Origin of the sequence: Paludisphaera mucosa (assembly GCF_029589435.1) — a bacterium.
In the GTDB taxonomy this organism is placed as follows: Bacteria; Planctomycetota; Planctomycetia; order Isosphaerales; family Isosphaeraceae; genus Paludisphaera; species Paludisphaera mucosa.
The window spans coordinates 2,299,401-2,414,743 of the sequence record NZ_JARRAG010000002.1 but is presented as its reverse complement, the minus strand read 5'-3'; the positions used below and the strand labels follow the sequence as shown (position 1 = coordinate 2,414,743).

Sequence of the window (115,343 nt, the reverse complement as noted above, 5' to 3'; positions counted from 1 at the left end):
GGCTTCGAGCGCTACCTCCGCGGCTTCATGGACATGATGACGGTCGGCTTCCTCCGCAAGTACCGCGAGCGCCCTTCGCACTTCATCGGCGGCGTCTCGGCGGTCTGCGCCTGCTCAGCGGTCTCGCTGATCGTCGCCGGCTTCGTCCTTGCGTTGACCAAGCTCCCCTTGGCGGCCAGCGTCGCCGTCCTTTCCGGCGTCGTCATGCTGGCGACCGCGATCGTCGGTTCGTTCTGCGGACTGCTCGCCGAGCTCGCGATCCGCGGCGGCCTCTGGGCGCATTGGAAGCTCCCGATCGTCGAAGACACGACGAACGACCGGGCGTCGACTTCCAGCGAGCACCCTCCCCTGCCGGCCGTACAACTGGCGTACCACTGTCACCGCAGCGGCGGCCAGTTGACGCAGGCCGCCGACGGAGCTTGACGCGAACCACCGCCCCTGGAGAGCCAGCCGATGAACGTCCATTCGCTCCGCGTCGACTCCCGCGAGGTTATCGCCAGCAGGCGATTGAGCATACTGGTGATCGGTTCCACGTATCCCCGCCATGAGGACGACTACGCCGTCCCTTGGCTGCGGGAATCCATCAAAAGGCTGACAGGCCGCGGTCATTCGGTGACCGTGCTCGCGCCCTCTTACGAGGGGCTCGCGTCTCACACGATCGACGGGGTCCCGGTCCATCGCTTCCGTTACGCCCCAAGATCGTGGGAGCGCCTGACCCACGAGCAGGGGGCGCCCAACCGGATCCGCAAGCGAATCTACCAGGTGCTGGGACTGCCCTACGTGGGTATGGGGATCCTTTCGGCCAGGAAACTCGCCAGTCGAGAGCACTTCGACGTGATCCACGCCCACTGGCCGTTCCCCCACGGGCCGATCGCGGCCGCGGCCCGCCGCGCATGCGGCGCCCCGGTCGTCATGAACAGCCACGGCGCCGAGTTCGCCCTCGCCAGGCGCAAGAGCTGGGTGCGACCAATCCTCCGCAGCGCGCTGCTCGACGCCGATAGGCTGATCAGCAACAGCTCTCACACGGCCGGCGAGGTGAAGCGCCTCTCGGGACGAGATTCGGTCGTCATCCCGTACGGATCGACCGTCGAGGCCAGGCCGACCCCCCTCCCTCGCAACGAGGTGCCCAAGATCCTCTTCACCGGGCGGCTCATCCAGCGCAAGGGCGTCGAGTACTTGATCCGCGCCATGCCCGAGATCCTCGCCGATCGGCGCGCGATCCTCCAGATCACCGGGAACGGCGACCAGAGAGAGCGGCTCGAGGAGCTTACACGCTCGCTCGGGCTGGACTGGTCGATCGAGTTCCTCGGCTTCGTGAGCAACGAGCAACTGGACGCCCTGTACGCCGACTGCGACGTCTACGTCAACCCGTCGATCGTGGACGACCACGGCGACACTGAGGGGCTGGGTCTCGGCCCGATCGAGGCCTTCACCCACGGCCGCCCCGTCGTCGCGTCGGACGTGGGAGGGATCCCGGACGTCGTCAAGCATGGACGGACGGGGATCCTCGTCCCCGAGAAGGACCCTTCGGCCCTCGCCGCGGCGATCCTGGGCCTTCTCGACCACCCCGAGCGGGCGAGCGCCCTCGCGGAGAACGCCATGGAATTCGCCCGCGAGGCCTTCGATTGGGATCGCATCACCGATCGAATCGAGGGGGTCTACCGCGACGCCATCGGGGTCGCACTCGAAACGAACGCGCTGCCCCGTCCCCACCGTTCGCAATCGGGCCTCGCGACGAAGGCCGACCGAAGCGGCGTGAGTTGACCCAGACCCTTACGAGCGAGAAGCGGGATGGCATTCGTGAGTCATTTGAGAGTCACCTCGAGAATCCGTCGGTGGGTCCTGCCGACACTGGGGGTTCTCATCGCGGCGGCCATGCTGCAAAGCCTCGCCGGGCATGGAGCGTCGCTCCTGAGGTCCGGGAGCCAGATCAGTCTTTCGAGCTTGATCCTGGCCCTCGGCCTCAGCGTGGTCCATCGGATCGTCAACGCCGGCGGCTGGGGCCTGATGGTCCGGTCGCTCGGCCAACGGATCGGCACGAGTGCGGGGGTCAGGGTCTGGCTGGCGTCCGAAGCCTGCCGATGGCTGCCGGGCAGCGTTTGGTCCTATGGTTCCCGCACGTTCCTCGCCTCGAGGCTCGGCTTGAAGACGGGGACCGTCGCCGCCAGCCTCGTGCTCGAGATCCTCGTCACGATCGTCGGCTGGGCGGTCGTCGCAGGGCTGGGTTGGGGGTATCTGGCAAGTTCTCTGACGATGCTCGGGCGGCATCTCCCCAGGCTGGCGTCGGGGTGGTTCGCCGTTGGTGGGCTCGCCGCCCTGCTGCTCGCGGCGTCGACGGCGGTCTTGGCGTCCAACTCTCCTCGATTCCTAGCCAGATTCTCCCGCTTTAAGGCTCAGCTGCTCGCCCTCCGCGAGTTGCGTGTCGGCGTCCTGGGTCTCGCCAAAGGGGTGGCCTTTTTCGCGATCATGGGAATCTTTAACGGCCTCGTGTTTGCAATGGTCGTCCACGCCGCGCCGGGAGGGGCGAACGTACCCGTCGGGGCCGCGATCGCCGGCAATGCGGCGGCCTGGCTCGTCGGCTTTTTTGCGATCTTCGCCCCGGGCGGCCTCGTGGTGCGCGAGGCATGTCTGACCACGCTGCTCTCGCCGTGGATGCCGGCCGAGCAGGCCCTGGTCGCCTCGCTCGCCTGGCGGTTGATCCAGATCGTCGCGGAGGTCCTCTGCTTCGCCCTCATGGCGGCATGGGGCCTGCCCAAGACGCTCGGGGGCGAGCCCGGGCGTCGCGAAGCTCGCGTTGGTAGTCTGTCATGGTCCAACGGAGCGAAGGTGCAGCGATGATGCTCACTCTGCCTTTCTACATGGCGTTCGCGGCCGGCGAGATGTGCCTCCTGGTCCTAGCGATCAACATCGTCCACGGCATGGGGTGGAAGGTCCGCGGGCTCGAGGCGGGCTCGATCGTATCGTTCCTGATCATCGGCCTCCTCTCCTTCGAGACGACGCGTCGATGGTGGTTCGTCCCGGCGGCCGACTGGCCCCTTTGCCTCCAGGCGGGCGCCGTGATCTGTTGCCTGGCGTCCCTGGTCGGCCTCCCCTTGTCCACGTTCGCTCGACATGCACGAACGGTGAAGGGGATCGGTCGCAAGGATCGTCACGTCGATCTCGTCGGCGACGGCCCCCGCGAGCGGTTCGTCGGCCGAGGGAAGCACAACTGGCAACTCCGGCTCCCGGGGAACGAGGCCCTGGATCTGACGGTCCACCACTGGACTGTGCCGATCCGAAAGCTCCCGGAGCGGCTCGACGGTCTCTCGATCCTCCACCTGACCGATCTCCATTTCTCCCACGTCTATGACCGCCGATATTTCGAGGCCGTATTCGACGTGGCTTCCGGCTGTCGTGCGGACCTCGTCCTGATCACGGGCGACCTGATCGACGACCCGACCTGCATCCCGTGGATCGCTCCCCTCTTCGAACGGCTGCCGGCCGCGATCGGCAGGTACGCCATCCTGGGGAATCACGACCACGGTCACGACGTCGACCCGATCAACGCGGCGATCCGGCACGCGGGTTTCACCGTGCTCGACGGCGAGGTCGAGACGATAGACGTAATGGGTTCGACGCTGGCGATCGGCGGCACGTGCGCTCCCTGGGGGCGGACCATTGCCGACGAGTCCGTACCCGCGGCCGACTTCCGACTACTTTTGAGCCACACCCCCGACATCGTCTACCAGGCCGCGAGGCAGGGATGGGACTACATGCTCTGCGGCCACAACCACGGCGGCCAGGTCCAGCTCCCGATCCTGGGCTCAATTTTGATGCCCAGCCGTTACAGCCGCCGCTTCGAGGCGGGTTTCTATCAGATCGACCCCACCCTCATGTACGTCTCCAGGGGCCTGGGCGCGAAGCACCCGATCCGCTTCGGCTGCCCCCCCGAGATCAGTCATTTCACGCTCCGCGCGGAGGTGGGCCGCCGCCCTCCGACGATTGACGTGCCCCCGGGAAAGTGGACCATCGCATTCGAGAACTCGGATACGATGAGGCTCCCCTGAAAGGAGCCCGATCCATGAGGAAGTCGAAGTTCACCGAGGAGCAGATCGTCTTCGCCCTGAGGCAGGCCGAGGCCGGCCTGGGCGTCGAGGACACGTGTCGAAAGTTGGGCGTGAGCCAGGCTACGTTCTTTCGTTGGAAGGCCAAATACGGCGAGTTGGGGACCCCCGAGCTGAGGAGGTTGAGGCTCCTGGAGGAGGAGAACCAGAAGCTCAAGCAGTTGGTGGCCGACCTGAGCCTCGACAAGAGGATGCTCCAGGACGTCCTGGCAAAAAAAGCCTGACCCCGCCGCAACGCAGGACGATCGTGGCGGACCTCACGGTCCGCTACGGCGTGAGCGTGCGGCGGGCCTGCGAGGCGACCGGCTTCCCCCGCGCGACCCATAACTACAAGCCCAGCCGCGCGTCGCAGGAGCCGCTTCGGATGCGTCTCCGAGAATTGGCGACGGACCGGGTCCGCTATGGATACCGCCGCTTGCACATCCTGCTCCTCCGGGAGGGTTGGGCCGTCAACGTCAAGCGCGTCTATCGCCTCTATGGACTGGAGCGGTTGACGTTGCGGCGCAAGAACCCGAGGCGACGGGCGAGCTCTCGCCATCGCGACGACCGGCCCGCCGTCGAGGGGGCGAACCAGGCCTGGGCGATGGACTTCATGAGCGACGCCCTCGCAGACGGGCGCAAGCTCCGGGTGCTGACCGTCATCGACCTATTCACGCGCGAGAGCCTGGCCATTCGCGTGGGAGTCCGCTTCACCTCGGGGCAGGTCGCCGAGGTCCTGGCCGAGGTCGCGGCCGGTCGGGGGGCGCCCCGTGAACTCCGGGTCGACAACGGCCCGGAATTCACGGGGAGGATGCTGGACCTGTGGGCGCATCTCAACGGCGTCACCCTTGATTTCAGCCGGCCCGGCAAGCCGACGGACAACGGCTTCATCGAGTCCTTCAACGGGCGGGTCCGCGAAGAGTGCCTCAACCAGAACTACTTCACCAGCCTGGAAGACGCCCGGGAGGAGGTGGAATCGTGGCGCGTCGAGTACAATGAACGCCGTCCCCACAGCGCCCTGGGCTACCTGGCCCCCAGGGAATTCGCATCAACGCAGGCCAGCATGAGCACTGCCTCGTCAGTCCGAAAAGCTCTCGTTTAGCCGGTCCAACTTTCCGGGGCACCTCATCTCGACGTGCTCAGGGCTTCTTGGCCTTGAGCGAATGGGTGTAGGCGGCGGCGAGGTCGTGATCGCGATAGGCGGCGAAGAGGGCGTTTTCGTGGCTGGCCGCCAGTACGATCTGCTTTGTCGGCATCTGGAAGTAGCCGTAGATCGCGACGATCCTTCGCACCGTGCGGTCGAGGTCGTCGCGCCGCCACGTCCTCAGATAGGCGATCTGGAGGGCGAAGTTTGCCTTCAAATTGCAGGGCTCGGCGCGCATCACCTGTTCGAGCCATCGGCAGGCTAGGTCGTTGCGCTGGCCGTTGAGGGCGTGAAGGCCCGCCCTCAGCACGGCTCTCAATGCCTCGCGATAGACGGCGGTCTCGCGAGGCTCCTTCGACAGGATCTCTTGATAGAGGTCCATCGACTGCGCATAGCGACCCTGCCGCTCCAGGAGGTTCGCCTGGAAGAGGCGGCCCGCGGGGGTCTCGCGGCGGCCGCGTCGGAAGTCGAGCAAGCCGAGCTGGGCCACGTAGAAGGTGTCCTCGCGGAGGGCGGGGAGGTAGAACGTCGCCCGCCTGAGGTGCGCCTCGGCGGAGTCGTACAGGCCGCGGGCTACGGCGTCTCGGCAGCGGTCCAACTCGAGCGACGAGACGACCACGGGTGCCACGGCGATCAGAGTGCCGCAGGCGAACGCGCCGACTCCGGAAGTCAGGGCGCGGACGGCGCGCCTTCGGTCGAGTCGTCCGGCTGGCAGGCATTCGGACATGATCAACAACGTGGTCCCGAGCAGGGCCGTGATCCAGCCCATCCTCACGAACTGGCAGAATCGATTGGAGAAGCCCAGCATCTCGAACCAGGTCATCAGCCGCCCGAACTGGAACGCCCCGAGCCCGGACGACGGCAACCGGACGACGTTGATCTGGCGGGGCGTGTCCACCATGTAGATGGAGTCTTTCCAGGATTTTCTGCTGTACTCGAGGTTGGTGCAGAGATCGCCGCCCAGCCAGGTGAGGTTTTCGTGCTGCATGTGCAGCCAATTGGCCCGCGCCGACAAGGCTGGTTCCCAGGCCATCACCACGTAGGGGAAGAATAGCTGAGAGGAGAGGAACGCGGCTCCGAGCATCGCCTTGCGATCGCTAGTGCGTCGATGCCAGACGTGGCCGAATCCCATGACCAGCGAAAAGGCGAGGCAGGTAATCCGGAAGGGTATAGCCGTTCGAGGCCGCGCGGCGATGCACTGGATCTTACCGTCGGGAAGTTCCTCGACGTCGACGGGGACCTCCATCCAGGGCTTGATCAACGCCACGATCAGCAGCAAGGCCGCGAACACGGCCAGCACCCTGGAGAATAGACAGTGCATCAGCCCGCCCCTTCCGGCCCTGGGACGACTTTGATCTTGTCGTTGGGCTCGAGCACCTGATAGCCGTCGAGGATGACGTCCTCGGAGGGGCCGAGGCCATCGCGGATCTGGATCCAGTCCCCGTCGACCAGGCCGAGCGTCACTTCTCGCGGCACGAATCCGTCGCCTTTAATTACGTAAACGATGCCCTTCCCCGCGGTGATGGCGGAGACGGCCTCGCGAGGCAGGCATGCGACATCGGCCTGGCTCTGCAGGATGCAGAAACCTGTCATCCCCGGGACGACCGGAGACGACGGGGCGTCCAGCTTGATCCGAGCGGAGAACGTCGCGGGCCACTCGGGCGCGCCGGTCCCCATGGGCCGGATGGGTCGGGTGGATTCGGGGCCGCCCAGATCGTAGTTGACGAACGGGTTGACCCAGATCACCCTGCCGGGGAGGAACTGATCGGGATATGCTTCGAGCCTGACCTTGGCCTCGTCGCCGACGTGGACCCGGTCGAACGCCATCTGATCGAAGTTCCCCTCGAACCAGGAATCCGAAGCGATCAGGAATGCTGGTTTTCCAGGATCCTGGTTGTATTCCCCCTCATGGACCAGGCACCGCTCGATCAAGCCGTCCGCGATGCTGTGGACCTTGTATTCCTTGAGTTCGGTGAGCCGGTGCTGGAGGGCGAGGTCCGCCTCTCGCATGGCCGATTCCGCGATGGTGACGCTCTCCTTCACACCTTCGGTCGACATCGAGAGGTTGAAGGCGGCCTCCTCCTGATCGAGCTCCGATTTGGCGAGCTCGATCTGGAGGAGTAGCATCTCCGATTTCGCGACATAGCCCTTGTGGATCAGCGGGGTGTTCATGTCGATCAGTTGCCGTTTCAGCCCGCCCTGCTTCTTCGCATTGGCCATCCGGATCTGATCCAGCTTGGGCCGCTCGTAGGTCAAGACGTACGCCGAGCCGATCTTGACTCGCTCAAGCTCGGCCTTGGCGGTCTCCAACGCCGCCTTCGCGGCTTCGACCTTGATGGTCGCCTTCGTCGGATCGACCTCGGCGATGAGCTGACCCTTCGTCACGTGGTCACCCTGTTCGACATACACCTTGATGATGGTGCCCATGGGCACGATCGGGACGACCACCGGCTCCGACCGCACCAACCCTTCGCCGAGCGCTTTGTGATGGAGCATCCGGGAGGTGGCCCGCGTCGCCGGCACTGGAAAGGGCCGTTTCAACTTCCGCAACATCGAGCCGTATCCGAACTTGGAGGTGTAGAGTCGGCTGGAGGGCCAGGTGTACCCCGGCAGCACGATGGTGATCACGATTGCCAGGCCCATCACGCCGGAGACGACCACTGTGAAGCTGAGCCAGGAATTCATGACGACGGCTCGAAAGCACCAACGCGGAATCTCTCGAGCGAGCCCGGCCCATGCGCGACAATTGGCCGCCGTCGACTCTCGTACGGCATCCAAGAGCTTAGGCGTCACCAACTCATCGCCGCTCGTCCTCGCCATCTCGAGTCCTCCTCCTGTGAGTTTCGGAGATCCTCGCGATCCGCCGGGTCGGAGCGAGTCCCGACGACCTAATCAAGGTGATCCGGTCGGTCCACCCTTTTGGGACGAGTCCGTTTCGGCCGGGACAGCCCCGTCGAACGCCGAGAGGCGCCCAGCTCAACTCTAGGTCACGAACCCAACCTTCGCTCAGCCGGGAACGGACTCGGACAGACACGGAACGGCGCGGCCGAATTCAAACCGAATAGGGTCGCTCGAGTCGGGGCTCGACTGGTCCGACCGGCTCCTTGCGACATGCCGCCAGCCGTAGGGCCGCCCCCCCCATGATGCGGGTGTTGCACGCCGATCGGCGCTCGGCACCTTCGCCGGAAGCCCCGGAGAGTCGCACGCCGAAGTTATTGCCTCGATTCCGGCTTCCTCTCGTCGAACGTACGCCGTTCGCCGCCGCACTCGTTTTCGAGAACGAATCAAGGCAGGCGTCGCCGATGATTGCGCCCGAATAGTGGGCCATCCGACCGCGTGAGGATCGCACGATGGACGACGAACTCCCACGACAATTACCGGAAGTCGCCCGAGACGGGGGCCTACCCGGATCTCCGGGACGAATTCTCGGGCTCCGGCCCTCAGTTACGTCGACGACTCGCCTGCGTGTACTAGGGTTGAGGAAGGGGGCCGCGGGTGGCGAGCCCACCAGCATGTCGTCGGGCCGTCGATCTCGATGCGCATTCCGGGTGTGTCCACGTCGAATCGCGACGACCTATGAAGGGAGAAGTGCCTCGGATGGCGACCAGTACTCCGACCCATAACCCCTCCGGCCCGTGGAAGGCTCGGTTCGAGGCCTCGCAACGGCGGGAACGCGTAGTGCGGGCCCGCGCCCTTGAGCTACGTCGGGAGCGCGATCGGCTGATCGCGGACCTGCGGCTCGCCGAGCAGGTCCAGCGCAGCCTGCTCCCACGCCCCCTGCCGAGCGCGCCGGGCCTCGAGCTCGGCGCGGCCGTCCGGCCCTCCCTGCACGTCGCCGGCGACTTCTACGGCGCTTTTCGTCTCGATCGAGAGCGGCTCGGGGCTTGCCTGGGCGACGTGATGGGCCACGGAGTCGCCGCGGCCCTGCTGAGCGTCTACGCCATGCAGGCGCTGCGCACCAAGCGGATCGCGGGGACGGACTACGAAATCATCACGCCCGACCACGTGTTGAACTCACTGAACGACGCTATGATCGCCGCGGATTTCCCGGGATCGCCGTTCTTGACGATGGTCTACGGCGTGTTCGATTCGGCCCGACGCACATGGACCTACTGCCAGGGGGGGCACCCGCCAGCATTGTTGCTCCGGCCCGGCCGGCCGCCCATCCTCCTGACCGACGGCGGCGGCCCGTTGCTGGGCGTCTTTCCGGCGAGCTATGCACAGGGCGAGGTCGAGCTCGCCGACGGCGACCGACTCGTCCTCTACAGCGACGGCGTCGAGTCGATCCGGTGGGGCCGCTGGGGCTACGGTCTCGAGGGACTCGCCGCCTTGACGTCGACCCGGGACGACAGGAGCCCCCAGCGACTCGTCGACGACGCCTTGGCCTTGGCCGAACACGACGATCGGATCGCCGACGACGTGACCGTCATGGTGGCCCAGGTCTCGAGCTGATCGCCTGAGCCCTCGATGCCGAGGGCTCGCGTCCTCTGCGAGGGAGGAATGGCATGAAGATGTCGCTCGGGATGGTCGCGACGGTTTCCTGGGGCGTCGCGGTGGCCTCGGGGTTCGGCCTGCTATGCCGCTACGAGTCCGCCCCCGGGGCCGCCGGGCCGCCTCCGGACGCCTGGCCGGCCGGAAGCGGGTTGGCGAGGGACGGCTCGCGGCCCAATGTGCTGATGTTCGCGCACCCGCGATGTCCGTGCACCCTGGCGAGCCTCATCGAGCTGGAACGCCTCGCAGGCGGATGCAAAGGGGCGGCGTCGATTCGGGTGCTCTTCTTCCGACCGGAAGGAGCGGGCGACGGCTGGGCGAGGTCCGCGGCCTGGTCGAAGGCGGAATCGATGCCGGGCGTCGCGGTGCAGCTCGACCCCGGAGGGGCCGAGGCACGCCGCTTCGGCGCGGCGACCTCGGGCCACGTCCTCGTCTTCGATGCGGGCGGCCGGCTCGCGTTCAGCGGGGGGATCACGCGGGGGCGCGGCGTCGAAGGGCCCAACGATTGGTCCGCGGAGGCGGCCGAGTCGGCGATCGGCGTTCGGGTCCGATGTCGGGACGGCCCGGTCTTCGGCTGCCCGCTGGGCGGTCGTCGAATCGAGGAGCGCGGCGGAACGTTCACGCCACAAAGCCCCCCCAGGTAAGACGAACACGAGACGGTCCGCCTCGCGGAGACGCGGGCTCCGCACGATGGTCCCTTATGGTGGGTTCTGGCTCCCGCCTCTCTTCCGGCTTCAAACACCCCCCCATCCACGACGGCTTCGCCGTACGCTTCACAGGCCCATCCGCGAGAACTCGAGTGATTCAATCATTAACATGACGAGCCGGGCTTCCGACGATGAATGGGTCCACGATCGATCCTGCGTCCTGTTCGCGGAGCACTCCCGGCGGATCGCCCGCAGGGCCGATCGCCTCTTCGCGGCGCTCCTGCTCTCCCAGTGGGCGGCCGCCCTGGGCGTGGCCCTGGCGATCTCGCCGCTGGCTTGGGCGGGCGAGTCGAGCCGGATCCACGTGCACGTCTGGACCGCGCTCTTCCTGGGGGGGCTGATCGCCGCGCCGGCGGCCTGGCTCGCGATCATGCTCCCCTGCCGAGCGTCGACCCGTTACGTGGTCGCGGCGGCCCAGATGTTCATGGGGGCGCTGCTGATCCACCTGACCGGGGGGCGGATCGAAACCCATTTCCACATTTTCGGCTCCTTGGCCCTCCTGGCGTTCTACCGGGATTGGAAGGTCGTGGCCGTCGGCTCGGCGGTCGTCGTCGCGGACCACGTCCTGCGAGGTGCATTCTGGCCCCGGTCGATCTTCGGCACCGAGACTCCGGGGGCGTGGCGATGGGTCGAGCACGCGGCCTGGGTCGCCTTCGAGGACGCCTTTTTGATCCCCCACTGCCTGCGCGGCACTGCCGAGATGCACGAGGTGGCCGCCCAGCGCGCCCGGGTCGAGATCGCCGCGGCCCGAGTCGAGGCGGAGGTGGTCGCGCGGACGGCCGAGCTCGCGGCCGCCACGGCACTCGCCGAGCAGGGCGAGGAACGGTTCCGCGGCGCGTTCGATTCCGCCGCCATCGGCATGGCCCTGGTCGCCCCAGACGGCCGCTGGCTCAAGGTCAACGAGGCGCTCTGCGAGATCGTGGGATACCCGTCCGGGGAGCTGCTGGGGCGGACCTTCCAGGACGTCACGCATCCCGAGGACGTCGACGCGGACCGGGAGGAGGCCCGGCGCCTCCTCGCCGGGGACACGCCGTCCTATCGCATGGAGAAGCGGTACCTCCACAAGGACGGCCGCGTCGTCTGGGTCATGCTGAGCGTCTCCCTGGTGCGCGACGGCGAGGGGGCCCCCCTCCATTTCGTCTCGCAGATCGAGGACGTCACCGCCAGGAGGCTGTTCGAGGTCGAGCTACGACGCGCCCGAGACGAGGCGATGGACGCCAGCCGGGCCAAGGGCGAATTCCTCGCCAACATGAGCCACGAGATCCGCACGCCCATGAACGGCATCCTGGGCATGACGGAGCTGGCGCTCGACACCGAGCTGACCGCCCCGCAGCGCGAATACCTCGGGCTCGTGAAGGCCTCGGCGGACTCGCTGCTGGCGGTGATAAACGACATCCTCGACTTCTCGAAGATCGAGGCCGGCAAGCTCCGCCTCGACCCGGAGCCGTTCGCCCTGCGCGACCACGTGGACGAGACGCTCAAGACGCTGGCCCCGCGCGCCCACTCCAAGGGCCTGGAGCTCTCGGCGAGGATCGCCCCCGGGCTGCCCGACGCCCTCGAGGGGGATTCGGGCCGGCTGCGCCAGATCCTCGTCAACCTGGTGGGGAACGCGGTCAAGTTCACCGAGGCGGGCGAGGTGGCGGTCTCGGTCGACGCCTGGGAACTCGAGCCGACCCGGCCCGCCGACGAGGTCGGCCTGCACTTCTCCGTCCGCGACACCGGCATCGGCGTCCCGCGGGAGAAGCAGGAGGGGATCTTCGAGCCGTTCGAGCAGGCCGACGGGTCGACCACGCGGCGTTACGGGGGCTCGGGGCTCGGGCTGGCCATCACCGTGAAGCTCGTGGAGATGATGGGCGGCCGCATCTGGGTCGAGAGCAAGCCCGGGGAGGGCAGCACCTTCCATTTCACCGCTTGCATGCCCGCGCAGCGGGGGTGCCCGAAGGTGCGGGGCGAGGCCCGTCCCGAGCGGCTGCTCGGCCTGCGGGTCCTGGTCGTGGACGACAACCGGACCAACCTTCGCATCCTCGAAGAGCTGCTGCTCCATTGGGGGGCCGAGCCCACGTCGGCCGCGGGCGGGGCGGCCGGTTTGGGCGCCTTGCGGGCGGCTAAGTCTTCGGGGCGGCCGTTCTCCATGGTCCTCCTCGACTGCATGATGCCCGACCTGGACGGCTATGCCGTGGCCGAATGGATCAAGGCAGACCCGGGCCTGGCGGAGACCCACGTCGTGATGCTTACGTCGAACGACGAATCGGGGAAGGCGGCCCTCTGCCGCTCGCTGGGGATCGCCGCGCGCCTGACCAAGCCTGTGCGCCGGAGCGAGTTGTTCGCCACGATCGTCGACCTGGTCAGCTCCCCCCCGGACGGGGGCGGGCGGGATCATGAGGGGCCGGCCCGAGTCGTCGACGTCGCGACGCCCGTCGGGCGAAGGCTGAAGATCCTCCTCGCGGAGGACCACGTGGTCAACCAGAAGGTCATCCGCGGCATGCTGGCGAAGCGCGGCCATTCGGTAGCGATCGCGGGCGACGGCAGGCGGGCTTTGGCGGCGCGGGGCGGCGCGGCGTTCGACCTGATCCTCATGGACGTTCAGATGCCGGACATGGACGGATTCGAGGCCGTCGCCGCGATCCGCGACGACGAGCGGGCCCGCGGCCTCCCCCGCCTGCCCGTCGTGGCACTGACGGCGCACGCCATGAAGGGGGACCGCGAACGCTGCCTGGCCGCCGGCTTCGACGGCTACGCCTCCAAGCCGATCCGTTCGGAGGCCCTGTTCGCGGTCATCGATCAGGTGCTGGGAAGTCCCGCGGGCGGCGACGCCCGCACGCACGAGGCGCCCCCGTCCGGCGTGTTCGATCGCGAGGCGGCCCTCGCGACGGCGAGCGGCGACGAGGACCTGCTCCGCGAGATCCTGGGGCTCTTCTTCGACGACTGCCCGCGGCTGCTGGCGGAGCTCCGCGCCGCGGTCGAGGCGGACGACGTCGAGACCTTCGTTCGCGCGGCCCACACCCTGAAGGGCACCTCCGGCCACTTCGCGGCGGAGGAGGTCTTCGAGGCGGCGTCGAGGCTCGAGGCCGCGGCGCGTTCGGGCTCCTGCTCGGGGGCGTCCGTCGAGATCGACGCGATGATCGCGGCTCTGGACCGCTTCCGAATCGCGGCCGGCGGCCTCGTCCCGGGCGACGCGACGTCCCCCATCCCTTGCTTCGAGACGTCTCACCGATCCCGCCTCAAGGAGCGACAACCATGTCCGTGATCGAAGCCCCGCAAGCCGCATCGACGATCGAAGCCTCGGCGGATCCCGCGGCCCGAGTCCTGACGGTCCTGATCGTGGACGACTCGCCCGTCGACCGCCGCCTCGTCGCCGCGATCGTCGCCAGGAACCCCGGGCTCCGCCCCGTCGTCGCGAACGACGGCGGGGAGGCCCTGAAGCTGATCGCAGGCTCCAAGCCGAGCGTCGTGGTCACCGACATCCAGATGCCGGGCATGGACGGGCTCGAGCTCGTCAAGGAGATCCGACGCGTCCATCCCGACCTACCGGTCGTCCTGATGACGGCCTACGGCAGCGAGGATGTCGCGTACCGGGCCCTCCGGGCGGGGGCGACCCACTACGTGCCCAAGAAGTCGCTCGCGGCCGAGCTCGCCGGCACGATCGACTCGGTGCTGGCCGCGGCGGCCCGCAGCGATCGAGGCGTGCAGCTGCTCCGCTGCGTGGAACGGAGCGTCACCTCGTGGCGGCTCGCCAACGACGGGAATTTGATCTCGACGTTGATCGGCTCGCTCCAGGAGGATCTGGCCGGCATGGGAGTGTGCGACGGCGGCAGACGGACGAGGGTCGGCGTCGCACTTCAGGAGGCGCTCAGCAACGCGATGTTCCACGGCAACCTCGAGGTCTCGTCCGACCTGCGTCAGGAGGACGAGCGGATCTTCCACGAACTGGCGGACGCCAGGCGCGACGTCCCGCCGTATCGGGACCGTCGCATCCACGTCACCGCGGAGATCGATCGCGGATCCGCGACATTCCGGATCCGCGACGAAGGGCCCGGGTTCGACACTGCGGGCCTCGACGCCCCGTTCGACCCCGAGAGCCTGACCCGGATCGGCGGCCGCGGGATGATCCTGATCCGAGCGTTCATCGACGAGGTCAGCCACAATGACAGCGGCAACGAGATCACGATGATCGTTCGCAGGAAGTCGGCTTGAGTGGCTTCGGCGGCCCTCGCGGAAGCGGGGAACGACCGCGCGTCGTCTCCGATCACCTGCCATTCGGAGTGCTTCCGAAAGTCCTGATTCGTCCAGGAAGCTTTCTCGAAGACTTCTCACCCGTGACTTCGCAGATCGAGGATCGCGACGATCTCCTCGACGCCCTTCATGACGCGAGATCGCAGGCGTCCGGTTACGTTGCGAGGATGCAACTTCGGAAGTGCCACCGGGCCTCCCCGAGGCCTCGCATCGTCCCACCGCGCTCGCCGGGAGGACCGCCCAGTTGCGAAGTCTTTCGCCCGCTCCGGCCATTCATCTCCGCTCGGCCTCGGCCTTCTTCAACCTCCCTGATCAAGTCGGGGTCGATCGGCTTGACCAGGTGGTGGTCGAGGCCGGCGTCTCGGACGCGCCGCTTTTCCGCCTCGGAGCCCCAGCCCGTGAGGGCCACGAAGGTCGCGCCAGAGTGTTTGGGGTCCGAGCGAAGACGACGACAGACCTCGTAGCCGTCCATGCCGGGCAGGCCGATGTCGAGGAAGACGAGCTCGGGGCGGTGGTCGGCGGCCGCAGCGATGGCCCCAGAGCCGTCGTGGGCCGTCTGCGGCGTGTGGCCCCACATCCTGACGAGCATCGCCAGGCTCTGCGCGCCGTCAAGGCTGTCGTCGACGACCAGGACGCGGAGGCTCGACGTCTCGGACGGGCCCGCAGCCTGGCTCTCCCCGGGAGCGGGGGCGTCGACTGCCTTCGGCACGGTCGCCAGGGGCAGCCTGATGGTGAACGTGCTGCCGAGGCCCAGGCCGGGGCTCGCGGCCTCTATCGTCCCGCCGTGCAACTCGAGGATCTTCTTGACGAGCGAGAGGCCGATGCCCAAGCCTCCCTGGGCCCAGTCGAGCGTCTGGTCGACCTGGGCGAACAGGTCGAAGACGCCGACGAGCATCTCGGCGGTGATGCCGGCGCCGTCGTCGGCCACGCGGATCACGACCCGGCCCGCCTCGACCCCCGACGAGAGCTCGATGCGGCCCCCGTCGGGCGTGTACTTGGCCGCGTTGTTGAGCACGTTGCCGACGACCTGGGTCAGGCGGGTGAGGTCGCCGTCGACGTAGACCGAATCGTCGGGATAAGCGATGGTCAGCTGGTGCCCGGCCGCGTCGATCAGCGGGCGGCTGACCTCCAGGGCGTGCTCGATCGCCGAGCGAATCCGGACGCGTTCCCGCTTCAGCTCGACCCTGCCCCGGCTGATCCGCGAGACGTCGAGCAGGTCGTCGATGAGCCGCACCATGTGGCCGAGCTGCCGCTCCATCATCACGCGGGTCTCGGGGATCATAGGGCTGTTCGGCGGCGCCAGCTTCAGCACCTGTAGCCCGGTGCGGATGGGGGCCAGGGGGTTCCGCAGCTCGTGGGCGAGGGTGGCCAGGAACTCGTTCTTGCGTCGATCCTGGTCGGCCATCGCCTGCTCGAAGCGCTTGCGGTCGGTGACGTCGAGGTTGATGCCGATCATCCGCAGGGGCTTGCCATCGGGGCCGAAATCGACCCGGCCGAGGCCCAGCAGCCATCGGACGCCCTGGATCGGGTCGACGACCCGGAACTCCGATCGGAACCCGGGGGTGCGGCCTTCCAGGGCGTCCCGGACGTCGGCGTTTGCCCCGTCCCGGTCGTCCGGATGGATCCGCGCCTCCCAATCCCCATAGGAGGGCGGGCCGGCGTCAGGGTCGAGTCCGTAGAGAACGTAGTTCTCCGGCGACCACGCGATCGAGCCGGTCGGGGCTTCCCACGCCCAGGCCCCGGCGCGGGCGGCGTTGAGGGCCATGCGCAGCCGCTCCTCGCCGGCTCGCAACGCCAACTCGTCCCGCACCTTGTCGGTCACGTCCCGAGTCACGCCGAGGACGAATTCGACGTGGCCGCTCGGGCCCGTCTCCGGCACGAACCGAGCGGAGTAGTGCCGTTCGCCGCTCGACGTCTCGTAGGAGAAGTCGCTCGATACGCCCCGACCCGTCTCGAATACGGACCGAAGGGCGGCGTCCCAGGCGTCGCGGCGATCGGGCGGCATCCCCATCTCGCGGTTCGTCCTGCCCAGGAACGACTCGCGGGAACGGCCGGTGGCCTTCTCAACGGCGGCGTTGACGAACACGTGGCGCAGCTCGCGGTCGAACTGCGTGAGGATGTCGGGCGAGTTGTCGGCCAGGGTCTGCAACTCGCGGTCGCGTAAGGCGGCTTCCCGCCGCTTCCGCTCGCTCAAGTCGTAGAAGTAGCAGGCGACGCCGTCGCGCCCGTCGGGGAGCGTGACGCGCTCGATCCGCCAGTCGTACGACTCTACCTCGCCGATGTCCCGGCGGCGATCTCCGCCTCCTTGCGGAATCGCCGCCGCTGCTCGTCCGAGTCCGTCGCGTCCCCGCGAATCGTCAGGGTGACCGGGCGGTGGAGGCTCCTCTGCATCGCCCGATAGACGACGCCCATCCCGCCGCGCCCGAGCAGGCCCCGCAGCTCGTAGTCGCCGAAGTAGCGGACGCTCTCGCCGTCCGCCGGGTCGTCGTACTCGCGGTCGCCCCGGGCGCTCGCCGGCCGAGCCTCGCCCGCTTGGCGCGTGGCGGACTCGCCCGGCCGGGTCTCCGATTACAGGACTCCGAAGGCCGCGCGGACCGCCAATTCGTCGTCGGGGAACCGGCCGAGGTACTCGGCCGGTCCGGGCGTCTCGCCGACCCGGCGTCGGTAGGCCAGGTCCAGGGCGACCGGTTCTTTCAGGAGCAGGTCGCGGCCGGACGCGACCAGGGCGAGGAGCTCGTCCTCGATCTGCGGACGCCCGCCGTCCCGCAGGGCGGCCTCGAAACGGTCGCAGATCCGCTCGACCTCGGCCACATGCCCGGGGGGCACGTCAGATGATCGACCTGCGAAGGGAGGACCGAGTCCATGAATTAGCTCGATCGAAACTCACCGTATCAGCGCGATCTGGATGCCGAATGGTTCTTCGGCGTGGCCACATGAGACTTGGTCGGCTTGATCAGCCCATCGGGCATGGAAGCATGACGCACCGGCAAGGACTTCTTGACCGATCGGCCCGCCGCGTTGGTCGCCCGCACCACGGCGTCCACATACCGTTTGAAGCCCCCCGCGTGGCCGTGCTGCTGACCGTTCACGTACGGAATTGCAGGCGGGTTCCCCGGAACCGTCAGCGCCGTCCAGGTGATCCGCGTCACGAAGTTGGTCCCCGAGCCGCCGTTCCCAGCCCCGTCCAGCGGCACCCCGGACACAGCCCTTAAACCCGCCGACCCCGTGCCGATCACCGTCAGGCCGTAGGCGTTGTGGATGTTCAAGCGGCTCGACGGCCGCAGAGCGACCGTCAAGGTCGCCGGATCGTAAGTCGCCGAGGAAACCGCGATCCGGCGCCCGCGACCGTCCGTAATGATGTAATTCGACACGTCCTGGGCGCCTGAGGCGTCGAGCGGAGCGCCGAAGTAGAGGATCAGTACCGTCGATCGGGCGTGGAAACCATAGCGGCTCAGGCCGATGATCTGGGGCCCGCCGGTCGTCACGGCGACCGACGTCGCGCTGGCCGAGGACGTACCTCCTCCCGAGAAGAGCGCGCTGTAGGTGTGCGAACCGGCCGGCGAGACTCCGAGCGCCAGGCTCGCGACCCCGTCCACCAACGTCGACGTCCCGAGCAGGGTGTTCCCGTCGTAGAACGACACCGTCCCGGACAACGGCGGATTGCCGGGAGACGTCACGACGACGGTCGACACCAAAGTCGTCCCTCCCCCGGTGGTCACCGCTTTCAGCGTCGTGCTCGTCGTCGCCGGTGCGACCGCGACCGCCACCGACGACCGAGAGGTCGCCGTCGAGTAGTAGCCGTCCCCCGAGTAGATCGCGGTGATCACGTGGTTCCCCACCGAGAGATTCGACGTCGCCAGGGCCGCATGCCCCGAGACGGTGGCGACGGAGAGGAGCGAGGCGGTGCCGGTCGGGCCCATCGGCGCGGTGCCCAGGAAGGTGTCGCCGTCGTAGAAGGCGACCGTGCCGGTCATCGGGACCGAGCCGTCCGCCGAGAACGACGCGGTCAGCACGACGTCCTGGCCGTAATACGCCTGATGCGTCGAGGAGTTGATATCGCCCGCGATGGTGGTGGACTTGGTCACCAGCGAGTACTTGAAAGTCTTGACGACGCCGTTGCCGTCGATGACGGTCACCACGAAGCTGTCGGGAGATCCCGAGGCATTGGTCGGAGTTCCCGAAAGAAGGCCGTCGACGCTTAGGCCCAGCCCGGCCGGCACGCCGGCGGCCGAGAACACGTATCCCGAGCCCGAGCCCCCCGAGGCGGCGAGCTGCTGGCTGTAGGGAGAGCCGGCGGTGGCGTCGGGGAGCGACTCGGGGCTGAGGGACGTCGCCGTCTCGACGCCCCCGCTGTAGTTGACATACAGGGTCGTGGCGGAGATGGACGCGACCGAAATCGATCCGGAGATCGGGCCGACCGATCCCGTGGCCGAGATCCGGAAGTAGACCGTGGCGTCGTGGACGACCCCATTCGTCTCCGGGATTCTGAGGTCGCCCGAGAACCAGTTCACGCCGTCGGTCGAGGCTTCGAGGGGATGGGAATAATGGAGGTGGATGTCGTAGCCGAGTCCGACCCCGCTCAACGTGAAGGTCTGCAGCGCGCCCGCGGTCCCCTGGACCGTATAGCCCAGCGTCAGCGGGCCGCCGGTCAGGGTGATCGTCGACGTGGACTTCCCCACGAATGGCGAGCGCGGGGTTAAGGGTTCAACCGGTCGTCTCGAACTCGCACGGGGACTTGTAGCCGAGCGACGAATGGCGTCGCTCGCGGTTGTAGAACACCTCGATGTACTCGAAGATCTCGGCCCTCGCCTCGGCCCGGCCGGCGTGGCCCCGGCCGTGGATCAGCTCCTTCTTGAACGAGGCATCATTCACCTCCACTCTGCAAGCACGTTGTCAGGCCCTGGTCGCCCGGTCGACTCGGCCGGCTGGTCAGGTCGGGCGGAGGCGTCCGGCGTCCGTGGTACTCTATCTCGAACGCCCGCAGCCGGCGGAGTCGACCGACTTCGGCGGCGTCGGCCCACACGATCCACCGGCCATTCTCGCCTCGCAGATGCCGCGCGTACAGCCATCCCGACCACCGCCATCGGTGGACGACGATCGGCTTCACTCCGAGTTCCGCCGCCAGGGCAGGCAACCACCACTCGCCCGGCCCCGGCAGGTCATTCGCGTCGCGCACGCCGGCCGGGACGCCCGTCCTCCCGAAACGCGCCAGCAACTGACGAACCAGGTCGCCGGTGAACCCGTCGCCGCGAGCCGCCCGATAGCCCTCGCGATCGAGCCTCTCGGCGATCGCATCCGCGGTCCGTCCCTCCCCGCGCAGCTCCAGGATCCGCTCCCGGAGCCGTGCCAGCCCGCCGAGCGAATGGTAGGTCCGCAGGCCCTGGCGGATCGCGTGCCGCGTGACCGTCCCGCCGCGCCAGTGGATCACCACGTCGACCCGCTCCGACTCCCCGGCACGGGTCAGTTCCACGCGCTCGATCAGGAGCCGGACGATCGCTAGCCGATCGCCTCCGGTCGTCGTCGGGTAGCGCCACAGCCCGGGCAGGTCGGCGGCCAATGTCGCGATCCGCTCGCGATCGGACGCGCTCAGATGTCGCGGCTGTTCGGCCCGGAATCGGTCGTAGTCCTCCATCAGCCTCCGTCGCTCGGCCAGCTTCTGCTCCCACTGCCGCTCCAACTCCCGGGCCACCAATCGGTTCTCCGGGTCGACCGCGTCGTACTGCCGCCGCGCCCGGTCCGTCTGGTACTCGGCCCGCTCCTGCCTCTGCTTCCAGAGCCCGTGCAGCCGTTCCCGATCCTGCTCGACTCGCCCGGCGGTGCGGAGGCTCAGCTCCAGCGACGCCGGTTCGACCGCCTTGAGCACCAGCGACTCGATCAGGCGGTCCGGGTAGGCGGCCACCAGGCCCTGGCATCGCGGCCCGCCGTATTCCCGGAACTCTCAGTCGCAGGCGTACCGCGGGTTCGCCGACGCCCGCGCGTTTCGCGCGCCCATCGGCCTGCCGCACCGACCGCACCGGACGATCCCGTTCAGGAGGGTCGGCGCACGACCCGTCGCCTTCTTCGATCCGGGGCCGCGATCATTCGCGGCCAGCCGTCGCCGGTTCGCTTCGAACTGTTCCCACGGGATGTACGCGGGGACGGCGTCCCGGAGCAGGCACGCCCACTCCTCGGGCGGGGCGTTCCAGCGGCCCGACTTCGGCTTGCCCGCGACCCTTCGGGTCGGGTCGAAGGGGGAGCGGCCGTAGGCGTAGGCCCCTGCGTAGATCGGGTGTCGCAGCATTTCGTAGAGGCCGCTGCGTCGGGGCCTGCGCCATTCCAGGCGCCCCTTGCCCGGCCCCTTGTACACCCGCAGCCCGAGCTGGATGTCGTTGGCCGCGAAGTAGGCGTGCGCCTTCGTCAACGAGCCGAGTTCGGCGAACTTGGCGAACACCAGCGACACCGCCGAGCGCACCTGCTCGTCCGGGTCCATGGCGATCCCGCCGTCGGGCGAGCCCACGTACCCGACCGGTACGCATGTAAATAACTCGCCCCGCCGGGCCTTGTTCAACTTGCCCTGGTGCATCCGCGCCTTCAGGACGTGGACCTCCGCCTCGCTCATCATGCCGCGCAGCCCCAGCAACATCCGGTCGTTCGGATCGGTCGGGTCGTACACGCCGTCGGCGTCCGCGAGCAGGACCTGGAACAGGCCGCAGAGCTCCAGCAGTTGATACCAGTCCTTGCACGACCGCGACAGCCGGCTCATCTCGCGGCCGAATACGACGCCGACGTGCCCGAGCGACACCTCGGCCAGCAGCCGCTGGAACCCCGGCCGGTTCTCGACGGACGCGCCGCTGATCCCCTGGTCGTCGTCGATCACCACGACGCGGTCGTCGGCCCAGCCAAGGGCGACGGCCCGTCGTCGCAGTTGGTATTGCAAGTCGGCCGATTCGCGGTTGCCGGCGACCTGCTGCGGGGTCGACTGGCGGACGTAAACGACGGCGAGGCGATCGCAGTGCCGGGGGCGGATCTTGTGGGCGGACGGCGAGGCGGCGTCAGCGCGGCTCATGAGTCCCCTCCGCTCGTGCGTCGGGGCCGGCGATTCGCTCCGCGAGCATCAGGCCGAGTCGTCGGAGCAGCTCTTCTTGATGGCCGGTCGGCAGGTCCTGCCACCGAGGCCCGGTCGGTCGGGGCGGGGTCAGGCGCGGGGGGGACGGGGATGGGTCGGTCGGGCATGGTGCAGCTCCTCCGGCGTGAGCGTGATACTCCTCACAGAAGCGGGCCAGGTCGAGCAAGGCCCACGGACACGCGGTCAACTCTGTTATATCCGCGCCGACAACGACTTCGTCGATGGGAGGTCGTCGTCCGCTCCTTCTTCAAGCTCGCGAAGAACGACTCCATCGGGGCGTCGTCCCGGCAGTTCGCCCGCCGGCTCATGCTGCAGGCGATCCGACGGCGGGCCAGGATTCGCCGGTAATGCCCGCTCGCGTAGGCGCTCCCGCGGTCCGAGTGGGCCACGAGGCCCTCGCCGGGGGGCCGTCGCGCCACCGCCATCTCCAGGGCGTCGACGGCCAGGCGGCCGTCGTTCCGCCCGGGCATCGACCAGCCCACGATCCGCCGCGGGTGCAGGTCCTCGACCGCGGCCAGGTAGAGCCGCCCCTCGCCGGTCGGGACGTAGGTGACGTCGGCCGCCCAGGCCCGGTCCGTCGCGCCGGGCTCGAACTCCCGCCCCAGGATGTTCTCGGCGACGGGCAGGCCGCGGCCCGAGTCGGTGGTGCGGCGGAACTTCCGCCCGGCCCTCGCGGCGATGCCGTGGCGACGCATCAGCTTCGCCGCCGTGTCCACGCAGCAGGGCACGCCGCGGTCCGCCAGCTCGGCGTGCGCCCGCGGGCTGCCGTAGCGGGCCTTGGACGCGCCGTGGACGTCGCGGACGGCCTCGACCAGGGCCCCGCTCCGCAGGGCCCTCGCGCTCGAAGGCCTCCCCCGCCGGCCGTGGAATCCGCCGGGCGAGACGCGCAGGACCCGGCACATCGTCCGGACCGGCCATCGCCCCCGGCGGCGTTCGACGAAGTCGTACCTCACGACGACTCCCCGGCGAAGAAGGCCGTCGCTTTTTTTAACGGGTATGAACGATAAAACGATGCCGTCGAGGCATGCCGCCAGCTTGCCGACGGCGACGAGACACGCTCCCATGGCCGTGCCGGGCATGGGACGAGCGGAGCACCACCTCGGTGGTGGAGGCGGAGCCGATCCTACTCGGGGCAGGTCGAGAGATCCTGTGGGCTTCGAGCCCGTTTTTTCAACCGACCGCCCTCACCGGCCCACCCGGCTGAGCCACGAGTTCGAAGAGGTAGATGCCGTTCGGCCCGTCCGTTCACCGCGATCCATCGGCTCGGTCGCACCACACCAGGAGGCACCCACATGCGATTCGTCGGACTCGACCTCCACAGGCGCACGCTGGAGGTCTGCATCCTCGACGCGACGGGGAAGGTCCTCGCCCGCCACTCCGTCGCCTGCGAGCGCAACTCACTCGAGGCCTTCGCCCGGGCTCACCTCGAACCGGCCGACAAGCTGGCCGTCGAGGCGACGACCAGCACCTGGGCCGTGTCCGCGATCTTCCGCCCGTTCGTCGCGGCGATCGTCGTGGGCAATCCCATGCAGACCAGGGCCATCGCCCAGGCGAAGGTGAAGACCGACGAGATCGACGCCGAGGTCCTGGCGAACCTCCTGCGGTGCGAATTCCTGCCCGAGGTCTGGGAGCCGGACGGCGTCACCCAGCGGCTGAGGCACCTGACCGGCGTGCCGTCTGCCCTGGTCGGAGACCGCACCCGGTTCAAGAATCGCATCCACGGCGTCCTCGCCGGGCTGCTGGTCGTCCTGCCCGAGGGCGGGCTCTTCACGGCCAAGGGCCTGGCCTGGGTGCGTGCTCTGGAACTCCCCGAGGACGCCCGGGGCACGGTGGATCGATTCCTGAGGCTCTACGACGCGGTCGACGCCGAGCTCGAGTCGCTCGACGCGCAGTTGCGGACGCTGGCCCATCACGACGACCGCGTCCGGCTCCTGATGACCTTGCCCGGGGTCGCCCACGGCGTGGCCCTGACGCTCGTCGCCGCGCTCGGGGACGTCGCCCGGTTCAGCGACGGCGATCACGCCGCCAGCTACCTGGGCCTGACGCCGATCGTCCGGCAGTCGGCGGGCAAGTGCTACCGAGGCCCGATCACCAAGGCGGGCAGCTCGACGGCGCGGGCCATGCTCACCCAGGCGGCCCAGCATGCCGCCGAGCACCCCGGACCCCTGGGCGCCTTCTACCGGCGGCTGAAGAAGCGGAAGGCCCGCAACGTGGCGATCGTCGCCACGGCCCGCAAGCTCGTGACGATCGCCTTCCTGATGCTCAAGAACAACGAGCCTTATCGCTACGCTCGGCCCGAGCGGGTGCAGGCCAAGTTGCGGCACGTCGAGCGGGCCGCCGAGGAGGCGGGCAAGTCGACCAAACCGAAAACGGGGCAACCGCCGGGTTCAGAGCTCAAAGATCGACTGAACCGCACATACGCCCGCGTAGGGCTTCCCGAAGTGAAAGGGCCGCAGATATGGCCCCCGGGAGAGCGACGTGCCCTCGACGCGGCCGGCGCGAGGGAGTTCGCCGAGGCGGTCCATGCCCCGCCTCCGCGCAAGGGGCCCAAGCCGAAAGTCGCGGAACTGGAGGCGTAACCTCGGCCGGATGAGTCGGCGCGCGATCCGCCTTCAGGGGCGTAGGCCCCGTCGCGCCTGACGATCAGGTTCGGACGGACACCAGGATCGCTTCCGGAGACGATTCCGGCGAAAACGTCGGCCGCGCAATTGACGCGTTCAGAGGCAGGATGTCGCGCTCCGCCTGCAGCCGCTCGACCTCGGCCCGGAGCCGCCGCAGCTCCTCCTCCAGGGCGGGCTGGCAGCCCTTGCCCGGGAAGGCCCGGCCGCCCTCGGCGGCCGGGGCCTGCCGCCAGCCCCGGAGCATGCTCTCGCCGAGGTCGAGCTCGCGGGCCACCTCGGCCGGGCTCTCGCCCCGCTCGTCGATGCGACGCACCGCCTCGACCTTGAACTCGCGCGTGAGCGTCCTTCGGGCCTTCGCCATCGGGGGCCTCCTCAGGTCGAGCTTACGCTCTCACCTAGGCGCTCGCCATCCGTGGGGAAGTTCACATGCTGCAGACGATCCCATGCCTGGCCAGCACCTCCTTGTAGTGCTCGCTGGCGTACTGGCTCCCCCGGTCCGAATGCGCCACCAGCCCCGCGCCGGGCAGACGCCGGGCCAGGGCCATCTCCAGGGCGTCGACGACCAGCCGGCTGTCGATCCGCGGGCCCATGGACCAGCCCACGATCCGCCGCGAGTGCAGGTCCTCCACCGCCGCCAGGTAGAGCCAGCCCTCGGCGGTCGCCACGTAGGTGATGTCGGCCGTCCAGGCCCGATCCGGGGCCCCCGGCTCGAACTGACGGTCGAGCTCGTTCTCGGCCACCGGGCGGGCATGGTTCGAGTCGGTCGTCACGCGGAACTTCCGCTTCGTCTTCGCGGCGATCCCCTCCCGGCGCATCAGGCGGGCCACGGTGTTCACGCAGCAGGGCTCGCCCCGGGCGGCCAGCTCGGCGTGGATCCTCGGGCTGCCGTAGCGGGCCTTGACCTCGCCGTGGATCGCCTTGATGGAGACGACCAGGGCGTCCTGCCTGGCCGCCCGGGTGCTCTGCGGCCTCCCCCGCCAGTCGTAATAGCCGCCGGGGGAGACGCGCAGGACGCGGCACATGAGCCGGACCGGCCATCGCTCCCGGTGACTCTCGACGAAGTCGTACCTCATGACGACTCCCTGGCGAAGAAGGCCGTCGCTTTTTTCAGCACGTCGCGCTCCATGGTCAGCCGCTTGACCTCGGCGCGGAGGCGACGCAGTTCCTCCTCCAGGGCGGGCGGGTTCCCCTTACCGGGGAAGGCGTCCTCGCCGCCCTTGGCCAGGGCCGCCTTCCAGGCCCGGAGCATGCTCTCGCCGAGGTCGAGGTCGCGGGCGACCTCGGCCAGGCTCTTGCCGTGGTCGGTGACGAGCTTGACCGCTTCGGCCTTGAACTCGGGGGTGAACGTCCTTCGTGTCTTCGCCATCGGTGGACTCCTGGGTTCGAGCTTACGCTCCTAACCCGGCGCCCGCCATCCGTGGGGAAGTCCACCACCAACATCCACACCCACGGCCTGCACGTGAGCCCGATCGGCCGGGCCGACGACGTGCTGAACGTGGCCATCGCGCCGGGCGAGTCGCACACGTATGAGTACAAGATCCCCGACAACCATCCGACCGGGACGTTCTGGTACCACCCCCACCACCACGGCTCCGTCGGCTACCAGCTCGCGAGCGGCCTCGCCGGGGCCCTGATCGTCGAGGCCGGCCCGGCCCCGATTTCGAGCGACCTGGAGTCGTTGCCCCAGGTCGCCTCGGCCGCCGAACGCATCTTCGTGCTCCAGCAACTCCTCATGCGAGACGACCCGAGACGGCTCGGCTGGGTCTATCCCGACGACATCTACAACCCCGAGGACAACCGCGCCCCGGAACCCTACCCGGCCGACCCCAAGGCCGCGCCTCCGCCGGTCCGCAAGTTCCCCCGGCAGACGCAGTTTGCGGCCACGACCGTCAACGGCGTGCTCATGCCGACCTGCCGGCTCCGCCCGGGCGAGGTCCAGCGGTGGCGATTCATCCACGCCGGCCGCGAGGAGGGGGAGACCCTGACCTGGGGCGACGCGCAGGGGAATCCCGTGCCCAAGGCCCAATCGCCGCTCTACCTGGTCGCCCTGGACGGCCTGGCCACCGGCCAGTTGACGCAGATCGATTCCCTCACGCTCTACCCCGGCTATCGCTGCGACCTGCTGGTCAAGGCCCCGACCGCCCCGGGCACCTACTACCTCTCGGCCCAGCCGCCGGCGGCGGCGCGGAGGCTCCGGAAGGGGTCCGCCCCGGCCCCCACTCGCTTCCTTGCCAAGGTCGTGGTGGCAGGCCAGCCGGTCTCGATGGACCTGCCCGGCGCGGAGATCGCCCGCTGCCGCGCCTTCTCGGCGGCGCAGTCGATCGACCCCCCCACGGTGCCGGCCGACAAGACCCGTTCCATCCACTTCCTGTTGGACGACGCCAACAAGGTCTATACGATCAACGGCAAGTCGTTCTCGGAGGCGCTGACGCCCGCCGACATGACCGACAAGGACCAGAATATCCGCCCGGTCCTGAACACGACGGAGGTCTGGACGCTGACCGTAGCCCCGCCCCCCGAGGGGAGTACCGGGCCCGACAATCACCCGTTCCACCTGCACGTCAATCCGTTCCAGATCCTGTCCGTCACGACCGCCGACGGCAGGCCGCTGGACCCGGCGAACGGCAAGGACTGGCTCGACCTCGTCGGCCAATGGAAGGACACCATCCTGATCAGCTCGGACGTGAAGGTGACCGTCGGCACGCGCTTCGGCGACTGGCCGGGCAAGACGGTCATGCACTGCCACATCCTCGACCACGAGGACCAGGGCATGATGAAGACGTTCGAGATTCTCGACGCGGCCGGACAACCGGCCGCCCCCGGCAAGGCGCAGAGACTCGACCGCGTCGATGAGGCCGCCCCGCGCATCGTCTTGACCGACACGTCCGGCACGCGGCGAGAACTCGCGAAGGGTGGGCCCCGCCCCACCGTGGCCCTGTTCTTCCGAGGGCTCCAGTGCAGCCACTGCTCGAAGCAGCTCCGGGAGTTCGTCGAGGCCGCATCCGCGAAGCTGGATGGCCGGGTCACGATCCTCGCGTTGTCGGACCGGCCCCTCAAGTCGCCACGGGACGCGATGAGGAGGGTCGGGGCGACCGACGCCGTCGATTTCCACTTCGTCGAGGACTCGCGTCGCGAGGCGTTCGCCCAATACGGCTGCATGGGGGAAACCCCGCTCCATGGCCTCTTCGTGATCGACACGGAAGGGCGGGTACGCCTGCGATACGTAGGCGAGGAACCCTATGCCGAAACAGGCCGCGTGATCCGCGAAATTGAGGCGTTATTTCCGACTCCCACCCCGCGAGGTGATTCAGGGGGCGGCCGGTAGGCCGAGATCAACGAGCGTCCTGCCCTCTTTCTCGATGTCGAACTGGTCCGGGCCGGCGTACCAAGACACTATACGCATCGGCGCGTGTCGGGGGCCGGCTCATCCCTTGCCTCCTGCCCGGACCTCTGACTGAGAGGGGCACGTGCTGGATGACGCCGTGCGCCTCTGCATGGGCATTCACGGGCGGGCCGGGTCGCGGTACACTCCGGCGATGGCAGCCTCGATCTCCTCCTACGCCCTGGTCGGCTTGGACGCGGTCCCGGTCGAGGTCCTCATCCACGCGGACCTCGTCCGGGTCATCTGCCGCGAAACCGGCGAAGTTCTGGCGGCCCGTACTCGCGAGCCAGCATCTTCGCAACAGAGATCGGCCCCGGCCGACCTGAAGAAGGACGCCGGCGGTTTCGACCTGCCGATCGCGCTGGAGATCCTGGCTGCGAGCGGCAGGTCGCCCTGGACCGGTCGGGGGACTTCGCGGTGGTGGGTGAGCTGACCCGGACGGGCGAGACCCGGCCGATCAAGGAGGCCTTTTCGATGGCGTACAGGCGGGGATCTCCGGTCAGACGTCCCCGCGGACGTTGAGCTACCCGGTCTCCACAGCGTAGGACCGAGTCAGGGAGCCATCAAATCGCCCCGCCGCACTCATCCGTCCTCGCGACAGGGGGCGGTCGGTGACATATGGCCTGCTCTGGACATCTCACGAGAAGGCTTGCCTGATGGTCATCGAGGGCCAACCAGCTCCCGACTTCATTCTGCCGGACCAAGATGGTGGCAACATCCAACTCGCGGCCCCCAAAGGGACAGCCAGTGGTCCTCTATTTCTATCCACGTGACGCGACGCCCGGCTGTATGACGCAGGCGTGCGACTTCCGCGACGCGGCCTCCGACTATCAAGGGTTGGGTGCCCGGGTTCTGGGAGTCGGCCCCGTCACCGTCGCCTCGCACCGCAAGTTCGCCGACAAGCATGGGCTGCCGTTCACCCTGCTGGCGGACCCCGACAAGGAGGTCATCCAGGCGTACGGCGTCTGGAAGGAGAAGAATATGTGCGGCAAGAAGTCGATGGGCGTCGAGCGTACGATGGTCGTGAGATCGAGTCGGACGGCGTCCGGCGGGTCTTCCCTAAGGTGAAGGTGAGCGGTCACGTCCAGGTGGTGCTCGAAGCGGTTCGGGGGCTGTAAGCCTTCGAGGCCGTAGGCTTGGGGGGTCTCAGTAGGCGGCGCAGCTTAAGGGGACGGAGACGGTGCCAGATGGCGCGCCCATCCAATCCCTGGAACGCCATCGAACCGTCGGAACGACCCCGGATGGGTGAAAAGGGAGGCCGAGCCCCTGTGATCGCGCTGCTGGCGATCCGCCGGGCACTTGTCCGGCTGCTGACCTTGTCAGCCGACACGATAGCGACTGCCGTCGTCCCCAAATCGCTTGTAGCGGGTCGAAGCTAACATAGTAGCGCCAACTATCGGCTCCGAAGTGGATAACTCCACGCGTCATGGATCGAATCGTCGGAAAGTCGATAATGGGACCAAGGCATGGCGTCGACCCTCGGCCGAGGATCGACGCCATGCCTTGATCTTCGACGTGAACGCAAGACGCTTCAGAGCAACAACTTGAGGATTCCCATGTCTCGCCAGGTAGTTCTCGAGCCCTGACCATGGGCCGTAAGTCGACCCAACGAACCTACCCAGATGACCGCGGTGGGATCGATGACCTGCTCGGCATCAAGCTCATCGCGATCGTTCGGGATCAGCTCCGGCAGTCCTTTCCGGGGACGCCGGCCGTGTTCCAGCTCATGGCGGTCGAGGTCCTCCGGTTCCAGCTATCCTTCGAGGGTCGGCAACTCGTCCCACCCTGGTCGGCCGTCGGGTCCTGAATAGTCGCGGTTAATGCGTCATAAACATTTGGTCGCGGGTTTACGGGTCGACGAATTCGGGAGGTCCGACGCCGGCGAATTCGGGCCCTCCGGGGCCGACCGGCGGGCCGAGGTCGAGTCGTGATCGCGCCGACGATCGGGGCTTGACGCCGATCTCGCCGACCTTTCAGCCCCGGGTGGAGGCGTCGAAACCCGAGGCTCAGACGTGCTGGGTCTGGGACTGCAACCGACGGCTGACCTCGATGAACTCGGCTCGTCCGGCCTCTCGTCGTTCCGAACGGTCGCAGGACGCGCAATCGAACTGGAGCACGATCGGGTCGGCGTTTGTATCGCCCTCGGGGAAACTCGCCGACCAATCGGCCAGGGGCCCGCACGGGCAGTCGACCCCGAAGGCTTTGCGGAATTCTTCGGCGATCGAACAGAAGAGTAGGTGGCGTCGGCCGGCTCCACTCGGAGCTTTCGGACGCCGGCCCCGACCCTTGGCCGAAGGGTTGGGCCTTGCGGATGCGCGTTGCTTGGCGGCCCGATCGGCCACGCGACGAGCGGAGGCCATGGTCGCGTAATACTCCATGAGCAGGAGCAGGGCGCCGACCCGGAGCGGATCGACCGGGTCGTCCAGGAGATCGAGGATCGCCTCGCGGAGGAAGGGGAACCGCGCGTGGAGGATCACCAGCGGTAGGCCGCCGAGGTAGGCGCGTCGGGCGTAGAACGCGTCGAAAATCCGGCCCTCCTCCTCGGTGAGCGGCTCGGGGAGGGCCCGGGCGAAGGCGGCCATCTGCACCGCCACGCAATCGCCTATATAAGCGTACGAGTCCCAGACCAGTTCTAGAGCGGTTTCTCGTCGGGTGTATCGCTTGATCGGCGGGGCTGATATCCGCTATGGCGGAACCAGCCCAGCACGTCGGCGGGACGGACGGCCCGCAGGGCGTCGCCCATCGCCTCGATCAGGCCGCCGATCGTCCGGGCCTTGGCCGATCGGAGCCAGGCCTTGACCTTCGAGAACATCCGCTCGATCGGGTTGAGGTCGGGGCTGTACGGCGGCAGGAACCGCAGTTCGGCCCCGGCGGCGGCGATGAGACGGGCCGCCTCGGCCGTCTTGTGGCATGACAGGTTGTCGAGGATCACGACGTCTCCGGGCCTCAGCGTCGGCGCCAAGCATCGCTCGACGTAGGTCTCGAAGGCGGCCGAGTCTGTCGCCCCGTCGAACGCCAGGCAGGCCCCGACGCCCCCCAGCCGGACGGCCGCCGTGAGCGTGACGACCTTCCAGTGGCCGTGCGGGACCGGGCCGTCGACGCGCACGCCGCTGGGCGAGCGGCCGTGCGTCCGATCCATCGCCGTGCTCGAGCCCGTCTCGTCGACGAAGACCAGCCGGGTCGGGTCGAGCGTCGCGAACTCGTCGCGCCAGGCGGCACGCTCGGCCTTCAGCCCGGGGCGGTCCTGCTCGGCCGCCCGCCGCGACTTTTTTTGCGAGTGATCCCCAGGCGGACGAGCGCCCGGTGCACGGCCGAGCTGCAGCACGCCACGCCGGCGGCGCGGGCCAACTGCTGCAGCGTGGCGTCGTCGTCGGCCCGGACCGCCTCTCGGAGCCGCAGGGCGGCGTCGGCGTCGAAGGCCGGCGCCCGCCCGCCGCCGCGAGGCTTGGGGGCGATCGAGCCGGTCTCGCGACGCTGGCGGATCAGCTTGCGGATCCACGCGACGCTCACCGAGAAGCGGGCGGCGACCTGCTCGCGGGTGGCGTCGCCGGCGTCGCACGCCGCGACCACCCGCTCGCGGAGGTCGGTCGAGTAGGCTTTCATCCCGGGTGGCCCTCCATAGCCATCTTGGGATAACCGCGTCAACCGCCACAATCAACAGGAAACCGCTCTAGCAACGCCGCGCGTACGACCTTGCGGGCGATCGGCCCCTCTTCGCTCCTCTGGACAGCGATGCACCGGATCAGGTCGCTCCGATCTGCGATGAACCATCGCTGGAAGACGGCCGAGACGTCGCCCGAATGACGTTCCACGAGCCTGCAGAGCCGTTGGAGCACCATCGCCTTGACCTCGGGGGTGACGGGTGCTTCCCCGGGGCCGAGGTCGAAGAGGGCCATGCGGACCCGAAACCGGCCATCGGCCTCGCTCATCGAGGCGGGGTCGATCGGGCGGCGCCGGGCCGCTACGAGCAGACCTGCGGCGATCAACCGTTCCGTGTCGGGTCTCCCCCGGTTCGAGGACGTCTGCTCTCGTCCTCGCCGGAACAGCTTCTTCACCGACCAATGCTTACCCAGCCCCCGGGCGTCGAGGCCGAGCCGGTCGGGCAGCACGTCGACGTCGGAGCCGGCGACGCGGAGATCGCCCCCGTGGCGGAACCTCCGGTCGAAATGCTCGCTGCAACTCGGGGCCTGCTGGAACATCTGTCGCATGAAGTCATAAGCGAATCGTTCCAGGTCCTGCAAGGCCCGACGTCGGCCCAGCAGGGCCAGGCCTCCCAGCGAGGCCTCCACGAAGAACGCCTCGACGCCCGAGGCGGGGACGAACCGCCTCGTCCCGTCCCCCCCCGTGCGGCAGAAGATCTCGATGCGAAAGTCCTGCGGCGGGTCGGCCTGGATCTGGATCGGGGGGAAGGGCGTCCAGGTGTAGACCTGACGACCTCCGACGTCGCCGATCCCGACCGTCACGCTTCCCTCGAGGCTGCGCCGTTCCTTCGCGCCTTCGTCGTCGCCGATTGGATCCATCGTCCGGTCCTCCAGGCTGCCCATCCTTGGTCCATAGCCATTGTAGCAACTCGAAAGGAGGACCCCTCATTCGGACCAAATTGAATCGGGTGCCGCCCCGGCCCCACGCCCGTCCGCCGGATGCCTTTCCGGTTTTCCCTTACCTGGTGGAGGACGTCGTCCCGCGGGCCCGGGGGCCGCCGGACGGCCCTCCGCACGTCCTCAATGAACGGCCCCCGTGACCGATCGCGTCGAGGGATCGATGCCCCGCAAAGACGTGAACCTGAAACTCAAGCCGTTCGAGGTCGCCGCGGCCTTCGACGACCCGCACTGGGCCCGCCTGTTCCCGCCGATACTCTCCGTCAAGCAGGCCTCGGCCCTGCTCCAGGTCCCATGCAACACCATCTATGACTGGAGCTCGCGCGGCCTGCTTCGCGGCTGCTCGCGCCGGGTCGGCAAGTACCTGCGGATCTTCCGCGACCGCCTCGTCGAGCGGATCTTCAATGAAGGGCTGATCACATGACGACCGACAATCCTCCCGGCTCCGGCTCCGAGCCCGTCGGGAACCTCGTACGGATCTTCCTCCGCGGCCGGACCTGGTGGGCCAACTACCAGCATGCCGGCCGCCAGAATCGCAAGAGCCTCGGGACCACGAACAAGAAGGAGGCCCGTCGCAGGGCGCTCCTGCTGGAGGCCGAGCTGCTCCAGGGCCGCCACCGGGACCGTCCCGAGCCGCCGACCGTCGACGAGGCCGTCTCGGCCTACCTGGACCACCTCCGCGCCGAGCGGCGCTCGGCCAAGACGATGGTCAAGTACGAATACGTCCTGGGCCGCCTCGCGGGCCTGCTCCGCGACCGCCGGGCCGGCTCGCTCCTGGACCTCGACCTGAAGGCGATGGACGCTTACCGCAAGTCGCGGGTCCAGGCCGGGGCCGCCCCGAAGACCGTGTACACAGAGACGGTCATCGCCCGCCAGCTCGTCAAGTTCGCGCTCAGCCGCGGGATGATCACCGAGGATCCGCTTCGGGGCCTGCGGCTGGGCAAGCCCAAGCCGAGCAGCCAGCCTTGCTGGTCGAACGAGGAAGTCGAGCGGATCCTGGCATCCGCCGGGGCTGCCTACCGCGACGCCTACGTGGTGCTGGCCGACACCGGAATGCGGGCCGGCGAGCTGGTCCATCTGTGTTGGGAGGACGTCGATTTCGCCCGCAACGTGATCCACATCCGGCCGAAGCCGGGCTGGACTCCGAAGACGGGCGACCGCCGCGCGATCCCGATGTCGCCGAGGGCCCGGGCGACCTTGGAGGCGATGCCGCGTCGAGGAGAGTGGGCCTTCACCGCCCCCTCGATCTCGGGTCGGCCTGCGGAGATTCGTCAGATGTCCGACCGCCGACTGCTGGCCGCCCTGAAGCGGGTGCTGGCCCGGCTGGGGTTGCCGGGCCACCTGCACACGTTCCGCCACGCCTTCATCTCAAGGGCGCTGACCGGCGGGATCGCCGAGTCGGTCGTGCGCGAGTGGGTCGGGCACGTCGATCGCGACGTGATGAAGCTCTACACGCACATCGCCTCGGCGACCTCGCAGGAGGCGATGCGGAAGCTGTCCCAGTCCGGCCGCGGTCCGAGCGACCCGGCCCCAGGCTGAGTGCCCGGGGCGCGAAGACCATGTAGTACAAATTCAGCACAATGAAGGGAGAGTTCGAGATGTCCGAGTCGGAAACCTATAAGGGCCGGCGATTTGCGCCGGCACCTTCCATCCAGAGCGGAGAGGGGGGGATTCGAACCCCCGATACGGTTTTACCCGTATAACGGTTTAGCAAACCGTCGCTATCGACCACTCAGCCACCTCTCCTCGATCGATCGCGGCCCCGGGTCGAGGGGGGCCGATGCGGAGATTCAGGCTACCAAAGCCTCCCCGCTTCGTCAATCAAGCCTTCGCCCCTCGCCACGATTGCGGCCGCGTTTCGATTCGACGAAATGGATGTATCTTCTTTGGAAGGCTTGCACGAGCATCCCTGCGGCCGCCATGGTCGCCGAGGCGGCTCCGAAATCGAGGTCGAGCACCGAGGCCCGGCCGAAGGATGACGAAAAACAACCACGACGACAGCGGCCGGTGGGAACGAATAAGATATTCAAAGATTTAATGCAAAACGCTTTGCGTCAAATGGCTTCGTTGGTCGCGAGCGCGATCGAAACCAAGTCGAAGCCAACTTCGAGAAGCTGCAACCTAACGGACGAGCAGGTCCTCGATCCAGAGTCTCATCGACGGCGATCCCCAGGAATCGAGCCTGAGGGCCTGGTGATTCACGATGCCGATCGGCTCGCCGGCGGAGCCGGAGGACTGCACCCGCGATCGGGAGGAACGCAACCTGACGCGGCCGCCGGAGTCGGGGCGGATCCGGTCTTCCAGCGCGTGCTGACCGAGGCCCCGGCCGACGTGCCGGTCTAGGGAGTCTCAGAGTCGGTGCCGTCGCCGAGGTTCCAGGCAAGTCCGAGTGGCCGTCCCGCGAGGTCGGTGGTCGCCCACCCGGTCCGGACGGGCGCGGGCTCCGCCCACGGTCGTCACGACCGGCCATCCCAGCCGAGCCAGCGGAGACGTCGCAACGCCAAGAGTACGGGGATAAACTTCGACACGGGAGTCGTCGTCGAGCCGGAGGTCGGTCGCGGCGTGGTCGGGACGGTCGGCGTGCCTGTCGTATGGGCCGAGGACCTCAGGAGTCGCCGACGTCGGCCCCAGTCGGCTTGCAGTTCGCTCGGGTGGATGAAGATACGGGGACGGCCGGATCGATGGTCAAAGTGCGATCCGCCCCACGTCCGGAGATCGATCGCGCTTCATGAATTTTCTTTAGCCTCTTGGTATCGAACGTGCTTCGGACACGTGTGTTCCAACCGATCCTGAGAGGAGGACGCCGGGATTCCGGATCCGGACCTCACGCCACACGACCAAGCTCGGGGACATTATGGCCGATACCGAAGCCGCGGCGAATCACGACCCTTCGCCGAGAAGCCTGGCCTGCCTGGACGCGCTCAACTTCTTCCTCGCCGACGTCCGGGACGGGCTGGGGCCCTACCTGGCGATCTATCTCACGTCGAGGCAGCACTGGGACCCCTCGCAGGTCGGCGTCGCGATGGCGGCGATGCTCGTCGGCACGATCGCGACCCAGTCGCCGGCGGGGGCCCTGATCGATCGCGTGAAGTGGAAGCGATCCGCCGTCGCGGGGGCGGCCGCCGTCGTGGCGGCGGGGTGCCTGGCCATGATCCTCTCGCCGCGCTACTCCGTCGTGGTGGCCTCGCAGGGGCTGATCGGGGCGGCCGCGTCCATCTTCCCGCCGGCGATCGCGGCGATGACGCTGGGGATCGTCGGCCACGCGCGGATGGCCCGGCGGACCGGCCGGAACGAGGCGTTCAACCACCTGGGGAACGTCGCCGCCGCCGTCGCCGCGGGGGCCGCCGGCTATTTCATCGGCTACTGGTCGATCTTCGTCCTGGTCGCCCTCATGGCCGCCCTGAGCGCCGTCACGGTCTTGATCCTGCCCGAGTCGGACATCGACCACGATCGGGCGCGGGGGGCCCGGGAGGGCGAGGAGCGGGGAGCGAAGGTCGAATCGATCGCGGTGCTCTTCAAGGACCCGCGCATTTTGATGTTCACGGCGTGCGCAGTCATGTTCCACTTCGCCAACGCGGCGATGCTGCCGCTGGTCGGGCAGAAGGTCACGCAAGGGCTCGATCGCGGGACGGCCGTGCTGATGTCGGCGTGCATCATCACGGCCCAGGTCGTGATGATCCCGGTCGCGCTGGCGGCCAGCCGGCTGGCCGAGACCTGGGGCCGCAAGCCCGTCTTCCTCATCGGGTTCGCGGTCCTGCCGATCCGCGGGCTGCTCTATACGCTCACGGCCGACCCCTATCTTCTGGTCGCCATCCAGATCCTCGACGGCATCGGGGCGGGAGTCTTCGGCGTGGTTTCGATCCTGGTCGTGGCCGACCTGACGCGAGGGACCGGGCGGTTCAACCTGACGCAGGGCGTCCTGGCGACCGCGACGGCCCTCGGCGCCGCTCTCAGCAACGTGGCCTGCGGGTACATCGTGAAGGCCGCGGGCTTCGACGCGGGGTTCCTCACGCTCGCCGGGATCGCCGTGGCCGGCCTGCTGCTCTACGCCTTGGCGACGCCCGAGACCCTCGACGCGCCCGTGGTCCCGTCCGGGAAACTCGCGCCCGAAGCCGCCTGACGAGGGTTGCGGAGTCGGCTGGTGGGAAAGGGTTGCGGCGAGTATTTTAGGGGCCGCGTCGAGGCCCTTCGCGAGTCGATCGCGACCGGGTTCGGGACGGAGGACGGACGTTCGCGGCCTCAGAGACCTCTGGAGAATTCAGGGATGATCGCGATCACGGGGGCCGCCGGATTCATCGGCTCGAACCTCGCCCACCGGCTGTCGGCGGCGGGCCGGGAACTGCTGCTGGTGGACCATCCCCTGACGGCGGCGACGGCCGTCAACTGGGCCGGGCTGGGGCGGTTCCGCTTCACGCCGATGGAGCGGTTCCTGACGGATCTGGAACGAGGCGAGGGCCGGAACATCGAGGCCGTCTTCCACCTGGGGGCGTGCAGCTCGACGACCGAGACCGACTGGGCGTTCCTCCAGGACAACAATGTCGGCTATACGCAGAGCCTCTGGACCTGGTGTGCGGCCGAGCAGAGGCCCTTCCTGTACGCCTCAAGCGCCGCGACCTATGGCGACGGCTCGCGCGGGTTCAGCGATCGCACCCCCCCGACCGAGTTGGAGCCGCTGAACTTGTACGGCAAGAGCAAGAACGACTTCGACGCCTGGGCGCTGGCCGAGATCGCCGCGGGCCGCCCTCGGCCGCCGATCTGGGCCGGGCTGAAGTTCTTCAACGTCTACGGCCCCCGCGAGGTCCATAAGGGGAAGATGGCGAGCGTCGTCTGGCACGCCCGCCGGCAGATCCTGGAGACCGGCGAGGTCCGCCTCTTCCGATCGAACGACCCGGCCTACCCCGACGGCGGCCAGCGTCGGGATTTCGTCTTCGTCGAGGACTGCATCGACCACATGCTCTGGCTCTGGGGCCAGCCCGACGCCTCGGCGATTTATAACAGCGGCACCGGGACGTCGCGCACGTTCCTGGACCTGGTCACGGCCGTCTTCTCGGCCCTCGGCCGCGAGCCCCGCATCCAGTTCATCGACATGCCCCCCGAACTCGGCCGGCAGTACCAGAACTACACCCAGGCCGACATGAGCAAACTCCGCGACGCGGGCTACGCGAAGCCCCCGACGACCCTCGAAGACGGGGTCCGCCATGCCCTTTCCTGGTCGGACGCCCCGGCGGTCGTGACCAGGACGGGATGAATCGCGCCGCGGGCTCGACGTCCTTCTCCCCCAAGGGGAGAAGGACGATTCGCGTCGGCCCTCGCGACGATTTTGGTACGCCCGGATTCGGGTTACCGTGCATATCCCAGGATGACGGCCGATTCGGGCGGCACGTCCAGCACGGCCCCGTCGGGGCCGGGCGTCCAACGGCCTTCGCCCATTAGCACGACGGCCGGGCCGGTCAGGAACGCGGGCATCTTCAGACGCGCCGGCTTGCCGCCGCGGTTCAGGGCGACGACCACGCGCGAGCCTTCGAATTCGCGGAGGAACGCATAAGCCTCGTCCGTGGCCATGAGGGTGGTCTGCCGCCCCCGGCGCAAGGAGGGCTCGTCCTTGCGGAGGTGGAGCAGGGCGCGGTAGGTCGAGAAGAGACGCTCCTCCTCGGGTGTTCGGCCCGCCGCGGTGAGGGCGTCGCGAGGATCGCCGGGGAATCCGCCGGGATAGTCGCGGCGGTCGTCGCCGTCGCCGGGGAGGCCGATCTCGTCGCCCCAGGTGATCTGCGGGATGCCGCGCGACGTCAGAAGGAACGCCGCCGCCAGCCGCAGCCGGGCCGGGGTGACGCCGGGGACGCTCGCCAGCCGTGGCAGGTCGTGGTTGTCGAGCAGCGTCATGAGGAGGTCGGGGTTCGAGTAGAGGTGGTCGCTCCCCAGCCGCTGGGCCAGGAACGAGACCGGGTCCTTCCCCCGGAACACGCCCGTCGCGGCCCCCTGCATGGGGAAGTCGAAGACGGATTCGACGCCGGGGTCGACGCCGTCCCAGCCGGCGCGGCCGCCCTGGAAGAAACTCAGCTCGGACGCGTCCCAGGTCATGGCCTCGCCGACCGCCCGCATCGCGGGATGGGTCGCCTGGAGCCGGCCGTGCCAGGTACGCCAGAAAGTCCGGTCGACCATCGGGAACGTGTCGAGCCGGACGCCATCGGCCTCGAACAGGGTGGTCCACCAGAGCGATTGCTGGAAGGCGTAGCGGATCACGCGATCGTCGCGCATGTTCAGGTCGGGGAGCAGGCCGTAGTACCAGCCGTCCGTGACGCCTCGACGTTCCGACTCCAGGGCATGCGGGTCGGCCAGGGCCCCCAGCCGAAAGGAAACCTCCGGCGGATGGCCGATCGGGCCGTGGAGCCAGTCGTCCGTCGGCGGCCGATCCCGCCAGGGGTGCTCCGGTCCGGTGAATCCGAGGAGCTGATCCTGGATCACCTTCAGGCCCAGCGCGTGGGCCTCGGCGACGAGCGCGCGGTATTCGTCGAACGTCCCGAATCGAGGGTTGATCGCATAGAAATCGACGGGCGCGTAGCCGTGGAAGTCGGCGAGCTTGCGAGGTTTGCCGGCGACGTTCGCCTCGGTCCAGTTGTCGGCGGGCCGGTAGAGGGGAGTCAGCCAGAGGGCCGTCACCCCCAGATCGGCGAGCGCGGGGAGCCGCTTGCGCAGGCCGGCGAAGTCGCCGCCGTGGTAGGCGTGCGCGTCCTTGCGATCGAACATCCGGTCGCCGTCCGGGGCCTCGTTGTTCGTGGGATCGCCGTCGGCGAAGCGATCGGGCATGACCAGGTAGACGACGTCGTCGGGGCCGAACGGCTGCGGTCGCCGCGGCGGCCGGGGCACGAGGTCCCAGGGAATCCGGACGTTGGGTCCGATCGCGATCGTGCAACGGCCGGGCGCGGCCCCGGCGGGGATCGCCACGTCCACGAAGACCGCCCGGCCGCCGGCGATCGCCTCGATCCGCTCGATCCGGATCGGCCCCTCGGCGACGCGGACCGCGGCGTCGAGGAGCCCTGATCCTTCGACCAGGAGCGTCAGCCGCTGGGGCTCGTCGTCGACCCACCAGGAAGGCGGGCCGACGCGGTCGACCGTCTGGGCCCCGGCCGCGGCGGCCGTCGTCAGGATGACGGCGAGCGCGACGAGCCGCGCGGGAGCCGTCGGCATCAGAGGTCGGAGGACGGGGCGGCGGGCTTCACGCCCTTGCGGCCGAGGCGGAACATGAACGCGCCGAAGGCGATCATCACCAGGCCCCACCAGAGATTGACGTTCACTTCGAGGGACTTCGCGTACATCGCCGGGTTCGTGAAATGGGTTACGGCCCCGAAGCCCGCGAGCAGGCCCCCCAGCGCGAGGAAGAGGAGCCCGATCGGGACGCGGATATCTAGGGACATGGATCGGGATCCTCACATGAAGATGATGTTGAGCCCCAGGGTCATCAGCAGGACGACGACGCCCAGGACCGCGGGCCGCTTCCACCAGGCGAGATGCTCGTCGACGTCGTGCTTGGTCAGCGAATAGACCAGGCCGACCAGCTCCTCCTCCTTGCGCGGCTTGGTGAGGAAGCTGACGACGATGGTGACGACGAAGCAGACCGACCAGGCCCAGATGGCCGTCCAGAAGTTCTGCGCCATCTCGTTGCGGTAGCCGTGGGCCACGTAGAGCCAGCCCCCCTTGACGCCCGGAACGGCCCCCGCCGGCAGGGTGACGCCGTGGTGGATCGCCGCGGCGGCGATGCCCGAGAGCAGCCCGTAGAACGCGCCGTCGGCGCTGGCGCGCTTCCAGAACATGCCCAGCATGAACGTCGCGAAGAGGGGCGCGTTGACGAACGCGAAGACGAGCTGGAGCAGCTCCATGATGTTGTTGAACTGCGTCGCCACGTAGGCCGCGGCGATCGAGATCACCGTGCCGAACAACGTGGCGAAGTGGCCCATCCAGAGGTAGTGCTTGTCGCTCGCCTGGGGCTTGATGTATGCCTGGTAGATGTCGAACGTCCAGACCGTGTTGAAGGCCGTGATGTTGCCGGCCATGCCCGACATGAAGCTCGCCAGCAGCGCCGTCAGGCCCAGGCCGAGGAGGCCGGTCGGGAAGTAGTGCAGCAGCATGTTGGGGATCGCCAGGTCGTAGTCGAGCACCGGCTTGCCGTTGGTGTCGACCTCGACGTTCCCCTGCAAATCGACCTTGGCCGGGATGATCCCCAGCCCCATCGTCTCGGCCTTGACGACGGACGCGGACGCGCCGGGGGGGGCGTCGGCCGCGGTGGGGGTCGGCAGGGCGATGGCGATCAGGCCGGGCAGGATCACCAGGAACGGGAAGAACATCTTGGGGACCGCGGCGATCAGCGGCGTGCGGCGGGCCGACGTCATCGAGTCGGCCGCCATCGCCCGCTGCACCACCAGGAAGTCGGTGCACCAGTAGCCGAACGACAGCACGAAGCCCAGCCCCATCGCCAGCGCGAACCACTCGACGCCCAGCGGGTTCTTGTCCGGGTCGGTCATCCCCTGCCAGGCGTGGCCGAAGCCTGCCGGCGTCTTGGCGACGAGCCCGCTCCAACCCCCGACGTTCTTCAACCCCAGCCAGATCAGCGGGAAGAAGCCGGCGACGATCAGGAAGAACTGGAGCACCTCGTTGTAGATCGCGCTCGTCAGGCCGCCGAGGTAGACGTACCCCAGCGTGATCAGCGCCGAGACGACGATGCTGAGGTGGAAGATGTAGCTCTGGGGCAGGCCGAGCGTCTGCATCAGGGGGTCGAAGATGTGCAGGGTCTCGATCAGCTTCGCCATCGCGTACATCGAGATGCCCGACGACATGACGGTCATCGCGGCGAACGAGATGGCGTTCAGGCCCCGGGTCTTCTCGTCGAACCTCAGGCGGAGGTACTCGGGCACCGACCGGGCCCGCGAGCCGTAATAGAAGGGCATCATGAACAGGCCGACGAACACCATGGCCGGGATCGCCCCCAGCCAGTAGAAGTGCGACGTCGCGATGCCGTACTTGGCCCCCGAGGCGGCCATCCCGATGACTTCCTGGGCGCCCAGGTTCGCCGAGATGAACGCCAGGCCCGCCACCCAGGCCGGGATCGACCGGCCCGAGAGGAAGAAGTCCGTGCTGGTCTTCATGAACCGCTTGAGGGCGAATCCGATCCCCAGGACGAAGGCGAAATAGATCACCATGATCAGGTAATCGATCCACGCCAGTGAGGTATGCATGCGTCGTTCCTATCGCACGGACGGCGGGCGGGGACGGTCCGGCGCGCTCGGCCGATCGTCGCCGCTCGGAGGGAGTCTCGAATGGTCCTGGGGACGAGGTCGACGCCCGGCTGGCGTGGCGATCTCAGCGGGTCGAAAACTTGTAGGTGGTCGTCTGGGTGTAGGTCCGGCCGGGCCGGAGCACCGAATCCGGGAAGTTCGCGTGGTGGATCGAGTCCGGGAAGTGCTGGGCTTCCAGGCAGAGGCCGAAGTGCTTCCTGTAGACCTGCCCGCCACGGCCGACGACCGTTCCGTCCAGGAAATTGCCGCTGTAGAACTGGACGCCGGGCTCGGTGGTGGACATCTCGAGGACCCGGCCCGACTTGGGGTCGTAGACCGTCGCTTTGGCCCCGGCCCTGGCGTCGAGCACGAGGTTGTGGTCGTAGCCGCCGGGCTCGCCGGTCAGCTTGGCGATCCGGTCGCCGATGGCCGTGGGCTTCGTGAAGTCGAGCGGGGTCCCGGAGACGGTGACGATCTCGCCGGTGGGGATCAGGGTGTCGTCGACCGGCGTGTAGTTCGACGCGGCGAGCGTCAGCTCGTGGTCGAGGATCGTCGCGTCGCCCTTGCCGCTCAGGTTGAAATAGGTGTGGTTCGACAGGTTGAGGGGGGTCGCCTTGTCGGTGGTCGCCGCGTAGGCGATCTTCAGCTCGTCGTTGGCGGTGACGGTGAACGTCACGGACGCCGTGAGCGTCCCCGGGTAGCCTTCCTCGCCGTCGCGGCTGGTGTAGGTCATCTTCACCGCGGGGCCGTCCGGCGACTCGACCGGCTCGGCCTTCCAGACGACGCGGTTGAAGCCCTTCTTGCCGCCGTGGAGCGTGTTGGGCGGGTTGTTGACCGCCAGGGTGTAGTCCTTGCCGTCGAGGCTGAACTTGCCCTTCGCGATCCGGTTGGCGACGCGGCCCACGGTGGCGCCGAAGTAGGGGTGCTCGCCCAGGTAGCCGTCGAGCGAGTCGAACCCGAGCGTCACGTCCGCGACGTGACCGTTCTTGTCCGGCACCTCGATCGAGACGACCGTCGCGCCGTAGGTGGCGATCTTGACGGTGGTCTTGCCGTTCTGGAGCGTGTACAGCTCGACGGCCTCGCCGTCCTTCGTCTTGCCGTAGCCCATCTTGCTCAACCCCTTGACGTCGCCGAACGCCTGGGCCGGGGCGACGATCGCCAGCGAAAGGAGACACCCTAAGAGCGCGAAGGGGGCTCGCCCCTCGCCGGATGCAAACGCGTTCATGTCGGAACCTCGCCATCCCCGGAGGGAGACCACGACCCGGAATCGGTGCGGCCCGCGTCGGGACGCGATCGGCCGCGCGGAACGGGTTCTCATGGTGACGGGCGCGCGGGCCGAAAGCAACGGGATAGCGGCGGCGAACCGCGGGACGGCCCGAAACGCGGCGAGGCCCCGGCCGGGGTCTTCTCCGTCGGGGCCTCGCCGTCGCTTCGCGTCGTCGTCGGCCGGCCGCTTACAGCCAGACCTTCAGCCGCGACCGCAGGGACTCGGGCAGGCGGCGGTCGACGATCCGCTGGATGTGGTCGGGATGGAGCCGGGTGCTGAAGTGCGAGGCCACGATCACTTCGTTCTCGAACCGATCCGCGCGGGCGATCAGGTCGTCGAGGTGGGTGTGGCCGAACTTGTGGATGATCGCGGCCCGCTCGTTGGGCGCGACGAACGTCATCTCCAGGATCAGGATCTGGGCGCGGTAGACGTCCGGGTTGGCGTCCAGGCCGGCGGGCGCGGTGTCCCCCATGTAGGCCACCTTGGGGATCCGGATCTCCGACGAGACCTCGACGCCGGAGAGCCGCAGGTCGCGGATCTGCTCGCCGCTGAGGTCGTGATACTCGGGCTTCAGCTTCTTCCGGCGCTCCCAGACCAGGAACCCGAGCGAGGGGATCGTGTGCCGGGTCGCGAAGGCCTTCACCACCAACTCGCGCGACAGGGCGATCTCGTCGCCCGGCTCGACGCCCACCAGCTTGACGGGCATGCGGCCCCGGTCGAGCCGCTGGAAGGCGCGCAAAAGCTGGTTGACGCCCTCGACGGCCTCGGTCGGCAGATAGATCGTCGGCGGCTCCATCTTCATCATCCGGCGGCGGGCGACGAGGACGGGCAGGGCGGCGATGTGATCCAGGTGCGCGTGCGACACGAACCAGTTGGGCGTGGTCATGAACGACCACGGCTGGACCCCCAGGTCGAAGCCGAGCTTCAGCTCCGGCACCCGCCAGTAGGTCTGCACGGCGGCCCGGGAATAGCCCTCGACCGTCAGCCCGCGGTGGGACATCGAGCGCACCGGCGCGTTGTCCACGGGATGATCGAGCGACTCCACATCCGATTCGATATCGACCGACACCCTTCTCTCCTTCGGCACGACTGCGGCGGGGGGGACTGACGGGAGGCTGGCTATTATTATAGACCAGTGAAGATCGGTCTGAACACGGCGGCTTTCGCCGGACGGCCGGCCTCGGGCCTGAGGGGTCGCATCATGCTCGGTCGCGTCCGGGTCTTCGGCCCCGCCTACCTCGACCGAGTCCTCCGCGTCGACGGGCCCCTGACGGGTCCCGATTCGACGGCCCCGCTCGATCAGAGCGTCGAGGGCCGGGTCGGGTTCGGCGGGGGCGACGACCTGACCCTCGTCGCCCCTGATGGGGCTTCGATCGCGATCGCCCTCCCCGACGACTGGCCCGGTCCCCGCGGGGTCGTCGAGCTAGACGGCGGCCTCGGCGGCCCTGCCGGAAGCCGCATCGCCGTTCGCTCCGGGGCCTGGGCCGACGACCTGGGAGGCATGGGCGCGGGGTTCGCCGCCGCGTTGGGGGCCGAGCTGGTCTCGGCCCTGGGGCCGGAGGACGACCCGACGAGCCGGGAAGTCGCCGACCTGATGGAACGCCACGGCGTCGCCCACCGAGGCCTCCGCACGGACCGGCGCGCCGACTGGACGCTCCTGATCTCCAGCGGTGGGCACGGGGATAAGCTCGCGGTCGGCTTCCGCGGTTGCCACGCGGCGCTCGAACCGGCCGCCTTCGAGCCCTCTCTGGCCGAATCCTGCGACGTCCGGATCGTGGCGGCCCTGCCGAACCGGCTGTCGGTGGGGATCTTAAAGGCCCCCGGAGCCCGGCTACGGGTCTTCGCGCCGGCGATGCGGAACATGATCGACCGCATCGACCCGGTGCTGCCGCTGATCGGGCCCGTCGACCTCCTCTGCTGCAATCGGGGCGAGTGGGAGGCGCTGGAGGATCGCGAGGAGGTCGCGGCGCGGCTGTCCATCCTGGTCGTCACGGATGGGGCCGCGGGGGCCTGGGTGCGTTTCACCGACCCGCAAGGAGGTGCGCGGACGGTCCGGATCCCGGCGTTCCCCAGGGCCCGCCCCCCTCGCGACACCAACCGCGCGGGGGAGGCGTTCGCCGCCTTCCTGATCGCGAGCCTCCTCGGCGAGGGATGGCGGCCCGAATCGTGCACGGTGGAGGTGGAACTCGTCCGCGCGGCGATGCGGCGGGCGTCGGCGGCCTCGGCGCTCGTGCTGGACCGCCTGGAATTCGGATTCCCCTCGGCGGAAAAGGTGGACGCCGCGCTCGCCCGAGGGATCGTCGACTGATTTCCGGTCGCCCGCTACAATGGGGTCGTCCCGTCCGGACGCGCCGGGCGTGGGAACTCCTTGGGGTTGGAACGGAAGGGACGGCCCATGACGCCTCGAAACGTGCTGTTCGCGCTGGTGGGGCTCGTCGTCGGGCTGATGGCCGCGGCGCGGATGCCCCTGCACGCCCAGAAGCCGCCCCAGGAAGCCGCCGACTCGCCGCCGACGCCGATCGGCACGGCCGCGACGCCCCGAACCGAGGGGAAGGGCTCGCTCCAGGAGGCCTTGCTGCGGCCCTACGCGTTCGATTTCGGCCGCCCGACGCCGCTGGAGCAGGTCGCGCGCAAGCTTTCCGCCGACCTGGGCGGAGAAGTGGTCCTGGACATCGCCGCGCTCGAGCGTCTCGACGTCAAGAAGGACGATCCGGTCGAGCTGGAACTGAAGGGGAGTCGCCTCAAGACGGGGCTGAAGCTCCTCCTGGACCAGGTCGGCATGACCTATCGGGTCCTCGCGGAAGACAACCTCATGATCCTGACCGACAAAGAGGGCTCCGACGAGCCTCTGGACCGGGTCTGGACCGAGCTGGGGCACGTCCACCGCGAGCTTCACGACGTCCAGGACGCGCTCGACGAGTTGCTCGACCGAGCCGAGGGCCGGGACGACCTCCACCTGCGTCAGCCGACGATCATCGACGAGATGCCGGGCGTCCCCGGCGCCGAACCCTCGCCCCCGGGCGCCGAACCGGCCCCGACCGACGCGCCCGCCGACGCCTCGCCCCCCAAACGGCCGCGGACTCGGCTCTGATCGTCACGGCGACGACGCGGCTCGCCGGTTCCAGAGGACCATCCGCGAGGCCGCGCGGACGGCCTCGATCAGGCTCGAGGGGTCGGCCAGCCCCTCCCAGGCGATGTCGAACGCCGTGCCGTGCGCCACGCTCGTCCGGACGATCGGCAGGCCGAGCGTGATGTTCACCCCGCGCGAGAAGCCGACCGTCTTGAGGGCGATGTGCCCCTGGTCGTGATACATCGCCACGACGGCGTCGAAGGTCCCCGAGAGGGCCTCCTTGAAGAGGGTGTCGTTGGGGAACGGGCCCGAAACGTCGAGGCCCTCGGCCTTCGTCAGGGCGACGGCGGGCCGGATGGTCGTGATCTCCTCGTCGCCGAAGAGGCCGTTCTCGCCCGCGTGGGGGTTGAGCGAGGCCAGGGCGATGCGCGGCCGCCGCCCCTCCGTCAACGGCCGCAGCGCCCGGTCGGCGAGGCGGATCTTGGCCGCGACCGAATCGATCGTGATTGCGGCGAAGACGTCCCGGAGCGCCATGTGGAGCGTGACGTGGACGACCCCCAGGCCCGGGGCGGCGTTGGGATCGGCCGGCGGGGCCTCGGCGGGCAGATAGAGCATCATCGCATGGTCGGGCGTCCCGCAGCGCTCGGCGAGGATCTCCGTGTGACCCGGGTGGTGGACTCCGGCCCGGCTCAGGGCCTCCTTGTTGAGCGGCAGGGTCATGATCGCATCGACCCGATGGGCCAGCGCCAGGTCGATGGCGTGGACCAGGTATTCGTACGCGCCCCGGCCGGCGCGGGCGTCGACCGCCCGGGGCTCGACCCCGGAGACGTCCGTCGCGCCCGGGGGTTCCAGGCAGGGGACCAGCAGGGGCGAAGGATCGGCCTCTTCGGGGCGGGCGATCGGCTGGATCCGGGCGGGGCTGGCGACGGCGCCGAGGGCCAGGGCCCGGCGGAGGACGGCGACGCTGCCGACGACCAGGGGGGCGCAGAGGGCGTGCAGGGCGGGGTCGCTCCAGGCCCTCGCGATCAGCTCGGGGCCGACGCCGGCGACGTCTCCCATGGTGAGTGCGACTTTCGGGCGGTCCATGACGGCGTTTCTCGAAACCTCCGGAGGGGGGGACGTCCTCTTCATTATAGTCGTTCGGCCGAGACGGCGGGCGAACGCCTCGCGCCGGCTGTTCAGCGGGCGGGGTCGCGGTTAAGATTCATGACCATGACCCGTCGCCGGCCCGAGGCCGGGGACGCCGGCCTTCGACCTGGCTCGCGAACGACCCGAATCCCACGCCCTCGTCGCGCGACCAAGCGGTTCCGGCCATTCGACGAACCTCTCGCGGGAGCCCGCGCCGATGCTGAATCAGGAACTCAAGGACGCCGTCGTCGCCCGGGTCCTCACGCGGGTCCGGACGCCGGCCCAGTACGTCGGCGGTGAGCTGAACAGCGTCGCCAAGGACCATGCGACGGTCGTCGGGACGGTCTGCCTCGCCTTCCCCGACACGTACTCGCTGGGCATGAGCCACCACGGGCTGCAGGTCCTTTACAGCCTGATGAACGACCGGGGCTGGGCCTGCGAGCGGGTCTTCGCCCCGTTGCCCGACTTCGAGGCCGCGATGCGGGCCGAGGGCCTGCCGCTCTACGGCCTGGAGACGTTCACCCCGCTCGACCAGTTCGACGTCGTCGGCTTCTCGCTCCAGTACGAGATCTCGTACACGAACGTCCTGACGATCCTCGACATGGGCCGGATCCCGCTCCACGCCGAGGACCGCGACGCCGACGACCCCCTGGTCATCGCAGGCGGCCCGGGCGGCCAGAACCCGGAGCTGCTCGCCCCCTACGTCGACCTGTTCGTCATGGGCGACGGCGAGCCCAGCCTGCCCGTCGTCTGCGAGCAGTGGCGGGCGATGAGGGATTCCGGTCTGTCTCGCGAGGAGAAGCTGGCGAAGATCGCCGGGTCGGTGAACTGGGCCTACGTGCCGCGGTTCTACCAGCCGATCTACGCCGAGGACGGCACGATTTTGGAGATCCGGCCGACCCGCGACGACGTCCCCGCCGGCATCCGCCCTTGCGTCATCCAGGACCTGGAAGGGACGCCCCTGCCGACGAGGCCGGTCGTCCCGTTCGTCGAGACCGCCCACGACCGGATCGCCATCGAGATCATGCGCGGCTGCCCCTGGCAGTGCCGGTTCTGCCAGAGCACCGTCATCAAGCGGCCCCTGCGCTACCGGACCGTCGAGACGATCGTCGCCGCGGCGCTGGAGTCGTACCGCAACACCGGCTACGACGAGATCAGCCTGCTGTCGCTCTCGTCCAGCGACTACCCGGACTTCGAGAACCTCGTTACACGGATGAGCGAGGTCTTCACGCCGCTGGGGGTCAAGATCTCGCTCCCCAGCCTTCGGATCACCGAGACCCTGAAGAAGATCCCCGCACTCCTGCAGGAAGGCCGCCGCAGCGGCCTGACCCTGGCCCCCGAGGTGGCCCGCGACGACATGCGGGCCCAGATCCGCAAGCCGATCGACAACCGCGACCTCTACGACGGCTGCGCCGAGGCGTTCCGCCGAGGGTGGCGGCGGGTCAAGCTCTACTTCATGTGCGGCCTCCCCGGCGAGCGGCCCGCCGACCTGGACGGGATCATCGAGATGGCCGAGACCATCGCCCGGATCGGCAAGGACGTCACCGGCCGCTTCGCCGACGTCACCGCGAGCGTCTCGAACTTCGTCCCCAAGCCCCACACGCCGTACCAGTGGAACGGGATGAAGGACCGCGAGTACTTCCACTGGGCCCACAAGTACCTCAAGTCGCAGGTCCGGCTCCGCTCGGTCACGGTCAAGGCCCACGACATTGAGCGCAGCATGCTCGAAGGCATCCTCACCCGCGGCGACCGCCGCGTCGCCGCCGCCATGGAGGAGGCCTGGCGCCGCGGGGCCCGGCTCGACGCCTGGAGCGAGTACTTCAACGCCTCGCTCTGGTGGCGGACCTTCGAGGACCTGGGGATCGACGTCGCCGCCTACAGCCAGCGCGAGCGGCCCGTCGACGAGGTCCTGCCCTGGGACCACATCCACATCAAGTACGGCCGCGACTACCTGGCGAAGGAGCAGAACCGCTCCGTCGTCCAGCTCGAAGCCATGGCCGGGGCCGTCTGAGGACCGGAGGGAACGATGGCGACCGCACCCGCCGCACGCCTGATGACCGCCGAGGAGTTCATGCGGGCCGACCTGGGGGAAGGCCCCCACGAACTCGTGCGGGGAGAGGTGGTTCTCGTGACCCCGCCGCCTGGCTACGGACACGGATCGATCTGCTATAACCTGTCCGGGCTCTTCTGGGAGTATCAGCGCCGGACGGGATATGGACACGCCGCGACGAACGACTCCGCGGTGCAAACCCAGCGAAGCCCCGACACCGTCCGTGGCGCCGACTTCGTCTTCTTCAGCAATGCCCGGTGGCCCAAGCCAACGACGTTCGTCACCATCCCGCCCATCGCCCCCGACCTGGCCGTCGAAGTCGTCTCGCCGAGCAATCGGCGAGGCGAGATCCTCGAAAAGGTTGCTGAATACCTGAACGCGGGCACGCTCGTCGTCTGGATCGTCTACCCCAAGAAGCGGTCGATCGCGATCTATCGCGACGCCGAGTCGCCGCCGGTCGTGCTGAACGACGGCGACGTCCTTGAGAACTTCCCCGAGCTTCGCGGGTTCCGCTGCCTGGTGTCGGACGTCTTCGCGTGAAACGACCGGAAGTGCTCGCGCTGCTGGCCCTCCTCGTCGCGCTCGGGTGGAGCGTGGTCGTGCGGCTCCCGCTGGTCGCGAATGCGCCGGTGCACCTGGACAGCGACCTGGCGGTCGACGGGCTGACGCTCCGCGACGCGGTCGACGGCCATTGGCGATGGCATTATCCCGGAACGCCCTACATGGGGACCGGGGCCGTGCTCCTGAGTTACGTCCCTGCGAAGGTCTGGGGGGCGTCCCCGTCGACGCTCGTCGCGGGCGGGACGTTCGCCTACGCCTTGCTGATCGCGGGCGTCTTCGCGACGGCCTGGGCCGTCCATGGGCCGGGGGTCGCGGGCTGCAGCCTCGTACCGCTGGCCTTCGCGTCGACGGGGACGATCTGGCTCACCGGCCGGATCACCGGCGGCCACATGCTCGCCGCGGCCTGGAGCGCGGGGGCCTGGGCGCTGCTGGCCTGGTTCGTCGCCCGAGGAGGGCGGGGCAGGGCCTTCCTGCTGGGCCTCTGGTGCGGGCTGGGGCTGTGGCACGACTCGATGTTCCTGATGACGCTCGTCGGCTTGATCGTCGCCGGCCTGTTCGCCGCCGTGGCCTGCCGTGGTTCCGGGACGTGGCGTTCGGCCCTCGTCTGCGGGCTCTTGCTCTCCGCCGGCCTGGCGATCGGCTCCGCCCCCCGGCCGATCGGCCGGTGGATCGAGCCCCACGACGCCTACAACGAGCAGTTCGCATGGAGCCTCGACCCCGCCTTGCTGAAAGAGCATACCCGGATCCTGGGCCTCGACTGCCTGCCGCGGCTCGTGGCCGGACATCGCCTGCCGGGCCTCGAAGCCGACCCCGACCCGGCCTTCCTCGGCGGCGGGGCGCCGGTCCGGCGTGCGGGGGGTCGCAGGCAGATTGACGCGGTCGACGTCGTGACGACCTTCCTGGGCCTCGTGCTCTTCCTGGTGGCGTTCGCGACCCTGGCCGCGAAGGTCGTGCGGGCCGGGACGATCGCGGGGAGGACGGTCGCGTTGGGGCTGCTGACGACCTCGGCGGCGATCTTGACCGCGTTCGTAGTGAACCGGAACATCTTCAACGCCGACAACTATCGGTACCTGGTCCTGCTGCTGATCCCCTGGGCGCTGGGGTTCGGGCTCGCTCTCGACTCGCTGGCGAGGAAGTCGACGGGAGGGCTCGCGGCGGCTCTGGGAATCGCGATCGCCTTCGGGCTCGCGTTCACGCTCGACGCCTCGGCGTGGTATCGTCGTCTGGGGTGGATCGACGAGCGAGGGACGGTCGTGCGGCGGACGGTCGACGACCCGGCGCACCGCTGGCTGGACGAGCATCCCGCGGTCGCCGACTTCACGGCGGGTTACTGGGACGCCTACCGCCTGGCGTTCCTGAGCCGTCGGCCGCTTCGCGGCGTGCCGCACCCGATCTACCCGAACCGATTCCCCGAATGGTCGCGCGACCTTCCCGGCGGTCGGCCGACGACCCTGGTCGTCCGATCGACCCCCGAGGACCAGCGGCTCCTGCAGCAGGCGCTCGGCGAAGGCGGCCGGGTGCTCCTCCGCGAGCGGGGGACGACGATCGCGACGTGGCCGATCCGCCCCCGTTGAGCCCCTCTCGAATCCGCATCGAGGACGTTTCGTGTCGCAACCCGAAGGGACGCTCGTCGAGGCCGATTCGAGCTGGTTCGAGCCCCCGACCTGGGGGACGCGCGACCTCGTCGCGCTGGCCGTCTGGACGGCAGGACTCTGCTGGGTCTTCCGCGAGGCCGTGTTCCTCCGGGGCGCGTTCTTCTACTTCGACGTCAGCGAGATCAACTACCCGTACCGGCACTTCTTCGCCGAGGAGCTGAAGGCGGGCCGGTTTTCGCGCTGGTGCCCCTGGCTATACTGCGGGATGCCCCTGTTCAGCGAGAGCCAGGCGGGCTATCTCCACCCGCTCAAGTACCTTTTTTATCCCTGGATGGAGACCTGGAAGGCCTTCAATTTCGACACGGTCTTCTCCATCTGGCTCGCCGGCGCGGGGACGTACGGCTGGCTGCGCAGGCACGTCGGGCCGGCCGCGGCGCTGACCGGAGCGGCCCTCTTCGGCGCGGGGGGGTTCACCTGGGCGCACCTCGTCCACACCAGCATGATCAACGCGCTGGCGAGTGTGCCGTTCGTGGTCTGGGCGCTGGAATGGTCGTGGGGATCGGGACGGTGGCGGGGCGTCGCTCTGGGCGGGTTCGCCCTCGCCTGCCAGGTCTTCGCAGGACACCTCCAGGACGTCATCCTCTGCTCGGGGATCGTCGGCCTCTACGGCCTCTTCCGGGCCTGCACGTCGTCGACCCGTGCCGAGGCCCGGACCGTGCTGACGCGGACGTTCGGCCTCGTCGCACTGGGCGTCCTGATCTCGGCCGTGCAGTGGATCCCGTCGAAGGAGCTGCTCGACCGCTCGCCCCGCGCCGGCGGCCTGTCGTACGACGAGCTGACCTACGGCTCGTGGAGTCCCGAGCTGCTGCCGACGCTGGCCCTCCGCGAGGCCTACGGCACCCGCGCCCGCGACACCGACTGGATGGACGGCTTCTACCCCTACCACGAGATGAACGCGTACCTGGGCCTGCTCGGCCTCGCGCTGGCGGTCGTGGGCGCTGCGGGTCCGGGAGGACGCGATCGGTGGACGACCGGTTTCGTGTTGCTGACGATCACCGGCGCGTTGCTGATGCTCGGCCGGTTCACCTTCCTGTTCGACTACGCGAATCGGATCCCCATCGCCGGCAGCTCGCGCGAGCCGGTTCGGCTGCACCTCTGGGTCTCCCTGGGCGTCGCCGCGCTCGCGGCCGTGGGCGTCGAGCGACTTCAGCGGCCGGGACTGGTGAGCCTCCGCGCGGCGATGGTCTTCGTGGCCGTGGTGATGATTGCGTCGCTGCCGATCCTCGCCTACGTCTACTCGCCCGTGTGGACCGATCCCCGGCGATGGACGACCCCGTACCACATCGACCGCTACCGCTGGCTGGGCCGCGAGCTGGGCGTGGGGGCGATCCGCACCGGCGTCCTGCTCGTCGCCGGCCTGATGCTCGCGCGGGCGGCCGCGGCGGCGCAGAACCCGGTCCGCCGCGCCCGACTCGCCGCGGCGCTGCCGGTCCTGGTCTTTATGGACCTGCTGGGGGCCCACGAGGTCGACCCGGTGACCGTGCCGCCGTCGTACTGGACGTCGCCGCCCGAGAGCGTGCAACGCCTCAAGGCCGACCCGACGTTCATCCGGGTTTTCGGCAAGGGCGACCGGAGCGCGGGCGAGCCGGGATACGCCTCGGAGCCGATCGACTTCTTCCGGGCGCGCGACGCCCTCGACTGGAGCCTGCCGGCCGCCTGGGGCCTGGCCTCGTCGAAAGGCGAGACGCCGATGATCCCGCGGCGGATCCTCGACTACTTCGACCACGCCCAGTACCGGGCCGGCCGATTCGACCTCGACAGCGTCAGCCACGTCGTCACGGGCCGGACCCTCCGCTCGACGTTCGTCCCCAACGAGCCGGTCGGCGACGCCTTCCTGCACGTCAATCCCAACGCGCTCCCCCGCGCCCGGCTCGCCGGCCGGCCGGCCTACGCCGAGGGGCGAGAGGAGGCGGTCGAGACCCTCACGCGCCTGGGCCCCGAAGTCCAGGAGCGGCTCGTCGTGGAAGACCCCGCACGTCCGCTCGACGCCGACGCCCGGGTCGCGGGGACGGCGAAGATCGAGACCGACCTGCCCGAGGAGGTCGTCGTCTCGGTGTCGGCCGAGACCCCGGCGTATCTCGTCCTGGCCGACACGTTCGACCCCGGCTGGTCGGCGACCGTCGACGGCGAGCCCGCCGCGATCGTCCCGGCCTACGTGGCGTTCCGGGCCGTCTTCGTGAAGCCCGGGAGCCATCGAATCGTCTTCCGGTACGCCCCCGCGGGGTTCGCGGCGGGCCTGGCCGCAACCGCCGTAGGCTGCCTGCTGGCGCTCGGATGCATGCTGCGTCCCGGCTCCGCGACGGCGACGCCCGACCACGTCGTGATGGCGGGGGCGGGTCGGCTCAAGGCCGTCTGGCTGGCCGCGGCGATCCTGGTGGTCGTCGCCTCGATCCCGAGGCTGGGGCCGACCGGCGTCTCGGTCCAGTCGCGCTGGGGACGCGCCTGGCATACGTTCACCTGGGGGGCGGGCCTCGAAGCCATGCACGAGAATCGACGCTGACGATGGCACGGTCCGAGGCGAACGCGCGGATCGAACCACCCCGGGAAACGTCGGGGAAGGGATTGTATTCCGACCCGGGTTCGCCTATTGTGGTTCACTTGAAGTGTAGAGGGTTTCACAAGATCGGCTTTCAACGCGAAGGCCGGAGCTTTGGGGCGAGCGATGGCGATCACGAAGGAGAAGAAGCAGGAACTGATCGGGTCTTTTAGCCGGGCCGATCACGACACGGGCTCGCCGGAGGTGCAAATCGCCCTCCTGACGGCCCGGATCAACGATCTGACCGATCATTTCAAGACGCATAGCAAGGACCACGCCAGTCGCCGCGGGCTGCTGATGATGGTGTCCAAGCGGTCAGGCCTGCTCAAGTATCTGCGGCTCCACGACCGGAAGAAGTATCTCGAGGTGATCAGCCGCCTGGGCATCCGCAAGTAAGGCGAAGGGGAGCGCCGCGCCGCCCTCCGGGACGACCGGTTCCGTCCAAGCTTCGCCGGATCGTCGTCATCGACGACCGGCGTGCGACGATCCCTTCGCGGCTGCAAGCCCGCGTCGGCCCGTCGCGATCGGCCGAATGCCAGCCCGAGCGAGACGGCCGACCCTCCGCGGGGCTCGGCCTTTTTCACTTTAGGTCGCGCGCCGTCGGCGTTCCACGCCCGCGAGCGTGGGCCCGGTGGCGGCGGACACTCGAACTTCCCGGCCTCGCGGCGTGTTCCGCGACCATCGCCACGCCCCACAACTTCGTGTCTCATCCAGGTAACATGCATGTCAATCTCGCCTTTTTCCCGTAAGGTCGTCGAACGCACCATCGGCGATCGCACCATCAGCATCGAGACGGGACGTTTCGCCAAGCAGGCCTCCGGCGCGGTCGTCGTCCGAATCGGCGACACCATGTCGCTGGTGACCGCCATGGCCGGCCCGGGCCGCGAAGGCCTGGACTTCTTCCCGCTCACCGTCGACTACCGCGAGAAGACCTACGCGGCCGGCAAGTTCCCCGGCGGCTTCATCAAGCGCGAGGGGCGGCCGAGTACCAAGGAGATCCTCACCGCCCGGCTGATCGACCGGCCCATCCGGCCGCTCTTCCCCGAGTGGTACCGCGACGAGGTCCAGATCCAGGCCGGACCGATCTCCGCCGACCGCCAGAACGATCCCGACGTCATCTCGATCCTCGGCGCCTCGGCCGCCCTGATGCTCGCCCGGGCCCCGTTCCGCGGCCCCATCGGCGCGGTCCGCCTGGCCCGGGTCGAAGGCAAGCTGATCGCCTTCCCGACGGCCGAGGAGGTCGCCGCCAGTGACCTCGACCTGGTCGTCGCCAGCACGGCCAAGGCCGTCGTCATGATCGAAGGCTTCGGCGAGGAGCTGCCCGAGCCCGAGATGGCCGACGCCATCATCGAGGCCCACCGGATCAATCAGGACCTCATCGCCCTCCAGTTCGAATTGCTGGAGGCCGCCGGCGTCGAGCCGTACGAGTACAAGCCGGCCCCGCCCGACGCCCTCAAGGCCCTCCTCCTCGAGCGTTACGGGGCCCGCCTCCGCGAGGCCAAGCAGGTCGTCCTGAAGCAGGAGCGGAACGCGACCGTCAAGTCGATCCTCGAGAGCATCGTCGCCGACCTGATCCCCGCCGGCGGCGAGGCGGTCAAGCTGGCCCCCGGCGGCCCCGGCACCGACGCCGACGTCCCCAGCGCCGTCACCAAGGAGCGGATCAAGGGCGTCTTCCACGCGGTCGAGGAAGTCGTCGTCCGCGAGCTGATCCTCAGCGGCAAGCGGCCCGACGGCCGCGGTCCCCGCGACCTCCGCGCCATCAAGTGCGAGGTCGGCGTCCTGCCCCGGGCCCACGGCTCGGCGATCTTCCAGCGGGGCGAGACCCAGGCCCTCGTCACCACGGTGCTCGGCACCGGCGCCGACGAGCAGCGGGTCGACGGCATCATGGACGAGTACCACAAGAAGTTCATGCTGGACTACAACATGCCGCCGTTCGCGGTCGGCGAGATCCGGCCCATCCGGGGGCCCGGCCGTCGCGAGATCGGCCACGGCGCCCTGGCCGAACGCTCGGTCGCCACGATCCTGCCCACGCCCGCGAACTTCCCGTACACGATCCGCTGCGTGTCGGACATCCTCGAATCCAACGGCTCTAGCTCGATGGCCTCGGTGTGCGGCGCCACCCTCAGCCTGATGGACGCCGGCGTCCCGATCAGCGACCCGGTCGGCGGCATCTCCATCGGCCTCGTCCAGGACGACGCCACCGGCCGCCACGTCCTCCTGACCGACATCATCGGCGACGAGGACCACTACGGCGACATGGACTTCAAGGTCGCCGGCACCCAGCGCGGCGTGACGGGCATCCAGCTCGATCTCAAGAACCAGGGGATCACCGAGGAGATCATCCGCGAGACCCTCGACCAGGCCCACGAGGCCCGGCTGGAGATCCTCCGGGCGATGCTCCGCTCGATCAAGCGGCCCCGCGAGGAGATCTCCTCGAACGCGCCGCGGCTGATCCAGATCCAGATCAACCCCGACAAGATCGGCCTCCTGATCGGCCCCGGCGGCAAGACGATCCGCCGCCTGCAGGACGAGACGGGCGCCAAGATCGACATCGACGACAGCGGCGTCGTGACCCTGGCGAGCATCGAGGCCGCCGGCGCCGAGGCCGCCCGCGACAAGATCCTCGCCATGACCGAGGGCGTGCAGGTCGGCCGGATCTACGAAGGCCGCGTCTCCTCCATCAAGGAGTTCGGCGCGTTCGTCGAGATCCTGCCCGGCAAAGACGGCCTGGTCCACGTCACCGAGCTGTCGGGCGGCTACGTCACCAACGTCACCGACATCTGCCGCGTCGGCGACACCATGCTCGTCAAGGTGATCGCCGTCGACGACCAGGACCGCGTCAAGCTCTCGCGCAAGGCGGCCCTCGCCGAGCGCGGGCTTCCCGACGAGTTCGCGAACCGGCCCCGACCCGCGGGCGCCTCGGATCGCCCCCCCGGCAACGGCGGCGGCCCCGGCGGCCCGCCGCCGCGTCGTCCTGAAGGCGGCGGCCCTGGCGGCGGCGGTGGTCGCGGCTACGGCGGCGGTGGCGGCGACCGCGGTCCTCGCGGCCCGCGCTGAGCCCGCTGCAACGCTACGAATTCCTGGAGACGCCCGGGCCTCGCCGCCGGGGCGTCTCCAGGAAGCTCCCCGCGCGGCCCTGGATCGTCCCTTCGCCCCGGAACCGACGCATCGAGACCATGGCCCAACCACTCGCCGGAACAGCCCTCGGCCCGTCGCACGCCGCCGAGGCGGCCGCTCGGCCCCTCCCCGCCGCGGACCTTCCTCCCGACCTCGACCCGACACCGGCCGACCTCGACCTCGCCCGCCGCCTCCGCGAGCAGAACGCCCAGATCGCGCAACTGGCCGGCGGCCTGGCCCACGAGATCCGCAACCCGCTGTCGACGCTCTCGCTCAACCTCGACCTGCTCGCCGAGGACTTCCAGGACGCCGAGACTCCGCGGGAGCGCCGCGCGGGGGCCCGCATCGGCCGTCTCAAGCACGAGACCAAGCGGCTGCAGGACATCCTGGAGAATTTCCTGCGGTTCGCCCGGCTCCAGGACCTGAAGCCGGCCCCGACCGACTTCAACGCGGTCGTCGAGGAGATGTGCGACTTCTACGAGCCCCAGGCGTCGACCCGGGGCGTGGTCGTCCGGACCCACTTCGCCCCCGACCTGCCCGGGGTGGCGATCGACGCCGACGCGTTCAAGCAGGCCGTGCTCAACCTGATGCTCAACGCCGAGCACGCCATGCCCGAGGGGGGCGAGCTGATCCTGACCACCCGTCGCGACGGGCCTTTCGTGGTGCTCGACGTGATCGACACCGGCTGCGGCATGGCCGAGGACGTCCGGTCCAGGATCTTCGACCCCTTCTACTCCACGCGCAAGGGGGGGACCGGCCTCGGCCTCCCCACCACGCGGAACATCGTCGAGGCCCACGGCGGCTCGATCGAGGTCCAGAGCGTGCCCGAGAAGGGCTCCCGATTCTCGATCCGCCTGCCGGCGCCCACGCCCACGTCGCGGCGGGCCGATCGTTCCCAGCCCGCGGCCTCCTAGCCCCGCCCCCCTCGGAGAGTCGAGTAGGAACGATGGACCAGCAGATCCGCGTCCTGGTGGTCGACGACGACGAGCCCCACGCCGAGGCCGTGGCCGAGAGCCTGGCGCGCGTCGGCTACGAGTGCGTCGTGGCCACCAGCGGCCGCGAGGGGCTGCGGCTGATCGAGGAGCAGAGCTTCGACATCATTATCAGCGACCTGATCATGGACGGCGTCGGCGGCCTGGAGATCCTCGCCAAGGCCAAGCGCGAGCTGCCCGACGCCGAGGTCGTCATCCTCACCGGCCACGGCACGATCAAGACCGCCGTCACGGCCATGCAGGCCGGCGCCACGACCTACCTGACCAAGCCCCTCGACATCGGCGAGCTGCGCACGGTCGTCGACAAGGCGTCGCAGTCGCAGCGGCTCGCCCGCTCCAACATCGAGCTGCAGCGCCAGCTCAACGAGAAGTTCGGCTTCGAGGGGGTCGTCGGCAGCTCGGCGGCCATGCACACGGTCGTCGCCCGCCTCCGCCAGATCGCGCCCACCTCGGCCTCGGTCCTCATCACCGGCGAGAGCGGCACGGGCAAGGAGCTGGTGGCCAAGGCGCTGCACAACAACAGCCCCCGCCGCTACAAGCCGTTCGTCGCCCTCAACTGCGCGGCGCTCAGCGACAACATCCTCGAGAGCGAGCTGTTCGGCCACGTGAAGGGCTCGTTCACCGGGGCCGACCGCGAGCGCAAGGGGTGGTTCGAGCACGCCAACGGCGGCACGCTCTTCCTCGACGAGGTCGGCGACATCCCGCTCGGCACCCAGGTCAAGCTGCTGAGGACCCTGGAGAACGGCGAGATCGTCCGCGTGGGCACGAACGAGCCCATCCGGGTCAACGTCCGGCTCGTCTCGGCGACCAACCGCGACCTGGCCGAGGCCATCGCGTCGGGCGCCTTCCGGCAGGACCTCTACCACCGGCTGAAGGTTGTCAGCGTGAAGCTGCCCCCCCTGCGCGAGCGTCGCGAGGATATCGACCTGCTGATCGACCACTTCCTCAAAGAATACACCGTCACGCACGGCAAGAAGATCTCCTCGATCACGCTCGCCGCGCGGAAGCTGCTCCGCCAGTATTCGTGGCCGGGGAACGTCCGCGAGCTGAAGAACGTCGTCGAGAGCATGGTCGTCATCGACTTCGACGGCGTCGTCGACGTCGACGACCTGACCGAGGACCTGCAATCGGGCGCGACGGGAACGGTCGTCGACGCCCACGAGGGGGTCGACTCGTTCGTCGGCAAGTCGCTCGAGGATATCGAAAAGCACTACATCACCGAGACCCTCAAGCTCACGGCCGGCAACCGCGAGGAGGCGGCCAAGCTCCTGGGGATCGGCGAGCGGACCCTGTATCGCAAGCTCAAGGAATACGGGTCCTGACGAACGGCCCGGGGTCCCTCCTCACGGCCGATTCGGCGTGAGGGCGAGAGCCCGGCCGCTCGCCGGTCGATCATTCTTCCTCTTGCTGACCCCCTCGCCGCAGCAGGGCGAGGACGCCGACGTCTTCGAGGGTGGAGGTGTCGCCGGTGCTCTCGACCCCGGCGGCGACGTCGCGGAGCAGGCGACGCATGATCTTGCCGCTGCGGGTCTTGGGCAGCGATTCGGTGAAGTGGATCTCGTCGGGGCGGGCGAGCGCGCCGATCTCCTTGGCGACGTGGGCGCGAAGCTCCTGCCGGAGCTTCTCGCTGGGGGCGTGGTGCGATTCGAGGGTCACGAAACACGAGATCCCCTGGCCCTTGATCTCGTCGGGCTTGCCGACGACGGCGGCCTCGGCGACGGCCGCATGGCTCACCAGCGCGCTCTCGATCTCCATGGTCGAGAGCCTGTGCCCCGCCACGTTGAGGACGTCGTCGACCCGGCCCAGGATCCAGTAGTTGCCATGCTCGTCGCGGCGGGCGCCGTCGCCGGTGAAGTAGTTGCCCGGCACGTCGCTCCAGTACTGGGCCTTGTAGCGTTCGTCGTCGCCGAAGATGGTACGGAGCATCGACGGCCAGGGCCGGGTGATCACCAGGAATCCGCCCTCGTTCTCGCCTACCGGGACGCCGTCCTTGGTGACGATGGCGGGGATGATCCCGGGGAGCGGGCGGGTCGCCGAGCCGGGGATGGTGGGCGTCGCTCCTGGGAGGGGGGAGATCATGATCGCGCCGGTCTCGGTCTGCCACCAGGTGTCGACGATCGGGCAGCGGCCGCCGCCGATGACCTCATGGTACCACATCCATGCTTCGGGGTTGATCGGCTCGCCCACCGAGCCCAGCAGCCGCAGGCTCGACAGGTCGTGCTTCTTGGGGTGCTGCTCGCCCCACTTCATGAAGGCGCGGATGGCCGTGGGAGCGGTATAGAGGATGGAGACCCGGTAATCCTCGATGATCTTCCAGAACCGGGCCTCGTCGGGCCAGTTGGGGGCGCCCTCGTACATGACGCAGGTGGCCCCCTGGGCGAGCGGGCCGTAGGTCAGGTAGGAATGGCCCGTGACCCAGCCGACGTCGGCCGTGCACCAGTAGGTGTCGTCGGGCTTGAGGTCGAAGACCCACTTCGTGCTCAGGCTCGCCTGCAGCAGGTAGCCGCCGGTGGTGTGCAGGATCCCCTTCGGCTTGCCCGTCGAGCCCGAGGTGTAGAGGATGAACAGCGGGTGCTCGCTGTCGAGCGGCTCGGCGGGGCAATCGGCCGAGACGTTCGCCTCGAGCTCGTGCCACCAGTGGTCGCGGCCCGGCGTCCAGTCGACGTCGTGGCCGGTCCGCTTGTAGACGACGACGCTCTTGAGCGTGGGGCAGAGGGCCGCCGCGCCGTCGGCGTTGACCTTCAGCGGCACCACCTTGCCGCGCCGCCAGCCGCCGTCGGCCGTCACCAGGACCTTCGCCTTGCAGTCCTGGATCCTCCCCGACAGGGCCTCGGCGCTGAAGCCGCCGAAGACGACCGTGTGCGGGGCCCCGATCCGGGCGCAGGCCAGGGCGGCGATCACCAGTTCGGGGATCATCGGCAGGTAGAGGGCGACGACGTCCCCCTTCTTCACGCCCAGGCCCTTCAGGACGTTGGCGAACTTGCTGACCTCGCGGAGCAGGTCCTGATAGCGGAGCACGCGGCGGTCGCCGGGCTCGCCTTCGAAGATCAGCGCGGCCTTGTTCCTGTCCGGGCCCTTGCAGTGGCGGTCGACGCAGTTGTACGACGCGTTGAGCTTGCCGCCGACGAACCACTGGGCGAACGGGGGGTTCCAGTCGAGAACGCGGTCCCAGGTCTGGAACCAGTCGAGCGAGGCGGCCTGCTCGGCCCAGAAGGCCTCGGGATCGTCCTTGGCCCGGTCCCAGAGCGCCTGATACTCGTCGAGGCTCTTGATCCCGGCGTCCTTGGCGAAGTCGGCGGGGGGCGGGAAGACCCGGGTCTCGTGAAGGACGCTCTTGATCGAACCGCCGCCGCTGGGATTCTCGGGGGCCATGGCTGACACGCTCCAGGATCGCTGTCGACCTCGGGGATGGGGGGAGTTGGGATCTTAAACCCCACCCGGGGCCGCGTCAATCGCCCCAAGGTCAGGCGACGACGGCGTCGGCGGTCGCCCCGAGCAGCAACGCCATCTCCAGCCGTTGCAGGCGTCGCGCCAGCGTCTCCTGATCGGTCCCGGGCCTGGCCCGCGTGCAGAGGTCGATCATCGCCGAGGGATCCCATCCGTCGGCCCCGAGCAGCCGAGCCTTCGCCGTCGGGTCGCCGGAGGCGTCGAGCAATGGTCGGGCGGCCTCGGCGAGCGCGGGGAAGAGCGAATGCCGCCCGACGCGGCGGAACCAGTAGGCGGCGTTGCCGGCGTCGGGCTCGCGGCGGTGGGCGACGCCGTGCCAGTAGGCGGAGAAGGCCCGCTCGCCCAGGTCGTCGGACTCCTGGGCCGCCTCGTGGCTGGCCTCCCAGGCGTCCAGGACCTGGAGCAGGCCGGCCGCAAGGGCCAGGCGGGCCGGGCGAGGCGCGCGAGGCAGGACGCCGGAGAGCGCCGGCTCCGTGACCGCAGCGATCAGGCCGGGCCGGTCGGGCTCGGACTGCACGAGCTTCGGCCCGAGCGAGCCGTCGTCGCCGAGGCGGGCGTGGAAGACGGCCGCCACCAAATCGAGCGGATGGCAGCCGACCACCGCGGCCGGCTCCTCTCCCGCTTCCAGAAGGCGGAGGACCTCGGCGACGGGCAGGCCGCAGGCGGTCAGCGTCGGGAGCCCGTCGACGACGGCGATGCGCCCGGCGAGCCGGCTCATCCCGCGCCTCCGCCCCGGGGGGCGATCACAGGAAGAACTCCTTGAGCAGCCGGTAGACGTCCTGATAGGTCGCGAAGACCATCAGGAAGAGGACGAGCAGCAGCCCCAGGTAGGTCCCGGCGATCAGGGCCGACTCGGGCAGGGGGCGGCCGCGGACCTTCTCGGCGATCAGGAAGAGCATCTGGCCGCCGTCGAGGGGCGGGATCGGCAGGAAGTTGAGGACCGCCAGGTTGATGCTGATGAAGCCCAGGAAGTTCAGGAACTCGCTCAGGCCCGACTTGGCCGCCGCGTAAGCGATCCGGCCGATGCCGATGGGCCCGGCCGTCTGGTTGAAGCTGACCTGGCCGGTGCCGAGGCTGCGGATCGTCGCGTACATCATCGAGACCTTGTCGATCGTCTCGGTGACCCCCTGCTTGAGGGCGGCGACGAACGCCAGCGGCGGCATGGTGCGATAGGCCGGCATGAAGTCGAGGCCGCGATCGGGGCTGTACCAGTCGTGGACGACCTCGGGCCGCACCGAGACGGGGTCCTGGCGGCCGTGGATCGTGAAGCCGAGGGCCTGGACGGGCAGCGTCTGGACGCTGGCGAACACGAACGGCCACGAGGTCGACTTGTCGTCGAATTTGAGGGTCTGCGGGCGGGGCACGAGCCAGACCTCCTTGCCCGACTCCGCCCCGCGGCGGGGCCGGCCCCGGGTCGCGGGGATCGTGACCGCGTCGATCACGTCGCCCGCCTTGAGCCCCGCCTTGGCGGCGGGGGAGTCGGCCACCACGGACTGGATCACCGGCCGGAGCGGGAAGGTGACGCCCAGGCCGGGGATGAGGAGGTCCTCGGCCGGTTCGAGCTTCAGGAGGCCCTCGCTCGGCGTCGCGTCGTCGGGGGTGACGGTCAAGGCGACGGTCTCGGGGGCCGGCTTGCCGTCGACGGCCCGCTGCACCTCGAAGGTCATGGGCGAGCCGGCGTGGTCGAAGCAGTCGAGCGGCAGCCGCAGCGGGTCGACGTCGTCGCGGCCGTCGACCTTGACGATCCGGTCGCCCACCTTGAAGCCGGCGGCCTGGGCCGGCGATCCCTTCTGGATCGCCCGGATCGGCTCGAAGGCGAAGCGCAGGCCGAAATCGACGAAGCGATTGGGCGGCAGCGTGGCCTTAAGGTCGCCCGACGCGACCTCGACGGGCTTGCCGCCGAACGTCCTGCGCTGGAAGACGACGTCCAGGGGCTTGTCGCGGTGCTTCGCCGAGACTCGCTGGAACCACTCGTTCGAGGTCGCCGGGGCGGGGGCCTCGCCCGCGGGCCCGGCGGCGACGATCGCGAGCACGTCGGGGTCGCTCGACTCGGGAGGCCAGGGGATCGTCGCCGGCTCGGGGGTTCCGGCGGGGGCCTGGTAGTCGAGGACTTCGAGCGAGGCCCCCGAGATCACGCCGATCGTGGGCCGGTCCCGACTGGCGTCGCGGCGGGGCTCGACCGGCAGGTCGAGGAGGGCGTCGGTCCCTTCGCGCTTGACCTGGAAATGGATGACCTGGCCCCGCGTGCTCAGGCTGACGGCCCGCTGGAGGTCGTTGTAGCTGACGTCCTTGAGGCCGTCGATCCCCTCGATCTCGTCGCCGGCGCGGAGGCCTGCTTCGAAGGCCGGCGAGCCAGCCACCACGCGACCGACCTTGGCCTCGATCTCCTCGCGTTCGCGGCCGAAGACGTAGGCGAAGCAGGCCATGCCGAGCAGCAGGTTCATGATCACGCCGGCCGAGATGATCGCCATCCGTGCGCCGACGGGCTTGTTGTTGAACGCCCGAGGGTCGCCGGCGGCCGCGGCGTCGGGGATCCCCTCGCCGGCCTCGCCCCCCTCGCCGAGCATCTTGACGAAGCCGCCCAGCGGGATGGCCGCCAGGACGTACTCGGTCTCGCCCCGGGTGAAGCCGAAGATCGTCTTGCCGAAGCCGATGGAGAATTTCTCGACCTTGACGCCGTTCCACTTCGCCAGGAGGAAGTGGCCGAGTTCATGGATGAAGATCACGAACCCCAGCCCGAGCGCGACCTTCGCGATGTTCCAGAGCCAGATCACGGTGTCCAACGTTGCACCTCCAGGCGGGCCTTGGCGTCGACCTTCCAGAGCCGGTCGAGCGTCGGTCGGGGATCGAATTCGTGATAGTCGAGCGCCATGCGGCAGGCGCGGGGGATGTCCAGGAAGCCGATCTCGCCGTCCAGGAAGCGACCCACGGCGACCTCGTTGGCCGCGTTCAGGGCCGCCCCGGCGGTGCCCCCGCGCTTCATGACCTCGTAGGCCAGGTCGAGCGCCGGGAAGGTCTCGCGGTCGGGGGGCTCGAAGTTCAGGGCCGAGGGCCGGGTCAGGTCCAGCCGCGGGCCGGGGCAGGGGTGGCGGTCGGGATAGGTGAGGGCGTACTGGATCGGAAGCCGCATGTCGGGGGGCGAGAGCTGGGCGAGAACGCTGCCGTCGACGAACTCGACCATCGAGTGGATGGTGCTCTCGGGGTGGATCACGACCTCGATCTGGTCGGGCTCCAGGTCGAAAAGCCAGCGGGCCTCGATGATCTCAAGAGCCTTGTTCATCAGCGTGGCCGAGTCGATCGAGATCTTGGGCCCCATGCTCCAGGTCGGGTGCTTCAGGGCCATCTCGGGCGTGACCTCGCGGAGCCGGGCCCGCGTGAAGCCGCGGAAGGGGCCGCCCGAGGAGGTCAGGATCACCCGCTTGACCTCGCGGCGCTCGCCGGCCTGGAGGGCCTGGAAGATGGCCGAGTGCTCGCTGTCGACGGGGAGGAGCCGGGCGTTGCGGCGGCGGGCCAGGTCCATGACGAGCGGGCCGGCGACGACGAGCGTCTCCTTGTTCGCCAGGGCCACCGTCTTGCCGGCCTCGAGAGCGGCCCACGCCCCTTCCAGCCCGGCGGCCCCGACGATGGCGGCGAGCACGCGGTCGGTCGACTCGTCCTGGACCATCCGCAGCACGCCGTCGCGGCCGGAGAGGACCTCGACGCCCGATCCCCGCAGGGCCTGCCGCGCCTCGGCCACGGGGCCTTCGCCGGTCATGGCGACGAATCGGGGCGAGGCCGACAACGCCTGGTCCGCCAGCCGCCGCCAGTTGGTGTGGGCGCTCAGGCCGTGCGCCTGGAGTCGCGCGGGACCGCCCGCCCCGATCACGTCGAGTGCGCTGCGCCCGATCGAGCCCGTCGAGCCCAGGACCACGACGCGCGTGGTGGATTCCCCTCGCTCCATCTCCTCTCCCATGTCCCGCTCGACTCGGCCGTCCGGAAGGGACGCCCGTCGCGCGACTCAAATCGCACCGCCCCCGGTGCTTGGGCGAACCCACACGCCCGGCTCGTCTCGCCCCTAGCACTATAAAAACTCCCCCGATCGGCGACAAGGCTGCCGCCGGCGCCGGCCCCGCCCGGCGGCGAACCGGGGCGGGGTCGGGGCGGCGGGATTCCGGCGAGCGTTCAGCCGACCTCGCAGCAGCTCCTGTCGCGGCGGGCGAGGGCCCGGAGCTTGGCGAGGGCCGCGTCCTGGATCTGGCGGATCCGCTCCTTGGAGACGTCGAGGACCTGGCTGACCTGGCTGAGCGAGCGACTCTCCTGGCCGTTCAGGCCGAACCGGAGCTGGAGGACCATCCGTTCGCGAGGCTTGAGCTGGTCGATCAGGCTCGCGAGCTGCTCGCCCTGATCGGGGTCGTCGGCCTCGTCGGAAGACGGATAGGACAGCGTGTCCATGAGGCTCGACCCGCCGGCGTCGCCGATGGGGGCGTCGAGCGAGAGGGCGGGCCGGGTGGCCGTATGGATCTGCTTCAGGGTCGCCTCCGACGAGGAGGACCGAGGGCGGGCCGGCTTGCGATTCGGGTCCTCGGCCTCGTGCGAACTCTCGGCGAGCTTCTGCAGGTGTCGCGGGTTCAGCCGGACCGGGTAGACCCCGGCGGCGACGGCGCGCTGGAGGGACTGGCGGATCCACCAGACCGCATACGAGGCCAGTCGCGTCGTGTTGGAGACGTCGTAGCGGTCGATGGCCGTGAGAAGGCCGCAGAAGCCCTCCTGGAGCAGGTCGGAGGCCGACAGGCCGCGGTCGCGGTAGCGGCGGGCGACGTGGGCGACCAGCCGCAGGTTGGCCATCGCCAGCCGCGTCCGGGTCGCGTTGTAGCACTTGGCGGTCGCCAGCAGCACCGCCTCCTCGTCGCTCGTCGCCGGGCCGGCGGCCAGCAGAGTCCGGACGAAGTCCTGGACGTCGAAGTCGGGCGCGGCGTCGGGGAGGCGACGGTCCTCGGCCCCCGCGGCCAGCACGCGGCGATGGGCGTCGAGTTCCATCAAGATCCGCCGCTCCTCCTCGGGCGTCAGGACGCGGACGTCCGCACGCTCGAGGAGCACCAGGCCGGAGAGGTCGTCGTTGTGGAAGCGTTCGGCGGAGATCATGGCGTGCAAGGTCCTTTCCCGATCCGGTCGTGGGTCGCGTCGTGCCGGTCGGTGCGCGCCGCCCCCCTGATCCGACGCGGCCCCGGCGGGCCGATCGGCCCCGTGGCGTGCGGATCGCGGGCGAGGGGGGACGGACGAGCCGACTCCCGGCACGCACCCGATGGCGTTAGAATGCCGATATTTTGATGGATTGGGTCGCCGTGGGCGGGCGGCTCATCTCCGGTGGATCGCCCGCGAACGCCGAATCTTCGCGGACGAGGCGTCGATCGCGATCGGCGCGAGGGTCGGCCGTCGCTTCGAGGCGGGGGGGTCGAGGAAGGACGCCGCCGCGTCGAGGCCCGACCGCAGGCCGTCGTCGAGCCGGCGGCCGAGCGATCGGCGCGCCTCCCGCAACCACGACCCCGCGGCGGCCAGCCGGCGGAAAAGATGATGAGGGCGGGACGAAGCGACCCCATGATCACCGAGGGCCCGACTCCGGCGTTGGGCGGTCTGACTCAGGTTGTTCATGGTTCGGCCTCCGTCTGTATGATAGAGAAGAGGGACGAGTCGTCTGGACGCCCTCCCCTCACTAGCCAATACGCCGCTCGGGGCCATGCGTTCCAATCTTGTTCCGAATTTTCGCGATCGAACGCCCGCCCTGTGATCCGAAGTCGCGCCGAAGCGACCGACCGGCGTGCTCCATCTCTCTCCCGACAAGCGACTTGCGGCAAGGAGAACGACCGTGGAAGCCGGCGATCCCAAAGCCAAGCTCTCCGACCTTTTGACCCAAACGACCCTGCTTTATCAGGCGCAGAATGGCACCCCGGAGCAGGCTGACAAGGCCAAACAGCTCTTGATGCTTCGCTATTCCGGTGCCGTCCACCGATATCTCCTGAAAGTCGTCGGCGACCCCGACGTGGCCCGCGACCTCAACCAGGAGTTCTCGGTCAAGTTCCTGGAAGGGAAGTTCCGCCAGTTCGATCCCAGCCGGGGCCGGTTCCGCGACTATTTGAAACGCGCCGTGCACAACCTGATGGTCGACCACTTCCGCAAGAAGAAGGTCGTCTCCCAGCTCGACACGGCGATGGAGGCCGCGATCGTCAGCGACGACGGCCTGGCCGACTTCGACGAGCAATTCCTGCGGAGCTGGCGCCAGGACCTCATGGCCCGCGCCTGGGACGCGCTTCGGGCGCACGAGAGCAACACCGGCCAGCCCTTCTGGCAGGTCATGAAGCTTCGCCTCGCCCGGCCAGCCCTGCGCTCGCCCGAGCTGGCGCAGGAGCTGTCGCAGCGGATCGGCAAGCCGATGTCGGCCGGCAACCTCCGGCAGATCCTCCACCGCGCCCGCGACAAGTTCACCGAGTTTCTGGTCGACGAGGTCCGGGTCTCGCTCCAGAACCCCAGCCGCGACGAGGTCGAGGAAGAACTCGGCGACCTCAAGCTGCTGGAGTTCTGCAAGCCGACCCTGGGCCGGGCGAAGTTCGACCAGCCGATGAACTGACCCCGCGCGGTCAGCGGCCCACGGGGGAGGCCTTCAGCGCCGATTCGACGGCGGGCGTGAACACGTCGGCCATCTTCTGGAAGCCCAGGTCCGTCGGGTGCGATCCGTCGACCGTCCCTTCGCCGTCGTCGCCGAGCTGGGCGGGGCCTTCCAGGTAGTGAAGGTTGGGAATGCCCTCGTCGACGAGCGTTCGGAACGCCTTCTTCAATGCGGCGCGACTGGTCTCGTTCCGCTCCCGATGGGCCTTCAGGAAGGTCGAGTCGGTGTAGGAGCGATCCTCGACGAGGAGGATGGGGACCTCGGGCCGCGTTTTCCGGAGCGTCTTCACGAGAGGCCCGGTGCGCTCGGCGATCATGTCGGCGGTCATGTTCGGCAGGCAGTCGATCACATAGACGGCGGCGTCGATCTCGACGAGCAGGTCCGCGATCGACGAGTCCATCGTGCCGTTGCCGCTGAAACCCAGGTTGATCACCGGCCGGTCGAGCCAGCGTCCGAGGATCGCCGTGTGCACCATCCCCGGCCGCGACGCGCAGCCGCCGTGCGTGATCGACGTCCCGTAGAATACGATCGGCCGCGCCGATTCCGGCTTGCGCGGATCGGCGGGGCGAATCTCGACGCCGTTCGGGACCCCTACCTCGACCGCCGACACGCCGTTGTAGAGGGGCAGGTAGAGCAGATACTCGCGCGTCGCGGAGTCGAGCCCCTTCACGAGCATCTTGGTGTTCGCCTTCTCCGAAGGCTGGCCGACGGCGACCCAGCGCCATCGCCCCGCGGCGTCGCGCGCGTAGAGGTCGAGCCCGCTGACGCCCGTGGCGGGCATGTGGGGCATCGCCAGGCCCCCCTTGGTCAACGTCCAGCGCGCGTGGATCTCGGTCGCGTCGGTGACGAACCGGACGGCGATCCCCGCCGAATCCCGCGAGAGGTTCCAGACCGGCGGCCGGACCACGCCCTCGGCCTTCGCCGGCAGCCTGTCGAAAGGGGCCTTGAGGTGGGTCTCCTTCCACGCCTGCCCCTCGATCGTCAGCGTGCGGACGTCGCACCAGGCGACGGCCTCCTCGGCCGCGGCGGGGGCCGCGAGCGGGGCCAGGAAGAGGAACATCAGGAGTTCCGGACGGGGACGTGGTTGCTTCATCGTCGCATCTCGGCCTCGGTGTCTTCTCTACGGACCGCTCACGTCGGCGGTCAGGGCCGGATCGTAACCCGGCTTGCGAAGCGATGCCACCGTCGGCCGGCTGGCGATTTTCCTCGACACGCCCTCTCTGGGGGTCGTATGTTTGTCAGACGTCGGAGATCACGTCGTGCCGCCGGGTCGGAGGCGAGGTTAGGACATGGGCCGTCACGTCGAGGACATTCATCGGCCGATGTTCCGCCTCGTCGACGCGGTGACGCTGGTCGGGGTGATCGGCGTCCTCTCTGGCCTGCTACTTCCCACGGTCACCTCTTGCGGCGAGTCGGCGCGGCGGGCCCAGTGCCAGAACAACCTGAAGAACATCGTCCTGGCGGCCGACCAATTCCGGACGACGAAGGGCGTCTATCCCCCGGCCAGGATTGATCGTCCGGTCGAGCCCACGACGGCCGGCGACGCCAACGTCTCGTCGATCCCCTGTCAGCTCCTGCGGGATCTGGACGAGGCCGCGATTTACAACGCGCTCAACTTCGACGTGCCGATGGGCCCGTCGTGCGGCGTGCCCGCCCAGAATACGACGGTCGCCTCGACGCGGATCGGGATCCTCGTGTGTCCCACCGACCCGTACCACTTCCCCGATCCCTACGCCGGGCTGAATTACCGGGCGAACGTCGGGTTGGGAGATCTTGGTGACGCCAGGGGCGTTCTGACCAGGCCGCAAGGGCCGCCGCCGGGGACGAGGGGGGCGTTCGACGAGTCGCGGTCCGTCGCGGCCTCGGAGTTCACCGACGGCCTGTCGAACACGGTGGCGTTCGCGGAAAAGCTGTGCGGCGGCGGCCAGGAGCCGTTCGACGCCTCGCGCGACTGGGTCCCGGCCGGCGCGGCGGATCCAGGGCTCGACGCCGACGACTGGGTCCGGATCTGCTCCCGGCTCCCGCAGTCGGCCGCCGCGATGGGACGGACCGATTCCGGGCGATGCTGGCTGTTCCCGGGCTCCCTTTACTCGACGTTCCGCGGGGCGCTGACGCCCAACAGCCCAATCCCCGACTGCGGGTCGGACGCCCTGGACGGCGTCGGCGCGTTCGCGCCTCGAAGCCTCCACCCGGGCGTCGTCAACGTCGGCTGGGCCGACGGGTCGGTTCGCGCGGTCCGGTCGAACATCGACCCGAGAGCCTGGCGGATGCTGCTCACCCGCGCCGGCGGCGAGACGGGCGACCCGGACGTTTACTGACATGCAAGACAGCCCCAACCAGGCCGCCGCCCAGAAGCTCGCCCGCGAGATGGCCTCGTGGAATCCGATCGAGCTGCGCGTCCGCCGCGAATCCCCGCCACGCACCGACGACTCCTCGCCGACGCCCGGGCCGCCGGTCGTCGAGCACTTCCACCTGATCCAGGCCCCAGGACGCTTCAGGCTCGAAAGCCGGACTCGGCCCGTCGACCAGCCGCGGGCGCTGTACGTGTCGATCGAGTTCGTCCACGGCACCCACGTCGAGTCGGTCTTCCGGATCGAGGAGCCGGGCCGAACGAGCCGCGAATCGGTCCGCGTCGGGGCCGACAGCGGGTTCCGCGTGGCGAGCGACGGGGTCTCCACCCGGCCGGAACCGATCGCCGCCTTCTATCTCGGGACGACGCCGCTCGACAAGGTCCTCCCGGCGGCGCAGTTCGTCGGAGCCGACCGCATCCTGGATCGGAGTTGCGACGGGTTCTTGCTCACTCCCGAAGTGGAACCGGGCTCGACGCCCCCCTTCTTCGTCTACTGGCTCGACCGCGAGACCGGCGTCCCGCTGCGCGTCGAATCCCACTCGCAATGGGTCGACTACGCGCAGCACAGGCCGAGGTCGACCTGGAGCGCGGGATCGCTCGACGAGATCGACGGTCGTCACTTTCCCCGCAACTCGACGTTGGTCGTCCACGACTGGAGCGACCCGGAGCGGCCGTCGTCGCGCATCGATCATACGACGGTCGTCGAGGAGGTCGCCTTGCAGCGCGAGCACCCCGTGGCGACGTTCCGCGCGCCGCCCTCGAAGGACGCATACCTCGTCGGCGAGGCGGCGACGACAGTGGCTTCGTCTCCCTTGCGCGCCCGGTATCCGATCGAAACCGGCGAGTGGTTCGCCGCCGCCGGTGCGTGGATCGGCCTGGCGTTCATCGTCGCCGCGGTGCTCTCAGGGTGGGTCGCGTTCCGTCGCCCGCACTCGAAGAAGCCCGCCTCGAAGGGCGGATGGGACAGCCTCGATTGACAGGTTTCGGGGTTCCCGCTACATTCCCGCCGCACGTCGCGTCCGCAGGGCGACGACGGGGGACGAGACACCACGAGAGGACATCCGGCGATTCAATTCGCCCCGTTCGGCGGCTGCGGTCGAGGCGCGTGTTCGGGCGATCCCAAGGATGGTGAACGCATTCCGGCACGTGTCCCTTTTTGACGGGCGAGGGTGAATCATGGACGATGTCCCCGCCGGTCCGGCGAGCACGGAGCCGGGGAGGCCGTCGCTTTCCGTCGTCGTTCCCGTCCACAACGGGGGCCGCGACTTCGAGCGCTGCCTCCGCCGGCTTCGTGAATCTTCCTGGGCCCGATTCGAGCTGCTCGTCGTCGACGACGGCTCGACCGATGATTCCGGGCCCGTGGCCGTGCGCCACGGGGCGTCCGTGCTGCGCCACGACCGCCCCCTCGGCCCCGCCGCCGCCCGCAACCTCGGCGCGGAAAAAGCGACCGGCGAGCTGATCTTCTTCCTCGACGCCGACGTCGCCGTCCACCCGGACACGATCGAGCGGGGGATGACGCGGTTCCTGGACGACCCCGGCCTGACCGCCCTGTTCGGGTCGTACGACGACCGGCCGCTCGCGCCGGGGATCGTCAGCCGGTTCCGCAACCTGCTCCACCATTACGTCCACCAGCAAGGCGACTTCGTCGACGACGCCCGCCCGGCCCACACGTTCTGGACCGGCTGCGGGATGATCCGTCGCGCCGCCTTCCGCGAATTCGGCGGCTTCGACCCCCGGCTCTACGCCCGGCCGTCGATCGAGGACATCGAGCTGGGCTACCGCCTGACCCGCGCCGGCCGCAAGATCGTCCTGGCCCGCGACGTCCAGGCGACCCACATGAAGCGCTGGACGCTGTTCGAGGTCGTCCGCACCGACGTCTTCCGCCGCGGGGTGCCGTGGATGCTCCTCATCAAGCGGAGCGGGACGGTCGAGACCGACCTCAACGTGCAGGCGGCGCAGAAACTTTCTGTCGCAGCCACCGGCGGGCTCCTGCTGGCGACGGCCGCGCTGCCGATGACGGCCTGGGCCGGCGCGGTTGCTGTGGCCTGCGCCGGCGGCGTCGTGGCTCTGAACACCCCGCTCTATCGGTTCCTGGCGCGACGTCGCGGGGTCGGCTTCGCCGTGGGCTCGTTCCCGCTGCACCTGCTGTATTTCGTGTGCTGCGGCGTCTCGGTCGTGATCGCCCTGACCCGATGGTACGTCCTCGACCGGCGCAGGCGTCCGGTCGCCGAGGGCCGCGTCGATCGCGGCGGACGCCCCATCCCCCCGCCGGCCTGGGTCCGGCTGGCAAGGAGGCTCCAGCGATGGACGACGCGATCAAGGTAGCCGTGGTTCAGGGCGACCGCCGTCGCGGGGCCGTCGCGCAGGCCCTCGCGCTGATCGCCGACGACGTCCGGGCGGCCGTGTCGTCGTGCGGCTCCGCGACGATCATCCCGACGCTCGACGAGTTGGGCCGCCCGTGGGCCTCCACCGACCACGACGCGCTCTCGGCGACCGTCGACGCCCTGCTCGCCTCCGGCGCAGGCGCGATCGACGTCGTCGCCGGCGCGGCCGACCCCCGGCCCTCGGCGTCTTCCTGCTACGAGAAGCTCGGCTATCGCGCCGAGACCTCGGGCCGACCCGTCGCCTACCACGACCTCGATGCCGAGCCCGACGCCTGGACCGCCCGCGAGGCGTCCGTCGGCGGCCGGACGGAATCGCTCCGGATCTCGTCGCTGGCCGCGGACTCGGCCTGCCGCGTCTCGCTCGGAGTGGCGAGGACGCATCGGACGTTCCGCATCGGCCTGACCTTGCCGGGCCTGGCGGCGATCCTCCATCGCGACGACCGCCGCGGCTTCGACGGGTCGCGGCTCTCGAAGCAGATCCCGTCGCGACTGGTCCCCCTTTGCGGCGCCCTGGAGACCTGGCGAGGCCGGCTGGTCCGGGCCTGGCTGGGGGTCCGCGCCATCGACGGCGGCATGCGGCTGACCGGCGCCGAGCGACGCTGCCTGGACCGCGTCGAGCGCGCGACCGACCGGCTGGCGGCCCTGGCGACGCTCGCAGCCCCGCGGATCAGCGTGATCGACGGCTTCTCCGGCATGCACGGCCAGGGGCCCCGGCTGGGGACCCGGCTGCGCCTCGGGACGGTGATCGCCGGGACCGACCCGGTCGCCGTCGACGCCGTGGCCGCGGCCATCATGGGCTTCGACCCGCTCGACGTCGCCTACCTTCGCCGGGCGCAGGCGGCCGGATTGGGCGTGGCCGACCTGGCCGCCATCACGATCGTCGGCGAGCCCTGGTCGCAGGTCCGCCGTAAATGCCGAAGGCACGCCTCGGATCGCCTCCTGCGGCTGGTCTCGGCCGCGAATCCGGCCGAGGGCGACGTCGGCCCCGCCCCCCACTTCCGCTCCCGACGCTCGCGGGCCCGGGCGCGGAAATCGTCCCGCGCCTGATCGACCCGCCGCCCCCCGCCATCCGGAGCGACCTCGCATGCGTATCGGCTTCGACGGCACCTGCCTGGCCAACCGCCGGGGCTTCGGCCGCTTCGCGCGTCGGTTGCTTGCGGCCTTCGTCCCCAGGGCGATCGAGGAAGGGCACGAGGTCGTCGTCGTCATCGACGGCCCCTCCGCGGCGGCTGTCGAGCTTCCCGACGGGGTCGTCTCGCTCGTCGTGGGCGTCCGCGACGCCCCCAGCGCGGCGGCGACGGCGAAGGGCCGCCGCGGGCTGCTCGACATGCTGGCCATGGGCCGGGCCGTCGCCGGGGCGAGGCTCGACCTCATGTACTTCCCGGCCACGTACAGCTTCTACCCCGTGTGGGGCGTCCCGCGCGTCGTGGTCACGATGCACGACACGCTCACCCTGGAGCACCCCGAGCTGGTCTTCCCCACCTTCGCGGGCCGGGCCGCGTGGACGGTGAAGGAGTTCGTCGCCGTCCGGTCGGCCCACCGCATCGTCACGGTCTCCGAGACCTCGAAACGCTACCTGATGAGGCGGCTGCGGCTCGCCGAGGACCGGCTGCGGGTCGTCGGCGAGGCGGCCGACCCGGTGTTCCGGCCGATCGAGGACGAGGCGAGAGCGGCCGAGGCGTTGGAGCGATACGGCGTCCCGGCGGACTCCCGGTTCCTGCTCTACGTCGGCGGCCTGAGCCCTCACAAGAACCTGCCGAGGCTCGTCGAGGCGTTCGCCGAGGCGGCCCCGGCCGACGTGCGGCTCGTCCTAACCGGCGACTTCCACGACGTCTTCCACACCCACGTCCCGGAGATCCGCCGCACGATCGCCGAGCGGGGCCTGGAAAGCCGAGTGATCCTGCCGGGGTTCGTGCCCGACGAGGACCTCGCGGTTTTCTACAGCCGCACGTACGCCCTGGTCTTCCCGTCGTTGCTGGAGGGCTTCGGCCTGCCCGCGGTCGAGGCCATGGCCTGCGGGGCGCCCGTGATCGCCAGTCGCGCGGGCTCGCTCCCCGAGGTCGTCGGCGAGGCGGGGATCTTCTTCGACCCGCTCGACGTCGCCGACATCGCCCGCGCCCTCGACGCGATCCTCCGCGACCCCGCCCGCCGCGACGCGCTCGCCGCCCTGGCGCTCCGACGCGCAGCGACCTTCGATTGGGATCGATCGGCGCAGTCCTTGCTTGCATGCTTTCGCGAACTCGATCCTGCAGGATCGAGTCGTCGTCGCCCGCCGAACGCCCCGCATCGTCGGCGGACGACGAGGGAATTGGGGTTGAATGAAATCTCTCGGGATGCGCTCCTGGACGGTCGGCCAGGGCCGGTTGGAGAAGCGACGCAGCGCCCGAATTTGAACTAAGCTTGAAATGAACCTCGTGGAGATCTCGACTTGTTCAGCACCCTGTTATTTTACGCGACGTTCGCGATCGGCGAGGCGGCCAGCATCGTCTTCGCGATCAACGTCGTCCACGGCTTCCCCTGGAAGGTCCGCTGGACGGAGCATGCGACGTTGGCCGCGCTGGCGGTCTGCGGCCTGATCTCCTTCGAATCGACGCGCCGGCACTGGATGGTTCCGGTCTCCGAATGGCCGCCGCCCCTGGTGGTCTTCGCCGTCTTCTGCTCGGCGGTGGCGGTCGTGGGGCTGCCGGTGGCGACGCTCGCCCGGCTGCGTCGCGGTCGGCTGGCGGAATCGATGCCCCGGGAGCGGCGGGCCGCCATCGTCGACGCCCCGCGGGCGGGCTTCATCGGCGACGGCTCGCACGCCTGGATGCTCCGGCTCCCGGGCAACACCTCGCTCGACCTGGAGACCCACGACTGGTCGGTGCCCTTCCGGCGGCTGCCTTCCGAGATGGACGGGCTGTCGATCCTCCACCTGACCGACCTGCACTTCTCGCGGGCCTACGATCGCCGCTACTTCGAGGCCGTCTGCGACGTCGCGGCCGACATGACTTCGGACGTCGTCGTGGTCACGGGGGACCTGATCGACGACCCCGAGTGCATCGACTGGATCGCACCGTTCCTCGAACGGCTGCCCGGCCGCCTGGGACGGTTCGCGATCCTGGGCAACCACGACCAGCATCACGACATCGACCGGATCGCCGAGGCCGCGACCGACGCCGGCTTCACGGTCCTCGACGGCCACGTCGCGACGATCGACGTGAACGGCCGTCGCCTGGCGGTCGGCGGGACGTGCGCCCCCTGGGGGCCGGCGATCGCCGACGACGCGATCCCCGAGTCCGATTTCTCGATCCTCCTGAGCCACACGCCCGACCAGGTGTACAAGGCGGCACGCCAGGGCTGGGACTTCATCCTCTGCGGCCACAACCACGGCGGCCAGGTCCGGCTCCCCGTGATCGGGCCAGTCCTCATGCCCAGCCGCTACAGCCGCCGGTTCGACCTGGGCTTCTTCGAGGTCCCGCCCTCTCTGATGTACGTCAGCCAGGGGATCGGGTCCAAGCACCCGATCCGCTACGGCTGCACGCCCGAGATCAGCCGGTTCACGCTCGTCCCCGCCGCCGCCGTCGCCACGCCGCACGGCCATCACGCCGCCCCCGAGCGCTCGCCGATCCGGGCGTGAATCGGGCCCGCCTCATGCTCATCGAGCCGGGGCCGGCGTCGCCGCGGGCTTCAGGTGGGCGTCGAACCAGTCGGCGAACAGCAAGAGGTCCTTGTCCAGGCCCGGCCAGCCGTGCTGGGCGCCCGGCCGGACGATGAGCTTGCCCTCGACGCCGGCCTCCTTCAGCTTCGCGGCGAAGGTCTCGGACTGCTGGATGGGCACGAGCGCGTCGGCGTCGCCGTGGATGATGAGGGTCGCCGGATCGTCGGGGGTGACGAAGTCGATCGGCGAGATCGACCGGGCCTTCTCGCGCAGCTTCGCCTCGTCGGCGATCGGCACCCAGAGCATGGTGGCCTTGTCCAGCTCGTGGTAATCGAACGCGGCGCGGAACGGCGGCTGATGATCGGTCGGCTTGACCATGGCCTTCTCCGGCCCTCCGAAGTGGAGGAAATCGGTCGGCGGGAAGAAGCAGGCGACGGCCTGCACGCGGCTGGACTCGCGGTCGACGGGGTCCTTGGCCTCGGGATCGCCGGGCTTGCCCGCGACGCCCAGCATGAGCGAGAGATGCCCGCCGGCCGACGCGCCGTAGACGCCCAGCCGATCGGGGTCGACGTGGTAGTCGGCCGCGTGGTGGCGGATGAAACGGACGGCCCGGTTCACGTCGCCGACGATCTCGTCGACCTGGAAGCGGGGCTGGCTTCCGTGGACGACGGCGAAGACCGTGTAGCCCCGGTCGACGAACGGCTTGAAGAAGACCGGCTGGATCATGTCGTGCGACGAATGGAAGCCGCCGCTCGCCATGAAGAGCACGCCGACGCCCTTCGCCCCCGTCCTCGGGGTGATCACGTCCATCGTCAGCGCGACGCCGTATTTGCGGCCGTAGACGACGTCCCCCTTGCGGTCGTAGCTCGGCTCGTCGCCGCGTGCCCGCACCGAGGGGAGGAGGGCGGCGGCGAGGGTGGCGAGGAGGATCGAGGCCCGGGTCGTCGGCTTCATGGGGGTGGTCCTGGAAGGCCTGGGGAGGGCGTCCGTCTCCCTTCGTCGGGAGCGGTCGGGCGGGGCGACACAAATCGGGATCGGGCCGTAGCTTTGCTGTTTGCACCGATGAGCGGGCCGCTATACGATCCAGTCGCCCTTCCCCATCGGTCGCGCGAGAAGACCGGTAAACGACCCGAGGAGGCGTCGAGATGGCCGTGGAATCCGCAGCGCTCATCAAGGTGCTGAACAAGACCTGCTTGAACACCCTGCAAGGCGCGGCCGGCCTGGCGCTCACCCGCACGAACCCCAGCATCGAGATCGAGCACTGGCTGGTCAAGCTGGTCGAGCAGCCGAACACCGATTGTTCGCGGATCTTCCGCCAGTTCGAGATCGACCCGGCCGTCGTCCTCCGCGAGGTGACCAAGACGCTCGACGGCTTCCGCCGGGGCGTCCAGCGCAACCCGGAGATCTCGCTCTCGATCGTCCGGCTGATCCAGTCGTCGTGGGTCGTGGCCTCGCTGCAGTATCACGCGGCCGAGGTCCGATCGGGCGTCCTGATGCTGGCCCTCCTGGACCATGAAGAACTCGGCCGCCTGGCGCGCAACGCCTCGCGCGAGCTGTCGAAGATCAAGACCGACCAGCTCCAGCCGAGTCTGATGAAGATCGTCGCCGGCTCGGTCGAGGACGAGGGGACGCAGGCCGCGACGCCCGGGGCCGAGAACGACCCATCGGCGTCGGCGTCGGCCGGGACCGCGGCGGTCAGCAAGACGCCGGCGCTCGACCAGTACACGATCAACCTGACCGACCGCGCCAAGCGCGGCGAGATCGACCCGGTCGTCGGCCGCGAGGCCGAGGTCCGCCAGATGGTCGACATCCTGATCCGCCGCCGCCAGAACAACCCGATCCTCACCGGCGAGGCCGGCGTCGGCAAGACGGCGGTCGTCGAGGGCCTCGCCCGCCGGATCGCCCAGGGCGACGTCCCCCCCGCGCTCCAGAACGTGGTGCTCCGCACGCTCGACCTCGGCCTGCTCCAGGCGGGCGCCAGCGTGAAGGGGGAGTTCGAGAACCGCCTCAAGCAGGTGATCGCCGAGGTCAAGGCCTCGCCGGTCCCCGTCATCGTCTTCATCGACGAGGCCCACACGCTCATCGGCGCCGGCGGCTCGGCCGGCCAGGGCGACGCCGCCAACCTCCTCAAGCCGGCCCTCGCCCGCGGCGAGCTGCGGACGATCGCCGCCACGACCTGGGCCGAATACAAGAAGTACTTCGAGAAGGACGCCGCGCTCGCCCGGCGGTTCCAGGTCGTCAAGGTCGAGGAGCCCAGGGAAGACGTCGCCGTCCGCATGATGCGAGGCCTGACCGGCATCCTCGAGAAGCACCACGGCGTCCGCATCCTGGACGAGGCGGTCGAGGCCGCGGTCAAGCTCTCGCACCGCTACATCCCCGCCCGCCAGCTCCCCGACAAGGCCGTCAGCCTGCTCGACACCGCCTGCGCCCGCGTGGCCATCGGCCAGAACGCCATCCCACCCGCCGTCGAGGACTGCCGCCGCGAGATCGAGCACCTGGAGTTGGAGATCCAGATCCTCGACCGCGAACGCGCCACCGGCTCGCGCAACGACGCGGACATCGAAGCCTGCCAGAACGACCTCGAAGCCGCGAAGGCCCGCCTCGCCGAGCTGGAAGAGCGCTGGGAGGACGAGAAGGCCCGCGTCGCCGAGATCCGCGATCTGGCGGGGAAGGTCGAGGGGCTGTACCGCGAGGAGCAATCGAGGCACGCCGCCGGGAACGGGGACGGCGGGAAGTTCAAAACGTCCGACGACCTGGCCGCCTTGCAGGGCGACCTGAACTCCCGGTCCGAGGCCCTGGCGGCGATCCAGGGCGAGGAGCCGTTGATGCAGGTCTTCGTCGATGCGCAGACGATCGGCGAGGTCGTCGCCGGCTGGACCGGCATCCCCGTCGGCCGGATGCTTGCGAACGAGATCCAGACCGTGCTGAACCTCCGCGAGCGGCTCGAGCAGCGCGTGATCGGCCAGACGCACGCGCTCGAGGCCATCAGCCAGCGGATCCGCACGGCGCGGGCCAACCTCACCGACCCACGCCGGCCGATCGGCGTGTTCCTGCTGGTCGGCTCCAGCGGCGTCGGCAAGACCGAGACCGCGCTCGCGCTGGCCGAGGCGCTCTACGGCGGCGAACGGAACCTGATCACGATCAACATGTCGGAGTATCAGGAGTCGCACACGGTCTCGGGCCTGAAGGGCTCGCCGCCGGGCTACGTCGGCTACGGCGAGGGGGGCGTCCTGACCGAGGCCGTCCGCCGCCGGCCTTACAGCGTCGTGCTGCTCGACGAGGTCGAGAAGGCCCATCCCGACGTGCTGGAGCTGTTCTTCCAGGTCTTCGACAAGGGGACGCTGGAGGACGGCGAGGGCCGGGAGATCGACTTCAAGAATACGATCATCCTGCTGACCTCGAACGTCGGCACCGAGACGATCCTGGAACTCTGCCGCGACGCCGAGGCCCTGCCGACGCCCGAGGAGCTGGGCGAGGCCGTCTGGCCCGACCTGCTGGCCGCGACCAGCGAGCGCGGGGTGCAGGTGTTCAAGCAGGCCTTCCTGGGCCGGCTGATCGTCGTGCCTTACTACCCGATCTCCGACGAGGTCATGCGGCGGATCATCCGGCTGCAGCTCGGCCGCGTGGCGCAGCGGATGCGCGAGAACCACGACGCCGCGTTCACCTACGACGAGGCCGTCGTCGAGTGCATCGGCGGCCGTTGCAAGGAGGTGCAGACGGGCGGCCGCAACGTCGACCACATCCTGACGCGTTCGCTGCTCCCCGAGATCTCGCAGGAGGTCCTCGCCCGCATGGCGCAGGCCCGGGTGGTCTCGCGGGTCCACATCTCGGTCGGCGACGACGGCGGCTTCGCCTACGCGATCGACTGAGGCGGGCCGGGCTTGGGCGATCGGGTCAGGGCCGCTCCTCGACGACGCGGATCATGTAGCCGCCGATCGCCACGATGTCGCCCGCGTCCGGCCGGATCGCGACCCCGCGCTCGATCTCCTGCATGCCGACCACCTGGATGAACGTGCCGTTGGTGCTCTTGAGGTCCTCCAGGAAGCACGCCTCGCCCGTGAAGTAGACGCGGGCGTGCTCGCCGCTGACCCAGTCGTCGCCCGTGAGCGCCAGGTCGCACCGCGCGCCGCCGCGGCCGATGCGCGTGCCCGGGTCCTCCGTCTTGGTGAGGGGGTGGCTCACGTACGCCTCGCCGTCGGGGCCGATCAGGTCGAGGAAGCCGAGAGGGACGAGCACGCGGGACTGGAAGACCTCGCCGTCGGCGGATTGCAGAGGTTCGACGTCGGACGGGGCGGCGTCGCCCTTGCGGAAAGCAATGACGTGCCGGCCGATCCGGAACCGCGCGCCGGGCGCCAGCTCGGCGGGCCGGTTGGGCTTCATCTTGAGGTAGACGCCGTTGAGGCTCGGCAGCGGCTCGACGAACAGCCGGCCCTCGTCGATCATCAGCCGCACGTGGCTCTCGGCGAGGTCCTCGGGGTTGGGGTTCCAGTCCTGGAACGTCGCGCGGCCGAGGTCCAGGAATGAGCCGCGCACCGCCCCGAGATCCGACCACCGCCGCAGGTTCGTGTTGTAGAACTGGAGCGTGAGGAGCGGGTTCTTCATCGCCGGGAAGACTCGGTCGATGGCCATCGTCCGGTTCGACAGGTCCTCGACCACCGGCCGAGACGGCGCGGGCGAGGGAGAGGGCCGCGGCGGGGCCGGCGCCGGCATCCGGGGCGCGGCGGCGGGCGGGCGCGGCGGGGGGGCCGGGAAGGCCCCGAGGTCCGGCGGGTGCGCGTCTTCCCGCGGGGCGACTCGCGTCGGGACCGCCGAATTCATCTCGGGTTCCGCGGGCGGAGACGAAGGAACGGCTGGCGGCGGCGGGATCTCGGGTTCCGCCCACGGGTTGCCGACCGCCGGCGCGGGGCCGCCCATGGTCCAACCCGGATGCAGGGCCTCGCCGGCCGGCGGCGGCGCGGGAGCGGGCTCGTCGACGGCCCCCCAGGGTTGCAGCGGTCGCGGCGGGTCGACGGGAGGCCCGGGGACGACCTTCCGCCGGCCGATGCCGGGCACCGGCGGGATCGTCTCGTAACTCTCCTGCGGCGGTTCGGGCGGCCTCGGCAGGGCGGGAGCGCGCGGCGGCGGGGCGCTCGCGGCGGGGGGCGGGCCGGCGGGCGTCGGCGGCGGGCCTCCGGGCCGCGGCTCGCGATCGAGGTCCAGATCGCGGGTCGTCCTGCGCCGCGCGCCGGGGGGAGGCCCGAGCGTGCGGTGTTCGTCGTCAGGCGTCGCCATGATCAGCCCCCGAGACACGCTTCTTGCGCCGGCCGCGACGGCGGACCGTCCGCCGTCACACCCTCCTCGATCATAGTAATGTCTTACGGAATCGACGAGAATGCTCGTCCCGGCCTTCGCATTCGGGCGACGGCCCTCGAGCCGTCCTGGTCGCCGAGATCGTTTCGGTCGGTTCGTAGTCGTGGATCCCCGGGGCCTGGCGCGGGACCTCGCACGGGCGCGGCGCTTTCCGGAGGGCCTTCGGATCATGCCCGGCTATTCTCAAGCCCAGCGAGCCTTCTCGATCACGACGCCCCTCGGGCCGGATCGCCTGTTCCTCGTCGGCCTCCGCGGCTCCGAGGCGATCTCGCAGCTCTTCCACTTCGAGCTCGACCTGATCGCCGAGAACGCCGAGAATGTCGCGTTCGACCAGCTCCTGGGCAAGAACGTCGCGATCCGCATGAAGGCCCCCGGCGGCAAGACGCGGCACATCCACGGGATCTGCAGCCGGTTCTCGCAGGGCGGGCGGGACGCGACGTTCACCAGCTACGGCATGGAGGTCGTCCCGGAGGCCTGGTTCCTCACCCGCCGCACTCAGAGCCGGATCTTCCAGCACCTGACGATCCCCGAGATCCTCAAGAAGGTGCTCGCGGGCCTCTCGGTGAAATTCGAGATCCAGGGGGTCTTCGACCCCCGCGATTACTGCGTGCAGTATCGGGAGACCGACTTCGCCTTCGCCTCGCGCCTGATGGAAGAGGAGGGGATCTACTACTACTTCACGCACGACGAAGCCGGCCACAAGATGGTCGTCGCCAACGCTCCCGCCTCGCACGTGCAGGTCCCCTTCGGCTCGACCGTCGAATACATGGCCGTGGAGGGGACGGGGGTCGAGGAGGACCGGCTCACCTCGCTGGAAAAGGCCCAGGAGCTGCGGTCGATGAAGGTGGTCCTCTGGGACCACTGCTTCGAGTTGCCTCACAAACACCTGGAGGCCGAGAAGCTGATCCAGGAGACGGTGCAGGTGGGGAAGGTCGGCCACAAGCTCAGGCTCGGCGAGCCGGACCGGCTCGAGCTTTACGACTGGCCCGGAGGCTACGCGCAGCGTCACGACGGCGTCGAGAAGGGCGGGGGCGAGCAGCCCAGCGACGTCCAGAAGATCTACCAGGACAACAAGCGCACGACGGAGATCCGCATGCAGGCGGAGGCCGCCGCCGCCGTCGAGCTCTCGGGAGCCGGCCATTTCCGCCAGTTCACCGCCGGCCACGGCTTCACTCTCAAGGAGCACTTCAACGCCGACGGCCCCTACATCCTGACCTCCGTCGTCCACGAGGCCCGGACCACCAGCGACTACCGATCGGGCGAGTTCGGCGAGACGGTCTACCAGAACACGTTCACCTGCATCCCCGCCGGCCTCCCGTTCCGGCCCCGTCGCACGACCCCCAGGCCGATCGTTCCAGGTACCCAGACCGCCGTCGTCGTCGGGCCGAAAGGGGAGGAGGTGTTCGTCGACAAGTACGGCCGCGTCAAGGTCCAGTTCCACTGGGATCGCGAGGGCAAGAGCGACGCCAACAGCTCCTGCTGGATCCGGGTCGCCCAGTCGACGGCCGGCAAGCAATGGGGGGGCCATTTCTGGCCCCGGGTCGGCCAGGAAGTCGTCGTCGACTACCTCGAAGGCGACGTCGACCAGCCGATCATCGTCGGCTCGGTCTACAACCCCGATCAGATGCCGTCTTACAGGCTCGCGGACTCGAACGACAAGGGCCGCAAGGGCAAGCTCATAAGCGGCCTGAAATCGAATTCGAGCCTGGGGGGGAGCGGCCACAACGAGTTCCGGTTCTATGACGAGAAAGAGAAGGAGCAGATCTTCATCCACGCCCAACGCGACATGGAGACCCGGGTCCGGAAAGACCGCATCGAGCTCGTCCAGGGCAGCCACCACAGCATCATCGGCGGCGAGAACCCTCCGTACGGCGGCGGCGGCGATCTCACCGAGGAGATCGGCCGCGACCACGACGCCCACGTCAAGGGCCGCCGGGTCGAGCACGTCGACCGCGACGCCGAGCTCTACGTCGGCGGGAAGCAGGACATCCTGGTCCGCGACGCCCGGACCGAGAACGTCGGCGGCGACCAGCAGCTGATCGTCGGCGGCGACCGGCAGGAGAAGATCGGCAAGTCCCACATCACGCAGGCGGCCCAGGAGATCCACCTCAAGGCCGGGATGAAGGTCGTGATCGAAGCCGGTATTGAGCTGACCATCAAGGCCGGCGGCGGCTTCGTGAAAATCGACGCTTCGGGCGTGACGATCCAGGGGATGATGGTGAAGATCAACTGCGGCGGCGCGGCCGATTCCGCCAAATCGGCCAACCCCAAGGAGCTCAAGAAGCCCGCCCCGAAGAAGCCGAAGGAAGCCGACGACTCCCAGACCGGCCACAAGTCCTCGCAGTGATCGCCACCGACGGCGAAAGGAGCCGCCCATGCCCCAGGGACCCGCCGCACGCATGACCGACCCGGTCGCGCACCCGTTGCCGCCGGTGCTCACGCCGGGCCCGGGGAGCCCCAACGTGCTGATCGGCAACCTGCCAGCCTGGCGGGGGATGCCGCTGGCCGCCGTGCCGGGGATCCTGGCCGCGAAGGCCTCCAGCGACGCGACGGTCGTCAGCGCCATCGCGGCCTCCACCGCCGCCATGGGGACCCCCGGCGCGCCCGCCGCCAAGGCCGCCGAGGTCGCGGCCGAGCAGGCGGCGACGGCCGCCATGACGTCGGCGATGACGTCCGCGGGCATGGGCGCCGACCAGCACATGTGCTCCACCCCGCTCGCCCCCACCTCGCCCGTCCCCCACTCCACGGGTATGGTCGTCACGGGGAGCATGACCGTGCAGATCAACAACCTGCCCGCGTGTCGAGCCGGCGACACGATCATCGAAGCTCTGGGACCGCCCAACTCGATCGCGATGGGCATGCCGACGGTCATCATCGGCGACGCCATGTACATGAGCGCGGCCGGGGCGATCTCTGCGGCGTCCGACGCCGGCGACCCCTTCGTCGAGGTCTGACGTGGAAGCCGGCCGGAACGCGGTCCCGAGCGTCGAGGAACCCCGCCGCATGCCGCTCATCCTCGTCCTCTCGGTCGAATCGGGCCCGGACGCCGGGCGCTCGTTCACGATCGCCCCCGACGTCGAGGCCGTCGTCGGCCGCGCCGCGCCCGCCACCGTCGTCGTGGGCGGCGACCCGACGATGTCGCGCCGCCATTTCGCCCTCGCCTTCGACGGCCGCGAGGCGCGAATCCGCGACCTGGACAGCGCGCACGGGACCCTCGTCGACGGCTCCGAGACCGTCGCGGGAACCGTCGGCGACGGCGCCCGGGTCCAGGCGGGGGGCACGACGCTCCGGATTCGGCTCAGGACCGCCGACACTCGCCGCGACGAGATCCTCACCCTGATGAGGGCCGGGGGCGAGCCCCTGTTCGCGGTCCTGGACGCGGCGCGCGGCGGCGAAGTCTACCGGCTGATCCTGGAGGCGCCCGAGGAGAAGCGTTCCCTGTTCGAGGAGCCTCGCGCCTCTGACCTCGCCGCTTTCGCCCCGTACCTGATCGAGATCCCCGAGGGTTCGCCTTTCCTGGAACGATTCGTCGGCGAGGGATGGGGCCGCTCGTGGGGCGTCTTGCTGACGTCTGATCGGCCGTTCGACGAGGTCAGGGAGTCGCTGAAACGACTGTCGACGGTCGTGCACGATGACGGACGCCGGTTGCTCTTCCGCTTCTTCGACCCGCGCGTGTTGAGGACGCACCTGCCGGCGAGCGACCCCGCCGATGCGGGCGCGTTCTTCCGCGGCGTTTTGTCCTATTTGTGCGAGCGAGATGACGGCGGTCTCGATCGCTACACGCCGTCCGCCGTCGGCGGCTGGAAGGTCGCCCGGCTCGACGGCGACGCTTGATTCGTCAGGAGGTCAACAGCCCCATCGCCGCCAGCCGTCGCAGGCTGGCCTCGATCAGCTCCGGGATCGCCTCGTCGGTCTTCTCGCCGGCCAGGGGGACGCCTTCGAAGCTGACCGCGAAATCGCCGGACTCGATGGCCGCCTTCAGGGCTTCGCCCAGGCTGCTCCGATCGCGCTCGCCGTCAAGCAGAGGGAGCAGCAGTCGGTCGAGGTCGTGGGGCTCGACGGTACGTCCGGGGATGTTCGTGATCCGCTTCCCCTGCGCGGCCTGGAGACGCGCGAGCGGGCTGGCGGTCGGCGACTCGCCGGCGGGGACCGCGATCCGCGGCGGGCTGACGTTCAGGGCGACCAGGTCGACGGAGAAGCCGCGGAAGAGGGCGTCGCAGAGATAGGCCCGCGCCTTCGCGTCGTCGAACGCCTCCGCGAGCCGCGGCGCCAGCCTGGCCTGGACCCGGTCGACCAGCTCGTCGAAGGGGATCATGCGCGGCCGGGCCAGGGCCAACTCGACGAGCGCGGTCTTGAGCAGCGGATGATTCGTCGTGAGGGACGGCCCGCCGCCCGGCACGTGGAAGGCGACGGGCTCGTTGGAGAAGACGTCGACCTCCCCCGCATCGGGCGTGACCATCGTGCCGACTCCCATCGCGGCGACGACCTCGGGAGAGGTCTTCGCCGCGACCTCGTCGGCCGCCCGGCGGAGGTACGTCCGGCGGAAGGTCCGGTTGGTCACGAAGTCGGCGTACTGCTCGCGGGCGATCGCGTCGCCGCCCCATTCGGCGATCCGCTCGCGGGCCTTCGGCGGCAGGTGGCCGAGCAGGCCGTCGGTCTTGGCCTCGGCCACGAACGCCAGGCCCCTGGCCCCGGCGGCGGCCATGAACTGATGGAAATAGAACGGGTTGTTGGTCTCTTCCAGGTGCTCGTGGAAGAGGTAGGCGTCGTCGACGTCCTCCAGGAAATCGCCCTCGGCCTTCAAGATCGCGGCGTAGGCCGTGTTCGGGTCGGGGAGGACGTCGACGAGGTCCTTCAGGAAGCTCCGCGCCGAACGCGCCGAGTCCCGCATGGCCCCGCCGTCGCGGACGTGGAACGCCATCAGGTCGCGGGCCAGCCCCCGCGCGTGCCAGCCCGGGAACGTGTTGTAGCTGACGTAGGCCAGGCCGCGGGGGGCCAGGTTCTCGGCGAAGATCGACAGGATCTTGTCGCGGACCGGGGCGGGGACCCAGGAATACACGCCGTGGCAGACGATGAAGTCGAAGAGGCCCAGCCCGGCGTCGACGTCGGTGATGCTCATGGCGTGGAGCTCGACGTTGCGGAGCCCCAGCGACTCGATCGTCGCGCGGCCCTCGGCGACCTGACGCGTCGAGAGGTCGATGCCGACGAACCGGGCGTCGGGGAGCTTCAGGGCCATGGGGATGAGATTCCCCCCCATGGCGCAGCCCAGCTCCAGTACGCGACACCGCTCGGGAGGCGTCGGCGTCAGGCCGTGCAGGCTCGCGACCGTCGCCATGTGGTCGGGGTGGGTGTAATAGAAGCAGTTGTCGGTATACGGGAGCTCGTCGTACGTGCTGGAATCGGCCATTGAGGGCCTCCCGGGCGAAACGGCTTCGGTCCTGGTCAGGGCGTCGCCGGCGGCCTGGACCGCCGGAGTTTCGGAGACAGCAGCACGCCGATCCAGGTCGCGGCCAAGACCCCGAGGCCGGCCCAGGCGAGCCATCCCAGGCCGCTCGACGCGCCTGGGGAGACGGCCTGGAGCCGGGGGGCGATCGCCAGCAGCCACACGAGGGTCGCCAGCGCGACGCTCGCCGCGGCCAGCGTCAGGGCGGCTCGCCGGTATGAGCGGTCGACCCGCCCGGCCTCGCGGGCCCAGGTCGCGAGCTTCGCGTCGGCCGCCATCTTGCTCTTCGGACCCTTCAGCAGTCCCGCGACGAACGCCTGGTCCGCGGGCTCGGCCCCGCAGAGGGCGACGTAGCAACCGCGCACCAGGACGGGCTCGGCTCGCGCGTGGGTCGAGAACGCCGCCTCGACGAACGTGCCGAGCGCCGGCAGGTCACGACGCATGGCGGCGTTCAGCTCGACGAGCTTCGCGTTGCCTTCCCTCGCCGGGTAGTCCCCCGCCATCAGGCTCAGCGACCAGCTCTGGAGCCAGCGGACGAACCAGCGGAAGCCCTTCTCGGCCACGGCGTGGTCGAAGGGCCGCGACGCCGGGGTCGAGAAGCCGCAGCGGTTGTTGCGCAGCGCCGCGGGCATCCTGGCGGCGAACTCGCCGAACCCCGAGCGGCCGTCCCGCAGGCAGAATACGGCGATCACGGGGCAGCGGACCTTCAGCCCGGCCTGGATCACCTGCAGGTCGTTACGCAGGGGGCCGACGGTCTTCAGGGCCTCGGGCGAAGTCGCCTCATCCAGGGGGATTAGCACGGCGACGCCGCGGATCGGCGGCTTCTCCGGGTTGAGCCCGGCGATCCAGCCGCAGAGGCGTTCGAGACGCGACGTCCCCGAGCCGTCCGATCCGCCCCAGGACGCGGCCCCGGAGCAGCTCAGGAAGAGGCCGTCGGCCGAGGCGTAGGCGTGGACCGGCGCCTCGGCCGCGGCGGGGGCGGCGGCGAACAGGTTCATCCCCGAGGCCCGCACCATGTCGGCGGCCAGAGTCTCTTCGCGCGCCAGCAGCAGGAAGACTTCCTGGCCGCCGGCGTCGTATCGCGCCTGGCTCAGGCGGGCGTCGATCTCGTCGAGGGCCGATTCCAGGTCGCCGGCCGCCGCGCCCTCCTGCGCAGGCGCCTTCCGGCCGCGGCCGGCGAGGAGAGTCGAGACCAGGTGGGGGGCCAGGCCCAGCACGATCAGCCCCAGCACCAGGGCCCACGGCCGCAGCCAGCGGGCGAACTCGGCCGGGAGCCGAGGATCCAGGTCGAGGCCGTCGAAATCGTAGGTCGCGACCAGTCCGACCCAGCCGATCGCCAGCAACGCCAGGATCCAGCGGAACGGATGTTTGGCCCAGAGGAAGGCCAGGCCCGCGGCGACCGCGGCGAGGATCCCCAGGGCCACCATCAGCACGTGCGTCTCGAGGAGCGACTTGAGCAACGGAGCATCCCGCCTGGTCTGGACCCCGGCGCGGTTGGGATCAACCGGCCGAATAATAATCGTGATGGATCGCGAAAAGGTACGCGGCCAGCGTGAACAGGAGCGTGAACGCGGCCAACGCGCTGACCTTCACCAGCAGCGACGGCCCCCGGAGCGGCTGCAGGCCGGCGCCGGGTTCCTCTTCCGGGAACGGCCGGGACTCCACGGAGCCCCCCTCGCCGACGCGCGCATAGATGCGTTCGACCCAGTCGGTCATGCGATCGGGGTCCTGGGCCAACTCGCCCCGGAACCCGAGCGTGACGCACACGAGATAGGCTTCGAGAGGGTCGAAGGCCCCGCGGGCGTCCAGGTCCTCGGCGTGCTCGTAGAACCGCCACGCGCGGTCGTGGCTGCGGAAGGTGAGCCACTCCAGCACGTGCTGCTCGAAGCCCCAGCCCACCGAATGGCCCCACTCCGAATCGGTCAGCACCTCGTCGATCCAGGCGACGAGGCCGTATCGCGCCTCGTCGAAGACGCGGCCCAGCGTGGGATCGGTGACGGCGCGTCGGCCCGCCTCGTCGATCCACGACTGGACCTGGCGCATCGCGTCGTCGAGCGTGCGGGCCTCGCCGCGCTCCAGGCGCCGTCGGAGGTCGAGGACCTTGCGGAAGAGGGGCATCACCAGGTCTGCGAAGCCGTCCGTCATCGCCGTCCTTCGATCATTGCGACTTGACCACGAACACGGCGAACTGGAGATTCACCGTGCGTTGGGTCGTCGGGTTGGTGAGGGCCAGCATCTGCGCGCTGAGGAACTTGCCGCGTTCGAGCTTGAATCGCAGCCCGAGCATCCGGGTCCGCACGACGTCCTTCCAGGGCTCGGCGTTGCGGACGATCTCGAAGTAGACGACGCCCCCCGGCAGCGCGGGGGGTATCCGGTTCAGCGGCTTCATGCCCAGGCCGGCGCCGCCGCTCTTGAAGATGGTCTCGACCTGCTCGCCGCTCCCCAGCTTCCAGTCGGTCGACTTCATCAGGGCGTCGCACTCGGCGTCGGTCAGTTCGGCGGTCTCGACCCCGATGTAGAGCTTCGTCGTCTCCAGGGTCCAGTCGGGCTCGAGCGCGACCTGGAAGCGGGGCCCTTCCAGCTGGAAATACCGCCGCTCGAACGGGACGCGGCCCAGCGACCCGAGCAGGCGGCGGATCTCGGCGAGGACGACCGCGTAGCACGGGCCGATGTCGTCGTGGTCGTAGCTCGGCACCTTGACGGGCCGGCGGCTCTCGCCGAAGATCGCGAGCTGGCCGAGCAGCCGGCAGAGTTCGCCGTACATCGCCAGCGGGTGCAGCCCGCGCGTGAAGAGGAAGCCCTGCCAGGCGGCGTAAGCCGTGTTCAGGGCCGAGAGCCGCAGGATCCGCTCGGCGTCGCCGAGGACCTGGCTGTCGAACGCGATCTTGCGGCCGACGACCTGCGAGGCCTCCTGGTCGATCCAGGCCTCCACCTGCCGGAAGAGGGCCTGGACGTCGTCGTGCAGCGGCCGCCAGGCGTCGAGGCCGAGGACCGGCGGGACGTACGAGCGGTCGACGCGGGGCGGGGCCTGGTCGCTCCCGGCCCGCTCGATGCGGGCGATGGGGAGGGTCTCGAAACCGGGGGCGAGCTGATCCTCCAGCAGCAGCCGGGCCTGGAGGTTGCGGAACTCGATCTCCTCCTCGTCGCCGCCGGTGTTCTCGTCGGGGCACTCCAGCGAGCCGACGAGGAACCGGGGCGCGTCCTCGATCGCCTCGCGCTGGGCGTTGGGCCGGCCGGGCTGCCAGGCGGGGACGGCCAGGTAGACCATCAGCCGCTCGCGCCGGGCCAGGGCCGGGCCCAGCTCGACCGGGTCGAGCGCGGCCTCGTCGGGGATCGAGACGGTCGTGCCGTCCTTGAACCGCGCCTGGCACGAGGTCACCCGCAAGGTGCGGTTGGCGATCGCGTCGGCGTCGAACTCGATCGAGCGGACGCCCCAGTCGTGGGGCTGCAGCCAGTCCTCGGACTCGCGGATCCGCTCGCGCGTCCAGCGCTCGGCCGCCTGGAAATGGTGGGGCTTGAGGAACATCCCCTCGAACCAGTGCACGGGCCGTTTCGGCATGCCTCGCCCCCCGCTCAACCCGCGACTCGACCCGGCGACCGACGCCCGTTCGCACCAATGTGGATTCAATTTAGCATGCGACGACGACAGCCACGAGGGGCCAAGCGTCGGATCGCGCGTCTCCGCCGTCAACCCGGCCGCAGGACCGCGTCGGCGGCGTCGCGGTCGAATTGCCGGACCTTCAGCCAGGCGGACCGGCCGAGCCTCGCGGCGTCGGCGCCGCTCCCCACGCGGCAGGGGGGTACGTCCTCCTTCTTCAGCACGAGCTGGACGTCGAAGTCCATCTCGCCGCGATCGTAGAACCGGACGAGATCCGTGAGCCGCTTCGAGGCCGGGCCGTCGGGGAGGAACTCGTGGAACTCCTCCAGCGAGAGCGGCCCGACGCGGACGCGGAACTTGCTCTGCACGTCCCAGACCTTCCCCCCCGCGACGGCGTCGACCCCCAGCCGAGCGAACGACCCGCGGCGGCCCAGCCGGGTCCGCTCCTCGGGCCTGAGCCGCAGCCAGCGGCCGACGAACGAGAGGACCTGGAACGGCCGGCCGAAATAATCGACCAGCAGTCGTTCGAGCATCACGGCGGATCGATGCTGCTGCGCGAAGAGGCCGGTGTAGAACGGGAGCGAGTCGTCGCCGACCGCCATCCGGCCGCGCAGCGATTCGGGGCCGAGCCCCAGCAGGTGGAACAGCGACGAGGCGAAGGCGTCGCCGTCCGCGCCGGCGGCGGCCCGGTCGCCGTCATCCGCCACCCGGCCGTTCTCCCATTGCGAGGGCAGGTCGTACTTCTCCCAGGCCCGGAAGAAGAGCGAGACGAGGCGGTGGTGGAACAAGTTGAGGAACTCGACCGCCGGGCCGCGGCGGCGGGCCTGGGGGCCGATCAGCTCCTCGGTGTAGATCGTGGGCAAGACCCCGCTCGGCCCGAGCAGGCCGAAGAACGTCGTGGTCAAGGTCGGGGGCGGCGCGGGCCCGGCGTCGGCCGAGGCTGTCGACGGCCGCGCGAGGCCCTCGATCCGGTCGACCGCGCTGGCCGGGAACGTGAGCGAGACGTACTGGGCGAACCGCACGGCCTCGTCGCCGAAGGGGGCGTCGCGCCCGACCGGCGCGCGGTCGTCGGCGATCCGCGTCAGGAGGCGGACGGCCTGGAAGAAGTCGAATCGATACGGCTCCTCGCGGAGCCGGTCGATCAGATCAGCATCCGATCTCCGCTCCGAGCCGGCCATCGCCAGGTCCCCCGCCGTTGCTTGGTGGTCGCCACGAGCCGCGTGAAGCCGTTGATCCCGACGTAGCCGCCGAGGAACCGGTCGAGGACCGCCGCCAGCAGGAACGCCCGCGCGCCCGGGAACGCGTCGTCGTCGAGGACGAGCCGGATCTCCAGGCCCATCGACAGGGGCTTGCCCATCAGCCGCCGCCGTCGCGCCCCCGGTCCCCCCGGATCGTCGCCCGGGTCGGGATAGGCGACCCGCGCCGCGACCCGCTCGTGCGAGACCTCCAGCACGCCCCGGATCATCTTGGCGTTGGCGTCGTCGATCCGGTCGTCGCCGCTCGGCAGGGTGGCGAGCGCCAGCAGCTCGCGGAGCGCCTCGGCCCCGCCGGCCGACTCGCCGCCCGGCTCCGACGGCGTCAGCGAGAGGTGATTGAGCGCCAGCTGCGAGATCAGCCTCCACTGGACCGATCGGCCGACTGGGGGACGCAGGGGTTCGGTCGGCTGCATGAGCAGTCGCGCCCGACCCGCCGCGGTCTCGGTCTCGGCTTCGAGGAAACCCTGGTCGCCGCCGAACGGGAGCCTCGCCGGCAAGTTGCGGTTCGTGCAGGTCAGGTGGGCGGTGATCTTCTCGACGGCCGGCAGGAGGGGGTCGAAACGGGAGTCGACGAACGAGAGGAACAGCTCGGTCCCGCCGTCGATCGGCGAAGGCTGGCGGCTGGCGAGCCAGAAGGCCTCGCGGTCGGCCTCGCGGGTCCCGTGCCGCATGGCGTAGAACGGCTGGAAATCGTAGGAGCCTTCGAGGAACGAGCCCGAGCTGACGACTCGGTCGACCGAGAAGACCTCGAACCCGGTCGGGTGTTCGACGCTCGGCAGGATCCGGTATTCGGTCTGGAGTTGGGTCAGGGGGGTCGGCTCGGGGACCCAGCGGAAGAGGTTGACGGCGGGCGTGCAGCCCAGCCGGAAGTTCGTCGGCCGCACCGCCAGGTCGGACCGGGGCGCGGCGTCGAGCCAGAAGTGGACCTCGATCGTCGGGCCCAGCTTCTCCCGCCCGAGCGGCGGGTGCGTTCCCTCGTACGCCTCGTTCAGGAAGAGGTCGAAGAACTGGAACTTCTGCGGGAAGGCGAAGAACTCCTGGAGCAGCCGATATCCCGGGAAGGATCGGCCGGGATCGGGGTAGAGCGATTCGTCGGCCCCGAAGCCGACGGGCTTCACCGCCGACCTCGGCAGCACCCTGCGGAACGGCCCCCGGCCCTCGGCCGAGCCCGTGATCCAGACCTCGCAAAGGCGATCGAACAGGCATTCGTAGAGGACCGAGGCCACCGGCTCGCCGCCGTCCAGGTAGAAGCGCAGGGATTCGAGCCCTTTGACCTCGGCCCAGCCGCCCGACGCCTGGCATCGCAGCGTGAGCCTGAGCAGGCCGACGGCCCCGGCCGGCTTCCCCGCCTGCACCACGCGGTCGGGCGAGAGGACGGCGGCCTCGACCGTCACCGGCCAGAGCGCGACGGGATGCGAGGTCCGGAACCGGCAGCGGACCCCGTCGATCTCGACGGCGGCCGTGAGCGCCGTGCCGCGGGGGACGGTCCGGCCTTCGGCCGCCCCGGCCGCGTCGCCTCCGCCCTCGAACTGGACGACCGTCGCCGAGGGCAGGGGCCGCAGGGCGTGGGGGTAGGCGACCTCCAGCAGGGCGTTGGTGATCTCCGGGAACCGGTCGTCGAGCTTCTTGCGGATCCGCGCCGTGAGCAGGGCGAACGCCTGCATGAGGCGCTCGACGTGGGGATCCTCGCAGCGACCGGCCGAGAGCGCCAGCAGGCCGGCGACCGCCGGCTGGGCCCGGGCGAAGTGGTCTCCCATGTCGCGGAGGTAGACCAGCTCGCGGCTGTAGTAGTCGAGCAGCTCGTCGGTGACCTTCAACTCCGCCTCCGTCCGTCGCGGGGGGCCGCGGGGGCGCTCAACCGGGGCCGCGGACCTGGAACGCCCGGCCGCCCAGCTCCAGGACCGTGTCGAACAGGATGGGCTGGGCGATCGGCTTGACCTTGATCACGGCCGACACCCGGTAGTTCAGGGTCGTGCTCGCCGCGTCGCGGGCGGCGGCGTTGAACTCGACGCGGACGTCCTTGAGCCGGGGCTCGAACCGGCGGATGACGTCCTCGATCATCCGTTCGAGCTGGCCGCGGTCGCGGGGGTCGCCGGTGCGGAGGCCCGAGATGTCGGGCAGCCCGTAGCCGACCAGCGAGGAGCGGAGGATCTCGGACCCCTCGATCGCCGCGCCGACGCAGCATCGCGCGTTGAGGATCCACTCGACGTGGGCGAGCACCTCGCGCCGGAGCCGGTCCAGCCGCGACGTCGCCGTCGCGTCGGACGACTCGCCGACCAGCAGGTCGGGATTGGTGAGGCGGTCCCACAGCGAATGCGGGAACCGCGGCGCGGCCGGGATCTTGGCCATGGCGAGGACTCCTGGGACGGGCGATCGCCGCGAACGCGGAAACGCGGCCGTCCCGGGCTTCGGGGCGGCCGCGCTGCGTCGAGTTCCGTCTGGCCGGCCGGCGGTCAGACCTTCTTGTTGGCCTTGAGGTCGTAGCCGGCCTTGACGGAGCCGCCCAGCGAGCCGTCGGACTTCTGTTCCTTGTACTCGAACTCGATCTTCGAGAAGTTCAGGCTGACCTGGTCGACGGGGACGACCTCGCCGTGGCCCGAGCCGCCGGTCTGGTAGCTGGAGACGATCAGGTCTTCCAGCGTGACCTTCAGGTACTCCTGCTGGTCCTTGCCCGCCTTGCGGCACGTGAGCACGGCCTTCTTGATGTGCTCGCCGGTGGCGCACTTCTCGAACAGCTTGGGGGTGGCCTTGTTCACCCTCATGACGAAGTGGAAGTCCTGCATGGCGACCTTGCCGGCCCCCATGCCGCCGCGGGTCGCGGCGTCGCCGCTGTTGGTCTCGCCCCAGCTCCAGGACTCGACGTCGATCGAAGCCTTGTGCTTGGAGTCGGTCGATTCGCCGTCGACGCCGTCGATCTTCAAGAAATAGTCGACCACTGCCATCGTTCTCTCCTCGGTTTGGTCGCCCCCTCGGGGGCCGTAGGTCCACCCTGCACCCGGAAATCAAGAAACGAAGTCGGAGACGTCGCCCTGATCCCTCAGGGCCGGGAGCGCTCCCGATCGGGTCACTTCGAGGCCCCGGCCGGCAGCTCGGAGACCAGCCGCATCGAGACGGTCAGCTCGTCGAGCTGGTAGTGCGGCCGGAGCAAGGCGATGGCGCGATAGCAGCCGGGCCGGCGGGGGTCGTCCTCGACGTTGATCTTGGCGTCGAAGAGGGGCTTCTCGCGCTTGGTGTTCTCGGACGCCGTCTCGTCCGGCGAGACGTAGTTGGTGATCCACGTGTTCAGCCACAGCTCGCAGTCCTTGCGGCTCATGAACGAGCCGATCTTGTCGCGGGCGATGGACTTGAGGTAGTGGGCGAACCGGGACGTCATCAGGATGTACGGCAGCTGCGTCGACAGCCGGGCGTTGGCCGTGGCGGCGTCGGTGTCGTACTCGAACGGCTTCTGGCAGGACTGGGCCGAGAAGAACGCGGCGTAGTCCGTGTTCTTGCAGTGCGCCAGGGCGATGAACCCCAGGTCGGCCAGCTCCTTCTCGCGGCGGTCGCCGATCTGGATCTCGGTCGGGCACTTGTTGGCGATCTCGCCGTCGTCGGTGGTGAAGCTGTGGAGGGGCAGGCCCTGGACGAGGCCGCCGTTCTCCACGCCCCGGATCCAGGCGCACCAGCCGTATTTGGCGTAGGCGTCGGTCATTCGGGCGCCCATCGCGTAGGCGGCGTTGGCCCACAGGTACTTCTCGTGCGAGCGGCCGTCGACGTCCTCCTCGTAGTTGAACTCCTCGACCGGCACGTTGGCCTGGCCGTAGGGGGCCCGGATCAGCGTGCGGGGGAGGCAGAGGCCGACGTAGCGGGAGTCCTCGCTCTCGCGGAACGACTTCCACTTGTCGTACTCGCGGGACCGGAAGATCTCGGCGAGGTCGCGGGTGTGGGGCAGCTCCTCGTAGCTCTCCCAGCCGAACATCTGCGGCGCCGCCGCCGACAGGAAGGGGGCGTGCGAGGCCGCCGCGACCTGCGAGACCCGCTTCAGCAGGGCCAGGTCCTGCGGGTGCTTGCCGAACTCGAAGTCGCCGATCAGGGCCCCGTAGGGGGTCCCGCCGTAGACGTCGTATTCGGACGAGTAGATCTTCTTGAACAGGGCGCTCTGGTCGAACTCCTTGGCCCGCTCCAGGTCGCGCAGCAGCTCCTTCTTGGAGGTGTTGAGCACCCGGATCTGGAGCATCGGGCTGGTCTCGGACTCCTTCACCAGGTAGTGGAGCCCCCGCCACGAGCCCTCGAGCTTCTGGAACTCGGGGTCGTGCATGATCACGTTGAGCTGGTCGCTCAGCAGGGCGTCGATCTCGGCGATGCGGTCGTTGATCATCCGCTCGGTGTCGGCGGAGACCTTCATCTCGCCGGCCATGATGCTCTCGACGAACTCGCCGACGAGGTCCGAGTGGTACTTGCGCAGCTCGGGCTCGCCCTCGCCGACCCGGTTGGCCTTGAGGATCTCGTCGAGCAGGTTGGCGTCCCCCTTGGGCTCGACGGCGGCGGCCTCGGGGGCCGCGGCGGGGGCGGCCTTGCGTTCTTCGGCGGCGCTCATGAGCGGGTCTCCTCTTGGCTGGCGGCCGGGGCGTCGCCGCCGGTCTCGCGGCTGAGCCGCGAGAGCTGGTCGGCGTCGTGGATGATCCGCTGGAGCAGGGATTCGAGGCGGTCGTTGGTGACGACCTTCGACTTCAGCTCGGCGAGCTTGCGGCGGGCCTCCAACAGCTTGCGGAGGGGCTCCACCTGCTCGACCACCCGGACCGGCTCGAAGTCCTCGATCGAGTCGAACTTGAGCTCGACCCCGAGCTTGGTGCCGTCGCCCTGGATCGCATTGTCGACGCGGAGTGCGAGCCGGGGCTTGATCCCCTTCATCACCCGGTCGAAGCTGTCCCGGTTGATCTCCACGAACTTGCGCTTCTCGTCCTTCAGCTCGGGGAGCGGCGGCGCGTCCGGGTCGGGATGCCCCGCGAGGTCGGCGAGAACCCCCAGGACGAAGGGGAGCTCCTTCTTGACCTGGGCGCCGCCGATCTCGACGTCATAGGTGATCTGCACCCGGGGCGGGCGGACCCGGTCGAGCTTGTGCTGCAGACTCTCATCGCGCGGCATGACGTAAGTCCTCTTTAGTATGGGACCGTTCGGATCCGGGCCGCGGGACGAGACCGAGGCCGTCGGCCGTCGTCCCCGAGGCGAGCCCGCCGCGATATGGCGGGGCACGCGAGGCGCCGCGACATGGCCCGCCCGCCCACGATCCTCGATATCAGCATCCGGGCGACGCATCCGCGGCGATCGGCCAGGGGGGTTCATTCTGAGGCCGCAAGCACCGCGAATGCAAACGAAAAACCCGATCCGGACGGCTCTTCGACCGTTCTCTTCCACGGCCCACTTCGCCGTCTCCACCCGTCGCAGGAGAATGCGGGATTCGGGATCGATTGTGACAAGGCTTCCCGGCCGCAGCCTGCTTTTTTCGGAACATGCCAGCACGCAGACAACCACGACTTGGCGAGCGAACGGCTTACTTCACCCGAGATCAACCCGACCTCAATAATGGACTTAATTGCCGCTTTCAGGTTTTTTTGAACTTGGAGTCGATGTGTCGCGGAACGACCCACGTTGCCATCAAGGTCGACTCTCGAATCCGAACGTGGAGTGAACATGGGAAACCTGGGAAGATAGGGACATTCAACTTGTTCCGGCGAATTACGTCGGCTATCCTTTCCCGGAATCCAGACAGGCCGCCGCGCATCGTTTTAAATAAAACATTATGATCCAAATCAACACGGATTAAGCCTGCTTGCCGAGGCCTTCCCTCTCGCAAAGACGATTTTCAGGAATTTGTTTGCGGGCCCCGTTACCAGGCATTTAAATGCAATCACGCATCACTGCTCCACGATCGGGTTCAACATCTCGACCGATGTGAACCGCCCTCTCGACACGCCCGGTCGGCGGCGTCGAGGTCCGTCGCGCCCGGCCTTCGATCGTCGTCCCGAGCGCCGTCGGCAGCCGTAGGATCGCCCGAACGTCGACAGCATCTCGCGAGGTGGAGATTCCCATGACCTGGTCCCAGCGCAGTCCCCGTCGGCGGCCCGATCGCGCCTCCCAACGACTCCTCGCGAGGCCCGCGATCGAGGTCTGCGAGGATCGGATCCTGCTGACGGCCTTCCTCGTCCTGAACGGCGATGACGCCGGGCCGGGGAGCTTGCGGGACGTGATCCAGCAGGCCAACGCCGACGCGAGCGCCCCCCACACGATCGCGTTCGACCCCGCCGTGACGACGATCGACCTGCTCTCCGCGCTCGATCCGATCCAGCGGCAGGTCACGATCAACAGCACGAGCCGCACGGACGTCGCGATCGACGGCGGCGGCGGCTCGTTCGACGGCCTCACCCTGGCCGCGGGGTCGGACGGCAGCACGGTCCAGTTCCTGACCATCCGGGATTTCGGAGGGGCGGGCGTCCGCGTGAGGTCGAGCGGCGACCAGATCCTGGGCAACACGCTGGGCGCGGACTCCGAAGGCCTCGGCGAGGGCGTCTTCATCGAGGGCGGGGCGAACAACATCATCGGGGCCGCGGGCTCGGCCAACGTGATCGGCTTCACGACCGTCGCGGGGGTGCTGATCTCGGGTTCGACGGCCGCCGGCAACGTCGTGCGGGCGAACCTCATCGGCGCCGACGCCTCGAACGTCGCCCGCGGCAATCCGATCGGCGTGCTGATCAACCAGGCGGGGAGCAACACGATCGGCGGGTCGGCCGCCGGCTCGGGCAACGTCATCGGCAACAGCGCGACCGCCGCCGTGCAGGTGCTCGACTCGACGGCGGCGAGCGTGATCGCCGGGAACTTCATCGGCATGGACGCGTCCGGCGCCGCGCTCGGCAACGTCGACGGCGTCCAGGTCTTCCGATCCGCCAATGTGGTCGTCGGCGGCGACGCCGGCGACGGCAACTTCATCGGCAACAGCTCGCACGCCGCCGTCTCGATCGCCGGCCTGGGCGCGACGGGCAACACCGTGCTCGGCAACACGATCGGCTTCACCCCCGGGTCGGGGGTCGCCGCGTCCAACGCCTACGGCGTCGTGATCAACGACGCGGCGGGCAACACGATCGGCGGCACGACGCTCGGCTCGGCGAACCACGTCGACGCCAGCACTTTGGTGGGGGTGCAGATCTTCGGGCCCTCGGCCACGGGGAACACGATCCTCGGCAACGACATCGGCTCCCGGGGGAACGACGCGATCTCGGCGAACGAGTTCGGCATCCAGCTCAACGGGGCCGGAGGGAACACCATCGGCGGCACGACGAGCCAGGCCGCGAACACCATCGGCAACAGCAAGACGGCCGGCGTGCAGATCCTGGGGCCCAAGCCGGCAGGCGACCTCGTGATCGGCAATCGGATCGGCGTGGGGGAGGCCAACTCGGCCGTCGGCAACCTCTTCGGCGTCCAGGTCGTCAATTCCAACGACGACCGGATCGGCGGCACCGCGCCGGGCGAGGCCAACCTCATCGGCTTCAACATCCAGGCCGGCGTCAGCATCTTCTCGGGCGTGCGGAACCTCGTACAGCACAACCAGTACGTCGGCACGAACGGCGCCCTGCCCGGGGCCTCCAGCGACATCAACCTCGCCCCCACGGCCAACGGCGCGATCCAGCCGCCGGCCGTCTCCACGGCGTCGATCCTGGGCTCGGACCTCACCATCCGGTTCTCCCAGGACCTCGTCGCGGGCGACGTGATCGAGGTCTACCTCTTCGACCCGAGCCTGCCCGGGTCCCGGTCCTTCCTGGACCAGGGCGTGATCGTCGCGGGCTCGCTGGACGCGCTCACGATCCCCGCCGGTTCGCTCTCCAACGGCCAGTCGCTGGTGGTCACGGCGACGTCCGCGACCGGGACGTCGGCCTTTTCGAGCGTCGTGCTCATCGCCGACCTCTTGACGGTGACGAACACCTTCGACTCGGGGTCGGGCTCGCTGCACCAGGCGATCCTCAACGCCAACGCGCTGGGGGGCGGGAACATCGTGTTCGCCATCCCCGTCGGCTCGACCATCGACGTGCCCGCGAGCCTCCCGCTGCCGACGATCACCGCGCGGGTCGCCTTCGCCGCGATTGCCGCGGACCTGCTGGCGATCCAGGGGGACGGCTCGATCTTCGACGGCTTCGTCTTCGGGTCGGGCTCCGACGACAGCCTGATCGAGAACCTGACGATCCGAGGGTTCGGAGGCGCGGGCGTCCGCATCCTGTCCAGCGACACGGCCGTGCAGGGCGACACCTTCGACGCCAACGGCGTGGGTGTCGTCCTGGCCGGCGCCACAGGCGTCGTCGCCGCCAATTTCTTCGGGACCGAGGCCGGGGTGGGGAACGGGGTCGGCGTCCTGATCCAGGGGCCCGACAACACACTGGGCGGCGAGACGCTCGCCGACGCCAACTTCATCATCCGGTCCTCGATCGCCGGCGTGCAGATCAGCGGCCCGTCCGCGACCGGCGACAAGATCTTCAACAACGCGATCGGCCATGCGAGCGACCCCGCGCTCAGCAACGCGGTCGGCGTGATGATCGTCGGCGCCGGCGGCAACTTCGTCGGCGACGTCGGCAAGGGGAACACGATCCGCAACAACCGCCAGCAAGGCGTGTCGGTGCAGGCGGGGGATCAGAATACGATCCTGTCCAACGTCTACATCGCCAACGGCGGCGACGACGCGAGCAGCATCTTCATCGCGCCGGGGGCCAACAGCGGCCTTCTGCCGCTCGACGTCTTGAGCGCGGCGCGCGACGCGGACGCGCTGTCGATCCAGGCGACCGTCGCCCCGGGGCAGCCCGTCGGCGGCCTGTCGACGCTGGAGATCTACCAGTTCCGCAACGGGACGGGCGTCCTGATCCAGACGGTCACGGGCGTGTCGCTCGTCGCGGGCACGCAGACGATCGACGTCACGGCGCCCGGGATCGACGACGCCGACCCGATCCTGATCACGATCACGTCGGCGGCCGGCGACACGTCGGCCTTCTCCAACCCCGTAAGGGCCGTCCCGCCGACCGTCGTCGTCAACACGAACGACTTCGGCCTGGGGTCGCTGCGGAACGCGATCGAGTACCTCAACACCCATCCCGACGAGACGAACCGCACAATCACGTTCGACCTCAGCCGGGTCGAGAGATCGGGCGACTTCTGGGTGATCCCGGTAATCGACGGTCCTCTCGTCGTGCTGCTGCCGATGGTCATCGACGCCTGGGGAGGGGCCCCGTCGACCGATGGGTTTGAAGCGCCGGAGATCCGGCTGCGGCCGCAGGCGGCCGCGGAACCACCCCCCTTCGCCCCCTTCCAGGGCCTCATCTTCGGCGGCGACTCGGGGGGGCAGGCGCACGGGTACAGCGGGAGCGTGGTGCAGGGCCTCGGCTTCGACGGCTTCTTCGACGCCGCCGTGACGATCGAGACCTACCACGTCACCGTGCGGGGCAACGATTTCGTGGGGGCTACGGAGGGGGGGGCGTTCGGCGTCGGCGTGCGGATCGCCGGCGGCTTCCAGAACCTCGTGGGGGGGGCCCTGGAGAGCGAGGGGAACCACTTCGGCAGCCTGGAGGTCGGCGTCCTGATCGAGGGCCGCTTCATCGAAGGCCAGCCGCCGTCCGAGGTGGCCAGCCACGAGAACCAGGTCGTCGGCAACCGGTTCGGCACCGACGGATTCGAGGATTTCGGAAACACCTACGGCGTCTTCGTCTCTCAGTCTTTCGGGAACAAGATCGCCGCCAACTGGATCGGCAACTCCGAAGCGGCCGGAATCGAGATCTCGGGACCTGACGCGACGCTGAACCTGGTCACGGCCAACTTCATCGGGGTCGTCCCGACGCGGTCCGTCGACTACAAGCCGGGGAACTTCATTGGCATCCTGATCGACGGGGCCGGCTGGAACTTCATCGGCCGATCGACCGACGACGCCGGCAATGTCCTTTTGGATTCGGCCAACGTCATCGGCAACAACGGCGTGGGGATCGAGATCGACGGGGCCCCGACGGAGGACTCGACCCCTGCCGCCCCCCTCGCCACGTCTCAGTTCAATACGGTCGCGGGCAACTACATCGGCGCCGACGCCCTGGACCGCGACCTGGGCAACGGGATCGGGGTCGCGATTCGCGGCGGAGCGGTCAATTTCGTGGGCCTGCGCGGGGACGTGTGGGCCAACGTGATCGGCAACAGCACGAACGAGGGCGTCCTCGTCGATCTGGTGACGATCAGCCGGGAGGGTTCGCCCTCCTACACGATCCCCGCGGTGGGCAACGTGCTCCAGAACAACTTCCTCGGAACCAACCCCGACGGCACGTCGGCCCCCAACACCTACGGCGTCCGGCTGGCGAGCGCGCTGGGCAACGTGGTGGGCCCGCCCTCGGGGTCGGTTGCCTCGACCTTGCTCGCGAACGTCCCGGACGGCGCCAACGTCATCTCGGCGAATCGCGCGGCCGGGGTGTTCCTGGGGGCGGGCTCGGCGAACAACTTCGTGCAGGGCAACCTCATCGGCCGCGCCGCGACGCTCGCGACGGCGCCGTTCCCGGGGGTCTTCTTCGCCGGCAACCTCGGCAGCGGCGTGGTGCTCGCGGGAGGCTTCCAGAACGTGATCGGCGGCCTTGGGGCGCTGCCGGCCGGGTCGCGTGCGGCCGGCTTCGGCAACCTGATCCTGGGCAACCTCGACGGCGTCGACGTCGACGCCGACGCAACGTCCGGCGACTGGATCCGCGGCAACCAGATCTCGGGGAGCCTCCTGAACGGGATCGCCGTGCAGGGCGACCTGGGGGGCGCGACCCGGATCCTGACGATCGCCGAGAACTTCATCGGGACCTCGTTCGACGGCCTCACCACCCGCTCGGCGTCGGGAGAGCCCACGGCCAACGGCCTGAACGGCATCCAGATCGCCCCCACCGGAACGTGGTCGCCGGCGCTCCAGATTGCCGACCCCGCGGCGACGCCCGTGATCCTGGTCGCCTCCAACCTCATCTCGGGGAACGGTCTGAGCGGCGTCGCGGTGAGCGACCCCATCCGCTCGAACGCCTCGACGCTCCGGTACGCGAAGGTCCTGATCGACGACAACATCGTCGGCCTGAACCTCGTCGGCGATGCGACCGACGCCGCTGGGACGCCTTTCGGCAACGTGCTCGACGGCGTCCGGATCGCCAACGCGGGCGGCGTCCAGGTCGGGAAGGCCCCCACGATCGGCGATCCCCGCTCCAACGTCCTCTCCGGGAACCTGGGGCGCGGCCTGGAGGTCGCCTGGACGAAGAGCTTGCCGACGTTCGCCGACGCGGGCGACGACTTCGACGTGATCGGGGCCATGAAGATCGCCGTGCTGGGGAACGTCATCGGGGCCGACCTCGCCGGCGCGAGCGCGTCGCGGGACGGCCGCAGCACGGGCAACCTCTCGGACGGCGTCTTCCTGCTGGGGAACGTCGTCACGGTCGTGCAATCGAACCTCGTCGGCGGTAATCGCGCCTCGGGCATCCACGCCGCGGGGGTCGAAGGGGGCTTCACCGGCTGGTTGTTCATCGACGGCGACGACATCGGCACCAACACCGCCGGGGCCGACCTCTACAATGGCTCGGACGGCGTCTTCCTGGACGGCCTTGAGGACGCCGACACGTCTCAGGTCCGGGTCCAGATCCGGGGCAACAACATCGGAGCCAACCGGGCCAACGGCGTGCAGGTTCTGGCTTCCCGCGGCGTCGCGATCACCGGGAACCGGATCGGAGCCTACGGGCTGATCGCGGGGCTCGCCGGCGCCCAGGAACTCGGCAACTTCTCCAACGGCGTCTTCCTGAACGGGTCGACCGGGGTGACCGTGGGCGGGACGTCCGAGGCCGACCGCAACATCATCTCGGGCAATCGCGGCAGCGGCGTGGTGATCAACGGATCGCCCGAGACGGCTTCGGGCGGGAACTTCATCCTGGGTAATTTCATCGGCGCGTCGGCCGACGGCCTGCGGAGCGTGCCAAACCAGAATTCGGGGATCCTCGTCAACGGCTCCGCCGGCAACCGTATCGGAACCGCGACGGCGGTCGTGGGCGAGAACGGCGGCAACCTGATCTCGGGGAACCGCCTTTACGGCGTCCTCATCGCCGGGGCGGGCGTCGGCGCCAACGGCAACTCGGTCGCCGGCAACCTGATCGGCACGAATCGCGGCGGGACGGCCGCCCTCCCCAACTCGTCTGACGGCGTGTTCATCCTCAACGCCGCGGGCAACATGATTGGGGGCCTAACCGCGAGCCGCAACGTGATCTCGGGCAACGACGCGCAGGGGGTCCGGATCTTCGGCGCCGCCTCGATCGGCAACGTCATCGCCGGCGATTACATCGGCGTCGGGTCCGACGGCCGGACGGCGATCGGCAACCAGGGCAACGGCGTCATCATCGACAACTCCGGCCCCAACCAGGTGGGCCCGGACACGATCGTCAGCGAGGTGACCGCCTCGACGCAGTCGACTTCAGAAGGCCGCAACGTGATCTCGGGCAACGGGCAGTCGGGCGTCCAGATCTCCGGCACCACGGTCTCGGCCGCCGGGACCCGGGTCTTCAACAACTTCATCGGGGTCGATGCGACGGCGTCCTTCGCGGTCCCCAACCGGGGGCCGGGGGTGGTGCTCAGCGGGGTCTCGGGCGTCGTCGTCGGCTCCGACTTTCCGGTGCTCCGGAACATCATCTCGGGCAACGGTCAGGGCGGGGTCTCGTTGGTCAGCTCGCAGGGAGGCGCCCCGGCGACGCGGATCATCGGCAACATCATCGGCCTCGACGGGACCGGGACGACGGCGATCGGCAACAACGGCAACGGCGTCGCCTTGACGGGCGTCTCGGACGTGGAAGTCAGCGGCAACGTCGTCTCGGGCAACGCGTTCGACGGGGTCCAGGTCTTCAGCCCGTCGAGCCAGGCCTTCGCCGACGGCAACCGGATCTTCGGCAACTACATCGGGACGAACGGCGCGGGCTCGGCCGGGCTCGGGAACCGGGGCGGCGGGGTCGTGCTGATCAACGGCCACGGCAACGTCGTGGGCGGCGTCGCGGCGAACGTCATCTCGGGCAACGTCGGCAACGGCGTGGACGTGGAATTCCAGGCCGGCCGCGAGCGGGAGGGGAACGCGGCGCCCAATACGATCGCCGGCAACCTGATCGGCCTCGACGCCGGCGGCTCGCGGCGGGTGGGCAACGGCCTGTTCGGCGTGCTGCTCGACAACGCCGTCGACACGGTCGTCGGCTATGCGGCCGGGGGCGGCGTGGCGACGCTGCCGGGGACGCTGGTCCCGGCCGCGGGCGCGGCGAGCAACGTGATCTCGGGCAACGGCCTGGCGGGGATCTACCTGACGGGCAGGACGCAGGGGACGACGATTCGCGGCAACTTCATCGGCGTCGACGCCCAGGGACGGGCGTTCAACGACGCCGGACTCGGTCTCGACCTGTACAGCAACCTGGCCGGCGTTTTGGTCGACGCCCAGGCTTCGGGCAACTGGATCGGCGGCCTGAAGGACGACGAGTCGGGCCCGCTGGAGGGGACCGGCAACATCATCACCCAGAGCGCGGCGGGGCGCGTCGCCGGACTGATCGGCGTCCGGGTGAATTCGACCGGGGCCGTCGGCAACCACATCCAGTCGAACCTGATCGGCGTCGACTCGCGGGGGCGGAGCGGCTCGAGCGCGGTCGGGGTGATGCTCGACAACGCCCAGGCGATCCAGGTCGGCGGCTTCCGGCCGAAGCAGGCCGGCATCGACATGTCCTCGCCGTCGGGGAACGTCATCACCGGGAACGCGACGGCCGGCGTCGAGATCAGCGGCACGCTCGCCCAGAAGAACGTGGTGGTGGGCAACTTCGTCGGCACCGACGTCACCGGAACGACCCGGCCGGCCCCGCGGTTCGCGCCCGGCTCCGACCCGCGCTACAACCCCTCGCAGGCGGACGGCGTGCTGATCCTGCAAGGTTCGGGGAACGTCGTGGGCGCCCCCGGGTTCGGCAACCTGATCTCGGGCAACGGCAACGGCGTGAACATCGCCTCGCTCGACGCCAACGCCCCGGCCTCGAGCGCGAACCTCGTGGTCGGCAACACGATCGGCACCGACGTCGCGGGCTTCACGGCCCTGCCCAACTTCGGGCTGGGCGTCTTCATCACGGCGGCCGTCAACAACACGATCCAGGGGAACCTGATCTCGGCCAACGGCCTGGCGGGCGTGCAGATCTTCGGCGGCCGCAGCCAGCTCGGCGGCGCCGGGACGGCCGTCACGCTCGGGAACACGATCCTCGCCAACCAGATCGGCACCAACGCCGCCGGCCAGGTCGACTTCTCGGTGACCAACGGCACGCAGGTCATCCACTCGATCGCCGACCATCCCCAGGTGACGCTGCCGGACGGAATCGTCGTCACCTACGGCTTCCAGCAGCACGGGGTCGTCGTGATCGGGTCGTCGGGCAACCAGGTCGGGCTGCCGGGGCTGGGCAACCTGATCTCGGGCAACATCCTGACGGGCGTCTACATCAGCCGGCTCGACAACGCGCTCAACGTCTTCGCGTCGCCGGTGGGCAACTCGGTGCAGAGCAACCGGCTGGTCTTCGACGGCGTCTACGGCGTGTTCCGGTACGACGCGCCCAACGGCAACCCCGTGGCCGAGTCCCCCGCGGCGAACGCCAACGACTTCACCGGCACGCCGATCCCGATCGGCGACTTCGTGACGGGCGTCGACGTCACCACGCCGCAGACCACCACGGATTCGATCCTGCTGGGCCTGAACACCGGCCGGAGCGTCCCCAGCGGCCCCCGACGCGTCGGGCGGCGGACGCAGGCCGCGTCGGCGACGACCGTCCCGGCGCGGCCGGCCGCCTTGCAGCGGCCCGTCATGGCCCAGGCCGCCCGAGTCCGCGGCGGTCGCTGAGTCAACCTCGGGATCGCGACGAAGCCGGGCCCGACCTCGTCGGATCCCCGGCTTCGTCGTTGCACCTCTGCGATCGGCCGTCCGCCCGGCTCAGAAGACCGGGGGCTGGATCGGGATCAGGCCCGCTCGGCTGCGGCCGTAGAAGATGTTCAGGTAGACCGCCAGCTCGGCGTCGAAGGGCCGGGGGCCGGTCACGGGCGTCACCAGGGCCGTGCTGAGCAGGGCCGAGCGGCGGAACTGGAAGTTCAGGCCGTAGGTCAGGTTGACCATGTCGGCGGTGCCCGCGGGGTCGAGCCGGTTCTTCCAGTCGCGGTGCGTGAACGGCGAGTTCACGTGCACCTCGAAGTTGGGCGCGAAAGCGCTGAAGAAGGCCTCAGGATCGGCCGAGCGATAGAGATAGTAGCCGATGCCGATGTCGTTGAACATCAGCGTCACGTCGCGGACGTTCGAGGTGAACGCGAAGGCGCTGAAGCCCTGGATATAGAAGTCGCCGAAGTTCAGGATGTAGCCCACGAACGGCTGGAACGAGGTGTCGTTCAGGCCCGCGACGTAGGGCGCGCCCGCGAACCGGCCGGGGGCCGTCGGCGGGGCGACGGCGAGGCCGACGCTGGCCAGGCTGCCGGTCTGGCGGTTCTCCTTGAGGACGTACTTGGCGAACAGGCTCAGGTTGCCGGTCGCCGTGCTCGTCGGCGTCTGGAACCCGCGGACGTTGCTGTCGGCGGAGAGGGTCTCTATCGGCAGCCGCAGTCCGAACGAGCCGCGGCCCTCGTCGAACGTCTTCTCGAAGCCCAGGACGTGCCGGAAGACTTCCATGTTCCGAACAGGCGAGCGGTCGTAGATGTTCTGGGCCTGGCCGACCTGGCTGTAGTAGTTGAACGTGTAGAAGAAGCGGTCCTGGGGCCGGGGCGACTGGTTCTCCGACATCTTGAGGATCCGGATGCTCGGCGCGAAGAGCGTCGCCGCGCGGGCGCCGGGGAGGCCCGGCGGCCCGACCGACGGCGGGCCCTGCTGCGGCTGCGCGATCCGCAGGTTGACCGGCGCGAGGTCGCCGATCATGTTGGGCGGGAAGTTGGACTCGGAAGCTCCCGCGCCGCCGGGCCCCGAGAACCCCGCCAGGGCCGACTCGAACGCCCCGGCCCCCGCTGCGGCGCCCGCCGCGCCGGTCCCGCCTGCGCCGCCGCCTGCCGGGGCTCCCGGTCCGGCCAAACCACCGACGTCCGCCCCGGCCGCGGCGCCGAGACCCGCACCGGACCCGACCCCGGAGCCGGCGCCGGCCAAGCCGAGACCGGCGGCCGCGCCCATCCCCGTCCCGTCGGCGCCGTAAGGGACGACCGATCCGCCCTCCGCGCCCGGGGCGACCGCGGCGCCCGCCGAGCCCGGCGCGGGGCTGAGGCTTCCCATCCCGCCGGAGGTCGAGGTGTATCCGCCGACGATCGGCCCGGTCGGAGACTGGCCGGGGATCATTCCGTAGGCCGTGATCGTCCCCCCCTGGGGAGAGGCCGTCTGGGGCGTGGCCGGGACCGATCCATAGGGCGTGGCCAGGCCGCCTTGCGGCGAGCCCGCCGGGCGGATCGCCGCCGGAGACTCATACCCGCGGGGATAGCCCAGGGGGATGGCGATGGGCCCGCCGCCGGCCAGGGGTGCGACGTAACCGGGCGCGGGGCCGCTCTGCGGGCTCGCCTGCCCCAAGGCGGCGGAAGTCGCCGCCAGGGGCGCCAGGACCATCCCGGCGATCCGCCAGGTCCGATACGTTCGGTTCATCGCTTCACTCCCCGCCATACGGAAGCCGTCTCGTCTCGCCGCCTCCTGGACCGCCGGGTCGTCCGGGGTCGAGCCGACCCGATGCGATCCCACGACGCCGCCGGACTGGACGCCCGGCGAGGATCGCAACGGTTGTATCGGCCGTTCCGATAGCCCGAACCGCAGGGAATTTTGAATCTTTACAAGGCTTTCCGCCGCGATTCTGGAATGATGGGATGGAGCCGGGGACCCGCCGGGCGACGGCCCGCGTCACGGGCCCGCGCCGCTCGACGTAACACACGGTCGGGCCGGCCGTTGGCTCGACCGCATTCGCCTCCAGGCCCGAACCCGAACGATGTCATGATGCACGCCGACCGCTCCGGTTCCCGGTCCCATCCGTCCCCGCGGCGAACGAGGAACCTCGTCGCGTCGGCACGGGCGTTCGCGGTCGCCCTGGGAGTCGTCCTGGCGGGATCGGGCGGCTCGCGCGGCTTCGCCCAGACGCCTCCCGACGACTTCCTGAACCCCATCCTGACGATGAACGCCCTGGGCCACACCGACCTCATCCAGGCCCTGGCGTTCACTCCGGACGGCAAGCGGCTGCTCACGGGCGGGCGGGACAAGGTCGTCCATATCTGGGAGCTGGACGAGGGCCGGCCCCAGCTGGAGGGGTCGATCCGGCCGCCCATGCGACGTCGAGGCGGCCGGGTCTACGCGCTGGCGATATCCTCGCGCGTCGATGCGAACCACCAGCGGTTGGCGGCGGTCGCCGGGATGGGCGCGATCGGGGCCCGGGGCGGGATCTTGTTCTACCGGATCCCCGGGGCCGCGGGTCGGAGGGCCGGCGACCTGGCCTTCGAGCTTCCTCCCGGCCGGAGCGACGAGCCCGCCGCGACTCGCCGGGGCCACGCCGGGGCCGTGCTCGGCCTGGCCTTCTCGCCCGACGGCGGGCGGCTGGCCTCGTGCGGCGACGAAAACGACCGGACGGTCCGGATCTGGGACCTGGACGGGGAAAATCCCCGCAGCGTCGCGGTGCTGGAAGGGCATGCGGGGAGCGTCAAGAAGGTGGCCTTCCTCGATAACGACCGGCTGGTCAGCGTCGGCGGCGCCGGCGACGGCTCGGTGCGGCTCTGGGACGCGAAGACCGGCCGGTTGCTGCGAGTCGCGAGCCCGTCCGCCGAGGCGCTCGCGAAGGACGCCGGCAAGGCCGTGACGATCACCGCCCTGGCCGCGAGCCCCGACGGCCGGCACGTCGTCGTCGGCCGCGAAGACGGGAACCTCGAACGCTACGACGGGGCCGGCCTGGGCGGCCGCCTGCTCCTCAATCCCGAGAAGGGGCTCGCGAGGCGGCCCGTCGAGGCGTTGGCCTTCAGCCCCGACGGCAAGACGCTGGCCGTGAGCGTCCTCAAGAACGCGGCCACGGTCGAGGAGTTCCCGTCGAAGGATTGCGACGTCGAACTGCGGGAGATGCCCGCCGGCCGGCGCATCGAGACCGTCCGCACCGCCAAGGGCCTGGTCATGGCGCTGGCCTTCAGCCCCGACGGCCGATTCCTGGCGATGGGGGGCGGCGACCGGCAGGAGGTCGTGCTCCGCGACCTGCGCAACCCCGCGCGGGCCGACGCCGGCCTCCAGGCGGATGGGCCCGGAACCATGCTGTGGGACGTCGCATTCGTCGACGCGAAGCCGACCGTCGCCTTCCGCGGCTCGCGCGCGGCCGGAGCGGCCCAGCACGCATGGGAGGGCTTCGACCTCGCCGAGCGCCGGTTCCAGCCCGTCGCGGTCGATGCCGCGCTCCAGAGGTCGGTCGCGACCCTCGAAGGCTGGACATTCCGGCCCCGGGCGTTCGATCGGGTCGAGATCGTCCCGGCGCAGGGCGAGCCGATCGCGGTGGCGTTGAACCCGCTCGACGTCCGCTGGTCGAGTTTCACGTTCATCCCGCCCAGCGCCCAGGCCGGTCACGTGGCCCCGTGCGCGGCGATCGGCACGGAGGACGGCGGGATCCTCGTCTACAACCTCCGCGACCGCAGCCGGACGCGGCTCTTCCTGGGCCACGGCGGCGCGGTGCACGCGATGGCGCCGTCGGCCGACGGCCGCTGGCTGGTCGCGGCCTCGGCCGACATGACGCTCTCGCTCTGGAACCTCGCCGGCTGCGACGTCCGCACGCCGCTCGGGGCCGACCTGGGCCGCGACCCCCAGGGCCGCGTGGTCGTCACGGCCGTCCGGCCCCGCTCGGCGGCGGTCCGCCTGGGCCTGAAGCCGGGCGACGTGATCGCGAAGCTCCGGCGCAACAGCCGCCGCGAGCCGCTCGACGTCGCGAAGCTCGACGAGGCGGTCGCCGGGTTACCGCCCGACCTCGACGACCAGGCCGTGCTGGAAGTCGTTCGGCCCGGCGTCGCGGCCCCGGTCGGGATGGTCACGCCTCGCGCCGACGTCCCGGCGCTGAGCCTCTTCCCGGCGGCCGACCGCGAGTGGGTGGTGTGGATGCCCGAGGGTTATTACGAGACCTCGATCGCCGGCGACCGGCGGCTGCTGGGCTGGCACGTCAACCACGTCGACGTGACGAACCCGGCCGACTTCCGCTCCTTGCCGTCCGACTTCCACCCGATGTCGCGGTTCGAAACGCAGCTCCGCAGGCCGGCCGTGATCGACGCCCTGCTGCGTACCGGCGACCCCGTCGCCGCGCTGGCGACGGTGCAGGGGCCGCCGATCGTCCGCAATCCGCCCGTCATCCGTCTGATCGCCCCCGGGCCCGCCGCGCCCGGCGCCGAGATCGTGGCGGCCGGCGCGGACGCCAACCTCCAGATCGAGGCCGAGGCGTCGGCCGACCGCCGCATCCGCTCGATCGTCGTCCACAACGGCCCGCGACGGCTCACCGAACGCCTGGCCGAGCCCGCCGTACCGCTCTTCCGGACGGTCGAGGCGGTCCGGCTCGCCCCCGACCGCAACGTCGTGACCGTCGAGGCCGTCGACGACCTGGGCGTCCGGGCGATCCAGGACTTCACGATCCGACTCGCCGCGCCATTGCCGGCGCCGCTGGTGCGCCGCGATCCGCGGCTGGTGATCCGGTCGATCGGCGTCGAAGAGTTCCCCCGCGAGGACGTCGGGACCATCCGCAACGCTCGCCGCGACGCCGAGGAGCTGGCCGCGTTCTTCAAGGAGCCCGACGGCCGCTCCCACTTCGCCGATGGCGCGATCGACGCTCAGGTGCTGATCAACCCCGACTCCGGCGCGATCGCCGGCCTCTTCGACGGCCTCGCCGAGGGCGTGAAGGCCGGCCGGCTGAAGGCGGGGGACACGGTCGTCGTCGTCCTGGAATCGCACCTCTTCAAGGCCGGCGAAGGCGGATCGCTCGTGCTCGCGGCCGATTCCCGGGCGACTGACGCGACGCCGAAAGGGGCGTCGACCGGCGCGATCGCCGAGCGCCTGGAAGAGGTCGCGGCCCAGGGCTGCTTCGTTCTCGTCCTGGTCGACGCGCTGCACGCGGGGGCGTCGCCGACGGCGCGGGCGGCGTTCAAGGAATGGGCCCGCGACCTGTCGGGCCGGCGGGGCGTCGTCGTCGCGGCGGCGTCGAAGCACGACCCCAGCGAGCGGCTCGAAGACCACGGGGCCTTCGCCCGCGCCGTGCTGTCGGTCGCGACCGTCGCCGGCGGCTCGGCCGCGCGTTCCGACGCCGACGCCCCCATGACGCTCTACGAGTTCCAGGCCGGCGTGCTCCGGCTCGTCTCCGAGCTGACCGCGCGGCGGCAGTTCGCGGGCTTCTATCCTCCCGAGACCCTCTCGGGCTGGCAGAAGATCCGCCTCTTCGAGCCCCAGCCGACCCCCGGCGACGACCTGGTGCGCCGCTGACGGCGAGGCCTCGCCCGGTTCGTCAGGGCGCCGTGGCGGCGGCCGGCGGGGGCGTCGTCTTGATCAGCGGGAACGACGTCGTCTGCTCGGCGTCGCGCGAGACGGCGTCGGCGGCGGCCCGCGCGGGGCCGGGTGCGCCGCGGAGGACCAGCTCGGGGAAGGCCTGGGAGAGGGTCGGCAGGGTGAGGTCGGCGTACTGCCGCAGCTCCTCGGTCTCCACCCAGCCGTCGCCGTCGGCGTCGGCGGTCGGGCGCCGCTCGAACATGGCCAGGTCGGGCGTCGGGCCCAGGTCATTGCGGCCCATGCCGCGGAGGAGGGTGTAGGTGAGCAGGCCGTGCTTCAGCCGCTCGGCCTCGCCGGCGCGCTCGCCGCGGCGGGACGCGAGGATGTACGACGTCCGCGCCGGGTACGCATCCTCCTCGGCCGCGTTTCGGATCGCCCGCCGTTGCTTCAGGCGGACCACCGGGTCGTCGAACAGGGCCTCGGCCTGGCAGGCGTCGACGATGACCAGCCGCTGCAGGGCCTCGGCCGCCGCCAGGTTCTGGTGGATCAGGCCGTACGGCAAGAGCGTCCGGTCGCGGATCGGGTCGGGGCCCTTCGCCCCGCCGCGCGCCACGGCCTTCGGCTCCGCGCCGCGCATCGCGACGACCTCGGGCCCGGCGGGCATCTGGGCTTTGGGGAGGAGCAGGCAGAAGAAGCCCTCACGGACGTCGGTATGGCCCGCCAGGAAGACGACGATGCGATCCTCCGGCCGGCCCCGGACGCGGCGCCGGAGGGTCTCGAAGGCCTCGCCCAGGGAGCGCTGGGAGACGTCCTCGTTGAGCAGCACGATCGGCTCGGCGGCGTCGGCCCCGGGCTCGTCGCGGTTGGCGTGGAGGAACTCGGCGATCGCCCGCGCGTCGGAGTCGGCGTAGCGGAGCGCCTGGCGGTCGTACTTGCTGATCCCCAGCGCCAAAATGTGGGTGCGGCCGAGCGTCCGGCCCTCGAACCGGAGGTCGAGGCGGTTCGAGCGGGCGTCGACGCCCCCGGGTTTGCCGGCCAGCGCGTAGATCGAGTTCTCGCCGCCGACGAGCGTCACCGTGGCGCGGGCCTCGCGACCCTCCCGCTTCAGCTCCCCGGGGATCGGCACGCCGTTGTGGTAGAGGCGTAAGTCCTCGACGTCGGGGTCGCTGAGCCGGATCGCCAGCTCGACGCGGCGATCTTTCGGGCCGACCTCGGCGACGGGCTCCAGCTCGATCCGCGGCGGCTTGCCGACCGGGATCGCCTCGGGGGGGACGACGTCCTCGGCCCGGGCGAGCCGCTCGACCAGGTCGAAGACGTGGCGCTGGCGACGGACCTGATCGAGACGCGCGACGAAATCGCCGCCGTCCTTCGCGTCGAGCCGCCAGGCCACCCGGCGCTCCCCGACGGGCGAGGCGTCGTAGAGCCCATCTGGCGTGAAGACGACCCAGTCGAGGCCTTCGGCGGTCGCCGCCAGCGTGCCGATCAGCGAGCGATCGGCCAGCCGCCAGAGCCGCACCACGGCGTCGTCGCCGGCGCTCGCGAGCACCTTGCCGCCGGGCCAGAACGACAGGGCGTTGATCATCTCGAAGTGGCTGGGGCCGGTCCCCAATGGGATCGGCACGCCGGGGCGGGACGCCTCGATCAGGGCGATCCGGCGGTCGTCGCCGGCCGCGGCGATCAGCCGGCCGTCGGGAGAATACGCGACCGTGCGGGCGGATCCCGAGAGACGCGCGATCGCGTCGACGGGCTCGACGGCCCCCGGACGCCAGAGCTGCACCCGGCCGTCCTGGAGACCCGCGACGACCTCGCGGACGATTTTCGGCGAGGCGGCCAGCGACGTCACGGGCGACCGGCCCCCCGCGTCGTCCGTCCCCAGCGTTTGGAGCAGCTTCGGCTCGCGATCGGCGAGGCTCCAGAGCTTGACCAGGCCGTCGTCGGAGCCCGTGAGCAGCTCGGCGCCGGCGTTCGCGAAGGCCACGACGTTGATCGCGTCGTCGTGGCCGCGGATCGGCTTGCCGACGAGCGCACCGTCCTCGGACTTCCAGACGCACGCGAGGGGTCCGTCGCGGCTGCCGGCGGCGATGCGGCGGTCGGCCGCGACGGCCAGGCGGTGGAAGCCCCAGCTCGACGCCGCCGCACCGTCCTCGGTGCGAGGCTTCTCGAAGGCGATGGGCTTCCGCGCCAGCGTGGCGCGGTCGTGGACGACGACGAGCCCCTCGCCGTCGATCAGCGCCAGGTCGCCGTTGGGCAGGAATTCGCCCGTGGGCCGGAAGCCGGAGGCGCCGGGGATCCGCCGCGCGCCACGGCCCTCGCCGAACTCCCAGAGCAGGGCCTCGCCGCCGTCGCCCACCTGGAGTAGGGCTCGTTCGTCGGCCGAGACCGCGACGTGCCGGACCCGCCCGCGAGCGGCCGCGACGCCGACCTTCGTACGCCCCGCGGGGATCTCCCAGAGCCGGATCCCCCCCGCGCCGTCGCCGGAGGCCAGGGTCTCGCCCCCCGCCGCGAAGGCGAGCGAGAGCGCCGCGCCCGCCTCCTTGAGGTCGAGCGGGATCGGCCTCGCGATCGCCCCGTCGGCCGTCAATTCCCAGACCCGAAGTTCGCCACGGAAGGCGTCGCAGACGGCCACGAGACGGCCGTCGGCCGAGACCGCAGTCCGACCGATCGTGCGGTCGAGGACAAGCTCCGTCACCGCCTCTTCGCCCTGGGGCACGACGCACGCCTTGCGGCCCGCGGTCGCGATCAGCCACGACGG

Annotated in this window: 77 protein-coding genes, 1 tRNA gene and 4 pseudogenes (2 of these 82 cut by a window edge); 40 read left to right on the top strand and 42 right to left on the bottom strand. The window is 69.7% G+C overall.

Features of this window, described 5'->3' with window-relative positions:
* The 5 genes from PZE19_RS18900 to PZE19_RS18880 form a co-directional block, all read left to right on the top strand.
* Positions 1 to 423 carry the 3' portion of a glycosyltransferase family 2 protein gene (locus tag PZE19_RS18900; protein ID WP_368411305.1) on the top strand. The gene continues 801 nt to the left of window position 1, outside the view, so 423 of the gene's 1,224 nt are visible here — the last part of the coding sequence; its start codon lies beyond the left edge, outside the window; it ends in the stop codon at positions 421 to 423.
* Between the two features lie 30 nt (positions 424 to 453).
* A complete protein-coding gene (locus PZE19_RS18895) occupies positions 454 to 1,764 on the top strand; it encodes a glycosyltransferase family 4 protein (protein WP_277862185.1) in 1,311 nt (436 codons plus the stop codon).
* A gap of 27 nt (positions 1,765 to 1,791) precedes the next feature.
* Positions 1,792 to 2,838: a lysylphosphatidylglycerol synthase domain-containing protein gene (locus PZE19_RS18890; RefSeq protein WP_277862184.1), complete on the top strand. Its 1,047-nt coding sequence runs from the start codon at positions 1,792 to 1,794 to the stop codon at positions 2,836 to 2,838.
* Positions 2,838 to 4,046: a metallophosphoesterase gene (locus PZE19_RS18885; RefSeq protein WP_277862183.1), complete on the top strand. Its 1,209-nt coding sequence runs from the start codon at positions 2,838 to 2,840 to the stop codon at positions 4,044 to 4,046. Before PZE19_RS18890 ends, PZE19_RS18885 begins: the two co-directional genes overlap by 1 nt.
* A gap of 14 nt (positions 4,047 to 4,060) precedes the next feature.
* Positions 4,061 to 5,184 (top strand): IS3 family transposase gene (locus PZE19_RS18880; RefSeq protein ID WP_438269975.1). Its coding sequence is split into 2 segments (ribosomal slippage): positions 4,061 to 4,325 and positions 4,325 to 5,184, totalling 1,125 coding nucleotides; the frame shifts between segments, so codons are not numbered across the junction.
* A gap of 37 nt (positions 5,185 to 5,221) precedes the next feature.
* On the opposite strand, the gene PZE19_RS18875 is transcribed toward PZE19_RS18880, so the two are convergent.
* Both PZE19_RS18875 and PZE19_RS18870 read right to left on the bottom strand, forming a co-directional pair.
* A complete protein-coding gene (locus PZE19_RS18875) occupies positions 5,222 to 6,547 on the bottom strand; it encodes a tetratricopeptide repeat protein (protein ID WP_277862181.1) in 1,326 nt (441 codons plus the stop codon).
* Entirely contained in the window at positions 6,547 to 7,911 is a 1,365-nt protein-coding gene (locus tag PZE19_RS18870) for an efflux RND transporter periplasmic adaptor subunit (protein WP_277862180.1), read from the bottom strand. Before PZE19_RS18870 ends, PZE19_RS18875 begins: the two co-directional genes overlap by 1 nt.
* 912 nt (positions 7,912 to 8,823) lie before the next feature.
* Between PZE19_RS18870 and PZE19_RS18865 the strand changes: the two genes are divergently transcribed.
* The 4 genes from PZE19_RS18865 to PZE19_RS18850 all read left to right on the top strand — a co-directional run bounded on the left by PZE19_RS18865 (position 8,824) and on the right by PZE19_RS18850 (position 14,618).
* Entirely contained in the window at positions 8,824 to 9,678 is an 855-nt protein-coding gene (locus PZE19_RS18865; protein WP_277862179.1) for a PP2C family protein-serine/threonine phosphatase, read from the top strand.
* 53 nt (positions 9,679 to 9,731) lie between these two features.
* A complete protein-coding gene (locus PZE19_RS18860) occupies positions 9,732 to 10,361 on the top strand; it encodes a thioredoxin domain-containing protein (RefSeq protein ID WP_277862178.1) in 630 nt (209 codons plus the stop codon).
* 172 nt (positions 10,362 to 10,533) lie between these two features.
* Positions 10,534 to 13,671 (top strand): hybrid sensor histidine kinase/response regulator, encoded by a 3,138-nt coding sequence (locus tag PZE19_RS18855; RefSeq protein ID WP_277862177.1) that lies wholly within the window; start codon positions 10,534 to 10,536, stop codon positions 13,669 to 13,671.
* Positions 13,662 to 14,618, top strand: a complete 957-nt coding sequence (locus tag PZE19_RS18850; RefSeq protein ID WP_277862176.1) for a response regulator — start codon at positions 13,662 to 13,664, stop codon at positions 14,616 to 14,618. Before PZE19_RS18855 ends, PZE19_RS18850 begins: the two co-directional genes overlap by 10 nt.
* Before the next feature lie 193 nt (positions 14,619 to 14,811).
* Here the strand turns inward: PZE19_RS18850 and PZE19_RS18845 are convergent, their stop codons facing one another.
* The 7 genes and pseudogenes from PZE19_RS18845 to PZE19_RS18815 form a co-directional block, all read right to left on the bottom strand.
* A complete protein-coding gene (locus PZE19_RS18845; protein WP_277862175.1) occupies positions 14,812 to 16,851 on the bottom strand; it encodes a PAS domain-containing hybrid sensor histidine kinase/response regulator in 2,040 nt (679 codons plus the stop codon).
* A gap of 374 nt (positions 16,852 to 17,225) precedes the next feature.
* Positions 17,226 to 17,483, bottom strand: a complete 258-nt coding sequence (locus PZE19_RS18840; RefSeq protein WP_277862174.1) for a hypothetical protein — start codon at positions 17,481 to 17,483, stop codon at positions 17,226 to 17,228.
* Between the two features lie 65 nt (positions 17,484 to 17,548).
* On the bottom strand, positions 17,549 to 19,336 hold the full coding sequence (locus PZE19_RS18835) for an Ig-like domain repeat protein (RefSeq protein ID WP_277862173.1): 1,788 nt from the start codon (positions 19,334 to 19,336) through the stop codon (positions 17,549 to 17,551).
* Positions 19,337 to 19,361: 25 nt separating this feature from the next.
* Positions 19,362 to 19,517, bottom strand: a pseudogene (locus tag PZE19_RS18830) (IS3 family transposase); the annotation flags it as partial.
* A gap of 4 nt (positions 19,518 to 19,521) precedes the next feature.
* A complete protein-coding gene (locus PZE19_RS18825; RefSeq protein ID WP_277862172.1) occupies positions 19,522 to 20,556 on the bottom strand; it encodes a hypothetical protein in 1,035 nt (344 codons plus the stop codon).
* 39 nt (positions 20,557 to 20,595) lie between these two features.
* Positions 20,596 to 21,702, bottom strand: a complete 1,107-nt coding sequence (locus PZE19_RS18820; protein ID WP_277862171.1) for a recombinase family protein — start codon at positions 21,700 to 21,702, stop codon at positions 20,596 to 20,598.
* A 293-nt stretch (positions 21,703 to 21,995) separates the two neighbouring features.
* Positions 21,996 to 22,826 (bottom strand): annotated as a pseudogene (locus PZE19_RS18815) (IS3 family transposase); the annotation flags it as partial.
* Between the two features lie 228 nt (positions 22,827 to 23,054).
* Between PZE19_RS18815 and PZE19_RS18810 the strand changes: the two are divergent.
* Positions 23,055 to 24,341: an IS110 family RNA-guided transposase gene (locus PZE19_RS18810; protein ID WP_277862170.1), complete on the top strand. Its 1,287-nt coding sequence runs from the start codon at positions 23,055 to 23,057 to the stop codon at positions 24,339 to 24,341.
* A gap of 145 nt (positions 24,342 to 24,486) precedes the next feature.
* Here the strand turns inward: PZE19_RS18810 and PZE19_RS18805 are convergent.
* Both PZE19_RS18805 and PZE19_RS18800 read right to left on the bottom strand, forming a co-directional pair.
* Positions 24,487 to 24,744 (bottom strand): annotated as a pseudogene (locus tag PZE19_RS18805) (transposase); the annotation flags it as partial.
* A gap of 64 nt (positions 24,745 to 24,808) precedes the next feature.
* Positions 24,809 to 25,749: pseudogene (locus tag PZE19_RS18800) on the bottom strand (IS3 family transposase); the annotation flags it as partial.
* Positions 25,750 to 25,800: 51 nt separating this feature from the next.
* On the opposite strand from PZE19_RS18800, the gene PZE19_RS33055 reads away from it, so the two are divergent.
* The 3 genes from PZE19_RS33055 (at position 25,801) to PZE19_RS18780 (ending at position 28,833) form a co-directional block, all read left to right on the top strand.
* Entirely contained in the window at positions 25,801 to 27,708 is a 1,908-nt protein-coding gene (locus PZE19_RS33055; RefSeq protein ID WP_277862166.1) for a multicopper oxidase domain-containing protein, read from the top strand.
* A gap of 142 nt (positions 27,709 to 27,850) precedes the next feature.
* On the top strand, positions 27,851 to 28,198 hold the full coding sequence (locus PZE19_RS18785; RefSeq protein WP_277862165.1) for a hypothetical protein: 348 nt from the start codon (positions 27,851 to 27,853) through the stop codon (positions 28,196 to 28,198).
* A gap of 272 nt (positions 28,199 to 28,470) precedes the next feature.
* On the top strand, positions 28,471 to 28,833 hold the full coding sequence (locus tag PZE19_RS18780; RefSeq protein ID WP_277862164.1) for a peroxiredoxin: 363 nt from the start codon (positions 28,471 to 28,473) through the stop codon (positions 28,831 to 28,833).
* Between the two features lie 938 nt (positions 28,834 to 29,771).
* Here PZE19_RS18780 and PZE19_RS18775 read toward each other — a convergent pair.
* The 4 genes from PZE19_RS18775 to PZE19_RS18760 are packed head-to-tail and all read right to left on the bottom strand — an operon-like array spanning position 29,772 to position 32,285.
* Positions 29,772 to 30,359, bottom strand: a complete 588-nt coding sequence (locus PZE19_RS18775; RefSeq protein WP_277862163.1) for a hypothetical protein — start codon at positions 30,357 to 30,359, stop codon at positions 29,772 to 29,774.
* A 38-nt stretch (positions 30,360 to 30,397) separates the two neighbouring features.
* Positions 30,398 to 31,090 (bottom strand): IS630 family transposase, encoded by a 693-nt coding sequence (locus PZE19_RS18770; RefSeq protein WP_277858790.1) that lies wholly within the window; start codon positions 31,088 to 31,090, stop codon positions 30,398 to 30,400.
* Positions 30,994 to 31,368, bottom strand: a complete 375-nt coding sequence (locus PZE19_RS18765) for an IS630 transposase-related protein (protein WP_277858791.1) — start codon at positions 31,366 to 31,368, stop codon at positions 30,994 to 30,996. Before PZE19_RS18765 ends, PZE19_RS18770 begins: the two co-directional genes overlap by 97 nt.
* Before the next feature lie 38 nt (positions 31,369 to 31,406).
* Complete coding sequence (locus PZE19_RS18760) at positions 31,407 to 32,285, bottom strand: hypothetical protein (protein ID WP_277862162.1); 879 nt, start codon at positions 32,283 to 32,285, stop codon at positions 31,407 to 31,409.
* 241 nt (positions 32,286 to 32,526) lie between these two features.
* On the opposite strand from PZE19_RS18760, the gene PZE19_RS18755 reads away from it, so the two are divergent.
* Positions 32,527 to 32,787 carry a helix-turn-helix domain-containing protein gene (locus PZE19_RS18755; protein ID WP_277862161.1) on the top strand — a complete coding sequence of 87 codons (261 nt, stop codon included), beginning with the start codon at positions 32,527 to 32,529 and terminating at the stop codon, positions 32,785 to 32,787.
* The gene (locus PZE19_RS18750; RefSeq protein ID WP_277862160.1) at positions 32,784 to 33,902 is read left to right on the top strand and encodes a tyrosine-type recombinase/integrase; all 1,119 of its coding nucleotides are present in this window, start codon (positions 32,784 to 32,786) and stop codon (positions 33,900 to 33,902) included. The genes PZE19_RS18755 and PZE19_RS18750 overlap by 4 nt, the downstream gene beginning before the upstream one ends.
* 118 nt (positions 33,903 to 34,020) lie before the next feature.
* On the opposite strand, the gene PZE19_RS18745 is transcribed toward PZE19_RS18750, so the two are convergent.
* A tRNA-Ser gene (locus PZE19_RS18745) sits at positions 34,021 to 34,109 on the bottom strand.
* Positions 34,110 to 35,217: 1,108 nt separating this feature from the next.
* Between PZE19_RS18745 and PZE19_RS18740 the strand changes: the two genes are divergently transcribed.
* Positions 35,218 to 36,483 carry an MFS transporter gene (locus PZE19_RS18740; protein ID WP_277862159.1) on the top strand — a complete coding sequence of 422 codons (1,266 nt, stop codon included), beginning with the start codon at positions 35,218 to 35,220 and terminating at the stop codon, positions 36,481 to 36,483.
* Positions 36,484 to 36,627: 144 nt separating this feature from the next.
* Positions 36,628 to 37,611, top strand: a complete 984-nt coding sequence (rfaD, locus tag PZE19_RS18735; protein ID WP_277862158.1) for an ADP-glyceromanno-heptose 6-epimerase — start codon at positions 36,628 to 36,630, stop codon at positions 37,609 to 37,611.
* 92 nt (positions 37,612 to 37,703) lie between these two features.
* On the opposite strand, the gene PZE19_RS18730 is transcribed toward rfaD, so the two are convergent.
* From PZE19_RS18730 to PZE19_RS18710, 5 genes are all read right to left on the bottom strand, one after another.
* Positions 37,704 to 39,548 (bottom strand): alpha-amylase family glycosyl hydrolase, encoded by a 1,845-nt coding sequence (locus tag PZE19_RS18730; RefSeq protein ID WP_277862157.1) that lies wholly within the window; start codon positions 39,546 to 39,548, stop codon positions 37,704 to 37,706.
* Positions 39,548 to 39,775 carry a hypothetical protein gene (locus tag PZE19_RS18725; RefSeq protein ID WP_277862156.1) on the bottom strand — a complete coding sequence of 76 codons (228 nt, stop codon included), beginning with the start codon at positions 39,773 to 39,775 and terminating at the stop codon, positions 39,548 to 39,550. Before PZE19_RS18725 ends, PZE19_RS18730 begins: the two co-directional genes overlap by 1 nt.
* A 12-nt stretch (positions 39,776 to 39,787) precedes the next feature.
* A complete protein-coding gene (locus PZE19_RS18720) occupies positions 39,788 to 41,590 on the bottom strand; it encodes a sodium:solute symporter family protein (RefSeq protein WP_277862155.1) in 1,803 nt (600 codons plus the stop codon).
* Between the two features lie 124 nt (positions 41,591 to 41,714).
* A complete protein-coding gene (locus PZE19_RS18715) occupies positions 41,715 to 42,854 on the bottom strand; it encodes an aldose epimerase family protein (RefSeq protein ID WP_277862154.1) in 1,140 nt (379 codons plus the stop codon).
* Between the two features lie 229 nt (positions 42,855 to 43,083).
* Positions 43,084 to 43,896: an MBL fold metallo-hydrolase gene (locus PZE19_RS18710; RefSeq protein ID WP_438269996.1), complete on the bottom strand. Its 813-nt coding sequence runs from the start codon at positions 43,894 to 43,896 to the stop codon at positions 43,084 to 43,086.
* Positions 43,897 to 44,097: 201 nt separating this feature from the next.
* Between PZE19_RS18710 and PZE19_RS18705 the strand changes: the two genes are divergently transcribed.
* Both PZE19_RS18705 and PZE19_RS18700 read left to right on the top strand, forming a co-directional pair.
* Entirely contained in the window at positions 44,098 to 45,204 is a 1,107-nt protein-coding gene (locus tag PZE19_RS18705) for a carbohydrate kinase family protein (RefSeq protein ID WP_277862152.1), read from the top strand.
* 87 nt (positions 45,205 to 45,291) lie between these two features.
* A complete protein-coding gene (locus PZE19_RS18700) occupies positions 45,292 to 45,987 on the top strand; it encodes a hypothetical protein (RefSeq protein ID WP_277862151.1) in 696 nt (231 codons plus the stop codon).
* A gap of 3 nt (positions 45,988 to 45,990) precedes the next feature.
* Here PZE19_RS18700 and pdxA read toward each other — a convergent pair whose 3' ends face one another.
* On the bottom strand, positions 45,991 to 47,052 hold the full coding sequence (gene pdxA, locus PZE19_RS18695) for a 4-hydroxythreonine-4-phosphate dehydrogenase PdxA (protein WP_277862150.1): 1,062 nt from the start codon (positions 47,050 to 47,052) through the stop codon (positions 45,991 to 45,993).
* Positions 47,053 to 47,311: 259 nt separating this feature from the next.
* Between pdxA and PZE19_RS18690 the strand changes: the two genes are divergently transcribed.
* The 8 genes from PZE19_RS18690 to PZE19_RS18655 all read left to right on the top strand — a co-directional run bounded on the left by PZE19_RS18690 (position 47,312) and on the right by PZE19_RS18655 (position 59,327).
* On the top strand, positions 47,312 to 49,105 hold the full coding sequence (locus PZE19_RS18690; RefSeq protein WP_277862149.1) for a TIGR03960 family B12-binding radical SAM protein: 1,794 nt from the start codon (positions 47,312 to 47,314) through the stop codon (positions 49,103 to 49,105).
* A gap of 15 nt (positions 49,106 to 49,120) precedes the next feature.
* Positions 49,121 to 49,684: a Uma2 family endonuclease gene (locus PZE19_RS18685; RefSeq protein WP_277862148.1), complete on the top strand. Its 564-nt coding sequence runs from the start codon at positions 49,121 to 49,123 to the stop codon at positions 49,682 to 49,684.
* Positions 49,681 to 51,279, top strand: a complete 1,599-nt coding sequence (locus PZE19_RS18680) for a hypothetical protein (protein WP_277862147.1) — start codon at positions 49,681 to 49,683, stop codon at positions 51,277 to 51,279. Before PZE19_RS18685 ends, PZE19_RS18680 begins: the two co-directional genes overlap by 4 nt.
* Before the next feature lie 31 nt (positions 51,280 to 51,310).
* Positions 51,311 to 53,860, top strand: a complete 2,550-nt coding sequence (locus PZE19_RS33050) for a YfhO family protein (protein WP_277862146.1) — start codon at positions 51,311 to 51,313, stop codon at positions 53,858 to 53,860.
* Positions 53,861 to 54,022: 162 nt separating this feature from the next.
* Positions 54,023 to 54,292 carry a 30S ribosomal protein S15 gene (gene rpsO / locus PZE19_RS18670; protein ID WP_277862145.1) on the top strand — a complete coding sequence of 90 codons (270 nt, stop codon included), beginning with the start codon at positions 54,023 to 54,025 and terminating at the stop codon, positions 54,290 to 54,292.
* A 327-nt stretch (positions 54,293 to 54,619) separates the two neighbouring features.
* The gene (gene pnp / locus PZE19_RS18665; RefSeq protein ID WP_277862144.1) at positions 54,620 to 56,953 is read left to right on the top strand and encodes a polyribonucleotide nucleotidyltransferase; all 2,334 of its coding nucleotides are present in this window, start codon (positions 54,620 to 54,622) and stop codon (positions 56,951 to 56,953) included.
* A 119-nt stretch (positions 56,954 to 57,072) separates the two neighbouring features.
* Positions 57,073 to 57,927, top strand: a complete 855-nt coding sequence (locus PZE19_RS18660; protein WP_277862143.1) for a two-component system sensor histidine kinase NtrB — start codon at positions 57,073 to 57,075, stop codon at positions 57,925 to 57,927.
* Positions 57,928 to 57,959: 32 nt separating this feature from the next.
* Positions 57,960 to 59,327 (top strand): sigma-54-dependent transcriptional regulator, encoded by a 1,368-nt coding sequence (locus PZE19_RS18655; protein ID WP_277862142.1) that lies wholly within the window; start codon positions 57,960 to 57,962, stop codon positions 59,325 to 59,327.
* 70 nt (positions 59,328 to 59,397) lie between these two features.
* On the opposite strand, the gene acs is transcribed toward PZE19_RS18655, so the two are convergent.
* The 5 genes from acs to PZE19_RS18630 all read right to left on the bottom strand — a co-directional run bounded on the left by acs (position 59,398) and on the right by PZE19_RS18630 (position 66,573).
* Positions 59,398 to 61,377, bottom strand: a complete 1,980-nt coding sequence (gene acs, locus PZE19_RS18650) for an acetate--CoA ligase (RefSeq protein WP_277862141.1) — start codon at positions 61,375 to 61,377, stop codon at positions 59,398 to 59,400.
* Between the two features lie 91 nt (positions 61,378 to 61,468).
* Positions 61,469 to 62,170 (bottom strand): hypothetical protein, encoded by a 702-nt coding sequence (locus tag PZE19_RS18645; protein WP_277862140.1) that lies wholly within the window; start codon positions 62,168 to 62,170, stop codon positions 61,469 to 61,471.
* A 25-nt stretch (positions 62,171 to 62,195) separates the two neighbouring features.
* Complete coding sequence (locus PZE19_RS18640; RefSeq protein WP_277864365.1) at positions 62,196 to 64,226, bottom strand: site-2 protease family protein; 2,031 nt, start codon at positions 64,224 to 64,226, stop codon at positions 62,196 to 62,198.
* The gene (dxr, locus tag PZE19_RS18635) at positions 64,223 to 65,404 is read right to left on the bottom strand and encodes a 1-deoxy-D-xylulose-5-phosphate reductoisomerase (protein WP_277862139.1); all 1,182 of its coding nucleotides are present in this window, start codon (positions 65,402 to 65,404) and stop codon (positions 64,223 to 64,225) included. Before dxr ends, PZE19_RS18640 begins: the two co-directional genes overlap by 4 nt.
* 209 nt (positions 65,405 to 65,613) lie before the next feature.
* Positions 65,614 to 66,573 carry a sigma-70 family RNA polymerase sigma factor gene (locus tag PZE19_RS18630; RefSeq protein WP_277862138.1) on the bottom strand — a complete coding sequence of 320 codons (960 nt, stop codon included), beginning with the start codon at positions 66,571 to 66,573 and terminating at the stop codon, positions 65,614 to 65,616.
* A gap of 721 nt (positions 66,574 to 67,294) precedes the next feature.
* Here PZE19_RS18630 and PZE19_RS18625 point away from each other — a divergent pair.
* Positions 67,295 to 68,053: an RNA polymerase sigma factor gene (locus PZE19_RS18625; protein ID WP_277862137.1), complete on the top strand. Its 759-nt coding sequence runs from the start codon at positions 67,295 to 67,297 to the stop codon at positions 68,051 to 68,053.
* Between the two features lie 10 nt (positions 68,054 to 68,063).
* Here the strand turns inward: PZE19_RS18625 and PZE19_RS18620 are convergent, their stop codons facing one another.
* Positions 68,064 to 69,185 (bottom strand): SGNH/GDSL hydrolase family protein, encoded by a 1,122-nt coding sequence (locus tag PZE19_RS18620; protein WP_277862136.1) that lies wholly within the window; start codon positions 69,183 to 69,185, stop codon positions 68,064 to 68,066.
* Positions 69,186 to 69,381: 196 nt separating this feature from the next.
* On the opposite strand from PZE19_RS18620, the gene PZE19_RS18615 reads away from it, so the two are divergent.
* The 6 genes from PZE19_RS18615 (at position 69,382) to PZE19_RS18590 (ending at position 76,442) form a co-directional block, all read left to right on the top strand.
* Positions 69,382 to 70,410 carry a DUF1559 family PulG-like putative transporter gene (locus tag PZE19_RS18615; RefSeq protein ID WP_277862135.1) on the top strand — a complete coding sequence of 343 codons (1,029 nt, stop codon included), beginning with the start codon at positions 69,382 to 69,384 and terminating at the stop codon, positions 70,408 to 70,410.
* 1 nt (position 70,411) lies between these two features.
* Entirely contained in the window at positions 70,412 to 71,419 is a 1,008-nt protein-coding gene (locus PZE19_RS18610) for a hypothetical protein (protein ID WP_277862134.1), read from the top strand.
* Positions 71,420 to 71,618: 199 nt separating this feature from the next.
* Positions 71,619 to 72,767 (top strand): glycosyltransferase family 2 protein, encoded by a 1,149-nt coding sequence (locus PZE19_RS18605; RefSeq protein WP_277862133.1) that lies wholly within the window; start codon positions 71,619 to 71,621, stop codon positions 72,765 to 72,767.
* Positions 72,746 to 73,873 (top strand): DUF362 domain-containing protein, encoded by a 1,128-nt coding sequence (locus PZE19_RS18600; RefSeq protein WP_277862132.1) that lies wholly within the window; start codon positions 72,746 to 72,748, stop codon positions 73,871 to 73,873. The genes PZE19_RS18605 and PZE19_RS18600 overlap by 22 nt, the downstream gene beginning before the upstream one ends.
* A gap of 37 nt (positions 73,874 to 73,910) precedes the next feature.
* On the top strand, positions 73,911 to 75,224 hold the full coding sequence (locus PZE19_RS18595; protein WP_277862131.1) for a glycosyltransferase family 4 protein: 1,314 nt from the start codon (positions 73,911 to 73,913) through the stop codon (positions 75,222 to 75,224).
* A 30-nt stretch (positions 75,225 to 75,254) separates the two neighbouring features.
* Positions 75,255 to 76,442, top strand: a complete 1,188-nt coding sequence (locus PZE19_RS18590) for a metallophosphoesterase (RefSeq protein ID WP_277862130.1) — start codon at positions 75,255 to 75,257, stop codon at positions 76,440 to 76,442.
* An 18-nt stretch (positions 76,443 to 76,460) separates the two neighbouring features.
* On the opposite strand, the gene PZE19_RS18585 is transcribed toward PZE19_RS18590, so the two are convergent.
* Positions 76,461 to 77,417 carry a prolyl oligopeptidase family serine peptidase gene (locus PZE19_RS18585; protein ID WP_277862129.1) on the bottom strand — a complete coding sequence of 319 codons (957 nt, stop codon included), beginning with the start codon at positions 77,415 to 77,417 and terminating at the stop codon, positions 76,461 to 76,463.
* Between the two features lie 191 nt (positions 77,418 to 77,608).
* On the opposite strand from PZE19_RS18585, the gene tssH reads away from it, so the two are divergent.
* Positions 77,609 to 80,332: a type VI secretion system ATPase TssH gene (gene tssH / locus PZE19_RS18580; protein ID WP_277862128.1), complete on the top strand. Its 2,724-nt coding sequence runs from the start codon at positions 77,609 to 77,611 to the stop codon at positions 80,330 to 80,332.
* A gap of 25 nt (positions 80,333 to 80,357) precedes the next feature.
* Here tssH and PZE19_RS18575 read toward each other — a convergent pair whose 3' ends face one another.
* Positions 80,358 to 81,734, bottom strand: a complete 1,377-nt coding sequence (locus PZE19_RS18575) for an FHA domain-containing protein (RefSeq protein WP_277862127.1) — start codon at positions 81,732 to 81,734, stop codon at positions 80,358 to 80,360.
* 247 nt (positions 81,735 to 81,981) lie between these two features.
* Here PZE19_RS18575 and PZE19_RS18570 point away from each other — a divergent pair, with 247 nt between their 5' ends.
* Genes PZE19_RS18570 through PZE19_RS18560 form a run of 3 tightly spaced genes read left to right on the top strand, consistent with a single transcriptional unit; the run spans position 81,982 to position 85,646 of the window.
* Positions 81,982 to 84,159, top strand: a complete 2,178-nt coding sequence (locus PZE19_RS18570; RefSeq protein ID WP_277862126.1) for a type VI secretion system Vgr family protein — start codon at positions 81,982 to 81,984, stop codon at positions 84,157 to 84,159.
* Between the two features lie 28 nt (positions 84,160 to 84,187).
* Complete coding sequence (locus PZE19_RS18565) at positions 84,188 to 84,766, top strand: PAAR domain-containing protein (protein ID WP_277862125.1); 579 nt, start codon at positions 84,188 to 84,190, stop codon at positions 84,764 to 84,766.
* Between the two features lie 49 nt (positions 84,767 to 84,815).
* The gene (locus PZE19_RS18560) at positions 84,816 to 85,646 is read left to right on the top strand and encodes a DUF4123 domain-containing protein (RefSeq protein WP_277862124.1); all 831 of its coding nucleotides are present in this window, start codon (positions 84,816 to 84,818) and stop codon (positions 85,644 to 85,646) included.
* Between the two features lie 4 nt (positions 85,647 to 85,650).
* Here the strand turns inward: PZE19_RS18560 and PZE19_RS18555 are convergent, their stop codons facing one another.
* From PZE19_RS18555 to tssB, 10 genes are all read right to left on the bottom strand, one after another.
* A complete protein-coding gene (locus tag PZE19_RS18555) occupies positions 85,651 to 87,219 on the bottom strand; it encodes a methyltransferase regulatory domain-containing protein (protein WP_277862123.1) in 1,569 nt (522 codons plus the stop codon).
* Between the two features lie 35 nt (positions 87,220 to 87,254).
* Positions 87,255 to 88,715 (bottom strand): type VI secretion protein IcmF/TssM N-terminal domain-containing protein, encoded by a 1,461-nt coding sequence (locus PZE19_RS18550; protein WP_277862122.1) that lies wholly within the window; start codon positions 88,713 to 88,715, stop codon positions 87,255 to 87,257.
* Positions 88,716 to 88,755: 40 nt separating this feature from the next.
* A complete protein-coding gene (locus tag PZE19_RS18545) occupies positions 88,756 to 89,400 on the bottom strand; it encodes a DotU family type IV/VI secretion system protein (RefSeq protein WP_277862121.1) in 645 nt (214 codons plus the stop codon).
* Between the two features lie 13 nt (positions 89,401 to 89,413).
* Positions 89,414 to 90,814, bottom strand: a complete 1,401-nt coding sequence (tssK, locus tag PZE19_RS18540; protein WP_277862120.1) for a type VI secretion system baseplate subunit TssK — start codon at positions 90,812 to 90,814, stop codon at positions 89,414 to 89,416.
* Between the two features lie 128 nt (positions 90,815 to 90,942).
* Positions 90,943 to 92,031, bottom strand: a complete 1,089-nt coding sequence (gene tssG / locus PZE19_RS18535) for a type VI secretion system baseplate subunit TssG (protein ID WP_277862119.1) — start codon at positions 92,029 to 92,031, stop codon at positions 90,943 to 90,945.
* Positions 91,995 to 93,926 carry a type VI secretion system baseplate subunit TssF gene (gene tssF / locus PZE19_RS18530; protein WP_277862118.1) on the bottom strand — a complete coding sequence of 644 codons (1,932 nt, stop codon included), beginning with the start codon at positions 93,924 to 93,926 and terminating at the stop codon, positions 91,995 to 91,997. Before tssF ends, tssG begins: the two co-directional genes overlap by 37 nt.
* A gap of 37 nt (positions 93,927 to 93,963) precedes the next feature.
* A complete protein-coding gene (gene tssE / locus PZE19_RS18525) occupies positions 93,964 to 94,458 on the bottom strand; it encodes a type VI secretion system baseplate subunit TssE (protein WP_277862117.1) in 495 nt (164 codons plus the stop codon).
* Between the two features lie 104 nt (positions 94,459 to 94,562).
* On the bottom strand, positions 94,563 to 95,051 hold the full coding sequence (locus PZE19_RS18520) for an Hcp family type VI secretion system effector (protein WP_277862116.1): 489 nt from the start codon (positions 95,049 to 95,051) through the stop codon (positions 94,563 to 94,565).
* A gap of 122 nt (positions 95,052 to 95,173) precedes the next feature.
* Positions 95,174 to 96,685, bottom strand: a complete 1,512-nt coding sequence (gene tssC, locus PZE19_RS18515) for a type VI secretion system contractile sheath large subunit (protein ID WP_277862115.1) — start codon at positions 96,683 to 96,685, stop codon at positions 95,174 to 95,176.
* Positions 96,682 to 97,233, bottom strand: coding sequence for a type VI secretion system contractile sheath small subunit (tssB, locus tag PZE19_RS18510; RefSeq protein ID WP_277862114.1), 552 nt, complete (start codon positions 97,231 to 97,233; stop codon positions 96,682 to 96,684). Before tssB ends, tssC begins: the two co-directional genes overlap by 4 nt.
* Before the next feature lie 943 nt (positions 97,234 to 98,176).
* Between tssB and PZE19_RS18505 the strand changes: the two genes are divergently transcribed.
* Positions 98,177 to 107,002, top strand: a complete 8,826-nt coding sequence (locus PZE19_RS18505; RefSeq protein ID WP_277862113.1) for a hypothetical protein — start codon at positions 98,177 to 98,179, stop codon at positions 107,000 to 107,002.
* 90 nt (positions 107,003 to 107,092) lie between these two features.
* On the opposite strand, the gene PZE19_RS18500 is transcribed toward PZE19_RS18505, so the two are convergent.
* Complete coding sequence (locus tag PZE19_RS18500; protein ID WP_277862112.1) at positions 107,093 to 108,763, bottom strand: hypothetical protein; 1,671 nt, start codon at positions 108,761 to 108,763, stop codon at positions 107,093 to 107,095.
* Positions 108,764 to 109,105: 342 nt separating this feature from the next.
* On the opposite strand from PZE19_RS18500, the gene PZE19_RS18495 reads away from it, so the two are divergent.
* Positions 109,106 to 112,588, top strand: coding sequence for a hypothetical protein (locus tag PZE19_RS18495; RefSeq protein WP_277862111.1), 3,483 nt, complete (start codon positions 109,106 to 109,108; stop codon positions 112,586 to 112,588).
* A gap of 22 nt (positions 112,589 to 112,610) precedes the next feature.
* Here PZE19_RS18495 and PZE19_RS18490 read toward each other — a convergent pair whose 3' ends face one another.
* A protein-coding gene (locus PZE19_RS18490; protein WP_277862110.1) for a WD40 repeat domain-containing protein crosses the window boundary here: on the bottom strand, positions 112,611 to 115,343 show its 3' portion. 1,665 nt of this gene lie beyond the right edge of the window; the window shows 2,733 of its 4,398 coding nt (coding positions 1,666-4,398); its start codon lies beyond the right edge, outside the window — the gene reads right to left on this strand; its stop codon occupies positions 112,611 to 112,613.

What these genes read in the sequence shown, in the direction of transcription:
- PZE19_RS18895 (WP_277862185.1), top strand. Translation starts at nt 454, where the DNA reads ATGAACGTCCATTCGCTCCGCGTCGACTCCCGCGAGGTTATCGCCAGC.
- PZE19_RS18890 (WP_277862184.1), top strand. Translation starts at nt 1,792, where the DNA reads ATGGCATTCGTGAGTCATTTGAGAGTCACCTCGAGAATCCGTCGGTGG.
- PZE19_RS18885 (WP_277862183.1), top strand. Translation starts at nt 2,838, where the DNA reads ATGCTCACTCTGCCTTTCTACATGGCGTTCGCGGCCGGCGAGATGTGC.
- PZE19_RS18875 (WP_277862181.1), bottom strand. Translation starts at nt 6,547, where the DNA reads ATGCACTGTCTATTCTCCAGGGTGCTGGCCGTGTTCGCGGCCTTGCTG.
- PZE19_RS18870 (WP_277862180.1), bottom strand. Translation starts at nt 7,911, where the DNA reads ATGAATTCCTGGCTCAGCTTCACAGTGGTCGTCTCCGGCGTGATGGGC.
- PZE19_RS18865 (WP_277862179.1), top strand. Translation starts at nt 8,824, where the DNA reads ATGGCGACCAGTACTCCGACCCATAACCCCTCCGGCCCGTGGAAGGCT.
- PZE19_RS18860 (WP_277862178.1), top strand. Translation starts at nt 9,732, where the DNA reads ATGAAGATGTCGCTCGGGATGGTCGCGACGGTTTCCTGGGGCGTCGCG.
- PZE19_RS18855 (WP_277862177.1), top strand. Translation starts at nt 10,534, where the DNA reads ATGACGAGCCGGGCTTCCGACGATGAATGGGTCCACGATCGATCCTGC.
- PZE19_RS18850 (WP_277862176.1), top strand. Translation starts at nt 13,662, where the DNA reads ATGTCCGTGATCGAAGCCCCGCAAGCCGCATCGACGATCGAAGCCTCG.
- PZE19_RS18820 (WP_277862171.1), bottom strand. Translation starts at nt 21,702, where the DNA reads ATGAGCCGCGCTGACGCCGCCTCGCCGTCCGCCCACAAGATCCGCCCC.
- PZE19_RS18810 (WP_277862170.1), top strand. Translation starts at nt 23,055, where the DNA reads ATGCGATTCGTCGGACTCGACCTCCACAGGCGCACGCTGGAGGTCTGC.
- PZE19_RS18780 (WP_277862164.1), top strand. Translation starts at nt 28,471, where the DNA reads ATGGTGGCAACATCCAACTCGCGGCCCCCAAAGGGACAGCCAGTGGTC.
- PZE19_RS18765 (WP_277858791.1), bottom strand. Translation starts at nt 31,368, where the DNA reads ATGAAAGCCTACTCGACCGACCTCCGCGAGCGGGTGGTCGCGGCGTGC.
- PZE19_RS18760 (WP_277862162.1), bottom strand. Translation starts at nt 32,285, where the DNA reads ATGGATCCAATCGGCGACGACGAAGGCGCGAAGGAACGGCGCAGCCTC.
- PZE19_RS18755 (WP_277862161.1), top strand. Translation starts at nt 32,527, where the DNA reads ATGCCCCGCAAAGACGTGAACCTGAAACTCAAGCCGTTCGAGGTCGCC.
- PZE19_RS18750 (WP_277862160.1), top strand. Translation starts at nt 32,784, where the DNA reads ATGACGACCGACAATCCTCCCGGCTCCGGCTCCGAGCCCGTCGGGAAC.
- PZE19_RS18740 (WP_277862159.1), top strand. Translation starts at nt 35,218, where the DNA reads ATGGCCGATACCGAAGCCGCGGCGAATCACGACCCTTCGCCGAGAAGC.
- rfaD (WP_277862158.1), top strand. Translation starts at nt 36,628, where the DNA reads ATGATCGCGATCACGGGGGCCGCCGGATTCATCGGCTCGAACCTCGCC.
- PZE19_RS18730 (WP_277862157.1), bottom strand. Translation starts at nt 39,548, where the DNA reads ATGCCGACGGCTCCCGCGCGGCTCGTCGCGCTCGCCGTCATCCTGACG.
- PZE19_RS18725 (WP_277862156.1), bottom strand. Translation starts at nt 39,775, where the DNA reads ATGTCCCTAGATATCCGCGTCCCGATCGGGCTCCTCTTCCTCGCGCTG.
- PZE19_RS18720 (WP_277862155.1), bottom strand. Translation starts at nt 41,590, where the DNA reads ATGCATACCTCACTGGCGTGGATCGATTACCTGATCATGGTGATCTAT.
- PZE19_RS18715 (WP_277862154.1), bottom strand. Translation starts at nt 42,854, where the DNA reads ATGAACGCGTTTGCATCCGGCGAGGGGCGAGCCCCCTTCGCGCTCTTA.
- PZE19_RS18710 (WP_438269996.1), bottom strand. Translation starts at nt 43,896, where the DNA reads ATGTCCCACCGCGGGCTGACGGTCGAGGGCTATTCCCGGGCCGCCGTG.
- PZE19_RS18705 (WP_277862152.1), top strand. Translation starts at nt 44,098, where the DNA reads ATGCTCGGTCGCGTCCGGGTCTTCGGCCCCGCCTACCTCGACCGAGTC.
- PZE19_RS18700 (WP_277862151.1), top strand. Translation starts at nt 45,292, where the DNA reads ATGACGCCTCGAAACGTGCTGTTCGCGCTGGTGGGGCTCGTCGTCGGG.
- pdxA (WP_277862150.1), bottom strand. Translation starts at nt 47,052, where the DNA reads ATGGACCGCCCGAAAGTCGCACTCACCATGGGAGACGTCGCCGGCGTC.
- PZE19_RS18690 (WP_277862149.1), top strand. Translation starts at nt 47,312, where the DNA reads ATGCTGAATCAGGAACTCAAGGACGCCGTCGTCGCCCGGGTCCTCACG.
- PZE19_RS18685 (WP_277862148.1), top strand. Translation starts at nt 49,121, where the DNA reads ATGGCGACCGCACCCGCCGCACGCCTGATGACCGCCGAGGAGTTCATG.
- rpsO (WP_277862145.1), top strand. Translation starts at nt 54,023, where the DNA reads ATGGCGATCACGAAGGAGAAGAAGCAGGAACTGATCGGGTCTTTTAGC.
- pnp (WP_277862144.1), top strand. Translation starts at nt 54,620, where the DNA reads ATGTCAATCTCGCCTTTTTCCCGTAAGGTCGTCGAACGCACCATCGGC.
- PZE19_RS18660 (WP_277862143.1), top strand. Translation starts at nt 57,073, where the DNA reads ATGGCCCAACCACTCGCCGGAACAGCCCTCGGCCCGTCGCACGCCGCC.
- PZE19_RS18655 (WP_277862142.1), top strand. Translation starts at nt 57,960, where the DNA reads ATGGACCAGCAGATCCGCGTCCTGGTGGTCGACGACGACGAGCCCCAC.
- acs (WP_277862141.1), bottom strand. Translation starts at nt 61,377, where the DNA reads ATGGCCCCCGAGAATCCCAGCGGCGGCGGTTCGATCAAGAGCGTCCTT.
- PZE19_RS18645 (WP_277862140.1), bottom strand. Translation starts at nt 62,170, where the DNA reads ATGAGCCGGCTCGCCGGGCGCATCGCCGTCGTCGACGGGCTCCCGACG.
- dxr (WP_277862139.1), bottom strand. Translation starts at nt 65,404, where the DNA reads ATGGGAGAGGAGATGGAGCGAGGGGAATCCACCACGCGCGTCGTGGTC.
- PZE19_RS18630 (WP_277862138.1), bottom strand. Translation starts at nt 66,573, where the DNA reads ATGATCTCCGCCGAACGCTTCCACAACGACGACCTCTCCGGCCTGGTG.
- PZE19_RS18620 (WP_277862136.1), bottom strand. Translation starts at nt 69,185, where the DNA reads ATGAAGCAACCACGTCCCCGTCCGGAACTCCTGATGTTCCTCTTCCTG.
- PZE19_RS18615 (WP_277862135.1), top strand. Translation starts at nt 69,382, where the DNA reads ATGGGCCGTCACGTCGAGGACATTCATCGGCCGATGTTCCGCCTCGTC.
- PZE19_RS18610 (WP_277862134.1), top strand. Translation starts at nt 70,412, where the DNA reads ATGCAAGACAGCCCCAACCAGGCCGCCGCCCAGAAGCTCGCCCGCGAG.
- PZE19_RS18605 (WP_277862133.1), top strand. Translation starts at nt 71,619, where the DNA reads ATGGACGATGTCCCCGCCGGTCCGGCGAGCACGGAGCCGGGGAGGCCG.
- PZE19_RS18600 (WP_277862132.1), top strand. Translation starts at nt 72,746, where the DNA reads ATGGACGACGCGATCAAGGTAGCCGTGGTTCAGGGCGACCGCCGTCGC.
- PZE19_RS18595 (WP_277862131.1), top strand. Translation starts at nt 73,911, where the DNA reads ATGCGTATCGGCTTCGACGGCACCTGCCTGGCCAACCGCCGGGGCTTC.
- PZE19_RS18585 (WP_277862129.1), bottom strand. Translation starts at nt 77,417, where the DNA reads ATGAAGCCGACGACCCGGGCCTCGATCCTCCTCGCCACCCTCGCCGCC.
- tssH (WP_277862128.1), top strand. Translation starts at nt 77,609, where the DNA reads ATGGCCGTGGAATCCGCAGCGCTCATCAAGGTGCTGAACAAGACCTGC.
- PZE19_RS18575 (WP_277862127.1), bottom strand. Translation starts at nt 81,734, where the DNA reads ATGGCGACGCCTGACGACGAACACCGCACGCTCGGGCCTCCCCCCGGC.
- PZE19_RS18570 (WP_277862126.1), top strand. Translation starts at nt 81,982, where the DNA reads ATGCCCGGCTATTCTCAAGCCCAGCGAGCCTTCTCGATCACGACGCCC.
- PZE19_RS18565 (WP_277862125.1), top strand. Translation starts at nt 84,188, where the DNA reads ATGCCCCAGGGACCCGCCGCACGCATGACCGACCCGGTCGCGCACCCG.
- PZE19_RS18560 (WP_277862124.1), top strand. Translation starts at nt 84,816, where the DNA reads ATGCCGCTCATCCTCGTCCTCTCGGTCGAATCGGGCCCGGACGCCGGG.
- PZE19_RS18555 (WP_277862123.1), bottom strand. Translation starts at nt 87,219, where the DNA reads ATGGCCGATTCCAGCACGTACGACGAGCTCCCGTATACCGACAACTGC.
- PZE19_RS18545 (WP_277862121.1), bottom strand. Translation starts at nt 89,400, where the DNA reads ATGACGGACGGCTTCGCAGACCTGGTGATGCCCCTCTTCCGCAAGGTC.
- tssK (WP_277862120.1), bottom strand. Translation starts at nt 90,814, where the DNA reads ATGCCGAAACGGCCCGTGCACTGGTTCGAGGGGATGTTCCTCAAGCCC.
- tssG (WP_277862119.1), bottom strand. Translation starts at nt 92,031, where the DNA reads ATGGCCGGCTCGGAGCGGAGATCGGATGCTGATCTGATCGACCGGCTC.
- tssE (WP_277862117.1), bottom strand. Translation starts at nt 94,458, where the DNA reads ATGGCCAAGATCCCGGCCGCGCCGCGGTTCCCGCATTCGCTGTGGGAC.
- PZE19_RS18520 (WP_277862116.1), bottom strand. Translation starts at nt 95,051, where the DNA reads ATGGCAGTGGTCGACTATTTCTTGAAGATCGACGGCGTCGACGGCGAA.
- tssC (WP_277862115.1), bottom strand. Translation starts at nt 96,685, where the DNA reads ATGAGCGCCGCCGAAGAACGCAAGGCCGCCCCCGCCGCGGCCCCCGAG.
- tssB (WP_277862114.1), bottom strand. Translation starts at nt 97,233, where the DNA reads ATGCCGCGCGATGAGAGTCTGCAGCACAAGCTCGACCGGGTCCGCCCG.
- PZE19_RS18505 (WP_277862113.1), top strand. Translation starts at nt 98,177, where the DNA reads ATGACCTGGTCCCAGCGCAGTCCCCGTCGGCGGCCCGATCGCGCCTCC.
- PZE19_RS18500 (WP_277862112.1), bottom strand. Translation starts at nt 108,763, where the DNA reads ATGAACCGAACGTATCGGACCTGGCGGATCGCCGGGATGGTCCTGGCG.
- PZE19_RS18495 (WP_277862111.1), top strand. Translation starts at nt 109,106, where the DNA reads ATGCACGCCGACCGCTCCGGTTCCCGGTCCCATCCGTCCCCGCGGCGA.